Origin of the sequence: Dactylosporangium sp. NPDC000521, from assembly GCF_042898305.1 — a bacterium.
GTDB lineage: Bacteria > Actinomycetota > Actinomycetes > Mycobacteriales > Micromonosporaceae > Dactylosporangium.
On the sequence record NZ_JBIAYW010000004.1, the window covers coordinates 616,795 to 730,362 of the forward strand.

Here is a 113,568-nt window from a genome sequence, read left to right on the forward strand (position 1 = left end):
CCTGCGGGTGCCGGTCGCGGCGGCGTTCCCGCTCGCCGAAGTCGCGGCCGCCCATGAGCTGAGCGAGACCCGCCACGCCCGCGGCAAGATCGTCCTGGTCCACTGAAAGCCGGCCGGCCGCCCCGCGGGGCGGCCGGTTAGGCTCCGCCGCATGACTGAGCCGCACACCCGACCCGCGGTCGTCGACGACGCGTTCGTCACGGCGGCGCACCAGATTCTCGCCGAGCTCGTCGGCGGCGGGGCGGCGCTCGGGTGGGTCGATCCGCCCGGCGTGGACGAGGTGGCGGGGCTGCTCGGGCACGTGGCGGCGGCCGTGGCGGACGGGGACGGGGCGCTGCGGGCCGCGTACGACGGCGGGCGGCTCGTCGGGCTCGGCTACTGGCTGCGGTACGCCCGGCCGACCCACCGCCCGCACGCCGATCTGGAGAAGCTCGCGGTCGCGGCCGACGTCCACGGGCGAGGCGTCGGGCGGGCACTCACCGCGGCGCTGATCGGCGACGCCCGCCGCGCCGGGATCGAGGTCCTGACGCTCGACGCCCGCGGCGACAACCACGGCGCGCTGCATCTCTACCGGTCGTTGGGTTTCCTGGTGTACGGGCGGCTGCCCCGCTTCGTGGCGGTGGGCGACCGCCGCTACGACAAGGTGCTGCTCATGCTGGACCTGCGCGAACGCTGAGATCGCGGCGCTGGCACGTTTCCGGGATTCGTCCGTGCGCGGGGTTGCCTACCTTCAATTCCAACAGCACACAGACTTTCCAGGGAGCACACGATGAGCGAGTACGGCGACTACGGCACCTACGAGGCCGGCGAGAACCACGAGTCCCTCGACCAGCTGCACCAGGTCGACGCCAGCGAGAACACCTACGACTCGCAGTTCGGCGTGTACGAGCAGGACCACACCTCGGCCGAGAGCACCAGCTTCGACCAGGGCCACCACGTCTCCTACAGCGACCCGACGACCGGCGTGCAGTACGAGGAGTCGGACTTCACCTCCTACGACCACTCCGCCGCCGAGACCGACCACGTCTTCGCCGCCGAGGGCTCCGAGACGGCGTCCTCGAGCGAGTTCCACGAGCTCGAGGCCCTGCAGGCCCGCCTGGACAGCGCCTTCGCCTCCGCGACCCAGATCAGCACCACCTCGGCGTAACCACGAGCGAAACCCCCTGGCGTGAGGCCGGCCACCACCACGGTGACCGGCCTTCGCCCGTTGCTACAGGTCGAGGACGAGGTCGGTCCGGGGGCGGGCGCAGCAGATGAGGACCGTGCCGCCAGCGGGTGGGTCCAGGGGCTCGGGGTCCGAGGCGACGTCGCCGGACAGCAGGCCGGTCTCGCAGGTGTGGCAGACGCCGGTCCGGCAGGACCAGCGGACCGGGACGCGGCAGGTCTCGGCGAGGGCGAGGAGGGTGCCGTCGCTGTCGGTCCAGCCCGCGGTGACGCCGCTGCGCGCGAACGTGACGGCTGGACCCGGGCCCGGGCGCGACCGGGGCGGACCGGCCGCGGATGTGCGTACACCGGGCGTGACGGCGGCAAGAGCGGTGAACTGCTCGCGGTGGATGTCCGCGACGCCGGCGGCGGTCAAGGCGGTCGTGACGTCGTCCATGAACCCGGCCGGCCCGCAGACGTAGGCGACCGCCGACGGTGGCAGGTCCAGGCCGCGCAGTACGGTCGCGTCGAGGCGGCCCTCCCGTGCCCCGCCGAGCAGGTCCTGCGGGCGGGGGTGGCTGTAGCAGATCACCTCGCGCGCCGACGGCAGCGTGCCGAGCAGCGCGTGGACCTCGGCTGCGAACGCGTGGGCAGCGCCGTCCCTGCTGCCGTGCAGCCACCAGACGGGGCGGTCGTCGCGGCGGCCGGCGAGGTCGTGGAGCATGGCGAGGAGCGGGGTGGCGCCGATCCCCGCGGAGACGAGCAGCACCGGGCGGTCCGACCGGTCGAGGGTGAACGTGCCGCGGGGTGCGGCGGTGTCGAAGGTGGCACCGGCCCGCGCGTGGTCGCGGAGGTAGCGGCCGCCGGCGCCGGTGGGCTCGAGTTTCACGCTGACGCGGTACGAGGGTCCGGCCGGCTCCCCGGACAGCGAGTAGCTGCGCACCAGGCCGGGCGCCAGGCGCAGGGTGAGGAACTGGCCGGCTTCCGCGGCGGGCAGCGGGCTCCCGTCGGGCGCTTCCAGCCGCAGCGACAGGACGTCGGCGGTCTCGTGCTCGACGCCGGCGATCCGCAGCGGGCGGAACCCCGGCCAGGCCGGCGGGGGCGCGACCCTGGCGAGGCCCGGGTTGCCTTCGCCTCCGGGCTGGTCGAGCATGGCGCGCAGGGAGGCCTTCCAGCCAGGGCTGAGCGCCTCGACCTGCAGCGCCCGGGCGGCGGTGGCGCGGTCGTGGCCGGGCAGGTAGAGCAGCGCGTCGGCCGCCGTGACGGTGATGCTCTCCGGGCCGTCGGCGACCTTCACGATGTCGTCGCCGGCGCGGACCTCGCCCTCGGCGATGACCCGCAGGTAGAAGCCCGGCCGGTGATGGGCGACGAGCAGGGCAGGCAGGCGGGGCTCGCCGAGGCGCAGCCCGACCCGGTAGCAGGTGACCCGCGGCTGGGTCACCTCGACGACGGCGCCCCCGACGCGGAACCTGTCCCCCACGCACACCTCGTCGTCGGGCAGCCCGTCGACGGTGAAGTTCTCACCGAAGCTGCCGGGCGTCAGGTCGTCGCGCCGGAGGACGTCGCTCCAGTACCGGTAGGAGGCGAGCTGGTAGACCAGGACGGCCCGCTGCTCGCCGCCGTGGCCGGCGAGGTCGCCCTGGCCGTCGCCGTCGAGGTTGTGCCGGCGCAGCATGACGGGCCCGTCGACCGGCGCCTTCCAGACGCCGGTGTGCACGGTCCTGCCCTGCCACTCGACGTCCTTGGGCAGGCCGACGTTCACGGACACCAGCGTCGCCACGGGACCGACGCTAGCCTTCCGGTCGCCCGGCGACACCTCCCAAGGGGGTGATGCTCAGCCCCGGCCGCGCGGGCCCTCAGCTCGCCGACGTGGGCAGCACCGGCCCGACGACGGGCACAGCCGGCCCAGCGGGCACGGTGGGCACCGCAGGCACTGCGGGCACGGCAGGCACCGCAGGCACCGCAGGCACTGTGGGTGTCACCGGCACCGCGGGCACGGAGGGCGTCACCGGCACGGCCGGCACTGTCGGCGTCACCGGCACGGCCGGTACAGCCGGAACCGACGGCACAACGGGAACCGTCGGCGCCGGGGTCGCGGACGTCGCGGCACAGTCCAGGTCGGTGAGGGCGTCGGCGATCGCCTTCCGGTGGTCGCGCAGGGTCGGGAGCATCGTGACGGCGAGCGAGCGCAGCTCCGGGTTGTTGCCGGTCTGGGCCTCCCGCTCGAAGACACCGACCGCCGCGACGTGGTCGAAGTACTCCACCATCGCGTACGTGCAGTCCAGCGCCGCCCCGGTCATCGACGAGAGCGCGGCGAGCACGGCCCGCTGCTCCACGTCGGGGGCATCGGGCACGCTCAGGCCCAGGCCGACCGCGAGGGTCCGCAGCGAGTTGCCGATGCCGGTGTGGTCGACGATCATCCGGCTGCCGAGCGCCCGGATCGCCGGGTCCTGAGCGTTGAGGCTGGCGTGCCGGCCGGCCGCGATCTCGAACGCGCCGCCGCGCCCCGCCGCCGTGGCGAACGCGCGGTCCTGCTCGGAGACGACCGGCGGGGCCGCGAACGCGGAGGAGGTGGCGCCGGCGCCGGCGAGCGCGGTGCCGACGGCCAGGGACAGGACGGCGCGAAGACGGAACCGCATGGCGCGACCTCCGGATCTTGAGGGGTTGTCACTGCCTGGGGTTTCCAGCGCTCCCTGGCCGCTAACGCGGGCGTCGGGTGCAAAACGGTCGCCTTCTGCATGCGGTCCGCAAACTTTTGCTGAGAACGTCGAAAGGTATAGACATGTCGATGGGAACTGCCTAATCTTCCGGCGAGGTGGTCCAGTCGTCGGCGTCGATAGGCCCGCCTGCTTCGGCGTCCCCGACCGCCATCGGGGACGCTTCCGACCCCCTCAGGAGGAAGCATGGTGCGCAGGTTCCTCACCGCCGCCACTGTCGCCGCAACCGTTGCCGCCATCGGAGTCTGGGCCGCGCCCGCCAGCGCGATCCCCGCGCAGGAGCCCGGGGTGACCCTGCGCGTCTACGACGTACAGACCCCGCTCAGCGCGCTCTGTACCCTCAAGACCGGCCAGACCCCCAACGTCGACAAGCTGATGCCGACGATCAACTGGACCACCCCGGCCGACTTCGGCTACGACAACCTCTTCGTCTCGCAGGTCATCGCCAACGTCAACATCGCCACCGCCGGCAGCTACACGTTCCGGCTCACCAGCGACGACGGCTCACGCCTGGCGATCGACGGCGCGACCGTCATCGACCACGACGGCCTGCACGGCGCGACGCCGCCGAAGGAGGGCACCGTCACCCTCACCACCGGCTACCACGCGCTGCGCATCGACCACTTCGAGCGCGACGGCGGGCAGCAGATCACGCTCGAGTGGAAGACGCCCGGCTCGTCGGCGTTCGTGCTCGTGCCCAACTCGGTGCTCAGCACCGACGCCGGCGTCGTGCGGGTGACCGCGCCGGGCCGCAAGGAGTGCGAGGGCGCCGGTGACTCCCCCGGCGACGGCCTGCCGCTGACCTCGGTGCACCCCGGGTTCACGCTGACGAACCTGCGCCCGAGCGGCTTCGAGCCGAAGGTCACCGGCATGGACTGGCTGCCCGACGGGCGCCTCGTCATCTGCACCTGGGGCGGCAACGACCAGTCCGGCACGTCGCAGGCCGGCGAGGTCTGGATCCTCGGCAACACCGGCGGCACGACCGGCCCCGGCAGCGTCACCAGGAAGAAGATCGCCGGCAACCTGAAGGAGCCGATGGGGCTCAAGATCGTCGACGGGATCGTGTACGTCAGCGAGAAGGGCAAGCTCACCGCGCTCGTCGACACCACCGGCGACGAGGTCGCCGACCAGTACAACACCGTCGCCACCTGGCCGTTCAGCGGCGCGTTCCACGAGTTCGCGTTCGGCCTGCTGTACCGCGACGGCTACTTCTACCTGAGCCTGTCGGTGCCGATCGACTACGGCGGCGCGAGCACCGTCCCGCAGCCCGTGGCCAACCGCGGCACGTCCATCAAGGTGAACAAGGCGACCGGTGCCGTGGAGTACGTCGCCGGCGGGCTGCGCACCCCGCACGGCATCGGCTGGGGCCCGGAGAACGGCCTGTTCGTCACCGACAACCAGGGCGGCTGGCTGCCCGCGTCGAAGCTGGTGCAGATCAAGCCCGGCCGCTTCTTCAACCACTACAACACCCCGGCCGGCCCGTTCGACTACAACGCCGTCACGCCGCCGGTGCTGTACATGCCGCAGAACGAGATCGCGAACTCGCCGAGCACCCCGATCGTCATGCCCACCGGCGTGTACGCGGGCCAGCTGCTCATCGGTGACGTCACGTACGGCGGCCTGCAGCGCGCGTTCCTGGAGAAGGTCAACGGCGAGTACCAGGGCGCGCTCTTCCGCATGACCCAGGGCCTGGAGGCCGGCATCTCCGAGGTGAACATCGGCCCCGACGGCGCGATCTACCTCGGCGGGCTCGGCGCCGGCGGCAACTGGGGGCAGGCCGGCAAGCTCCTCTTCGGCCTGCAGAAGCTGACCCCGAACGGCACCACCACCTTCGACATGCTCGCGATGCGGGCCACCGCCGCCGGGTTCGAGATCGAGTACACCCAGCCGCTGTCCGCCGCGACCGCGACGGATCTCGTCTCGAAGTACAAGTTCAAGCAGTGGCGGTACGAGCCGACGTCCGCCTACGGCGGGCCGAAGGTCGACGAGGAGAACCTGACCGTCACCGCCGCGACCCTGTCCGCGGACGGCAAGAAGGTCTCGCTGACCGTGTCCGGGCGTAAGCCGGGCCGGGTCGTGTACATGCGGTCCCCGCGGCCGTTCAGCTCGAGCAGCGGGCTGTCGCTGTGGAGCACCGAGGCGTGGTACACGCTGAACTCGATCCCGGGCGGCGCCACCGTCGCGAACCTGGCGCTGAACGCACCCGCGACCGCGGACAGCTCCTGCATCGCGGCGGAGAGCCCGGCGAAGGCGTTCAACGGCACCGTCTCCGGCGGCACCAGCGACAAGTGGTGCTCCAACAGCGCGAACAAGTGGCTGCAGGTCGATCTGGGCGCCGCGAAGACGGTCGGCCAGATCGTCGTCCGGCACGCCGGCGCGGGCCGGGAAAACGTGGCGAACACCAGCAACTTCAACCTGCTGACCAGCACGGACGGCACCACGTGGACGACCCGCGCGACCGTCACCGGCAACACGGCGAACATCACGACGCACAACCTCTCGGGGGTGACCGCCAGGTACGTCCGGTTCACCACCACGGACGCCTACGCCCGCGTGTACGAGCTGGAGGTGTACCAGCAGTCCGGGCCGGTGTCCGGGCCGATCACCGGCATCGCCGGCAAGTGCCTCGACGTCGACAACGCCGGCACCGCCGACGGCACGAAGATCCAGCTGTGGACCTGCAACGGCACCAACGCGCAGCGCTGGAGCCGGGTCGGCAGCACGTACCAGGCGCTCGGCAAGTGCCTGGACGTCGACAACGCGGGCACGGCGAACGGCACCAAGGTGCAGCTGTGGACGTGCAACGGCACCGGCTCGCAGGTGTGGCAGCCACAGGCGAACGGATCGCTGCTGAACCCGCAGTCCGGCAAGGTCCTCGATGCCCTCGGCGGCGCCTCCGCCGACGGCACCCAGATCCACATCTGGGAGTACGCGAACGTGGCCAGCCAGCGGTGGGTGGTCCCGGCCTGACGGATCAACGGGGGCCGTGGTCGATGCCACGGCCCCCGTTCACCCTCCGAGGGCGATGAATGCTCCCCCTGACCGGCTCACGCTGAAGGGACCGGGACTCACCCGGGTGAGAGCCTTTTCGGAGGTAGGCAATGGACGTCTCGTTCGGCGAAGTCGTGCTGTCGACCCTGTGGTTCATGCTCGTGTTCGCCTGGATCTGGCTGATGGTCAGCATCATCACGGACCTCTTCCGGGATCCGTCCGTGTCCGGCTGGGGCAAGGCGGCCTGGACGGTGTTCCTGATCGTGCTGCCGTGGATCGGCGCACTGACCTACCTCATCGCCCGGGGCCGGTCGATGAACGAGCGGTCCGTGCAGCGCGCGCAGCAGCAAGAGGCCCAGTTCCGGCAGTACGTGCGCGAGGCCGCCCAGGAGACGCCCGCGGCACCACGGTTCGCCTCCAGCGCCGATGAGTTCGCGAAGCTCGCCGACCTGCGGCAGCGCGGCGTGCTGACCGACAGCGAGTACTCGCGGGCCAAAGCGTCGCTGCTCAGCTCCAACGGCACCGCCACACGCCAGCCGGTCTGATCTCATCCCGTTTCCAGCGCGCCGCGGACTTCCAGGAGTTCGCGGCGCGCCTGCGCGTCCAGGACCGGGTACTGCGGGTCGATCTTGTCCAGCGCGTCGACGATGACCGCCGCGGCGGCGATGCGGGAGAACCACTTGCGGTCGGCCGGGATCACGTGCCACGGCGCGTGCCCGGTGCTGGTGTGCGTCAGCATGTCGGCGTAGGCCTGCTGGTACCGGCGCCAGTACCCGCGCTCGTGGAGGTCGGCGGCGGAGAACTTCCAGTTCTTCTCGGGGCGGTCGATGCGGGCGAGGAGCCGCTTGCGCTGCTCCTCCTTCGACACGTTGAGGAACAGCTTCACGATCCGGAAGCCGTTGTCGGTGAGGTGCCGCTCGAAGTTGTTGATGGCCTGGAAGCGGCGCCGCCACACCGAGCCGTTGCGGGCCTGCGGTGGCAGCCGCTGCCGGTCGAGCAGCTCGGGGTGGACCCGCACCACGAGGACCTCCTCGTAGTGCGACCGGTTGAAGATGGCGATCTCGCCACGCGCCGGGAGGCGGGTGGCGTACCGCCACAGGAAGTCGTGGTCGAGCTCCTCCGCGGACGGCACCTTGAAGCTGTGCACCCGCACGCCCTGCGGGTTGACGCCGCTCATCACATGCCGGATCGTGCCGTCCTTGCCGGCCGCGTCGAGCGCCTGCAGCACCACGAGCAGCCCGGTGGTGTGCTGCGCGGCGAGCCGCGCCTGGAGGTCGGCGAGCATGGCCACGCCGCGCTGCAGCAGTTCGGTGCCGGCCGCCTTGTCGATGAGGTCGCCGGTGTACCCGGGGTCGAAGTCCCTCGGCAGGCGCACCTTCGTGCCGGGGCGGACCCGCAGCGGGGCGATGAGTTCGGCGATGCGGTCGTGCGGCACGGGGCTCACCTCTCGTCAGAGCGCCGCTCGTACCCCGATGCGTGGCCCACCAACCGCCGGGCGGCGCCGATCGCCCGCGGGCGTCACCCAGGGTCGGGCGGATTGAGTCCTCTCTGTGCAACGCCAACGCCGGCGGCGGGCTGCTGTTCTGCGGCAACTCGGGCCTCGGGTACATCTTCGGCGAGCACGGCCCGCCCCGCACCACGGTCGACGCGGGCGGCGGCATCGCCGACGTCGGCTGCCTCCCGGCACCCGACTGAGCGCCGTGCCGGTGTCGGCTACCCGCCTGTGACGAGCCTCGCCCCGGCCGGGTGCCTACGCTCCGCGACATGAGACCTGCCCGGCGTGACACCGCCGCCACCACCGCCCCGCTCCTGCCGGCCGCGGTCGCTGGCGTCCTGCCGCTCGCCGGCATGCTGCTCACCGGCGTGCTGCTCGCCGGGTGCGACGCCGGCGGTTCGCCGGCCGCGAGCCCCGCCACCGGCACGGCCGCACCCGCGGCCACCGAGGACCCGGCGTCTTCCGCCGCCGAGGACCCGCCCGCGTCGCTGCCGCCGGGCGCCCAGCCGGGCCTCGACGACTACGACGGCGACGGCCAGAAGGACCCGACCTGCGCGACCCAGGACTTCGGCGCCGGGCTCGTCCTGCGCATCCCGTGCCAGATCGGCAACGCGCACGACCCGGAGAACGACACCCGTCTCGTGAAGGACTCCCTGTACCGCCTGCCCGGCCCCGACGTCGACCTCACCGGCGTCTCCGGCTCGATCCTGGAGGCCCGCACCCCCGAGGGTGTCCACGTCTACATCGTCACCTTCAACAGCGACGCCCTCTTCGCCACCGGCAGCGCCGACATCGCCAGCACCGACACCCTCGACAACACCATCAAGGTCATCAACAAGCTGTACCCGGACGGCACGATCCAGGTCCGCGGCCACACCGACGCCACCGGCTCAGCCTCCGGCAACCAGACGCTTTCCCAGCGCCGCGCCGAGACGGTCCGCGCGTACCTCACCTCCCACGGCGTCGCCGCGCGCGACGTCACCTCCGTCGGCCTCGGCAGCACCCAGCCCCTCGTCGAGGAGAAGAACCCCGACGGCTCCGCGAGCACCGCCGGCCGGGCTTTCAACCGCCGCGTCGAGCTCGTCATCCGCCTCCCGAAGTGACAGCGGGGCCGCCGATCAGGACCGCGCGTCGCCCTGGAGTGCCAGCTCCTCGGCCAGCATGGTGAGCAGGCTCTGGGAGAAGGCGCTGTCGGCGTCCGGGGTGACGAGGGTGACGAGGGACAGTCCGGCGGTGACCACCGGCCATGCTGACGCTGCAGCATGGCCCAAACACCCATCTCGACCCGACCGCCCGCCACGAACAGCGAGTCGTGCCCGGTGATCATCGCCCGCTCCGGCCAGTTGTCACCCCGACTCAACAGCACATCGCATTGTGGCGGCGGCGATCCTTTCGGCGCCTGGACGCGTCTGGGCAGGTAGGCGCCCGGCACAGGGTCGTGGCGGGCCAGGCGAGGATCGGCGCGGCGGGCCGGGCGGGCGGCGGCGGGGCACACTGGAGCGGTGACGAAGGCTCCGGGGACGGTGTGGCGTCTGGCTCGTGCGAACGCCGCGGGCCTCGGGCCGGTGCTGCGGCGCCGGTGGCGGGCCGCGGCCGGGTTCATCCGCCGGCACCCGAAGGGGGTGGTGGCCTGGTCGCTGGTGGTGACCGCGCCGGTGTGGGCGGTCGCGTCGGCGCCGCCGATGCCGCTCCTGCCGGTGGACCCGCCCGTGCTGGCGGCGGTCGCGGCGATCCAGGCGGAGCGGCCGGTGGGGTACCCGGTCGGCGGGATCGACATCTCGAGCCACGACCACCGGCAGTTCGGCATCCACTGGCCGACCGAGATCGCGGCCGGCAGCGCGTTCGTGTACATCAAGGCGACCGAGGGCGGCACGTACGTCAACCCGCACTTCGCGGCGGACTACGCGGCGGCACGGCGGGCCGGGCGGTACGTCGGTGCCTACGTGTACGCGCGGCCGGACCGGGGTGACCCCGTCGGGCAGGCCGAGCACTTCCTGCGGCACGCCCGGTTCACCCGCGACGCGCGGACACTGGTGCCGTTCGTCGATCTGGAGTGGCCGTACGCGGGGGTGCGCACCAACGCCTGCTACGGGCTCACGCCGGCGCAGATGCGGGCCTGGATCCGCGCGTTCGTCGACCGTATCGAGCGGGGCGTCGGCCGCAAGCCGATGATCTACACGAACACCAACTGGTGGAACCCGTGCACCGGCAACGACACGTCGTTCGGCGACCATCCCCTGGACATCGCCGGGTACACCGCGAAGCCGCCGAAGCTGCCGGCCGGCTGGACGACGTTCGCGCTGTGGCAGTACCGGCCCGGCGACCCCGACGAGCGGCACAGCCACGACCGTGACGTCGTCAACGGCGAGCCCTCGGCGCTCCGGGCGCTGGCGTGGCCTCCCCCACCAGGGGCCTGACCGCCCCGGGTGGGTGAGCATCGCAACGACGGAGATGCCATCGACCGTGTGTGATTCTTAGGCTGCTGGGCGTGACAGGAGACACGACGGCGGTCGTCATCGGGGCCAGCATCGGCGGGCTGCTCGCCGCACGGGTGCTCCGCGAGCACTTCGCTCGGGTCGTGGTGCTCGACCGCGACACGCTCGGCGCGGCGCCGGCGCACCGCCGGTGCGTGCCGCAGGACCATCAGCTGCACGTGCTGCTGGCCCGCGGGCGCACGGCGCTGGAGGAACTGTTCCCGGGGCTGTCCGCGCAGCTGCGCGACGCCGGGGCGCCGATGGTCGACCTGCACGGGCAGGTCCACTGGTACAACGACGGATACCTCATGCGGCGGGCGCCCTCGGACCTGGTCGCCGCCGGGGTCGGCCGGCCGCTGCTGGAGCACACCATCCGCGAGCGGGTGCTCGCGCTGCCCGGCGTGCGGCTCGTCTCGCGGACCGACGTGACCGGCTTGCTGCTGTCCGCCGACGGCACCGCCGTGACCGGGGTCAGCCTGAGCACCGGCGGGACGATGGCCGCGGACCTCGTCGTCGACGCCTGCGGCCGGGCGTCGCGCGGCCCGCTGTGGCTGTCGGCGGCCGGCTTTCCGGTGCCGGCCGAGGAGCGGGTGCAGGTCGATGTCACGTACGTGACGCGGCGCTACGAGTACCGGCCGGAGCACCTCGACGGGATGTCCGGGGAGCTGACGAACGCGGTGCCCGGCGCGCCGCGGGCCGGTATCGCGGCGATCCAGGAGGACGGCCTCGTCGCCGTCGCGCTCAACGGCATGCTCGGCGAGCGCCCGCCGACCGACGACGCCGGGATGGCCGCGTTCGCCGACAGCCTGGCCGCGCCGCACCTGGCGACGATCATCCGGTGCGCGGTGCCGGCCGGCGATCCGGTGACGATGCGCTATCCGGCCAGCGTCCGCCGCCGGTACGAGCGGCTGCGTCGCTTCCCGGAGGGCTACCTCGTCGTCGCCGACGCGCTGTGCAGCTTCAACCCGATCTACGGCCAGGGCATGACGGTCGCGGCGCTGGAAACGCTCCTGCTGCGGCGCCTGCTCAACGCGTCCGGCGGCCGCACCACCGGGCTCGCGCGGCGGTTCTTCCGGCAGGCCGCCCGCGTCATCGACGGACCGTGGTCGATCGCGGTCGGCACCGACCTGCGCTTCGCCGAGGTGCCGGGGCGGCGCACGCTCAAGATCCGGTTCGTCAACGCGTTCGTGCACCGGCTGCACCGGGCGGCGACCCGCGACGCGGCCCTGGGTGCGGCGTTCCTGCGGGTGCTCAACCTCGTCGAGCCGCCGACGTCGCTGCTCGCCCCCGGCACGGTCCTGCGGGTGGTGTTCGGCGCCCGCGGCACGATCACCCGGCCGCGCACCCCGGCACCGGTCCCGGCGGAGCCCGCCGTCCACACCTGACCGAGCCGCGCCGACGTCGCCGGCTGGGGCTCCGCCTCGAAGGAGCCCCGGTCGGACGCGGGGTCGTGGCGCACGGCGGCAGGCTCCGGCTCGTGCGCCTCCATCGTGGCCGGCAACGCTAGAACAGCAGGCCCGCGGCGATGTCGACGGCGACGTGGGCGGCGACGTCGTCGGCGATGCTGTGCCGCTGCTGGGCGTGCTCCCAGTCGATGACGGCGAACGTCGGGTCGGCCGGGTCGACGCGCACGGGCAGCACGGTGCCGGGCCCGACGATCCGGCGCAGCCGCTGCGGGACGACCTGGCGGACGACGGCGGTCGCGGTGCCGCCGGGGACCGGGACGGCGAGCGTGATGCGGGCGACCGGGTCGTCGTTCTCGGCGTTGGTCACGTTGTGGGCGGCGGTGACGGTGGCCAGGCACGGCGTGCCGGTCCGCAGGACGCGCCGCTGCCGGGCGAGGCGCCGCGCGCCGACGACGAACAGCGGCACGCCGACGGCGAACAGCACGACGGTGACACCGGCGACCGCCGCGGCCGCGATCAGGTCGTCGCTGGTGGGTGCGGCGGGCAGGGTGACGAAGATGAGGGCGGAGACGCCCGCGGTGACGAAGGCGACGAGGGTAAGGATGCAGCCGGTGAGCCGCGCGAGGCCGGCGCCGGAGTTCAGGCTTGACATGCGGATCAGGATGCGGGCGGCGGCCGGGGCCGGTCAGTCGTGGCAGGACCAGGCGCGTTGTGGTGTCCACACCACAACGCCCAGGTCAGAGCCCTACTGCCGCAATGCCGACAGTGCCCGCGACACCGTCCTGGGCCGCGGCTGCGGCATCGCCACCGCCCGCCGGGGCCGCCGCCTCCAGCGCGCTCGATTCCATCTCGTGCAGGATTCTGACGGCGTCGGACGGGGCGATGAAGTGGCTGTCGACGTACACCGTGAGCTCCAGGACCTCGTCGGATCCGTCGACGTTGAGGAAGAAGCCGGACTGCGGGTCGTCGTGCGCGCTGACCCAGGCGAACTCGCCGTGCGGGCCGGCCGGTGGCAGGACGGGCCGCAGCGAGCCGCCGAACCGGCGGTCGTTGAAGTTCACGTCCAGGTCCACCCCGGCGCCCCGCTCGGCGGCGACAGCGGCGATGCGGGCCTCGAGGTCGCGCCGGTCGTAGTACGCGTACTTGTACGCCGTCATCGCCGCGCCACGGGCCCTGCGCACGACGGTCCCGAGGTCGCCGGTCGTGTCGAGGACGCACAGGCCGTTCTGCGACACGGGGCTGACGCTGCCGTCGAGCTCGGCGCGGAAGCGGTTGCTCGACATCAGCCGCAGCGGCAGCACGACCACGCCGGTCACCGCCGCGAACGCCTTCGCGAACACGGCCAGCAGCACGGCGGCCGTGTCGGTGCCGTGCTCCCGCGCCGCGGCCAGCAGCGCTTCCGGCAGCGCCGTCGTGCGGTACACACCCTGGTGGTAGCGGGGGCTGCGCACGTCCCGCGACGGCGGCACGACCGGCACGGGGATCTCCCGCAGCCGCGCCTCCCAGTGCCGCAGCGCGGCCTGGTTGTGCCGGCGCGCCGCGGGGAGCGCCTGCTGCCGCGCCTGTTCGAGCGGCGCGGCGCCCCGGACGGGCAGCGGGGTGCGGGCGGCCGTCTCGGCCATCATCACGACGGCGCCCGCACCGTCGAAGACCAGGTGCGACATGACCAGCACCGCATGGGTGCACCGGCCACCGTCGACAACGGCCGCCATCCGCACCGGCCATCCGTGCTCGTAGTCGAACGGGGTCGTCCGGTACCGCTGGGCGATGGATTCCGCGTCGCCGTCGACGACCTCCAGGTCGATCGTGCCGCATTCGTACACCACTTGTCGCGGCAATCCATCGGCGGTTGGAATGAAGCGGGTGCGCATCGACTGATAGCGCCCCATGAGGTAGGCGAGCTCACCGGCCACGTCCTCGACGGTCGCACCGGGCGGCAACGGCCGCGCCCCGCCCATCGCGAACGACCGCCCGAGCCTGCGCATCTTCAGCCACACGTCGAGCTGCCCCCACGACAGCTCCCCGCTCCCGGATCCCTCCCCGACGAACGGCACCACCATCGCATCCATGGCGGTCACTCTAAGGGAGCCAGCGGCGCTTGTACGGCTGCCGAGTTTGCAGGTTGTGTGCAGTCCTGCGACGCGACACGAGGCGTCGCGAGGCGCGGGGCGTCGCGCGGCGCGGGGCGTCGCGCGGCGCGGGGCTGGGGCGAGGCGCGGGGCGGGGGCGAGACACGGGACGCGGGACGCGGAGCACGGAGCGCGGGAGCACACGGCGCCGGGAGCACGGAGCACGGAAGCACGCGGCGTGGAGCGCGCGGCACGGAGCACGCGGCACGGAGCGCGCGGCACGGAGCACGCGGCACGGAGCACGCGGCACGGAGCACGCGGCACGGAGCACGCGGCACGGAGCACGCGGCGTCAGGGCTTGGTGGCGAGGCCGCCCCAGAAGGCGTCGGGGACCTGCTCGGGGTCGGCGTCGGGGCGCCACAGCGCGACGGGCACGATGCCGTCGGACGTGGTGCTCCAGCGGCCCAGGAGGTCGGCGAAGCGGTCCGGGGCGCGCATGTGGAAACCGGGGCCCATCATCGCCAGTGCCTGCGGAAACGCCTCGAGTTCGGTGCTGTCGAAGTCGAACGCGAGGCGGCTGCCGTCCGGGACGGCGTCGTGCATCGCGTCGAGGGCGCGGGCCAGGGTCGGGTCGTCGAGGAACGCGGCCAGGCCGAGGAACACCAGGCCGACCGGGCGGCCGTCGAGCACCCGGTCGCGGGCTTCGGGGTCGATGCCGGCCAGGTCCGTGGCGTCGCCGAGCGTGTAGCCGACGTCCGGGAGCCCGGCGACGAGCCTGCCGCCGGCGGCGACGATGTGCGGGTCGATGTCGGTGTAGAGGACGCGGGCGCCAGGGGCGTTCTCGTGGACGTTGCCCTGGGTGGGGATGCCGGCGCCGAAGACCAGGAAACGGTCGATGCCTTCGGCGGCCAGGTGGCGCACCGCCCGGCCGGAGAACGCGCGCAGCGAGCGGAAGATGTCGGCGCACGGCCCGTACGCCGACTCGAACGCCTGCGCGGCGGCGACGTCGACCGGCAGATGGTCACTGCCGCCGAGCCAGTAGTCGATCATGCGTGCGGTACTGGGGGCGTCCGGCTCCGTCATGCGCTCCAGCATGCCCCGCCCGGACCGGTCCGCGCGACAGTTCCCGGGCGCGTAGCGGCGCGGCATGGCGCGTAGCGGCGCGGCACGGCGCGTAGCGGCGCGGCACGGCGCGTAGCGGCGCGGCCTAACTCGTCACGACCCGGCGCGGCCCGCCCTAGCCCGGCGCGACCCTGCCCGGCGCGACCGGCGCGGCGCGACCGGCGCGGCGAGGGGGGCGCGGCGGCGGCAGGTCCTGCTCGGCGCGGCGCCGGCGGGGGCGCGGCTGGTGGCGGAGCCCGTCGCGGCGGCGCACCACTTCGCCGGCGTGGCGGGGCACCGGGTGCCCGTTGGCGGCACGGCGCTCGTGTACGACTTCGGCGCCGGCACGTTCGACGCGTCGGTGGTGCGACGCACGGAGGCAGCCGATCTCGTCGCTGGCGGCGGTGTTCCTGGCGGGCGGGTCGAGCCGGATGCCGGCCGTGGCGGCGGCCCTCGAGCAGGCGCTGGGGATCGCGCCGGTGGTGGTGGATCAGCCGGAGCCGGCGGTGGCGGAGGGCAGCCTGCGCGACTTCGACCAACCGGCCGCGACACCGGCGGCACCCGTACCGCCAGCCGAACACAGGCCGGGCACCCCGGCGGCACCCGCACCGCCGGCCGAACACAGGCCGGGCACCCCGGCAGCGCCCGTACCGCCGGCGGAACAAAGGCCCGGCGCACCTACAGCGGGCACAGCGACGACGCCCACACCGGGCGCACCGGCAGCGACCGGAGCGGCTGCTGGGTGGGCAGAGCAGCCCGCGGCCCAGACGTCCGGCGGTGCGGTGGCTACGGGTGTCCAGCCGGCACCCCCGGTACATCCGCGAAAACGTGAGCAAGGGCGGCTGCTGCTGGCCGCTGGCGCCGCGGTCCTGCTCCTGCTGGGTCATCGAGCGCAACGGGAAGCGCAACAACAGCGGCAAGGGCAGCCTCGCCGTGAAGCCGGAGCGGTACGTGTGCGAGGCGCAGAAGCTCATCCAGTACGGGCCCGGCGGCGACTACACCAACGAGCTCGACCGGATCGGCTAGGCCGCGAGGTGCGCGTGCAGTGCCGCCGCGAGCTCGTCCTGCCGCGGCTCGTCGACCCGCTCGGCCTCGGGCACGCCCAGGTAACCGAAGACGCGCGGGCCGCGGTGGTCGGCGGGCAGGTCGGGCATCCGCGGCACGATGTGGAAGTGGACGTGCGCGAAGCCCTCCTTCTCGGCGAACTGCACCACGTACGTCTTCACGCAGCCGGTCACCGCCGCCAGCGCCCGCGACAGCCGGACCTGCCAGACGCCGAGCGCGGCCGCCTCAGCGTCGGTCAGGTCGGCGATCGCCGTCACGTGCCGCCGCGGCACCAGCACCAGCCAGCCCGGCAGGCTCGTGTCGAAGCAGTGGGCGACCCGCCAGTGCTCGTCGCCGGCGAGCCGCTCCCGCAGCGGCAGCCCGGCGGCCCGGTCGTTCTGGCGGCACGAGAAGCAGTCCATCCGACGACCCTAGTGGAGAATGAGCGGCATGCGGATCGAGCTGGTCACGGGTGACATCACCGTCCAGGAGGTGGACGCGGTCGTCAACGCGGCGAACACGTCGCTGCTGGGCGGGGGCGGGGTGGACGGGGCCATCCACCGCAAGGGCGGGCCCGCGATCCTCGAGGAGTGCCGCGCGCTGCGGGCCAGCCGGTACGGGCGGGGGCTGCCGGTCGGGCAGGCGGTGGCGACGACCGCGGGGCGGCTCCCCGCCCGGTGGGTGATCCACACGGTCGGGCCGGTGTGGAGCGCCACCGAGGACCGGTCGGCGCTGCTGCGGGGCTGCTACGAGCGCTCGCTCGAGGTGGCCGGCGGGCTGGGCGCGACGTCGGTGACCTTCCCGTTGATCTCGTCCGGCGTGTACCGGTGGCCGAAGGAGGACGCCGTCGTGCAGGCGCTCGCCGGCATGCGCACGGCACCGGCCGGCGTCGAGCTGATCCGTCTCGTCCTGTTCGACGACGAGACGCGGCGGACCGCCGAACGGGTGCTGCAGGGCTGAGCGCCGGTTTGCCCCGCTTTGCTACCGCGGGGTAACCAAGGTATCCATGGGCCGCTATACATGCACCATGCGCGCCCGCCTCACTGTCCTGCTGCTGGTCGCAGCGCTGCTCATCGTGCTGCCCGACCGCACCCCCGCGTCCGCCGCGCCGCCCGCCGGCGGCATGACGGGCACCCAGCTGACCACCGCGTTCAACACCTACGGCGACACCGGCGGGAGGTGGACCGGGGCGGACAGCACGGCGTCGGTGCTGCTGCCCGACGGCCGGATCGTGTGGCTGTTCTCCGACACGCTCCTCGGCACCGTCAACGCCGACCACAGCCGGCCCCGCAGCTCGCCGTTCATCAACAACTCCATGGTGGTGCAGGACGGCACCGCGCTGACCACGACCCTGACCGGCGGGACCGCGAGCGCGCCGCAGGCGCTGCTGGCACCCACCGCCGACGGGCAGTTCTACTGGGTCGGCGACGGCGAGGTCGAAGGATCGAACCTGCGGGTGGTCTACAACCGGTACCGCCGCACCGGCACGGGCAGCCTCGACGTGGCGCTCAGCGGCACGGTGCTGGCGACGTTCGCGCTGCCGTCGCTCACGCTGACCGGGGTCGCCGACCTGACCCCCTCGGCCGGCAGCACCGTCGCCTGGGGCGCGCAGCTGGTGACGGACGGCGGCTTCACGTACATCTACGGCTCCGACTACGTGCCCGCCGACGGGATGCGCTTCGCCCGGCTCGCCAGGGTCCCGGCCGGCGGCCTGAGCGGCCCGTGGGAGTACTGGAACGGCACCGGCTGGTCGGCGACCGTGGCGAGCTCCGCTCGGCTGCCGCTGTCCGGCGTCGGCACCGCGTACGGCGTGCAGAAGCTCGGCGGCCAGTGGGTCCTCGTCACGGTCGAGAGCAACGTCGTGTTCAACTCCCAGGTCGTCGCCTACACGGCGAGCAACCCGTGGGGCCCGTTCAGCGGCCCGGTCGACCTGCTGACCGCGCCGGAGCCGAACCAGCAGGGGGTCATCGTCTACGACGCCCACGTGCACCCGGAGCTGGCGCCGTCCGGGAAGTTGCTGGTGTCGTACAACGTGAACTCCCTCAACGACGGGGACCTCTACGACGACGCCCGCATCTACCGCCCGCGCTTCGTGGACCTCGACTGGCCGCGGCCGGTGCCCGACCCGGCGACGGTCCCGGCCGCGCCGGCGTCGCTGACGGCGACCGCGTCCAGCGCCGGCACGGTCGCGCTGTCGTGGCCCGGCAGCAGTCCGTCCTATGTGGTCTACCAGCGTGACGTCACCGCCGGGCAGACCCACTTCGCGCGGGTCGGCCAGCCCACCACCGCGAGCACGACGCTCGGCGGGTTCAAGACCGCGCACACGTACGAGTTCAAGGTGGCCGCCCGCAACGCCAACGGCGAGGGGCCGGCGTCGCCGGTGCGCAGCGTGCTGATGACGATCGCGCCACCCGCCGCGCCGGCCGGGCTCACCGCCGCTCCGCAGAGCGACGGATCCGTGAACCTGGCCTGGTCGGCGGTGCCGAACGCGTGGCGCTACGACGTGTCCCGCCGCGACCTGACCGCCGGCGAGACCGAGTACGTCGAGGTGAGCGACCCGACCCCGGCCGACACGACGGCGACCGTCGCGTGGCTGACCAACGACCACCAGTACGAGTTCGTGGTCACGGCCTCGCACGGCGGCGGGAAGTCCCCGTACTCCGCGCCGGCCAAGGCGACCGTGCACTACACCGTGCCGGCCGCGCCGACGAACCTGACCGCCACGGCGCAGAGCGACGGCACCATCAAGCTCGACTGGAGCAGCACCGCGAGCAACGTGTACTTCTGGGTGTACCAGCGGGACGTGACCAACGGCGAGGCCGAGTTCACGAAGCTGCCGCTGCCGACGACCGCGCTCACCCTGACCGCCGGGTACCTCGCGCACAACCACCGCTACGAGTTCAAGATCGTCGCGAACAACCTCGGGGGCGACTCGCCGCCGTCGAACCTGGCCCAGGCGACCGCCGTCTACCCGGCCCCGGCCGCGCCCGCGAACCTGCGCGCGGTCGCCGGCAACGGGCAGGTGCAGCTGACGTGGGACACCAGCCCCACGCCGGACGTGTGGTACTGGGTGTACCAGCGCGACGTGACCGCCGGTCAGGCCACCTTCCAGCAGCTGCCGATCCCGATCTCGACGTGCTGCACCATGACCGCCGGGTATCTGGTCAACGGCCACCAGTACGAGTTCAAGGTGACCTCGGTGGCGGCCGGCGGCGAGTCGGGGCCGACGAACCTGGTGCGGGCCACGCCGAATGTGCCGCTGCCGGCGCAGGTGACCGGGGTGACCGCGACGACCCGCAGCGACGGCCAGATCGGCCTGTCGTGGGCGTCGGCCGGGCCCGACCTGTACTACTGGATCGCGATGCGGGACGTGACCGCCGGCGGCGCGATGACCCGCCTGTCGCTGCCGACGACCGCGTTGTCGTTCACCGCCGGGTACCTCACCCACAACCACGTCTACGAGTTCACGGTGACCGCGGCGAACTCCGCCGGCGAGGGCCCGGTGTCCGCGGCGGTCCGTGCCACCGCACGGTTCTCGCCGCCGCCGGCGCCGACCGGGTTGAAGGCGGTCGCGGCCGGTGACGGCACGATCGACCTCGACTGGGACGCGCCCGCGCCGAGCCTGTACTACTGGGTGTACTACCGGGACGTGACCGCCGGCGCCGCGTTCGCCAAGTCGGGCCTGCCGACCGACAAGACGTCGGCGTCGTGGGGCCCGCTGGTCAACGGGCACGTGTACGAGTTCAAGGTCACCGGCGAGAACCAGGGCGGCGAGGGCCCGGCGTCCGCGACCGCGCGGGCCACCTCGACCGGCGGGCTGCCGAAGGCCCCGAGCGGGCTGAGCGCGACCGCCGGGGATGGGCAGGTGACGCTGCGCTGGACGGCTTCGAGCACCGCGAACGTCTACTACTGGGTCGAGTACCGCCCCGCCGGCGGCACCTGGCAGCGCCTGCAGTACCCGGTGACGACGTGCTGCGCGTACACCGTCTCGCTGCTCGCCAACGGCACGACCTACGAGTTCCGGGTCCGGGCCAACAACGTCTCCGGTGACAGCCCGGCGTCCAATGTGGCCAGTGCCCGGCCGCTGCCGCCGTTCCCGGCCGCGCCGACCGGGCTGACGGCGGCGGTCGGCGACGGGCAGATCACGCTGCGCTGGACGGCTTCGAGCACGCCGGACGTCTACTACTGGGTCGAGTACCGGCCGGCCGGCGGCACCTGGCAGCGCCTGGAGTACCCGCTGTCGACGTGCTGCACGTTCACGGTGACGTACCTGACGAACGGCACGTACTACGAGTTCCGGCTGCGGGCCACGAACCTCGCCGGTGACTCGGCGCCGTCGGTGGCCGCGGGCGCCCGCCCGATGCCGCCGCTGCCGACCGCGCCGGGTGGGCTTTCGGCGGCGGCGCAGGGCGACACCGCGGTGCGCCTGACGTGGACCGCGTCGAGTCCGTCCAATGTGTACTACTGGATCTACTACCGCTACACCGGGACGGCGGCGTGGACCCGGGCCGCGTACCCGGTGACGACGTGCTGCGCGTTCACGATGAGCCTGCTGACGCCGGGCCGCGGCTACGAGTTCATGCTGCGGGCGGAGAACCTGTCCGGGCTCAGCGGCAACTCCAACGTGGCCTCGGCGACGCTGACCATCATCACGCCGGGTACGCCCGGCGGTGTGCGGGCGTACCCGACGTCGACCAGCACCTCGGTGTCGACGGTGACGGTGGCCTGGAGCGCGGCCGCGAACGCGACCGGGTACTCCATCGAGGCCCGGGCGTGCCGGGGCGGCGGCTGGCAGACCATCAAGATGATGATCACCGGCACGTCGACGACGGTGAGTTACACGACGGGCTGCTACGAGTACCGGGTCGTGGCGGACCGGTTCGGCAAGTACGGCGGCCGCAGCGGCTCGGTGATCGCGTTCGGGCCGGTCGACGACTACCCGTGGGCCGACTACTGGTTCCCGAAGCTGGACCCGTACGAGTTCGTCAAGAACCAGTGCACGTCGTTCGTGGCCTCACGGGTCGACAAGTACTACTCCCGCAAGCCGCCGAACTTCAACGGCCTGAACTACTGGAACGCCAAGAACTGGGACGAGGCGACGGCGAAGTACGGCGGCGCGATCAGCCACACCGCGGCGCCGGGCGCGGTCGCGCAGTGGAACGGCGGCCAGTACGGGCACGTGGCCTGGGTGTCCGGTGTGGACGGTGGGATGGTGTTCCTCGAGGAGTACAACTTCAACAACCCGGAGGCGTACGGCCGCCGCTGGGTGTCGGCGTCCTCCGTGGACAACTTCCTGATCGTCAACTGACACCCTGCCGGGCCGGGCCGCTTCCCGCGGGCCGGCCCGGCCGCACGATGCCGTGCCGGATCAGGCTTTCGGCCATCTCCACGATGGACTCCTTCGCGGGGCGTGCCGTCCAGCCGAGCTCGGCGGCGCCTTGGGCGCTGCTGACGAGGGCCGGCACGCTGACCGCGCGCATCACCGCCCTGCTGGAGTCGCTCCTGACCGGAAGCGCAGCCCGGAAGCCGGGCGCACGCACCGGTCAGTCGCGGGGCAGCAGCGGGCCGAGCGGGCCGAGGTCGATGTTGAGGTCCTCGGGGCGCAGGCCGAAGTGCTCGCGGAGCTCGGTCATGCGTTCCTCGAGCGCCATGAGTGTGAGCCCGATCCGCTCGACCTGCTCCGCGGTGAGGTCCCCCTCGTCGACGCGGCGCAGCGCCTGCCGCTCGACGAGCTGCCGCAGCAGTTCCACGACGGTGAGGACGAGTGAGGCGAAGCCTCGCTCGACGGAGTCCCGGTCGAGGTCGAGCCGCGTGTCCCGCGGAAGCTTGTTCACCGCGGCCCGCCCCCGCCCGGGTCCGTGCCGCCGGACGCGGTCGAGACCGACGCGACCAGGGCGCGCAGGGACACCCGGACCAGGTCGACCTCGGCGATGGAGATCGTGACGTCCCCGGCGATGACCACCCCGGTGCTCAGCACCCGGTCGAGCAGGTCGACGAGGGCGATCTCGCGCGAGTAGACGTCCTGGCTCACGCGGGTCCGCCGGCGTGCACTGCACCGCCATCGGGCAGGCGGTCCGGGTCCGATGGTTCCATGCCGAGCGCGGGCACGAACGAGTACGGCGGCCACGGCCCCGTGAGCCGCAGCGTGATCGTGGGGTACTCGGCGGCGAGGGCGTCGACGGCGGCCGCGAACGCCTCGGCCCGCGCGTCGGGCACCAGGTATGCGCCGTTGAGCACCATCGCCTCCGGCTCACCGGTCAGCCGCCGGTCCTGAGGTGCGTGCCGGCGCGCACCGTCCGCCTGGTGGGCCAGCGCGGCGTGGGCCGCGTCCGCGTCGCGGACCGCCTCGTCGTGGCGCCGTTCACGGGCGGACAGTTCGGCGCGGCGGCGCTGCAGGTACGCGGCCCCCGGGCCGCCCGCCCTGGTCTCAGGAACGGACACCGGGCCGCCGCGCACGTACCCCTTGACGCCCCACTCGGTCCGCCCGGCCACGCGGTCCAGCGCATCGGTGAGCCCGGCGGCGTACCGGCCGAGGGACGCGGTGAGGCGGGACTCGTCGCTGTACACCGTGGCGAGCCCCGCGGGCACGACCGGGCCGGCCGAGGCGAGCGCCGCCACGACCCGGTGATGCTCGACGGCGCTCCGCGCCACCCACTCCGGATCCTCCAGGTGCGCCTGAAGGGCCTCGGCATCGGACAGCCCGGCCGGTGCGGGGCTGACGAAGGCCTGGAGGCCCGCGGCGTCGACCGCGCGGACCGGCGCGTCACCGATGCCGGCGACCGCGACGGGCACCGGGTCGCGTGCGACGGCGTACAACCACAGCATCCATTCCTCACTCACCGCTCATCCCCGCGCCGGCGGACACGTGGACGCGCGTCCGGGTCCGCCGGATACCGGCTGTGCTCGGCCGCCTGGTGCGCGAACTCCGCATCGGACCGGGCTGAACGCCGGTCGCCGCCCGCCTCGACCGCCGGCCGTGCCGGCCGGCGCCCGAGCTCCTCGGGCGCGGTGTCGTCGCGTTCGAGCTCTTCGCGGCCCGCGTCGCCGCGCTCGACCGCCCGGCGGCTCGACGACGACAGCCACGGGTCGGTCTCCCACCAGTCGATGCCGAGCTGCCGTGCCGTGTCCACGGAGGCGATGATCAGCCGCAGCTTGAGGGTGAGCAGCTCGATGTCGAGCAGGTTGACCTGGATGTCGCCGGCGATCACCAGACCCCGGTCCAGGACCCGCTCGAGGATGTCGGCGAGGTTCGTCGGCTGGTGCCCGGTGCCGAGTGCGGGGGCGGGGCCCGGCCCCTGTGACGAGGCGACCATGTCAGTGCACCTTCGCATCGGTGCTGCCGCGCAGGTACCGGCGGTCGCGGTGGCATGCCAGCAGCTCACCGTCGTCGTCGAGCTCGACGAGGTACAGCCCGAGCATGTCGGCCGAGGACGGGATGCGACGCTCCTCGACGACCTCGACGCCGACGATCCAGCCGCCGTCCTCGGCCGGTTCGACGGACACGATGCCCAGCGTCTCCTTGCCGGTCAGCTGGCCGACCTCGTCGATCGCGAGATGGGCGATGGAGGCGGCCGGAAGCGGCTCGGGACGGGCCGTCTCCCGCCGCTCACGCGGTTCGGTGCTCGAGGGTGTCATGCTTCCGCCTTCCGGTCGTTCAGCCAGTCGACCGGGAAGCGACCCGGTCGAGGATCATCTGCTCGGCGTCGTGCCGCTCGTCCTCGCTCATCTCTCCGCGGGCCACCGCGTCGTCCAGCGCCTCCAGCTGCCGGCGCAGGCCCTGCGGGCTGTACAGCTCCTGCTCCGCCTGCTCCAGCAGCATCTCCGCGATGGCCGTGACCGCTCGCACCGGCGCGAGCGGCAGCGTGAGGATCGTGCCGAGCAGACCCATGGTTCAGCCGTCCGGTCCCGCGTCGAGCCGGGTGACGAAGTCGTAGGGTGCCCCCGGGCCGAGCCTGCGCAGCTCGACCCGCCCGCTCCACCCGTCGGCGAGCTCGGCGAGCGCCGCGTCGAACTCGGCGCGGCGCTCCTGTTCGACCAGCACCGGCAGGTGCACGGCCTCCAGCTCGTGGGTCGGCGCGGCCACGACGAGGTCCTCCACGACCTTGCCGAGCCGGTCGACGGCGGTCCGGGTGTCGGCCTGCCGCATCGCCTCGATCGCGCCGTTGATGCGCTCGCCCAAGGCCATGCGCTGCTGCGTGGTCTCCTGCTCCGGCCGGCCCTGGATGTATTCGCGCAACTGGCGAGCGTCGGAATCCGTCTCGAGGATCTCGGCGAGCACGGTGTTCTCGATGTACCGGCCGCGCACCACGTACTGCACGCGGCCCTCGAGCCGGTCGAGCAGCGGAGCGATCGTGTCGTGCTGGTCGGCCAGGAGCTGCCGCACCGCCTCCGCATCGCGCAGCACCGTGCCGAAGCGGACTGGGAGCACCGGCGCCACGGCCGCGGTGCCGTCCAGCAGCCGCTGGTAGGCGGTCAGGTCGTCGGGCCGGCCGAGCGGGCGGTCGAGGGGGACCTCACTCACCAGTGCGGCCAGATCGTCCTCGGTCACCGTGGTGACGTCGCCCGGCGGGTTGCCCACGCCCTGGGCGCTGCCGGTCGGCTCGACGTCCGATGGCACCACGCCATAGAGCATCGTGCCGACCTGTGCGGTGGTGTCGGTGGCCACGTCAGTCTCCTCTGCGTCGCCGCTGCCGGTCGCGGTCTTCCTCGCCCGGGCCGGCGAGTTGCTCCAACACATCGCCCGCCTTGGACAGGATCTTCTCGCCGGCGCCTTCGATCGCGCGCCGTCCGGCGTGCCCGGCCATCGCGCCCTTGGCGCCGCCGACCATGTCGGACAGGCCGCTGCCTTCCTGCTGCTTCAGGTCCAGCCGGTTGGCTGCCTCCGCGAACCGGAGATATGTGTCGACGCTGGCGACGACGACCCGCGCGTTGATGGTCAGGATCTCGATGCCGACCACCGCGACGCTGACGTGCGCGTCGATCACCAGGCCCTTGTCGAGAATGGTGTCGATCACGTCGGCGAGCGACGAGGACTGCCCGCCGCCGCCGGCCTGCACGACCGACATGCTCGTTCACCCCCTCGTGGTGCTGCGCTTGCGGCGGTCTCCGGGGTCGGGGCCGCGGCGGTCGCGGGTCTCGGTGCCGGCCCGGCGCGGCGTGGCAGGCTGCCGGCGGCGCGCCGGCGGCGCCTCGCCCTCGTCCTCGTCGCGCTCGCCTTCGTCGCCTTCGCCCTCGTCGCGCTCGGCCTCGCGCTCGCCCTCGCCTTCTTCGCCCTCGCCTTCTTCGCCCTCGCCTTCTTCGCCCTCGCCTTCTTCGCCCTCGCCTTCCTCGGGCTCGCCTTCTTCGCCCTCGCCTTCCTCGGGCTCGCCTTCTTCGGCGGCGCGCTCGCCCTGCTCACCGGTGTCCTCCGGCTGCTGGCCCTGCTGCTCCTGCTCCTCGCGTTCGCGCTCCTGCTGCATGGCGGTCTCGTGGTCCAGCTCCACCTGGCCGTCGCGGATGACGCCGCGCCAGCCTTCGATCTCGTCGGGGTTCAGGATCGACTGCGTCATCGTGTGCCGCACGTAGTGCTTGAACTCCAGCCGGGCCCGCCGTCCCTGCGCACGCCACAGGTTGCCGGTGCGCTCGAAGAGCCCCTTCGGGTAGTACTCGAGGATGAGCACGATCCGGGTCAGGGTCGGCGTGACGGCGTGGAACGACACGGCGCCGTTGACGTAACCCTTGGCGCCCTTGGACCGCCAGACGATGCGCTCGTCGGGCACCTGCAGCACGATGTCGGACTCCCAGTCACGGTGCGACCAGAAGATCTGCGCCCGCCAACGCAGCTTCTCCTCGGCCTCCCGATCGACCTTCTCGACCTTCTTCATGAACTTCGGGAACTCGTCGAACGACGTCCACTGGTTGTAGGCGACCTTGAGCGGCACGCCGACGTCGGCCCACTCGACGATGTTGGTGACCTTCAGCTTGCGGGTCGCGCTGCGCCCGCCACCGAACCACTTCTTGATCTTCGACCAGCCACCGGCCAGGCCGCCCTTCGTCGCCGCCTTCATCGGCGAGCTCCCCCCGGCGAGCTCCTCGGCGCCTTTCGCCGCGGCCACCAACTTCGGGCTGCCGCTGCGCTCGGCGTACTCGTTGAGCCGGCCGGTGAGGTCGCCGATCTTGCCCTCGACCCGGTCCTGCACGGCCGTAAGGGCGCGGCGGCCCAGCGCGCCGGCGAAGTTCTGCAGCTCCTGGACCAGCAGCTTGGACAGACGATCGCCGATCCCGCTGCTGGATGCGCTGCGCGCGTCGCTGGTCATCGTCGTGCCGTAACGCGCCGGCGGCGGACCGGCGGCTCGGGTTCGGATTCGGGCTCGGGCTCCTCGTCGGTGTCCTCGTCACCGGTGGCCTCGTCACGCTCCTGGCGCGGGCGGGATCGGCGGCGGGCCGCCGGACGCGGCGGGGGCGCCTCCTCGGGCTCCTCCGGCTCCTCGGCCTCCTCGAACTCCTCGTCCTCGTAGTCGGCGTCGTAGTCCTCGTCACGGCCGCGGTCTTCGTCGCGGCGAGCGCCGCGCCGACCCACCGAACCCACCGAACGCAGCGCTTCGCTGCGGTCCCGGAGCCGGTCACTGACGGACTCGATGCGCTGCGACACGGCGGTGCGGGCGGCCGCGCGACCGGCGTCGACGAGCGGGCGGGCAAGACCGGACAGGTGGCCGATCGTCGGTGAGCCGCCGGCGAGCTTCCGCCCTTGGGCCAGCAGGTCGGCCGGGTTGCCGCTGACGCGCCCAGCCGCCGCGGCCGCGCCGAGCAGCATCGCCATGCGCAGCTTCCGCCGCCGGCCCAGGATGTAACCGACCATGATCGCCAGCGTGATCTGCAATGCTCGTTTCATGATGCGACCCTTCGGGCGCCGTCGCGGGTAGTCGCGCCCTGCGGGCGCCCTACCCCGATCTCGGGCGGCAAACCTGCCCACACCGATTCGCTCGGAATCGTCCGCGCCGCCCGCCGCCGACGCTCGCTGGTGCGGCCGCACCCGCGAGCGCAGCCGCCCCCGCCCGGTGGAAGGGCATCCGGCTCGTGCACCCCGCCGGCGAGCGCGTCCTGGTTGTAGCCGAGGTCGTCGCGGGAGTTGATGTCGGTCCAGCCGGTGTTGTACGGAACCGGCGAGCCGCTGGAGAAGTACGCCTGCGGGCGGAACGCATTGTGGACGAACACCCCGTCCCATTCCTGCGGGTGGACGTACTGCGCGACGTCGTCGGGCACGTTGCCCGGCTCGACCAACAGCCCCTGGTAGCAGTCGGGCCGGGCACCTGCGACACCGGCTTGACGATCATCAGGAAGCGGAGCGTGACGGCGGGAGCTGCGGCGGCATCGCCGCCGGGCCGCCGTACGCCAGCAGCAGACCCAGGGCCGCGAGGAACAGTCGCGTCGATCTGCGTCGGGCTCGGTGCATGGACAACCTCCGATCGGGTGACAGCCGGCATCGACTTCCGCGCGGCGCGCCCCGAAGCGGTTTCGCAAAGGTTCCGACGCCGCGACCTGCGCCGCCGGCCGCTCGTTGAGCCCGCGGAGCCCACGCGAAGGAGGCGGTCGATGGATCTGCAGCACGCCGACGTGTACCGCTACTGCGTGGTGCTCGCGTGCGGTGACGAGTCCCTGGCGCGGTCGGCGACCGAGGCGGCGCCACCCGGCGCGGCGGGATTCGGGGCCGCGCGCGACGCGGTCAGGGAAGGGCTGCGGCAGCGCCCGGTGCCGGCCGCTCCGACGGGTGACGACGCCGCCCGGGCGCTGTATTCGGCGCGGCCCCTGATCGAGGAGCACCACTGGAACCTGCTCGCGTTGGTGGTGCCGGAGTACTCGGCGCGCCCGCGCCATCGCCAGGTCGACCTCACGGGGGTCGCCGCGGTCCTGGGCAAGAAGGCCGACGTCACCCGGAAGGCGGTCGACCGGCTGGTCGGGCCCGGTGGCCTGCTGGAGCTCGCGCTGTTCGCGGCCGCCGCCGCGGCGGACCCGTCGACCGGGTGCCCCGACCTGCCCGCCGTCATCGCCGCGGCCGGCACGAAGCGCCTGCGCCCCGCCGTCCGCAAGGCCGTGGCCGCGCACCTTCCCACGTGCGCGACGTGCACCTCGGCGCAGCGGGCCCGGCCCACCGCGCTCGCCGTGCTGAGCGAGTTCCCGCTGCCGGAGGCGCCCGCCGACCTCACCGAACCGGGCGACGTCCCGGACCCGGCCGGCCTCACGACACCTGACGTCCTGGTCTCAGCCGGCCTCACGGAACCTGACGGCCCGGACCCGGCCGGACTCACGGAACCTGACGGCCCGGACCCGGCCGGCCTCACGGAATCCGATGGCCCGGTTCCGGTCCCGGCCGCGCTCGGAGCACCGGACGTTCCGGCTCCGGCGGAGCACGCCGACCTCGCCACGCCTGCGCTTATGCCGGTTCCATCGCCGGTCCCTTCGCCGGTCCCTTGGCCGGTCTCTTCGCCGGTCGCGGAGCTCGATGCGGATGACATCACCGTCGAGCTGTCGCCCGGGCCTGAGCCGGCGGTGTATCGCACGACGCCCGCCGTCCCGGTGGCCCGGCTGCCGTTGCTGCGGCGGCCGCCCGTGCTGCTGGCGGTCGTCCTCCTCGTCCTGCTCGGCGGTGCCGCCGTCGCCGGCATCGCCGGCCTGCGGGGTGGGACGCCGAAAGGGCAGGCCGCGGCGAACAGCGCGACCACCCCGGCCGCACCGCCGTCCACGGTCGCGGCGCCGGGCGTGCTGGTGCCGGCTTCACCGAGCGCTGGTCGTACACCTGCCGCATCGGGACATGCGAAACCTTCGACGGCACCGTCGGCATCGCCGGCCGCCTCCGTGTCCGCCGCGGGTGGCGTGCCGCTCGTGCCCGCGGCGGACCGGCTCCGGGAGGTGCTGCCGCTGGTGGTGAAGGCGCCTGGGTGCCCGGGGCAGACGTTCGGCGGGTCGTGCTACTCGATCCAGCCCTTCACGCTGCCGCTGGAGGTGGCCGTGCCGGCCGGCTTCGACGAGGCGCGGCTGGCCGACGCGCTGCAGTGGACCGTTCGGACCGAAACGGTCCTCGGCCCGGTCGCGTTCCACGGCCGCGGCAACCACGCGCGGGTCAGGGTCACCGACAGCGGCCAGGCCACCCCGCCCACGGTGTGGGTCGTGCAGGCGGCGCTGACCGTCAACGGCCAGACCCACCTGAGCGACGAGGTCACCCTGCGGGTCTACGCGACCGCCTGAGAGCGACTACTGTCGATCGCATCGGAGCGGCTGCTCGACTCGATTCCGATGTCGGGCATCAACGGTGCTCAGCCGGCCAGATGGAGAAGGTCATGGACACCTGGGCCCACCCGGGCTTCACGGGATGAGCAGCACGCAGAGCCCGGTGCGGGTGCTGACGCCGGACGGCACGCAGGAGTGGACTCTCGACCGCGCCGAGACCGACGAGGCCGACGTGCTCGCCTTGGTGGCCCCCGACGGGCGGGAGTGGACGGCGACCGGGGTAAACCTGTTCCATGCGCTGACCGCGTTGCGGCTCCAGGTCGAGTCCGACGGCATCCGCCTGTGCTGCAACGGCGCCAGACGGGACGTCTACCCGTCCCCCATGGCCCTGGACATGGCGCGCGGCGAGATCGCCTACCTCCTCCGGCGCGGTCGCCGACCCTCCGTGCCCGGCAGCTTCGTCGCGACGCTCGATCCGGCCGACTGCGCCGACGTGGTCACCGTCGAGGAGCAGCGGGCCTGGCACGAGGACTGGCAGAAGACCGTCATCGGATGGCGCTGGCCGCTGTACGCATTGCTGAGCCTCGTCCGGCGCTGACTGTCTGGCAGGTGGCTGGTCAACAACGCTTGAAAGTTGTGGTGAACACTGTGAGCGATCGAGAAACCCCGATCATTACGCTGCGGGAGCGGTTGGCGGAGATCGCGGCCTCGCCCATGGCCGGGGCGTCCCTTGCCACGGCCGCGGACGACCTCAGGGCCGAAGACATACGGTTCAACCGATGGGTCTACGGAAGGAAGGGATCGGCGGGCACCGTCGCGATGTGGAACCTCGCCGCTCTGGCGGAAAAGCACCACGAACAGGTCGAGACAGCCTGGAACACGTTCCGGGCCGCGGCCACCGACGAGGTGCGGGATGCTCAGCAAACGGAGTTCGAAGCACTCCTGCGACGCGTGCACGCGGAGCAGCGGGAGATCATCACGACCGGTGTCAACACCTACCGGGATCCCGACATGCCAGAAGAAATCAACAACTGGGACTGAGCGTGTGAAGTGCGGGTCGCGGCGGGAAGAATCCGTTCAACTCGAGTCCGACGTCGAGCATCGAGGGTCCTCAACTATGTGTGCGGCGTGGGACGTGGCGGCCTGCCCGCCGCGGCCCACCTGGCTCATGCCAGCTGCGTCAGCTTTCCCAAGCTGACAGTGAGGGTTCGATTCCCTTCACCCGCTCCACGACAAAGGCCGCAGGTAGTGGATGAGTGACCCGTCGGGGCGGGCCAGGTCGATGCCGACGCCGTGGCGGGTCGCGAGCTCAGTCTCGGTCTTGAGCCCCTGATACGCGGACATTCCCTCACGGAATGAATCGGTGCCCGTCTCTGTCATGCGGAACTGATGCGACCGCGGGCGAACAGGCGCCAATCAAGCTGGCACGTCGTGGAATGCGGTCAACCTATGGACACCACCCTGGCCCACGGCGGCGGCACGATGGGCTCGACGTCCGAATCGTCCTCGTCCCAGCCCGTCTCCCGTGGGAACAGGCCGACCACGGTCCGGCACGGCGGGCGCACCTCGGGCCACGGCGTCTGCCCGTCGGTCAGTGCCACCACCACGTCCGGGCGGGGCGTCGTGCGCAGCGCCCGCTCGAACCCGGCCCGCAGGTCCGTCCCGCCGCCGCCGATCAGCGGGATCCCCTCGGCCCGGCACAGCGCGTGGACGAGCCCGGCCGCCGCGTCGCAGGACAGCACCCGGACCAGGTCGCGGCGGCCGCCGACGGCCCGGCCGATCGCGGCGACCTCCAGCAGCGCGCTGCCGAGCTCGGCGTCGCTGACCGAGCCCGACGTGTCGATGATGACGCTGACCTGCGGCGGGCGGCGGCGCAGGCTCGGCAGCACCACGCCGGGCAGTCCCGCGGAGCGCCGCGCGGGCCGCCCGTACGTGTAGTCGTCGCCGCCCGCCGCACCGGCCGCCGCGGCGCGGACCGCGGCGCCCAGCAGCTCCTGCCACGGCTGCGGCGGGTGGAACGCCACCTCCGCCCAGCGCAGCCAGCCCTTCGGCACGTCGCCGGGGCGCGCCCGGATCGCCTGCGCGACCCGGAACCGGACCGCGTCCAGCTCGTGGCCGCTGAGCCCGTGCGCGCCGTCCGGGCCGAGGTCCCACGGCCGTTCGAGACCGTCGGCGCCGCTGCCGCAGTCCAGCCACGCGAGGCCTCCCGTACGCGGCCCGAGCCGGAACTGCCGCAGGTAGTCCTCCATCAGCTCGCCGTCGCGCAGCCCCAGGTCGGCGGCGGCGACGGCGCCGGTGGGGCGGGCGAGGCCGTCGCCGTACACGTCGTCGTTGATCTCGCAGTCGGCGGCGATGTTCATCCGCAGCCGGTCGCCGGCGCCGTGCAGGTCGCGCTCCCGGGCGACCCGGTCGCCGCGGCCGTGGTGATCCCGTAGCAGGTGCGCCACCTCGTGGACCCACACGCCGGCGAGCTCCTCGACCGGGGTCTGCGCCACGAACGCCGGTGACGCGTAGCAGCGCCACTGCCGGTCGACGGCCATCGTCGGCACCCGCCGCGACTCGACCACGTGCAGCGCGAACAGTGCCGTCGCGAGGTACGGCCGGACCCGCGCGGCGAGCAGCCGCGCCGCGTACAGCTTCCCGGTGTCCAGTGCTCCGGTGCCCAGCGCTCCGGTGCCCAGCGCTCCAGTGTCCAGCGCCCCGGTGTCCACCTCGTCGTGGTCGAGCGCCACCGGGCTGAAGCCGCCGTGCGGCTTCGAGGCGTCGAGGGTCATCAGGCGGCCACCGCGCGCTGCGACAGCGACACCGCGCCGGCGAGCCGTTCGATCAGGTCGGGCACGTCCCAGTCGGCGCGGCGCTGCGCGGCGAGCGTCGACGCCGGCACCACCACGACGTCCGGGGCTCCGGTGTCGACGGCGGCGGCCAGGATCGCCCACGCCGCGTCCCAGCGTGCCTTCGACGGCTGCCGGCGGACCGCTTCGACGACGCCGTCGAGGGCCGCCTGCCGCAGGTCGCCGCGCTCCGGCAGTACCGCCGCGGCTGGGTCGGCGAGCAGCGCCTCCGGGTCCGGCAGGTCCATCCGGTCGAGGCTCGCGAGGAGCTCCAGCCCCGGGCCGTCGCCGACGGTGCCGCGGACCAGCATCGAGAGCACGTCGCGGGACGTGCCGGCGGCGACGGCGAACGCGGTCAGCCGCAGCGCCATGTCCCAGCTGCGCGGCGACGGCCACGGCCCGCCGCGGCGCGCCTCGCTGCCGGGCAGCTGGTGCACCAGCCGGGGCCGGGCGGTGAGCAGCCCGCACACGGCCCGGCGGGCGAACGCCACCGCCTCGGCCAGCCGCCCCGGGTCCAGTCGCGGCAGCGACGCGCGCGGCCAGGTGCCGCCGAGCCCGCGGACGACGACGTCGTGGTCGTGCACCCACTGCAGGTGCACGAAACGGTTCGCGAGGGGGGCGGACAGCTCCCACCCGTCAGCGGCGGACGACCGCGGGTTGGCGGCCGCCACGATCCGCACGCCCGGCGGCAACCGCAGGGCGCCGACGCGGCGCTCCAGCACCAGCCGCAGCAGCGCGGCCTGCACGGCCGGCGGCGCGGTGGACAGCTCGTCCAGGAAGAGCAGCCCGCGACCGGCGTGCACCAGGCGCACCGCCCAGTCCGGCGGGGCCATCGGCACGCCCTGCACCGCCGGGTCGTCGCCGACGACGGGCAGCCCCGAGAAGTCCGACGGCTCGTGCACGCTGGCGATGACGGTGGTCAGCGGCAGGTCGAGCGCCTCGGCGAGCTGGGTCAGGGCGGCCGTCTTGCCGATGCCGGGCTCGCCCCACAGCAGGACGGGCAGGTCGGCGGCGACGGCAAGGGTCAGCGCCTCCAGCTGCGTGTCGGTGCGCGGCTCCGTCGCGGTGTCGTGCAGCAGGGCGAGCAGCTCGGCGGCGACGTCGAGCTGGTCGGTGAACGTAGACATGAGGCATCACCTTTCGGGGAGAGGTCGTGGTCCGGCCTCCGGGTCGAAGGCCGGCGGTGGCACACGGTGCGTCAGCGGCGCGCGGGGTGGGTCAGCGGCGCGCGGTGCGGCGTTCGGGTGCGGGGCGGGTGCGGGCGAGGCCGGCGCGGAACAGCCCGTGCGCGACCTTGCGCAGGGCCGCGTCGTCGAGGGCTTCCCGCAGCGCGCCGTGCCGCAGCAGCGCATCGGGGCCGAGCAGCCCTTCGACGACGGCGAGCGCGCCTTCGGTGTCGCCGTGGTCGAGCCGGGCCCGCACGTCGGGCAGGCACTCCGGCCGGCGGTGCGCCTCGTCGATCGCCTGCAGGCACGCCAGCGGGGGCCCGCCGAGCGCCGCGAGCAGTTCCTCGCGCCGCACCTCGGCAGGGTCGTGGTCGAGCGCGACGAGCGTGCCGCCGACGAGCCCGATCCGGTGCAGGTCGCCCCGGCATTCGACGACCCTCGGTGTGCTCGGGTCGTCGTCGCGGCGGGTGTACGACGACGGTCGGCCGGGCACGAGCGCCGCCGCGACGAGCGGGTGCAGCCTGTCCGCGTCGATGAGCCCTTCGCGCAGCAGCTCCACGTCGGGCAGCACCCACGTCGCGGCGTCGGGCAGCACAGGCCCACCACCGCCGCGCCCACGGGCCCGCGTGACGCGAGGCTCGGCGCCGTCCGCGACGGTCACGACGAACCGGTGCCGGGCCCCGAGCCGCACGGTCACCGCACCGCCGGCCCGCCCGTCGGACCCCAGCAGGATCGCGGCCTCGTCGGCCCACCGGTCGACCGCCGCACCCTCGACCGCCACGGCCTCGCGGTTCTCCAAGGGCGGCGCTGGACCGGTGGCGCCGCGGCCGGCCCTGGCCCGCAGCTCCCCCGCCCTGCGCGCATCCCACAGGTGCCGGTGCAGGTCGAGCCGGAACCGCGGATCAGGATGCGGATGCGGATGCGGTACGCCGGTCCGCCGCGCCCCCTCCCACAGCGCAAGGCTGATCCGCTGCCCCGCACCCGCCCACGCCGGCGGCGTCCTGACCACCAGGTGCACCGGGCCGTGCCGGGCGAGGGAGACGGTCAGCCCCGGCCGCAGCAGGCCGTCGGGCGCGATCCGCGGCATGTGCCAGCGCAGCAGGTCGGGGGCGAGATGGCGCAGGTCGGCCCGGATCGACGCGGCCAGCGCCGCACCACCGGTCCGAGCCACTGCCTTGAGGTCGAGATCGACGTCGACCCGCGCCGCGGCACACGCCCCGGCCCAGTCACCGGCATGCCGGCGGGCGGTCGCTGACTCGATCATTGATTGCGGCACGGCGAACTCGCGCACGCGCTGCCAGAAGATGCGGCGGGTGTCCCCTGTCGCGTCATGGAAGTGCATCAGCACTCACCTTGCGCGGACGGGACCCCCAATCTACGACGTGAGGTAGTCATCGGCGCGAGCATACAACGATCCCCGCGCCGTGTCAGTCGACGCCCCGCTGACCGGCCGCGGCCGGGCCGTCCTGGACGCGGTGCACCAGCACGGTGGCGGCGGCGAGCAGGGCGACGGCGGCGGCGAACAGCAGCCACACCAGGCCGAGGGCCGTCGCCGCCGCGGCGAGCAGCGGGCCGGCCCACATGCCCGCCGTCATCGCGAAGGTCAGGGCGGCGTTGTAGCGGCCGCGGAGGGCGTCCGGGGCGAGGGCGTTGACCATCGCGGGCAGCGCGCCGGACAGCAGCAGCTCCCCGGCGCCCATGAGCACGGCGGCGAGCGGCAGCACGACCCAGGCCGGGCCGGTGACCGTGGCGCAGAGCAGCCAGGCGGCCGACCAGACCGCGGCTGTGGCGGCGACGAGTCGCGGTGGCGTCAGTCGTACACCGGCGTGCAACGCCAACGGGAGGCCGGCGACGATCGTGAGGCAGTTGGCGACGCTCGCCCACGACATGAGGTCCGGGTGTCCACTGTGGATGGCGAGGACGGGCAGTCCCGCGGTGTAGACGCCGTATCCGGCGGCGGAGGTGAGCACGGCGACGGCCAGCACGCGCAGCAGCCGCCGGTCGGCGAGCAGTGCGCGATACCCCGCGTCCGGCACCGTTTTCGTCCCGCGTCGCCCGCCGGTGTACGAGCCGCGCACGGCGACGATCGCGACCAGGCAGGTGCCGGCGGCGGCCCACCACAGCCACGGCAGGTCGGCGACGAGGACGGCCGCGGCGGAGCCGGCGCCCATGCCCGCGTTGAACAAGGCGAACTGCAGCGTGAACGTCCGGCCGTGCGCCTCCTCCGGGACGAGGCCGGCGATCAGGGTCGCGTACGCGGGCAGCGTCACCGCCCACCCGAACCCGACCGCGGCGACCGCGCACCCGAGCAGCAGCGGGTGCCCGCCGGCGGCGACGAGGACGAGGCCGCAGACGGTCGTGGCGAGGCCGGCGGTCATGGCGAGGCGGCCGCCGTGCCGGTCGGTGAGGACGCCGCTGAGCCAGTTGCCGGGGAAGCTGGCGAGGGCGAGCAGCGCGGTCATCGCGGTGGCGGCCGCGAGCGGGATGCCCTTGTCCGAGTGCAGCAGGATCACCAGGTACGGCTGGGTGAGCCCGATCCCGGCGGCCGACACGACATCGCCGAACAGCAGCCGCCGCAGCGCCACCGGCATGGTGCCCGCCTTCGTGTCCTGCATGGTTCGCTCCCGTACGGTCCCGGCCGGATTCGGCGACAGCCTGTGCGAGCGCGCTTGCCGTCGGCTTGAGGCCGGTGCTCCAAGTCCGTCACAAGTCCGGGCCAAGCCGGGGCCGCCACGCTCACGGGGCAAGCCTCACCACGAATCCTGAAGGAGCATTCCCATGCAGCGTTCTGTCATCGCCACGCCCGTGGTCCGCACGCAGGTGCGGGGCGCCGGTCTCGCCACCAACCACAGCCAGGCGGTCGCCGCCGCTGCGGTGCGGGGCCTGACGATCAACCACAGCCAGGCCGTCGCCCGGATCGTCTGAGCCACGGCAGCGGGTGGCGGAGCCATGACACCTGATCCCGTCGACGAGGCGGTCGCGCTGCACGACCTGGCGCTGTCCGCCTGGGACGAGCACCGCTACCCGCGGAGCATCGACCTGTGCCGGCGTGCCCTCGGCCTCCTCGAGGCGCACGCCGGCCCCGGCAGCCCAGACGTCGCGAACGTGCTCACCCTGCTCGGCAGCGCCCACGACGAGCTCGGCGAGCACGCGGCCGCCGAGGCGTACCACCGCCGCGCCACCGCCGTCATGGCCGCGCTGCCGTCCCGGCCGGACGTCCTGCTGCGGCTGCGCGTCCAGGCGGCCGTCGCCCTGGCCGGCAACCTGCGCCGCCAGGGCCGCTACGCCGCGGCGGAGCGGCTGCTGCACGCCGCGTGCGACGACGCGGCGCCCCGCTTCACCGACCTGGAGATGGTGCCGCTGCGCAACGAGCTCGGGGTGCTGTACAAGTTCGCGGGCCGCCACGACGACGCCCTCGCCCAGTACACCGCGGTGCGCACGGTGCTGGAGGCCGCCCACGGCCCGGACCATCCCGCGCTCGCCGCCGTCTGGCACAACCTCGCCGGCCTCGCCCACAGCCGCGACGACCTCGCGACCGCCGAGGCGTGCGCGCGACGCTCCCTCGCCCTGCACCGCGGCTGCTATCCGCCCGGCCACCCGGCCGTCGTCGCCGACGAGGCCCACCTCGCCGCGATCCTGCAGGCCCGTGGCGAGCCGGCGGAGGCGGAGCCGTTGCTGCGCAAGGCGATCGCCTACTTCACCGCCCGACACGGCCCCGACCACCCCGACGTCCTCACCAACCGGCACAACCTCGCCGCGGTCCTGGCCGCCCGCGACCCGGCCGCCGCGGCGGCGCTGTACACGGTCGTGCTGGCCGGGAAGCGCCGCACGTACGGCGCCTCGCATCCGGAGGTCGCGCTGACGCTGACCAACCTGGCCGCGCTCGCCGCCGCCCGGGGCGCCCCCGACGAGGCCCGCGCCCTGGCCGTGGAGGCGCACCGGATCCTCGCCCCGCAGGTCGCCGCCACCCACCCCGCCCTGGCGTCGGTGACGGCGTACCTCACCGTGAGCGGCGTCGGTCAGCCACCCGTCGCCGCGACGACGGTGCCGGCCACGACGGCGGCGTAGCCGGTGACCCGCATGCCGACGCGGCTTGGATCGCCGGGCCGGTGGCCGATCAGACCGGCGGGTGCCACGCCAGCTGGATGAGCCGGCGGCCGTGCCACCGGGACGCGTGCCAGCCGCGGCCGGGTGGCAGGGGCTGCGGCGTGATGCCGGCGAGCAGCGGTCCGTCCTCGCTGGCGCCGGACAGCACGATCGCCTGGGCCGACAGCTCCCGCAGGAGGGCGAGGACCGGCTCGTACAGCGCCCGGGCCGCGCCGCGGGTCCGGCGGGCGACGACGACGTGCAGGCCGATGTCGGCGGCCCGCGGCAGGAGGTCCATGAGGGCGGTCAGGGGGTTGGTGGCGGTGGCGACCAGGTCGTAGTCGTCGACGAGGAGGTACACCTCGGGGCCGCGCCACCGGCCGGGGTCGCGCAGCCGGTGGGTGAGCGCGGTGGCGACCTCGCGCAGCACCTGCTCGGCGGACTGGGGGCTGGTGCAGTGCCCGAGCAGGTGGGAGGGGGCGGCCGCGCCGAGGAGCTGGCGGCGGTAGTCGACGACGACGGTCCGGGCCTCCTCCGGCCGGTACGCGCGCTCGATGGAGCGGGCCAGGCCGCGCAGGAACGCGGTCTTGCCGGACTGCTCGTCGCCCAGGACGATCAGGTGCGGGTCCGCGTCGAAGTCGGCGACGACCGGCGCGAGGCCCAGCTGCTCGACGCCGATCGGGATCCGGCCGCGCCGCGGCTCGGGCAGCGCCTCGGCCGGCTGCCGCTCGGGCAGCGCCGCGACGGGCGGCGCCGGCTCGAACGGCCACGCCGCCCGGATGTCCGCCACCGCGGCGGCGAGGTCGCCGTCCCCGGTCAGCCGCGGCCGGGCGATCAGCAGCTGCAGGCGGTCGGCGGTGATGCCGCGGCCGGGCACGTCGTACGGGACGCGGGCGGCGGACCGCCGGTCGATCTCCGACTCGGCCGGGTCGCCCAGGCGCAGCTCGATCCTGCTGGTGACGGTCTCGCGGAAGGCCGGCCGCAGCTCCGCCCACCGCCGGGCCGTGACGGCGAGGCGGATGCCGTGGGCCGGACCGCGCCGGGCGAGATCGAGGAGCATCCACTCCAGGTCGTCGAGGTCCTGGCGGACCGCGCCCCAGTCGTCGACGAGCAGGTAGGCGCGGCGGCCGGCGGGCTCGCGGTCCAGGCGGGCGTGCAGCTCGCCGACGATCCGTGACGCGAGGTCGCGCCGGTGGCGGTCCGCGACGCCGGCGGTGTGCGGCAGGCCGGCCAGCGGGGCCAGGCCGGCGCCTCCGCCGGCCTCCAGGGCGTACAGGTGCGCCTCGGCCGGGGTGTACGTCAGGGCCAGCCCGAGCGCGAGCGTCTGCAGCGCGGTCGACTTCCCGCTGCGCGGACCGCCGACGATCACGATGTTGCCGTCGTCCGGCGGGACGGTGTGGACGTCGAAGCGCCGCTCGAACGGCCGGTCGACGCGAGCGACCGCCACCCCGCCGGGCCGCCGCGGTGCGGTCAGCCCGCGGTCGGGGCTTCTGGTGAGCGGGCCGATCAGTTCGCCGAGCGGCGGCGAGGCCGTCAGCGGCGGCAGCCACAGCTGGGGCGCGGGCCGGGCGGCGGCGCGCATCCGGTCGGCGAGCACCTCCGCCACGCTCGGCGGCCCGGGGGTCGAGGCCGCGCAGGACGCTCTCCCACCCGCCGTCGGCCGGCAGGTAGCGGTGGAACGTGACCGGCGCGAGGAACCGGACCGGCGTGCCGGTCCCGGCGCTCAGGTACCCGGCGCTCAGGTACCCGGCGCTCAGGTACCCGGCGCCGGGCTTCACAGGCAGGTCGTACGCGTCGGGCACGCCGATCACGGCGCGGCTCTCCTGCTTGGTGAACGTGCGCATCGCGATCCGCATCGGCAGGTAGGTGTCCAGGCCGCGCAGGCGGCCCTCCTCGAGCCGCTGCGACGCCAGCAGCTGGTGCACGCCGAGGGACCGGCCGACCCGCCCGACCTGCACGAACAGGTCGATGAGGTCGGGCCGGTCGGTGAGCAGCTCGGTGAACTCGTCGACGACGACGAACAGGCTCGGCGCCGGGACGGTCCGGTCCCGCGCCCGCCGGTCGAGCTCGCCGGCGACGGTGTCGAAGAAGCGCTCGAGCAGGTCCGGCGACTCGCCGACGCCGGTGATCATCGCCGCGACGTGCGGCAGGTCCGCGAACGGGCGGAAGGTGCCGCCGCCGTACCGGTCGACGAAGACGAAGTTGAGGTCCTCCGGGGAGTGCGTGACGGCGAGGGCGAGGATGACCGAGCGCAGCAGCTCCGACTTGCCCGACCCGGTGGCGCCCACGATCATGCAGTGCCGGCCCGTCTCGAAGTCGATCTCGACCGGTGCGCCGTCGGTCCCCACGCCGAGCGGCACGCGGAGCCGGCCACCGTCCGGCCGCGCCCGCCAGGCGCTCGCGGGGTCGAAGGCCCCGGGGTCGCCGAGGCCGAGCAGTTCCTCGAACCGCACCCGTCCGTCCCGGTCGTCGTCAGTGGCCGGTGGAGCGGGCACCAGCCGGGTGACGGCGTCCAGCACGGATCGCGCGGCGGCCACCACCTCGCCGGGCCCGAACTCGGCGGCGCCGGTCAGCACCCGCGCGATGGTGCGCAGGTCGCTGCCGGGCAGCAGCGCGAGCTCGCCCAGCTCGTGGACGGCCCGCAGCGCGTTCTCCACCGGGTGCCGGAGGTCGAGCGCCTCCCACGCCGCGGCGAGCCGGTCCGCCAGCGCCGGCCCCGGCTCGACCCGGGAAGCGCCCGCCAGCGCCGCCATCTGCTGAAGACGCTCGGCCCCGAACCGGGCGACCAGCGCCGACTGCAGCGACGCCCGCAGCCTCGGGTCGATCTCGTGGCGGCCGTCGACGGTACCGGCGAAGAGCGCGGACCGCAGCAGCCGCTCCTCACCTCCGGGCGGAAGCACCGGACCGGGGAACGCGTCGCGGATGCGGCGCAGCAGCCCGGCGTCCACGGCGACCGGGACGGCGGCGTGGCAGGCCAGCTCCAGAGCCCCGGCCGGCAGCTGGAGCCGGGCGGCGGCGAGCCGATCGGCCGTGGGTGGCGCGCCCACCCATGCCGCCGTCACCGTTCTGTCGCAGCGGAAGGCGGGGCTGAAGGCACGGCGTTACCGTAGCTCCCGTGCCCGCCGGCCACTGTCCCGCCGGACCGGCTCAGAAGAGCAGATCGCGGGCGCCGGGGTGCCGGGAGGCGGCCAGTTCTGCGTAGTTGCGGGTCTCCGCCGGGCCGATCAGGTCCGCCACCTGCCCGCGGGCGGCCGCGATCCGCGCCGGCGGGCCCTCGAACTCCGCGTACGTGCCGAGGCGGGGCAGCTCGTCGACCGCCACGACCAGGTCGTCCCGACGGAACTCGCGGCGGCGTTTCGCCAGGCGCCAGACCAGTTGGAGGCCCTGGTCGGCGAAGGCTGCCCGTACACCGGCCGGATCCGGCGAAGGGAACTCGACCTCGATGCGATGGTTGGTGCCGTCGGGGGCGTGGGTGCGGGGGCCCTTGAAGCCGGCCGTCGCGGTGGCGCCGGTGACCCGCAGGCGGGCGACGAGGTCCTGGGCGCGCAGCCGGCCGTCGGGGGTGTCGTAGTACTCGTCGAGCTGCTCCTGCGGCGGCGCGGCCCGGAAGCCGAGCGTTTCGAGCCGGGTGACGAGCGCGTCCGGGTCGGGCACGGGGTGTTTGCTCTCGACCTCGTCCACCCCGCCGGCCACGCGGCCCATGGTACGGCGTCCCTTATCCTGCGCGTATGATCCTTGTCGATGGGCAGTCCAACGAGCGGCTCGTCCTGGACGGCGCGTGGTTCGAGAAGCAGCGCGGCGGGCGCTCCGTCACCCGCAGCCCGGCGGCGACGTTCCGCGGGGCGCAGTGGAACGACATCGAGCGGCGGGTCAGCCTGTTCGGGCGGGAGAAGGAGCACCTGGTCCAGGTGACTCTGATGTTCGAGGGCACCGGCTTCGTCGGGTTCGTCACCGCCGCCGCCAACCGCCCGGCCCTCACCGCGCTCGTCGAGGCCCTGGAGCACGCCGCCCGCTGACCGTTCCGCACGCCGGTCGCGCGGTGGACCGAAGCCCACCGGCGGGGAGGGTTGCGTGCCGGGCGGGCTGGGTAGCCCGCGCGGATGGTGACTGGCGCGCGGTCGATCCTGCGAAGGTTCGCCGCACAGGGCCACGCACTGTTCGGGCCGGTGTACGAGGCGGTCCGGCGGCGCAGGTACGGCCGGTTGTGGCTGGGGCCGGCCGTCGCGGTGCTGGTGACGGTGCTGGCGATCGCCACGCGGACCAGGCTCGGGCATCCGGTCATCAGCCGGTATGCCATCACGCATCCCGGCGATCCGCTTCCGGCCGTCCTGCTGCGGCTGCCGCTGTCGCTGTTCGCGCCGGCCGCGCTGCTGCCGTTCTGGTTCGCGGTGATGCAGGTGCTGCTCGTATTCACCCTGACCCAGGCGGTGCTGGGCACGGTGCGGGCCGTCGCCGTCGCGATGGTGGGGCACAGCGTCGCCACCCTGTCCGCGCCGCTGTGGGTCGCCGCCGGGCCGCCGGTCGGGCTCGGGTCGCAGGTCGCCCACCTCGCCGATGCCGGTCCGTCGGCCGCGGTGGTGGCGGTGCTGGCGTACGCCGCGGTCCGCCTGCGTATCGGGTGGCTCGCGGCGGCGCTCCTGGCCTACCACGGCACTGAGGTCGTCACCGTGGGCGGACTGGCTTCCCGCGAGCACCTCGTCGCCACGATCACCGGTGTCCTGCTGGCGCTGATCCCGGACCGGCGGTACGCCGGCATCCCCGCGACGAGCGACCCGCCAGGGTCGTGATCCACCGGACGTGGCGGCACCAGCCCGCCCTCGTGCCGGCCCGGTACCTGCCCGGCGGCGACCTCGCCGCGGATCTTGCCGCGGGCGCGGGGCCGGTCGCGAAGGCGCGGGTGCTGCTGGTGGCGGCGGCTGGGCTACGACTGGCGCCGCTGTACGTGGCGGCGGTGGCCGGGATCAGCATCGGCATCGACGAGTTCGCCGGGCCGCAGGCGCGGACGCGGATCGTCGCGGCGAACTCCACCAACGTGGCCAACCTGGAGCAGCACCGGGTGTGGACGCTGTTCACCAGTGCGTTCGTGCTGGGTGGCGGGATCGAGCCGGTGCAGGTCGTGCTGCTGCTGCTGCTCACCGGGGCGGCCGAGCTGGTGTGGGGGCGGCGCCGGTTGGCCGAGGTGTTCCTGCTGACCCACGTGATCGCGAGCTGTCTGGTCTACGCGGTGCTGCAGGCAGGTCTGCGACACGGCTGGACCGGCCAGGAGGTGGCCCGGGCCGCCGATGTCGGGACCAGCTACGGCGCGCACGCCGTCGCCGCCGCCCTGGCGTGCAGCCTGCCGGTGCGGGCCCGGCGGGTGCTGGTGCCCGCGGTGCTGGTCCTCGTGGTGCTGCCGTTCGCCGACGCCAGGACCTTCACCAGCCTCGGGCATCTGCTGTCGACCCTGATCGGGCTGCTGGCGGGCTGGCAGCTGCGGCACCGCCCGCTCGCCGGACGGTTGCGCCGGCCGGGCGTGCAGCGCACCGACCGGCCCGCGCTCTACATCTTCGGCACGCCACAGCAAGCTCACGACGCGCTGGTCTTCGTGCTGCACCTGCGGGAGCAGCAGCGGATCCGCCTCGACGACGCCGTGGTCGCCTGGTCCGACGCTCCCGGCCCCGGGGCCGGCCGTCCTTACCGGATGCATGAACTGCAGACCCGCGACCTGGGCGTCCTCGACGGCGCGCTCGCCGGGGGCGCGTGGGGCATCGTGATCGGCACGCTCGCCGGGTGGCCGGTTGCCGGGCTGGTCGCCGGCGCCGCCGTGGCGGCGGCCGTGGCCGGGGTCCACGACACCGGGCTGTCCGACGCCGTCGTGGAGCGGGCGGCCCGCAGCGTCCCGGCGGGCCGGGCGGTCCTCGTCCTGCTCACCGCCCCGGCCGACCAGCCGCGCATCGCGGCGGTGCTCAGCCGCGCCGGTGGCATTCCGCTCTCTCCCGCGGAGTAGACCCGCCAGGTAGACGGCAGCGGTGCGGACACAAGGCCTTGACTCTCAACTTACGGCGCGGTTACGGTGCTGTTAGATATACATGCGTGGCTGAATATATATTCAGCACGCTTGCTCCCCCCTCCCGGCAGCCCCCAGCAACACGGGGCCGATGGCGGCTGCCCGACTCCGGAAGGAAGTGCCAATGCGAGCGAGAACGCTCCGCAGGTGCCTGGTCGCCGCGACGCTGGCGGTGACCCTGCCACTCACGGCCGCGACCGCCGCCCTGGCCGCCGACGAGGACGGCAACTCCCAGGGCCAGCAGTCCCAGGGCTCGTCGGTCACCAGGCCGCGCATCATCGTCTCGCAGGACGGCGAGGTGGACGACATGGACTCGTTCATCCGCTTCCTGTACTACTCGAACGAGTTCGACATCCAGGGCATCGTCTACTCGAGCTCGCAGTTCCACTACGCCGGCGACGGCGCGGGCGTACAGCCGTTCCGCTGGACCGGCACCGAGTGGCTCAACCACTACATCGACCTGTACGAGCAGATCTACCCGAACCTGCGCAAGCACGCGGACGGCTACCCGAGCCCCGCGAAGCTCCGCTCGCTGTACAAGATCGGAAACATCGACAACGTCAGCGAGATGGACAAGGTCACCGAGGGCTCCGAGTGGATCAAGAAGGTGATCCTCGACGACCAGCCCGGCCCGCTGTACATCCAGTCGTGGGGCGGCCTGAACACCACGGCACGGGCGCTGAAGTCCATCCAGGAGCAGTACCAGAACGACCGCCGGTGGCCGGAGATCCAGCGCAAGATCAGCCAGAAGGTCGTGATCTACAACATCCTGAACCAGGACTCGACCCTCAACGGCTACATCAAGCCCAACTGGCCCGACCTGAAGATCGTCGACAACCAGAGCCAGTTCTGGAGCTTCGCCTACCTCTGGACGCGCCAGGTGCCGGCCGCCAACCAGTACGCGCTCAAGGCCCCGTACATGGAGCAGAACTTCCTGACCGGGCACGGCTCGCTGCTGGAGCAGTACCGCACCTACCGCGACGGCAAGCCGACCCCCGGCGACGACCAGAACAACCGCTGGCGGCCGGAGCAGAACCTCACCTACGCCGTGCACGACTTCATCTCCGAGGGCGACTCCCCCTCGTTCATGTACCTGCTCGACTTCAACGGGCTGCGCTCGTCGGAGAGCCCGACCTACGGCGGCTGGGGCGGCCGGTTCACCACGAACGCCACCGGATGGATCGACACCACCGACGTCAACCCGGCCACCGGCGCGAACGACCGGGCCTACCCGCAGACCCGGTGGGTCGTCGACCTGCAGAACGACTTCGCGGCCCGCGCCGACTGGGGCGTCGCCTCGAAGTACAGCGACGCGAACCACAACCCGGTGGCCTCCGTCCGCGGAGGCCTGGACCTGCAGGCGAAGGCCGGCAGGACGCTGACCCTGCGCGGCCACGGCTCGGACCCGGACGGCGACAGCGTCACCTACCGCTGGTGGGAGTACACCGATGCCGACACCTACGCCGGCACGGTCGCGCTTTCGGGTGCGGACACGGCGACCACGTCGTTCACCGTCCCCGCCGACGCCAAGCCGGGTGACACCATCCACCTCGTCCTCGAGGTCACGGACAGCGGCACCCCCGCGCTCAAGCACTACCAGCGGGTCATCGTCACGGTGAAGTAGCCCGGAACACGCTGGAGGGCCGGCCCGTTCGTCGGGCCGGCCCTTCCGGCTTACCGGGGGAAGATCGGGGTAGCAGGCGCGGAAACACCACGCTGGAATCGGGAGGCGTCGCGATGTCCGTCCAGCTCAATCACACGATCGTTGCGGCCCGCGACAAGGAGACATCAGCCAGGTTCCTGGCCACGATGTTGGATGTACCGGTGGGGCGGCGCTTCGGCCCGTTCGTCCCGGTCGAGGTGGCCAACGGCGTCACCTTGGACTTCGCCGACGCCGGCGACCGGCCGATCACCGCACAGCATTACGCGTTTCTGGTCTCGGAGCACGAGTTCGACGCCATCTTCGGGCGCATCAAGCAGGCCGGGGTGGCCTACTACGCCGATCCGCACCACGATCAGCCGCAGGAGATCAACCATCGCGACGGCGGGCGTGGCGTGTACTTCGACGATCCCGACGGGCACAACCTGGAGATCCTCACGCGCCCGTACGGCAGCGAATCCGCCTGATCGGGACTGGACGCGGACGGCCAGGTGGCGCCGGCGTTTGCGGGCGGCGTCGGCGCGTCCGGGCTGAGACGGACCACGCCACCCTGTCGGCCTGCGGCTGGGCCGGCGGCGTCGCGGCCGGGTTCGCGTCGCCGGGGCCCTGGTTGTGGAGTTCGGAAGGAGCGGGACGGCCGGTGCATCGCCTGTGGCGGTGCCGGTCGTCAGGCGGCTGCGCCGGCGAGGACCGGGGCCAGCGCGCGGGCGCACAGCTCGCGCGCCCACTGGATACGGCCGAGCGCGACCTCGGGACGGTCGCCGAAGACCTCCGCGGCCCGCGCGTAGCACTCGTCCGGACCGAGCTGGTCGAGCGTGCGGTTCACGGTCTCGCGAACGGTGGCGTCGTCCAGGTCACGGGAGGTGGAGGCGTCGGAGACGAACAGCGCCATGCTCAGGACCGGATCAACCGGGTAGGTCGTCATGGGGATCACCTGTTCAAGGGGGGGTGCGGAATCTCTATACCCACATTCCCTCGTACCGTTGAGGGGCAGCCTCGGCGCCAGCGGGACTCTCCGGTTGCCGGTTTCCGCACCCGCTGATACCTGCTAGCAGGTATACCGATCCCATCCCTCTCGTCGCCTGCTCGGGTGTTGCGGACAGCGAGGCGGCTCGGGTGTTGCGGAGAGCAAAGCGGGCGGCGGGCCTGGTGGCGGACCGGCGCAGAGCCGACGACCTCGGCAGCGTGGCTGGCAGCTCTTCATGGACATCCTACGACAACTGCGGCAGGGCCGGCCTGAACGCGATCCTGGATCACGGTCGTGCCGTCGGCCTGCCCGAACGCCTCGAAGATGAGGGAGATTTTTTCGGCGGGGATGCCGATGCCGCTGTCCTCCACCTCGAACGCGACGCGCTGGGCGGCGGACCGCAGTGACGGGCGGGTCGTCTCCGACTCGTCGGCGAGGCGGATGCGCAGGGGCGACCCGCCCGGTGTCGGTGAACTTGACCGCGTTGGACAGCATGTTGCGCAGGGGTGGACCGCCCCTCCCGCCGCCCGCGGGCCGGCTCCTGGGGTCCGCGGGAACCCCGGGAGCCGGCCGCAACGATCCGTCGAGGTGGATCTATCGGGCCCGTGCGGCCGTCCCGGTGGCCGCACGCGCGGCCGGTCGCCGCTTGGGACCGGCGAGACCGTACCGGTAGGCGACGGCGATGTAGGCGGCCACGAGAAGGTCGAAGCTCAGGCAGGTGACCGCGTAGGCGTCGGGAGCGAAGGCGTGCCCCGGGCCGAAGTAGTGCAGCGCGACATCCCACACCGGATGGAGCGCCCAGCCGGCCGCCAGCCACATCGGTGAGCCGCGCAGGCCGAGCAGCGCGAGGCCGCCGTAGACGGCGACTCCGGCGAGCTCCGCGACGATCCAGCCGGCACTCTCACCTGCCCGCGCGGCGTAGTAGACGTACATGGAAGCCGCGCCGGACAGCAGGAAGCAGAGCAGTGCGCGAGCTGCGATGTCCCTGGTCCAGCGGGACAGCGCCCAGACGACGACGATCAGTGTGCCGGCCTGGAAGGCACCGTTGACGAGCCATTGGGTGGTCATGGGGTTCCCCTCACGAGTGGGTGATCGATGAGCGGCGGGTCACGAGTGGGTGATCGCGGTGAGCACGTCGAGGCGGGCGGCCCGCCGAGCGGGGAGCAGGCCGGCGACCAGGCCGGCGACCAGGGTGACAGCGACGATGAGGGCGAGCTGAGCGGCCGGCAGGACGACCGCCGCCTCCGCGGCCGCGCCGAGCTGCTTCACCGCGCCGGCCCCGAGGGCGACGCCCAGGCCCACGCCCACCACGGTGGCCAGGGCGGCGAGGAGCGCCGCTTCGCTCCGGACCATCGTGCGCAGTTGCGCCCTGGTCATGCCGACCGCGCGCAGCAGGCCGATCTCGCGGGTCCGCTCGGACACCGACAGGGCCAGGGTGTTGGTGATGCCGAGCAGTGCGATGACGATGGTGAGCAGCAGCAGCGCGGTCACCAGGCCGAGGACCTGGTCGATGGTGGCGGTGCGGCCGGCGACGGCGGCCGCCTGGTCGCGGACCTCCGCGGTGGGCATGTCGGCGAGAGCCGCGTCGAGGACGCGCTGCCCGGTGGCCAGGCCCACGCCGTCGGCCAGCTTGACGAAGACGCTGGCGTCGACGTCCTCGACGTAGTGCGTCGCGTAGGTGTCCAGCGAGATGATGTAGTCGGTCTGCAGGGCCTGCGCGTCACGGTCGCGCAGGAGGCCGACGACCGGCAGGTTCTGGGTTCCGGTGCGGGAGAAGGTCATCGGCAGCGTGTCGCCGATGGTCAGCCCGCGTTCGGCGGCGACGTGCCCGGCGAGCACGACGCCGCCGGTGTTCAGCGCGTCGAGGCTGCCCGCGGTCATCTTCAGCGCGGTGACCCGCGGCAGCGTGGCCGGGTCCACGGCGGTGAGGGCCGAGGTGGTCTGGCCGTCCTTCCAGTGCCCGTAGCGCAGCCGTGACGCCACCGCGACCTCCGGCAGCTCGGCCACGTGGTGGTGGACCGTCGCCGGCAGACCGCCGAGCATCTCGTTGCGGGCGCTCTCCACCACGAAGTCCGCGCTGATCGTCTCGGTGTAGGTGCGCTGCACCGACCGCTTCACCGAGGTCGCCAGCACGGCGGTGAAGCTGACCAGCGCCAGGCCGAGCGCGAGCGCCAGTGCGGTGGCGGCGGTCCGGCGGGGGGTGCGCGCCGCCGACTCGCGGGCCAGGCGGCCCGGCGTGCCGAAGGCGTGCAGCGGCCGGCCGAGCTGCCGTGCGGCGGCCGGCGCGAGGGCCGGGCCGGCCAGGGTCAGTCCCACGATCAGGGCGACCGCGGCCGCGGCGAGCAGCATCATGCCGCCGGCACCGAGGATCGCGGCGGTGACCCCGGCCGCCCCGGCGGCCGCGGCGATCGCACCGGCGATGGTGCGGGCGGTGCCGATCGGCTCGGCCGCCGCCGACTGGCGCATCGCCGCCACCGGGGCGACGCGGGCGGCGCGGCGGGCCGGTCCGTACGCGGCCAGCACGGTGACGAGCACGCCGACGGCGAGCGACACCACGACCGTGCGGGGGGTGACCACCATCGCGCCGTCCGGCAGCGCGATGCCGAACGCGCCGGCCAGGCCGCGCAGCCCGATCGCGGCACCGATGCCCGTCCCGAGGCCGAGCGCCGACGCGGCGACGCCGACGAGGAGCGCCTCGCCGAGCACCGAGCCGAGCACCTGGCGGCCGGTGGCGCCGGTGGCCCGCAGCACGGCCAGCTCGTGGGTGCGCTGGGTGACCACGATGGAGAACGTGTTGGCGATGAGGAAGGCGCCGACGAGCAGGCCGGCCCCGGCCAGCGCCAGCAGCATCACCTCCAGGTAGCCCACCTGGTTCTGGGCGGCGGCGGAGGCGGCGGCCGCGACGTCGCGGCCGGCGGTCACCTCGTAACCGGCGCCGAGGGCGGCACCGACGCTCCGCCGCAGCGCACCGGTGTCCGCGCCGTCGGCCGCCGTCACGGCCAGCTCGGTCACGCCGTCGCCCAGCCGCAGCATCCGCTGCGCGGTCGGCAGGCTGACCAGGGCCACCGTGCTGTTCGGCAGCCCGGGCCGGTCACCGAATCCGGCCAGGCCGACGACCTGGGCCGTCAGGTCGGACTCGGCGCGCACGGTGACGGTCTGCCCGAGCGTGATGCGGTACCGGTCCGCGGTGGCGGCGTCGATGACCACCTCGCCGTCGGAGACCGGAGCCCGGCCGGCGCGCAGCGTGAAGGCGCCGAGCGGCGGGGGGGTCCAGGACTGCAGCAGGGACGGTCCGGAGGGGACGATCGCGGTGCCCCCGGCCACCAGCAGGCCCTGCCCGCGGACGATCGGCTCGGCGCCGGCCACGCCCGGCAGGGTCCGGACCCGATCGACCGTCGCCGCGCTCAGCGGATCGCGCTCCACCTCGACACCCATCGCCGAGTCGAAGGCGGCGGCGGCGCGCACGGTGAGGTCGGTGCCGGCCGTCGCGGTCCGGAACTGATCGTCGAGGACCTGCCGGGAGGTGTCGGTGAGGACCAGGGTGCCGCTGACGAAGGTGACGCCGAGGACGACGGCGAGCATGGTGAACGCCAGCCGGGCCCGGTGGGCCAGGGTGTTGCGCAGGATGAGACGCCACATGGCCGTCAGCGCTCCTTCGGGGTGGTGGTGACGGTGGTGGTGACGGTGTCGAGGCCGGTCATCCGGGACAGCACAGCGGCCACGGTGGGCTCGGCGAGCTCGTCGACGACGCGGCCGTCAGCGAGGAAGACGACCCGGTCGGCGTACGCGGCGGCGTGCGGGTCGTGGGTGACCATGACGATGGTCTGCCCGAGGTCGTGGGCGGCGTGGCGGAGGAAGGCCAGCAGCGCCTCGCCGGAGCGGGAGTCCAGGTTTCCGGTGGGCTCGTCGGCGAACACGATCTCGGGGCGGGTGACGAGCGCCCGGGCCACCGCCACCCGCTGCTGCTGGCCACCGGACAGCTGCGCGGGCCGGTGGTGCAGCCGCTCCGCCAGGCCGAGGGTGGTGACCAGCCGGTCCACCCAGGCGGCGTCGGGGCGGCGGCCGGCCAGGCGCAGCGGCAGCTCGATGTTCTCGGCCGCGGTGAGCGTCGGCACCAGGTTGAAGCTCTGGAAGACGAATCCGATCCGGTCGCGGCGCAGCAGGGTGCGCTGCCGCTCGCTCAGGCGGGTCACGTCGGTGTCGCCGAGCAGGATCCGGCCGCTGTCGGCGTCGTCCAGCCCGGCGAGCGTGTGCATGAAGGTGGACTTCCCGGAGCCGGACGGGCCCATGACTGCGGCGAACTGCCCGGCGGGGATGGTCAGGCTGGCGCCGTCGAGGGCACGGACCGCCGTGTCGCCCCGCCCGTACGTCTTGACGACGTCGCGGGCCTCGACGGCGATGGCGGCCGGAACCTGTCGGGTGCGGTCGGGTGCGGTGCTGATGCTCATGGACATGGCTCCTCAGATCAGGATTCGGCAGATCAGGATTCGGCGGCCGCGGTACGGCGGCGGATCGGGAGGCGGACACGGGTGCGGCGGGTGCGGCAGGCGGTGGCGACGCGGTGCGCCTCGGCATCGCGGAGCAGGTCCGCGTGGCGTTCCCGGACGTAGTCGGTGAGGAAGAGGGGAAGCACGACGGACCTCCTGGCGTCTTCGGCGGTGTTGCCGACATGCCGAAGATTCGCGGCCATGGCTGTCCGTGCCCTGGCCATCGGCTGAGCTGCGGCGGACAGCGAACGGACAGCGGCCCGCGGCAGGCTGTCCGCATGCGTGACGAAGTGACTGTCCCGGTGCCGCCCGACCTGTGCCGGCGCTGCGTGAGGCTGCTCAGCCAGCACGTCAGCGACGTGCCGGGCGTGGTGTCACTGCAGGTGGGCCGGGGACTGCTGGCGGTCTCCGGTGACGTGGACGCCGCCGAGCTGCGGGCGGCCCGCGACCGCGCCGGCTTCCCGATGCCGGAAGGCTAGCGGCCGCCTGCGGCTTGCCGGTGCGCCCGCCGCCGAGCCGCAGGCGGCCGGTCTTCCGATGCCCGAAAGTCAGCGCCGGCAAGCCACGGGCGGCCCGGCTTCCCGGTGCCCGGGGGTCAGCGGCCGGTGGCCTCGGCGTAGGCCGCCCGCAGCTGCTCCCGTGCCCACGGGAACTCACGGTCCTCGAGCAGCTCCAGGGCCCGCCGCAGGTCGTCCGCCGCGGCCGCGGCGTCGCCGCGCGTCAGGGCCAGCCGGGCCCGCCCCCACGCCGCCCACGCCGGATTGCGCGGGTTGCGGACCCTCCGGGCGATCTCGTCGGCCTCGGCCAGCTCGGCCGGCACGCGCTCGGGCTCCCCCAGGTCGAGCCGGGTGTGCGCCAGGTGCACGAGGGCGAACGCGAGGCCGTGCAGCGAGCCGCGCGCCCGGCACTCCTCGGCCGCGGACCGCAGCTGGGCCAGCGCCTCCTCGAGGCGGCCGGTCTGGCGCAGTGCGACGCCCAGGTGGGCGCGGGCGGCGCTGGTCATCATCCGGTCGTCGGCGGCGCGGAGCAGGTCGAGGCTGCGCTCCCAGTCGCGCACCGACTCCTCGAACTCGCTGCACCGCAGGTTGATCAGCGCCTCCACGTAGTAGGTCATGGCGTGCCACCAGCCGCGGTCCTGGTCACCCAGGTCCTTGCGGCTCCGCCGGATCAGCGCCCGGTACTCCTCGGGGTCGCCGCCGTACTGCCCCTCGAAGGCCACGATGAGGCGGGAGACGGCGGCCTCGTCGTCGAGGCCGAGGGCTTCGAACAACGCCAGGCTCTCGCGGGCGGCGGCCCGCGACGCGGGCGTGGGGTAGTAGACGTACAGCAGCGCCAGCCCCTGCAGCACCCGGGCCCGGGCGGCGTCCGATCCGCCGCGGTCCAGCAGCGCGGTGATGGCGCGGACGCCCTCGTAGCGGGGACCGTAGTTCCAGAACGGCACGAGGGCCGCGGCCAGGCGCAGGCCGGGCTCTGGCGGCTCGGCGGTGCGCTCGACGCAGAACTCCAGGGCGGCGCGCAGGTTGTCCTGCTCCCCCACCAGCAGGTCCCACGCCGGGCCGGTGTAGCGCACGAGCGGGCCGTGCTCCTCGGCCAGCGCGATGTAGTGCGCGAGATGCCGCCGCCGGCAGTCGTCCTCCTCGCCGGCCTCACGCAGTTTCATCCACGCGTACTCGCGGATCGTGACCAGCAGCCGGAACCGCCCGGTGCCCGGGTCGGCGGTCACCAGGGACTGGTCGACGAGGCGGAACAGCAGGTCCGCGACGTCGGCCGGCTCGCTGCGGCCGAACCCGCACACCTGCTCGGCCGCCTCCAGCGTCCAGCCGCCGCGGAACACGGCCAGCCGGCGCAGCAGGCGCCGCTCCCCCTCCGGCAGCAGGTCGTGGCTCCAGTCGATGGTCGCGCGCAGCGTGCGGTGCCGCGCCTCGCTGCTGCGCGGACCGGCGGTGAGCAGCGCGAACCGGTCCCGGAGCCGGTCCGCGATCTCGGCCGGGGGCAGTGCCTTGGCCCGGGCCGCGGCCAGCTCGATCGCCAGTGGCATGCCGTCGAGCCGGCGGCAGATGGACGCGACGGCCCGCGCGGCGCCGGCGTCCAGCTCCAGGCCGGGCCGCACGCTGCGGGCGCGGTCCAGGAACAGGCGGACGGCCGGGGAGGCGGCGATGTCGTCCGGGGCGGCCGTCTCGTCCGGCACGGCGAGCGGACCCACGGCGATCTGGGTCTCGCCGGTGACGGCCAGGGCCTCCCGGCTGGTGGCCAGCACCCGGATGTCGGTGGTGGCCTGCAGCAGGTGGTCGACGACGGTGGCGGCGGCGTCCACGACGTGCTCGCAGTTGTCCACCACGAGCAGTGCCCGCCGATGCTGCAGGTGCCCGGCGACGGCCTCGGCGGCCAGCGTGCCGGGGCCGGGGCTCTGCACGCCGAGCTGGGCGGCGAACGCCTCGGCCACGTCGGCGTCCGGGGCGAGGGCGGCGAGCCGGATGATGTGCACGGTGTCGGCGATCGCCGGCTCGATGCGCCGCGCGGTCTCCAGGGAGAGGGTGGTCTTGCCGACCCCGCCCGGGCCGGTGAGCGTGACCAGGCGGGCGGCGCGCAACTCCTGGAGCGTCGTCCGGAGGTCCGCGTCGCGCCCGAGGAAGGACGACAGGCGAGCGGGCACGGCCCCGGACGCGACCGGGGCCGGAGCCGCCACAAAGGCCGGAGCCGCCGGGGTGGCCGACGGGATCTGCTGGCGCAGGATGGCCTCGGTCAGTGCCCGCAGATCCGGCGACGGGTCGATGCCGAGCTCCTCGGCGAGCCGGTGCCGCAGCCGCTGCTCGACGGCGAGCGCGTCGGCCTGCCGGCCGGCCCGGTACAGCGCCAGCATCAGCAGCCGGTGCGGCCGTTCGCGCAGCGGATGCTCGGCGACCATCGACTCCAGCTCACCCACGACCGTGGCGTGCCGCCCGGTGTCCACCAGCAGCTCCAGCCGGTCCTCCAGCGCGGCGAACCGCAGCTCCTCCAGGCGCAGCCGCTCGGCGCGGATCCAGTCCGTCTCGCCCACGTCGGCGAGCGCCGGCCCGCGCCACAGGCCCAGCGCCTCGTCGTACGCGGCGAGGGCGGCATCCCGGTCGTCGGTCGTCCGGGCCTGGGCGACCGCCCGGTCGAAGCGGTGGGCGTCCACCGCCTCCGGCGGCAGGGTGAGCTGATACCCCGGGGCGCGGGTGGTGAGCACCCAGGCGTCGAGCCCGGCGGCCACCAGCGCGCGGCGGAGCTTCGACACGCGGGTCTGCAGCGCGTTCGCCGCGTCGGCGGGCAGCTCCTCGCCCCACAGGGCGTCGGTGAGAGCGTCCCCGGACACCACCCGCCCCGGCGAGCCGGCGAGCCGCGCGAGCAGTGCGCGCACGGACGGCGCCGGCGACACCGGGGAGCGACCAGGCGCCTGGACCTCGACCGGTCCGAGCACCCGGATCAGCGGTTCTGACATGTCTCACCCATGGTGCCGACGATCATACGTGCGCCGGCGGGTCAGCCGGTTCGTACGCTCGTCCGATCGTGACCGGCCGCGGCGGCGACGTGCCCGGCGATGACCTTGGCGATGAACTCGGCGTCGCGGCCGACCCAGCCGAGCACGGCCGAGCCGCGGGCGCGCTGCCACGGCAGCCCGACGAAGTACAGGCCGGGCCAGTCCGTCACCCCGCCGCGATGCACCGGGGCGCCGCGGTCGTCGAGCACCGGCACGTACAGCCACGGAAAGCTCGACCGGAACCCGGTGGCCCACACCACGGCGGCGACGGGGTGCCGGGTGCCGTCGGCGGCCACCAGCGCGCCCGGCTCCGCGCCGACCACCCGCCCCGTCCGCCGCACGGTGCGCAACAGGGCGCGCACGTCCGTGCCGATGATGGGGTTCTGCGCGCGGATCCGTGCGCCGATCCCGCGCTCGCCGGACAGCCCCATCGTGCCCAGCCGGGAGAACCACCAGAAGATGTCCCGGCCGAGCAGCCGCTGCGGCAGTGCCGGGCCCAGCTCGTCGCACGCGAGGGTGACGCGCCGGCCGTGCGCGGCGAGCTCGGCGGCGATCTGCACGCCGGTGTTGCCGGCCCCCACGACCACGACGTCGCCGTCCGGGATCTGGGCGGGGTTGCGGTACGCGCTGCTGTGCAGCTGGACGACGGAGGCCGCGAGCCGGTCGGCGACCGCCGGCACGCTCGGCGTGTGGAAGGCACCGCCGGCCACCACGACCTGCCGCGCCGCCCACTCGCCGGTGCCCGTCCCGGCGACGAACCCACCGTCCGGAGCCGGCCGGAGCGCGGTCACCGCGCTGCCGGTGTGCACCGGCAGCGCGAAGTGCTCGGCATAGCCGGCCAGGTAGTCGGCGACCTCGTCCTTGCCGGGATGGCCGTCCGGGTCGCCGGGGAACGGCAGTCCGGGCAGCGCGTCGTAGCGGCGCGGGGTGAACAGGGTCAGCGAGTCCCAGCGCCGCCGCCAGGCGTCGCCGACCCGCGGGTGGGCGTCGAGGATGGCGCAGTCGATCCCGGCCCGGCGCAGGTGGTAGCCCGTCGCCAGGCCGGCCTGGCCGCCGCCGACGATCAGCGTGTGCACGCCGGTGGTCATCGGGCGGCCTCGTAGCCGGCCTCGGCGATGGCGGCGAGGATCGCGCTGTCGTCGCCGCCGGTGACCCGGACGGTCTTGCCGGTGATGTCGACGTCGACGTGGCAGACGCCGGGCACGGCCGCCACCTCCTGGCGGATGGCGGTGGCGCAGTGGCCGCAGGTGATGCCGGGCACGGAGAACAGCTGCTCGTTCATGGTGACTCCTTTCGGGTGGCGCTCCGTGGTGGGGCGCCGGACGTGCCATCACCGTGCGGGCCGCCGCTGTCCGCCCGCTGTCCGCCCGCTCTCCGGTCGCGGCCAGCCCGCGGACAGCGCGCCCCGGCAGCCTCTGCGGCATCGGCCCGCGCGGCGGGCCCGACGAGGGAGGACGACATGACGACACCGACTGCGGTCTCGTGCCGGCTCGACATCGGTGGCATGACCTGCGCCTCGTGCGTGGGCCGGGTGGAGAAGGCGCTGATCCGCCTCGACGGTGTCGAGGTGGCGGCCGTGAACCTGGCCACCGAGGTCGCCACCGTCACCTACGACCCGGCCCGCGTCGGCACGCAGGACATGGCCGAGGCGGTCCGGGCGGCCGGGTACACCGCGACGCCACCCGCGGCGCGGCAGCCGGCCCGGCGCAGCGAGGAGCCGGTCGATGACCGGGACCGGGAGCTGGCCGGGCTGCGGCGGCGCTGGCAGATCGCGCTGCCGGTGGGCCTGGCGATGATGGTGCTGATGTACGTGCCGCTGCCCATCGACAGCATGGACTGGCTGATGCCGCTGCTGCTGGTCATCGCGTCGGTGGTGCAGGTCTGGGCCGGTGGACCGCTGTACGCCGCCGCGTGGGCCGCCGCGAAGCACCGCGCGGTCACCATGAACACCCTCGTGGCGCTGGGCACCACGGTCGCGTACGGCTACAGCGCGTTCGTCACCCTCTGGCCGGCGGCCGCGGAGCGGGCGGGCCTGCCGCTGCACGTGTACTTCGAGATCTCCGTGGTGGTGCTCGCGCTGGTACTGATGGGCCGGTGGATGGAGGCGCGGGCGATGCGCCGGGCGGGTGCCGCGATCCGGGCGCTGATGGATCTGCAGCCGCCCACCGCCCGGGTGGTCCGCGGCGGGGTCGACACGGAGGTGCCGCTGGCCGAGGTCGTGGCCGGTGACCTCGTGCGGGTCCGCCCTGGCGAGAAGGTGCCGGTCGACGGTGTCGTGACCGAGGGGGTGTCCGCGGTGGACGAGAGCATGGTCACCGGGGAGAGCCTGCCGGTCGACAAGACCGCCGGGGACCGGCTGATCGGCGCCAGCATGAACGGCACCGGGTCGCTGCTGATGCGGGCCACCGCGGTCGGCGCGGACACCACCCTCGCGCAGATCGTCCAGCTGGTGGAGCGGGCGCAGGGCGCCAAGGCGCCGATGCAGCGGCTGGTCGACCGAGTGTCGGCCTGGTTCGTCCCCGCGGTGATCGCCACGGCGCTGCTCACGTTCGCCGGTTGGGCGGTGTTCGGCCCGGACGGCGAGGCGCTCACGCTGGGCCTGGGCACGGCGATCGCGGTGCTGATCATCGCCTGCCCGTGCGCGCTCGGCCTGGCGACCCCGACCGCCGTCATGGTGGGCACCGGCAAGGCGGCCGAGCTGGGCATCCTGCTCTCCGGCGGGGAGGCGCTGGAGCAGGCGCGGCGGTTGACCACGGTGGTGCTGGACAAGACCGGCACGATCACCCGCGGGCGTCCGGCCGTCACCCGGATCCGCACCGCCGGCGCGCTCCCGGCCGACGAACTGCTCGCCCTCGCCGCCTCGGCCGAGACGGGGTCCGAACATCCGCTGGGCGAGGCCATCGTCGCCCACGCACGGCAGCGGGGCCTCACCGTGCGGGCGGCGCGGTCGTTCACGGCGTTGCCGGGCCACGGCGTCGAGGCACACGTCGGAGAGCGGACCGTCCTGATCGGCAACGCCGCCCTGATGCACCGGGACGGGATCGCGGTCACGGCGCTGAGCGCCGAGGCGGACCGGATCGCCACCGAGGGCGGCACCCCGATGTACGTGGCGGTCGACGGCGGCCTGGCCGGGCTGATCGCCGTCGCCGACACGGTCAAGCCGGAGTCCCGGGACGCGATCGCCCGACTGCGGGCGCACGGCCTCGACGTGTGGATGCTCACCGGGGACAACCGGCTGACCGCCGGGGCGGTCGCCCGCGAGGTCGGCATCGAGCACGTCATCGCGGACGTGCGGCCCGAGGACAAGGCCGCGCACATCGCCCGGCTGCAGGACCGGGGCTCCGTGGTGGCGATGGTCGGTGACGGCATCAACGACGCGCCGGCGCTGGCCCAGGCCGATCTGGGGATCGCGATCGGCACCGGCACCGACGTGGCGATCGCGGCGAGTGACATCACGCTGGTCGGCGGCGACCTGCGCGGCATCGTCGCGGCCGTCGCGTTGTCCCGGCGCACGGTCACCACGATCAAGCAGGGCCTGGTGTGGGCGTTCGCGTACAACGTGCTGCTCATCCCGATCGCCGCGGGCCTGCTGTATCCGATCACCGGCACCCTGCTCGACCCGTCGCTGGCGGCCGCCGCGATGGCGATGAGCTCGGTCAGCGTCATCACGAACGCGGCCCGGCTGCGCGGCTTCGACGCCGCCCGCACCGGCCTGTGGACCCGGCTCGGCGACTACGCCTACCTGGCCGAGATCGCCGTGCTCGCGGTGAGCCTGGGCGCCGGGCTGACCGCGCTGAGCCGCACCGAGGCCGCCGGCCGCGGCATGAACGGCGTGCTCGCCTGGGCGCAGGGCACCGGCATGCCGATGCGGCCCGCGATGAGCGTCATGATGGCCACCGACACCCCGCCGCGGCCGGCGGCCGAGGACGACGTCCGGGTGCTGGTGGACGTGCCGGCCGGCACACTGCCGGGCAGACCCACCACCGCGCGGATCCGGATCACCGACGCCACGACCGGCCGGCCGATCGGCGACGTCGGGCGCAGCCACGAGGCGTGGATGCACTTCATCGTCACGCGCGACGACCTGGGCACGTTCCAGCACGTCCACCCGGAGCCGACCGGGGTGCCCGGCGAGTTCCGGACCGGGCTGACGTTCCCCACCGCCGGCCGCTACCTGATCCACACCGAGTTCCGCCGCCGTGGGGCGATGAGCGACCTGATCGACCGGCACGAGGTGGTGGTGGACGGCGACCGGCCGCTGACGGCCGAACCGGCCGGGCCGTCGCCGCGCACCCAGGTCGTCGGCGGCCTGCGGGTCACCCTCGACGGCGACGCGAAGCTGGGCGGGAACACGTTCACGTACAGGTTCGCCGACGCCTCGACCGGCGTTCCGGTGACCGGGCTGCGCCCGTTCCTGGCCGCGGCCGGCCACGTCGTGGTGATGCCGCTGGACGGCTCCGACTTCGCCCACGAGCACGCCGAGGCCACCGATGAGCGGGGCAGGCCGGTGTTCGCGCTGCCGTCGGCACGGTTCGGCCCGGACCTGACGGTGCACGCGGACCTGCCCCGGCCGGGCCCGTACCGGATGTGGGGACAGTTCCGGGACGCCTCGGGCACGGTCCGGACGACCACGTTCACAGTCGACGTCGCGTGAGAGCCGCGGCCCTCCGGGATTCCGGAGGGCCGCGAGGTCGCCCGCGCCGTGCACGACTCGGCGCTGCTCATGCTGCCGCGCGGGGTGGAGCTCCCGCCCGCCGGCTTCGAGGCGGCGCCGCAACTGTCGCGGTTCAGCGTCGGCGGCAAGCGCCTGCGGTCCAAGGTGGACCCGGAGGTCGCGCTGGTGCACGCCACCGACGGGGTCAGCTTCAACACCCCGCCGGGCCCCGCCACGGTGTTGTACGACGAGTGCGTCGCGCTCCTGCGCTGGCCCGACGGTGCCCGCCGCCTGCTCGGCGCGCCGCCCCGCCGGTCAGGCACGGCCAGCCGTGTCGCCCGGTGACGGTCGGACCGGCCGGCGGGTGTCGATGAAGACGGCCAGGCCGTCGAGGAGGCGGTCCAGGCCGAAGACGAACAGACGGTCCAGGTCCAGGTCGAAGTCGTCGATCTCGATGAGGCGCTCGAAGACCGGGACGCCGGACGGGATGTCGGCGCCGCCGAAGCCGCGGCCCATCCACTCGTTGGCGGTCATGCCCGTCTCGCGTTCGGCCTCGGCCTCCGGTTCGAGGGTGGTGGCGAGGCCGCGGACGTCGTCGAGCGGATTGGCCTGATGGCCAGGGTGCGGGCCGAGCGGGTCGACGAGCGCGGCATCGCCACCGTCGACGCCGACGGCCGGTGGACCTCGACGATGGCGGCGGACGCGTTCGGCGGCGAGGGCATGGTCGCCGAGATCGAGCTGCCGCGCGGCGACCTCGCGCGGGTGCTGCACGAGGCGACCCGCGACGACGCCGACTACCGCTTCGGCGACCGGATCACCGCCCTGCGCCAGCGGCCCCGACGTGTGGAGGTCTAGACCGTTCGCCGGAAGGCGACGACCCGCTGGTCCACGACGAACCCCACCTTCGCGTAGACGCCGGCGGCGCCGGTCGGGTTGTCGGCGTCGGTGTCCAGCCCGGCGGTCGTGTACCCGGCCCGGCCCGCGTCGCCGAGCACGCCGGCCAGCAGCGCGCCCGCGACGCCCTTGCGGCGCCACGGCACGGCGGTGCCGACCTGCCCGATGTAGATGCTGCCGGGTGTCTCGCTGCGGTACGCGAGGACGTAGCCCGCGATCTCGCCGCCGGCGAGCGCGAACCTGGACAGTTCCGGCAGGAACGCCTCCGACCGCACGGTCAGCGGCGCCCACGCGTCGAACGTGCGCTCCTGGTAGCCCCACAGCTCGCGGAACGCCACGGTGTGCACGGCGTGCAACTCGTGGTCTCTCGTGGCGTCGTACGGCGTGAGCTCCACCCCCGGCGGCGGCGACACGGCCGGCGCCTCGGACGTCGGCGCCGACATCTCCAGGAAGTAGCGGGACGGGGTGAAGCCGAACCGTTCGTACAGGCGGGTCGGGGACGGGTCGCCGTCGCCCGCGATGACCTGCGCCTGCCACGGCGCGCCCGGCGCGAGCTCGGCGTGCCGGGCCGCGGCCCGCTCCAGCTGCCAGGCGAGCAGTTCCCGGCCGAGGCCGGCGCCGCGTCGGTCCGGGTGCACCCCGCCGATCAGCTCCATGCGGTCGCCGCCCTCCGGCGGCAGCGGCACCAGCGCGACCGCGACCAGGCGCCCGCCGCCGTCGGTCACCACCCGGGTGTCCAGCGCCGGGTCCCTGACCTCGTTGTTGACGCAGTCCTCGATCTCGGCGGCGACGTGTCCCGCGTGCCCGCCACCGGCCTCCGACAGCAGGTTGATCAGCTCGGCGACCGCCGCCGCGTCGTCGGCCGCGTACGGGCGCGTAGAGAAGTCGGTCACTGCCCCACCGTACGCTGGCTTCGGGCCGGAACATGGCGACACGACTGGTACAGATTGCGATGGACGCCCGCGACGACACCGCGGTGGGCCTCTCCAGCGAGGCGCCCGGCGAGACCAACCTGGAACCCGAGGGCTTCGCCCACCCCGGACCCGGCCGCCCTCTGCGTCGACATCATCGCCGTCCCGGAGGGCAATGAGTTCTGCGTCCTCACCCCGCGGTGACCTGGTCAGCCGTTGCGGTGATGTTTCTTCACGAACGTGTAGCCGGGCGGCAGCTCGGCCTCGTCGAGCTCCTCCTGCTCGACGGTCTGCTGGTGCAGGGTCAGCTGGCGCTCTGAGGGCTGGGCGCCGGGTGGGAGGCGGCGGAGGAAGCCGTTGACCCAGTGCTCGCGGCGGTCGCTGTGCTCGCCGGGCTCGTCGGGGTGCGGAGCGGGCTCGACCAGCGGCGCGTACAGGAGCATCTCCGCGGGCTCGTCGCCGTCGACGGCCGGGTAGGACGGGTGGCCGGTCGCGTCGACGCTGCCGTCGACACGGGTGACGTAGCCTTCGCGAAGCAGCTGGTCGACGGCGTTGCGCAGCAGGAACGTGCCCCGGGACCCCTTGCCGAGGCCGCTGCGCTTGGGGAGGTCCGCCTCGGCGAACACGGCGCTGCCGTCGTCGAGGACGTGCCCGAGGTGCCGGATGGTGTGCAGGACCTTCGACCAGTTCGCGGCGCCGGGCTTGTAGTCGCGGGTGACCACCTTCGGGTCGTACTCGTGGAAGTACACGACGTTGTCGACCCGCATCGGCTCGACGAGCGGCGCGGTGCGCAGGACGACCTCGTCCTTCGCCGCCCGCCAGATCAGGGTGACGAACACCCCGGGCCGCACGTCCTCGGGCCACTCGATCCCACCGAACTGCCAGCCGATGTCCTGCTGGAGCGTCGCGCAGAACACCTGCCTGGAGAGCGTGATCCCCTTGTCCTTGTGCTCCAGCGCGACGGGGACGGTGACCATGTGCCGCAGCGCCTCGACACACTCCTCCGGCACGTCGAAAACCCCGGCGTCCAGGTCCGCCCGCCGCACCGCCAGCCGCCTCGTCACCACCCTCATGATCCCGAAAGATACCCCCAGCCCCTGATCACGCCTTCCTGCGGATGCCGTTGGCGAGCAGCGCGGTGACCGCCCGCTCGACCTCGGGCCCATCCCGGCGGTGAGCGCGGTAGGTTGCGCGGGTGGACGGGACGCCGATGGAGCGGCTCTGCGCGCACCGTGGCGTCGCGGTGCCCGCGCTGACCACGGCGGCGGTGGCCGAGCTCGCGCCGGTGCTCGGGATGCACCCCGCCGACCTGCTCGCCGTCGGCTGCGTCGAGATCCCCGGCGGCTACCTGCCGGTCGACGGCGGCGCCGACGCCCAGCGTGAGCTGGGTCGGATCAGGCGCGCCACGTGGGACGCCGACGGTGCGGAGCTGGATGCGCTGGGCCGGTTCGCGCGGGAGGTCGATGGCGGGCGGCCGCGGCCCGACCGGCCGTCGATGCCGGCGGCGGACCGCGGGACCGTCGGTGAGGTGATCCGCCGGCTGATGCGGGTGCGCAACACGCCGAGGGCATGGGTCGCGAGGGAGGCGCAACTGGCGGAGAGCACGATCGGCCGGCTGATGCGCGACGGCATCGACGGCAACCCCGCCGCCGCTGTGGCCACCAGGTTCATGCTCCGTGTCGCGGACGCGTTCGGCCTGCCGCACGGCGACTTCCTGGCGATCGCCGGGCGGGCGGACGAGGTCACCGCCGCGATGCGTGAGCAGGACCGGACCAGGCCGCCGAGCCCTCTCGCGGCGCTGCTGCGCGACCTGGCGCCGCTGTCGCTCGACGACCTCCGGCGGGTCGCCGCGCGGGCGGAGGCGGCTCAGACGGCGAGGCGGTTGTAGATGCAGATCGGGTGGTGGTCGCCGTCGGACGGGCGCAGCGGGCAACCGGCGCACGGCGCGGCGGTGCGGGACAGTTCCGTGTCGCCGGGGCGGCGCACCAGCACGCCGTCCTGCCAGTGGTACGCGGCCAGGGCCTCATCCTCGAGGAGCATGCCGCACGCGAAGACGGCGCCGGAGGGCAGGAACTGCAGGTTGGTGCGGTCGCGGACGGCGCACGCGCCGGGGTCGGCGCCGGGGACGGGGAAGTCGAAGGCGATCTGGCAGTCGACGGTGAAGGACTGGCGGGCCGGGCGGTAGGCGGCGACGGCGTCGAGGACCTCGCGGCGCCAGGCGGCGGCCGGGACGGACTGGTCGGCGGCGTGCGTCGCGCCGCGGCCGACGGGTGAGAACCAGTGCATGTTGAGCCGGCCGGCACCGGAGTCCTCGGCGTAGGCGAGCATCTCCGGCACGAGGTCCACGGTGTCGGCCAGGACGGTGCAGTTGAGGTCGAACGGCACGCCGGCGGCGCGCAGGTCGGCGACGGTGGCGACGGCGTCGGCGAACGCGCCGCGGCCGCGCAGGCGGTCGACGACGGCGGCGGACGGCGCGTCGAGGCTGACGGCGACCCGGCTCAGCGCATCGCGGACGGCGGGCAGCGCGGCCCGGAACTGGCGGCTGCCGTTGGTGACGGTGCGGACCCGGATCGGGGTGGCGGCCGTGTCGCGGACGATCGACGTGAACTGCGGGTGCAGGGCCGGTTCACCGCCCAGGACGGTGATCTCGGTGGCGGCGCCGGCCGCCCAGGCGACGATCGCGGCGACGGCCGCCGGGGTCATGTGCTGGGTCCGGTCGAAGTACGCGTCGGGCAGGAAGCAGTAGGAGCAGCGCCGGTTGCACCGCGACGTGATGTACAGGTCGATGCTCTCGAGCTTGAAGTCCGACGCCGACCGCCCGCGATCCACAGCCGGGACGGAAGAGGCGGAGAGCCGGGTCACGCGGCGAATCATGCCATCGTCCCGGGCCGTCCGTGGCCGAACCGGTCAGCGCGGCTTGAGCGAGTCGCGCTCGGCGAGCTCGAGCACCGCGCGGCGCTCGTCGTCGTCGCCGGTGCGGATCACGCTCGCCGGGCTCCGGTAGCCCAGCGCCGGGTGCAGGTCGCGGGCCCATGCCCGGGCGACGCTGCCCAGGTCGAAGAGGCGCTGCACCTCCAGGACGCAGTGCAGCCGGCGGCGGGTCGCGGGGTCGTGCACGGCCGCCTCGGCGGACCAGCCGGGCAGTGGCGCGTCGAGGCCGGCGCCGAGCAGGTAGGCGAGCAGGTCGGGCCCCCAGACCTGCTCCGCGGTGTCGAGCAGGGCGAGGTCGTCGACGTCGGCGGGGGAAGCGCCCATGCCTTCGACGGTACCTTCGGCCGCGGCGCGCCGCATGGGCCGATCAGACCGAGTCGGACAAGGACAGGCACGCGGAAGAGGGTCAGACCGACTCGTGCAATTGTTACAGCGCCGCCACCTCGCGGGCAGCGGCGCCGTTCATCGGCTGGTCAGACCGACTCGTGCAATTGTTACAGCGCCGCCACCTCGCGGGCAGCGGCGCCGTTCATCGGCTGGTCAGACCGACTCGTGCATGAGCAGCGCCGCCACCTCGCGGGCGAGCAGCCTGACCGTGCCGGCCCGCAGGCGGGGGTCGAGCAGCGCGGCGCGGATGGTGTCCCACGAGTCCAGCAGCCGGCCGTCGTAGGACAGCGGGGGGCGGTTGCGCAGGTACCGGTGGAGCACGACCGCGTGCTGCACGATCCAGTGCAGGTAGTGGTCCTCCCGGTCCCAGCTGTCGAGGCGCATCGCCTTGCGCAGGTGGTCCTCGACCTCGCGGAAGCTGCGGGCGCCCAGCATCCGGGCGTCCTGGCGGACGTTGGCCATGACGGGGTGGAAGAGGTGCCCGACGGCGTCGGGGAACGTGTCGTGCCACTGGTCCCACATGACCGACTCGTCCTCGCCGCCGAGGGTCATGACCGCCTCGGGGCGGGTGTCGCGCAGCAGGTACTGCAGGTACGCCCAGATCGCCGGGGTGCTCATGAGCCGCTCGGCGCGGGTGGTGCGGATCTGCGCGCCCGCCATCGCGTCGTCGATCTCCAGGTCGACGGCGCCGGGGAACGCCTTCGCGGCGCGGGCCACGTCGAGGATCATCCGGTCGCCGCGGTAGTACTCCAGCTGCACCGCCCACGGGTGGGTCGGGCGGCGCAGCAGCTCCGGGTCCTGGAGGCGTTCGGCGACCCGGCCGGGCGAGCAGAACGACATGAGCGAGTCGACCTCCGGCGGCCGGGCGCCCTCGACGAGGGCGAACCAGCGCTCGACCTCGTCGGTGAAGCGGGCCCGCCAGCTGCGGGTGTGCTGGTCGCCGGCGAGGTCGTCGAAGCACAGCACGACCCGGACGCCGCGCGCGGACAGCGCCGCCGCGACGGTCGCCTGCACGGCGTAGATGAGGGTGGGCTGGCGCAGGCGCACCGGCCAGAAGACGAGGTCGAGCGGGGTGTCGGGGGTGTCGTCGAAGCGCCGCCAGCGGAACTCGTAGTCGAGCTGGCGCAGCAGCTCCACCGCCGACGGGCGGGTGCCGAGGACCGCTTCGAGCGTCGGCAGGTGGACCCGGTGCAGCGCGGTCCCGGCGGGTGCGACGCCCGGCGGGGCGGGGGCGGCGGGCACGGCCGGTGGCGGTGGGGTGGGCGGCAGGGTGGCGAGGCCGCGGCGTACCGCCGGAAACAGCCGGTCGACGTCGACGCCGGTGTAGACGAGGGCGGCGCCTGCCGGGGACGCGTCGTCGCCGTGCCTGGCCCACAGCACGTCGGCCTGCTCGTGCACGGCGCGGGTGAGGGCGTCGTTGCGGCCGGGCGGGTAGCCGGCGACGCAGATCGTGTCGCCGCGCAGCGCCTCGCTCAGCGCGCTCAGGATGACGGGGTCGTCGGCGCGCAGCGGCTCGGGGTCGTGCAGCAGGGCGCGCTCGTCGGACTCGGAGGTCGGCCGCCAGTACCCGTGCAGGTGCAGCACGTCGATGCCGTCGACGGGGCCGAGCGGGCCGGCGAACGTGCCGTCGCGGTTGAGGGTCAGCGCGCGGGCGGTGCCACCGGCGCGGCGCACGGCGATCTCGATCAGCGGGTCGAAGTTGGTGGTGATGACGCGGCGCTGGAAGCGGTCGGGCAGGCCGGCGAGGAGCTCGCCGACGGCGATCACCCCCGGTGGCAGCGACCACGCGTCGCGGTCGTCCTCGAGTTGCACGCCGCGGTGGTACCCGACGCGCTCCCAGCTCGCGGTGGTGGCGCGGGCCGGCCGGTACGCCTCCAGGGTGGCCCGCTGCACGACGATGTCGAACTCGACCGGCGACAGCCACTCGGCGAACGTCCTGCGGTAGGCGGTGTAGAGCGCGGCGTCCCGCCGGGTGGCGCGCAGGCCGGCGAGGGCGGCCTGCAGGTCGCTGTTCTGCAGCGCCTGCGCGACGAACTCGTCGGCGAGGTCGACCATCCGGTCCACGCCGGGCACGACCCGCGCGGTCAGCCCCGAACCGAGGACGAGCGTGACGTCGCGGCCTTTCCGGATGGTGGTGACGAGCCGGTTGACGAGGCTCTGTTCAGTACCGGTCATGCGCTCGCCTGGCGTGCTGCGGGTCGGCGAGCCAGGTGACGAGGTCGGTGCCGGTGTCGGTCAGGTGGCCGGCGGCGAGCTCGGTCTCCAGCTGCTGGGGGCGCCAGCCGAGGTAGCCGACGAACAGGTACGCGGCGGAGACCACGGCCTCGGCGAGCGCCGGGTACGCGTCGAGGGGCACGACGACGAGCCCGCGCCCGAGCACCCGCCAGCCGTCGGGTGCGGTGTAGCCGGGTCGCAGCAGCCCGAGCAGCAGGATCACGTCGCGGACGGGGCCGCCGTCGAGGACCGCGTGAACGTGCAGGGAGCCGGCGAGCTCGTCGCCGAGCACGTGTGCCGGGGAGCGCGTCGCGGGGCGGTCGAGCCGCACGCCGATGGCGCCCTCGATCGGCGAGTGGGCCAGGATCGCGACGTCGCCCGCCAGCTCCGGGTCCGCGGCCGCGCCATCCCCGAGCTGCGCGCCGCGCAGCACCTTCCCGACGAGCGAGCTGTCCAGCCGCGCCGTCTCCGGCTCCGGCGGCTCCGGCGGCACGGCGGGGAGGCGCTGCGTGGCGGCGTTGCGGACGATCGGGATCCGGTCGCCGCCGTTGCGGGCGCGCAGCTCGGGGATGGGGCGGCCGCGGGCCCGCTGCACCCGCCGGATCTCGTCGTGCAGCGTGCCGAGGTCCAGCAGCGGCGGCCCGCCGGCGACGCCGTCGCGCAGCAGCTCGACGAGCACGCCGGTGAACGCGGTCAGCGGCTCGTCCGGCGGTGCCAGGGCGATCCGGTTGCCGGACGCGGCGACGAGCACGCAGCTGCGGTCGATCTCGACCTGGGTGGCGAGCGCGGCGTCGTCGTCGGCGCCGAGGCCGGGGATGGCACGCCCGGCGTAGCAGCAGTCGAGGATGACGACCCGGTGGGCGCTGCGGCTGCCCTGCACGAGCCGCCGCACCCAGTCGAACGGCACGGCGCTGGAGTACGCCGAGTCTGGCATGGTCTGCCCGACCGCGAGGTGCAGCACGCCGGTGTCGGGGTCGATGACGCCGTGGCCGGCGAAGTAGAGCAGCAGCAGGCCCGACACGTCGACCTCGGCGGCGGCGCGCCGCATCACGGCGTGGACGTCGCGGGTGGTCTCCGGGTTGTGCACGACGCGGCACGCGTCCGGGTCCAGGCCCCACCGGTGCGGGTCGACCAGCACGTCCCGCAGTGCGGTGAGGTTGTTGGTGACGGCGGGGATGGCCGGGAAGTTGTCGTAGGTGCTGGATCCGACGAGCACCACGCGCGAGCGCCGCGCGTCGGAGAGCTGCGTCAAGGCACCGACCTTTCATAGACCCTCGTCGTCGGCACCGAGAGTATATGATCCGCGCCACTGGGTGCGCGTCACCCGCCCAGGTCCGGCTCCTTCCCGTCCACGAAATCCACGACGGCCGCGACGACCGCGGGCTCCCGCAGCAGGCGCCGGTGGCCGAGGCCGGTGGTGACGTGCAGCCGCGCCGACGGCCACGCCTCGGCGATCGCGATCCCGTCCGTGACGGGGATCGACCGGTCCTCGCGATCATGCACGATCAGCGTTTGCGGCATCTGTACGGCGCTGCCGATCGCCGGCACGTCGAAGTGGCGCATCGGGGCACCGACCCGCCGCTCGACGCGCCGGGACAGCCGCGTCAGGGTCCGCTCGCCGAAGCCGAGGACGCGGGCGAAGTAGCGGGCGTAGGACGCCGGGCTCGCCATCGGGGCGATCATCGCGACCCGCCCCGCGCGCAGCCCGTCGCACAGGGCGACCGCGGCCGCGACCGAGCCGAGCGAGTGGGCGACGATCGCCTCGGCGGGGCCGTGCTCGGCGACGACGGCGGTCAGGGCGTCGGCGAACTCCGGGATGGACGCGGACCGCGGCCCGAACCTGCCGGGTGCCGAGGCGCCGTGGCTGGGCGCGTCGAAGGCGATCACCCGGAAGCCGCGGTCGACGAGCCCCGGCACGAACGGCTCCAGCTGGCCGCGGTGCCCGGCCCAGCCGTGCAGGAGATAGACGTTGGGCCCGTCACCCCAGGTGGCGCCGCTGATCACCGCGGAGCCGGCACGGACGGTGAACGGAGTGCCGGCGGTCGACAGCTTCGCGGTCCGCCTGGGCAGGCGGAACCAGATCCGCTCCGCCCACCGCGCCCCGACGGCGGGTGCCGCGCGCTCCAGCACCCGGAACGCGAGCCGGAGCGGGCCCGGCGCGCGAAAAAACCGATCGTTCGTGCTTTTCTGAGCGGCCAAAACAGCGGTCACGGAGAACTCCTCTGAAGGGGAAGGGAAGGCGGCGGCCGGCGCCGAAAGGCTAGCGACGGGCGCGGTCGAGCAGGGTGTCGAGGGCAAGCCGGGCGCGCGCCTCGGCGCGCTCGTCCTCGAGCAGGTGAAACGCCTGGTGGAAGACGAGCAGGATGCCGTTGAACTCGTACGCGGCCTGGTCGGGGTCCAGGTCCGCGCGGAACGCGCCGTCGGCGACGCCGGCCCGGAACATGGTGGAGATCATGTCCAGCATGTCGCGCTCGCCGCGCACGACCTCCTCGCGCACGACGCCGGGCTGGTGGTGGAACTCGGCGGCGGCGGTGACGAACAGGCAGCCGCCGGGCGCCGCCTCCCACCGCAGCCAGCCGTCGAACAGCACGCGCAGGCGCGGCTCGCCGCGGGGCGCGGCCAGCGCGGCGCGCACCACGCGGTCGACGAACCGGGTCCGCGCGTGCTGCAACACCTGCACCTGCAGCGACTCCTTGGACTTGAAGTGCCCGAAGAGCCCGCTCTTGGACAGGGCTGTGCGCTCGGCGAGGGTGCCGATGGTCAGCCCGCCGAGGCCGACGGCCCGCGCGACCCTCGCCGCCTCGTCCAGCACGGCGAGCCGGGTCTCCTCACCTTTCCCCATGCGCTCAGAAAAGCACGACCGTTCGGATTGCGCAAGCAGCAACCTCAGGCGGCCGCGGCCAGCCACAGATCGGCGGGGCTGCCGAGGCGGGTCGACTCCACGGACACCTGCCGGTACGCGGTGGCCGTGGTCGAATGCGCCAGCATGCCCCGCACGCCGTGCAGCTGCAGCGCCGTCCGGCTCGCGACCTGCGCGTGTTCGGCCAGCGCCGCCAGTACAGACGCCGCCGACGCATCCTCGTCGCGGTCGAACTGCCAGGCTGCCCGGTGCAGCACGAGCCGCCACCCGTCGCCCTCCCCCATCAGCGTCGCCAGGCGGTGCGCGACCGTCTGCCGCTCGACCAGGGGCCGGCCGGACTGGATGCGGGTGTTGACGTGCGCGCGGGCCACCTCGAGGATGCGGTCGGCGATGCCGAGCAGCAGCGCCGCCTGCCGGAGCCGGGCCGCATCGAGGGCCCGCGACCACCGCTCCTCGGTGATCCGCAGCGGCTCGGCGGCGGCGCCGTCGAAGCGGATCCGGGTGGCGGGCGTGCCGAAGTGCTCGAACGCGTCCACGAGGCAGGTCGCGGGGTCCGGCAGCACGAGGTGCCACCCCTCGTCGGTGCGCACCACGCACAGCCCGACCGTGCTGCGCGGCAGCGGCTCCGACTCGCCCCACAGCGTGCCGTCGCCCTTCACCCGCACGCCGGACGGGCCGCGGGCGCCGATCACGACCCCGTGACCGGTGCCGTCGAGGAGCCCGCCGACGATGTCGGCCGGCACGTCGGCGCCGTCGAGCAGGTCGAGGGCGAACGCGGTGTCGCGGTAGCAGCCGAGGGGCTGCAGCGCGTGGCCGAGCCGGTCGTTGACGACGATGTCGGCGCCAAGGCCGAGCGCGGCGCCGCCGAGGCTCGCGGGCGCGCTGAGCGCCGGCACGCCGATCGTCCCGAGCTGCTCGGACAGGTCGCCGGTGCGGGTGAGCACCGCGTCGACCGCCTCCCGCAGCCGCTGCTGCACCGGGTCGAGGGCCGGTCCGGGCGCGGCGACACCGCCCGCGTCGTACACCCGCGCGCTGCTCAAGATGTCGATCATGACCTCGGACGCCCCGCCCGAGATGGTGACGCCGGGCGACTCGCGCAGCGCCGCCTCGAGGATGCGGTCGCCGGCGCCGGGGCCGGGCACGAGCACGTCGGGGCCGAGGGCGTCCAGGGCCCACCAGGCGATCCGCTGGCCGGTCTCGCTGCAGTGCCACTTCGCGAACGACGACTCGGCGATGTCGGCGTTGCCGTCCTGCAGGTTCTGCATCACCTGGCAGCTGAGCAGCTTGCTGGCGGCGAGGCGGGTGCGGTGCTTGGCCAGGCCGACCCGGGTGACGTCGCCGGGGCGGCGGCCGTCGGCATCGAGCCGCTCGGCGATCATGTTGAGCCAGTGCCGGCCGCGCGCGTAGTAGTCCAGGCCGGTGCGCTCCGCGGCGAACATCTGCGTGATCAGCGACCAGCCGGCGCCCGGCCGGCCGAACACGGCGTCGTCGCCGACGCGCACGTCGGTGAACCAGATGTCGTGGAACTGCTCGTTGGCGAGGCTGGGGATCGGGCGGATCACCACGCCCGGCGCGTCGAGCGGGACGAGGAACAGGGTGATGCCCTCGTACTGGTTGCTCTGCGGGTCGGTGCGCACCGCGATCAGCGCGAAGTCCGCGTAGGCGCTCTTGAGGTTGTACGTCTTGCGCCCGTTGATGACCCAGCCGTCATCGTCGCGGACCGCGGTCGTCTGCAGCGCGGCGAGGTCGGAGCCGTTGGTCGGCTCGGTGAAGAGGATGCAGGCGGTCGTCTCGGCGCTCGCCATCGCCGGCAGCAGCGTCCTGCGCTGCCGCTCGTCGCCGGACGCGAGGATCAGCGAGCCGACGTTCTGCACCGAGATGCAGTACAGGTTCTGCGGGATGCCGTGCGCGACGAGCTGCTCCAGCAGCGTGACGGTCGCGGTGTAGTCGAGGCCGCGGCCGCCGTACCCGGTGGGCCACGACGGCGCGAGGATGCCGGCGGCGCCGAGGTGCCGGTACAGCGGGCGGACGTCGCCGTCCATCCCGTCGGCGCGGGCATGGACGTCCTGCAGCAGCCGCGCCGTCTCCGGCGACCTCAGCACCCGCTCGACCTCGGCGGCGAAGTCGGCGGTCTCCTGGGGAACATCGAAATCCATGCTCAGGCTCCTTAGCAACGTCAGGACGCGTCAGACGCCACGGAGTGCGGCGTGGACCTCCCGCACGACCCGGGCGTGGTGCTCGGTGAGGAAGAAGTGCCCGCCGGGCAGCACCGAGAGCGCGAACGCCCCCGACGTCTGCTCGCCCCACGGTGCCATCGCCGACGGCGGCACCCCCGGGTCGCTGTCGCCGCACCAGGCGGTGATCGGGCACGACAGCAGCGGACCGGGCGCCATCCGGTAGCGCTCGATCATCGAGAAGTCCGCCCGGAGCATCGGCATCAGCAGGTCCAGCAGGTCGTCGTGCTCGAAGACCGCGTTGTCGGCGGCGCCGTAGTCGCGCAGCATCTCGATGAACTCGGCGCGCGGCAGGTCGCTGACCGGCTCCCGCGGGCGCACGATCGGCGGTGCGGGCCGGCCCGTCACGAACAGGTGCCGCACCGGACGTCCGGCGGTCTTGAGCCGCCGGGCGACCTCGAACGCGAGAATGGCGCCCATGCTGTGCCCGAAGAGCACGGTCTCGGTCGGCTCGCCGGCGATCACCTCGGCGAGGTCGTCGGCGAGCCCGGCCAGGTCGCTGACGGGCTGCTCCGCCATCCGGGCGCCGCGCCCCGGCAGCTGCACCGGCACCAGCTCGATCCGCCCGGTGAAGTACTTCTCCCACGCGGCGTAGTAGGTGGCGGAGCCGCCCGCGAACGGGAAGCAGTACAGGCTGTGCGTCGCGGTGACCGACCGGAACCGCTGGTCGAACCACGGTGCTGTGGTCTGCGGGATGCTCACAGCGCGGCCGCCACCTTCCGCGGCGTGAAGCGCACCGGCAGGCTCTTGTACCCCGGCACGAAGTGCGACGCGACGTGCTGGACCTCGCCGGCGATCTCGACGGTGTCGACCAGGTCGAGCATCTCCTCGATGAAGATCTGCAGCGTCACCTTCGCCATCCCGGCCCCGATGCAGTAGTGCGGGCCGACGCCGAACGCGAGGTGCCGGTTGGGCCGGCGGGTCAGGTCGAAGGTGTACGGGTCCTTGAAGACCCGCTCGTCGCGGTTGGCGGAGCCGAGCCACGCGCTGACCGGCTCGCCGGCCTTGATGGTCTGCCCCTGCAGCTCCACGTCCTGGATGGCGTAGCGCATCAGCGCGGTCACCGGCGACGCCCAGCGCAGCACCTCGGCGAGGGCGATCTGGATGTCGTCGCGGTGGTCCCGCAGCCGCTCGAACTGCTCCGGGTGCTCCGCCCACTGGCTGAAGAGCGTGCACAGCGTGTGCGGCGTCGTCACGTTGGCGCCGATGAGCAGCACGTAGCCGTTGACCATCGCCTGCTGCTCCGACATCGGACCCTCCGACAGGTCCATGTTGCGCATCCTGCCGATCGCGTCGGGGTTCTCGGCGCCGCGCTCGCGCTTCGCGAACTGCTCCCGGAACGCCTCGAACATCTGGTGCCGGGCCTGCCGGACGGTCGACATCGCGTTGCCGGAGGCGTAGGTCGGGTCCTCGTAGGCGATCGTCATCATCACCACGTGCATGAGGTGCTCCCAGTCCTGCGGGGGCAGCCCCATCAGCGTGCCGGTGATCGACATCGCGAACATCATCGTGTCGTGGGCGATGTCGTGGACGTCCTTGTCGATGGCCCGCCGGATCGCGTCGCGGGCCAGCCCGCGGATCAGCTCTTCGTGCGTCTGGACCAGCTCCGGCGCGAACGCCGGGTTGAGCGGCTTGCGCAGCTCGCCGTGGCGTGGCGGGTCGGTGTCGGCGAGCATGTCGTCGGTGGCGATGTCGGGCGTGTTCAGGTCCAGGACGCTGAGGATCGTGCCGCGCCGCGACGAGAACTCGGTCGGGGTGCGCAGCACGCGGCTGACGTCCTCGTGCCGGGTCACCACCCAGAACGGCTCCCGGCCGCCACCGGGGTCCGCCTTGTAGACCGGCGCCACCTCACGCAGGTGCGCCCACAGCGCATGCATGTCCGTCACGGCGTGGAATGCGGAGTCGAGCAGATCGGGGTCGTCGAACTGCACCGGACAGAACGGCGGCGTTGAGATAATCATCAACCGGGCCTTTCGATATCGCCTGTGCATGTCGTATGTGTCGAGTATTTGCTAAGGCAACGGTAACTGCACAGTATGTGCGCAGCAACTCAGGAAACTCGAATCCGTCGATGCAACAGCTGCTCGTAGAACGGCAGATGGTGCTCGTAATAGCGGCGCAGCAACGGATCCGTCTCGGTCGTCCGCTCGTAGGAGCGCTCCGTGCGCCGCACGGTCGAGCTCTCGCTGACGTCGGTGTGCCAGCGTGCCGACTGCCGCCACTCCGGCCGCTCCCCCGGCTGCCACTGCAGGACGTCCTCGCGGAACGGCAGGCCCACGGCGGCGCAGTACGCCCGGACCGTCGCCTCCGGGCGGTCGACGAGGTCCTCGGAGTCGATGACGATCGGCTCGCCGCCGGCGTCGAGCACGGCCTGGTGGATGCGGTGCAGATACTCCACGCCCACCTCGTGCGGCGCCATCTCGGGGCGGATCGCCGCGTAGGACGGGATGATCTCGCGCGGGTCGCGCAGCAGGAACGCGTGCCGGGCGCCCTTGAGGAAGTCCTCGCGGGCGAAGAGCGCGTCGTAGCGGCAGTCGGTGGTGTCCTTGAAAAACACCGTCGAGGTCGCCGACAGGTCCAGCAGCGCGTCCATCAGCTCGTCGTAGGAGTCCACCGGCCGGTCCTCGACGAGCGTGCGGCCGTCGTTGGCGATGTTGCAGAACGGCTCGTGCACGGCGCGCAGGTCGTCGCGCTCCAGCATCATCCGGAAGAACACGGTGGACCGGGACCGGGGCGCGCTCCACAAGGCAAGCAGCGACTGGCTCATGCCGCCGCCTCCGCTGCGCTCCGGTGCCGGCCTGAGCCAAACCTGTCACATGATGAGCGGCCCGAGCCGCTCCGCTGGCCGCTCATGTCGACTCGACCTCCTCGATGGTGCCGACCGCCCAGTCGACGATGTGCCCGGCGACGTCCACGTCGGTGGCGTCGATCGCGCCGTGGAACTCCGGCGTGTGGTTCACCTCGTTGGCGAAGAGGCGGCCCTCCTGGTCGATGAGGATGTCGACGCCCAGGAAGCCGCCGCCGACCGCGTTCGCCGCGGCCACGGCGAGGTCGTTGAGCTCGTCGGTGATCGGGCACGGCGTCGGCGCGCCGCCGATCGCGGTGTTGGTGCGCCAGTCGTCGACGGCGTTCTTGTAGATCGCGCAGACCACCCTGTCGCCGGCGACGTAGGACTTGATGTCCTTGCCCGGCTTGTCGATGTGCTCCTGCAGGTAGTACACGTGCTGCTGCGGGTTGGGCAGGGCGGCGCGGTGCTCCAGGATCGCCTGGCCCTGCTCCTCGTCGTGCACCCGCGCCGTCAGGTTTCCCCAGGAGCCGGTCACCGGCTTCGCCACGAGGGGGAAGCCGAGCTTCGGCATCGCCTCCAGCGCCGAGGACGTGCCCCACGCGACCGCCGCCTGCGGGATCGGCAGGCCGGCGTTGTGGAAGGCGAGGGTGGTGCGCAGCTTGTCGCCGCACGTCTCCAGCACCGGCGGCCGGTTGAGCGTGGGCACGCCGAGCGCGTCCAATGTGGACGCGACCGACGCGGCGCGGCTGTGGCTGACCTCGCGCATGAGCGCCGCGCGGTACGGCGGGCGTCCGTCGGCGAGCAGGACCGTCAGCTTGCGCGGGTCCACGTGCTCGAAGTTCAGCCCGCGTTCTTCCATGGTCTGCAGGATCAGCCGCTCTTCCCGGCGGACCCGGGAGGCGACGACGGCGATCGGCATGTCTGTGGTGTCCACGATGACCCTTCTCCTAAGCCCGGCGGCTCACGGCGTCCGCGGTGACTTCGAGCTGTTCGAGCGCGACCTCGAGGCGGCGCAGCAGTTCGTCGCTGTGCGCGCGCAGCTCCGCGGGGCGGTGCCGGCCCCAGACCCGCGAGTGGGCGCCGGTCATCCGCACGCCGGTCCAGCCGTGCGCGACCGCGTTCACCCGCGCCGCCGCCTCCGCGAGGTCGAAGCTGCCGAAGGCGCGGCCCTGCCGGCGCAGGAACTCCGCGTGCAGGCCCGCTTGCGCCTGGATGTTCCAGCTGATGACGTACAGCTCGCTGAGCGCGACCTCGGCCGCGCCGGAGCCGGGCGGCAGCGCGCACAGCTCGTCGAGGTAGTCCCGCAGCCCCGCCACCCCGGACAGGGTGTCGCCCTCCGACGGGCGCCGGAAGCGGGCCACGTTCGCCCGGATGACCTCGGCGGTCCACGCGCGGTCCGGCTCCGGGACGTCGCCCCGCATCCGGGCGTCCAGCCACCGGCGGTCGCTGGGGCTGGCGCTGAAGAACACGTCGCCGTCGTCGGCGGGGTTCGCCGAGCCCCAGCTCGCCATGAAGTCCGCGATCGGGATCGGGCACTGGAAGGCCGGCGGCTGGGCGTCGGACACGTACACCTCGGTGTCGGTGATCCGCCACACCACCAGCAGGTGTGCGGCGTGCACGTCGTGGAACGCGGGCCGGAACGGCAGGTGGAAGTTGTCCACGGCGGCGATCGGCAGCACCCCGGCCGCGAGCGCCTCCCGCAGCTCGTCCAGGCCGGTGCTCCGGTGCCAGCTCGACTCGAAGGGGTGGAACAGCGCGAGCCGCTTCGCCAGGGAGTCCGGCTCGGCGTGGTAGTAGTACTCCTCGGTGGTCCAGGCGCCGGCCTTGCGGCGGAACTCCCACGGCGCGCCCAGCACGGTGACGGGGTCGTGCCCGTCGTGCAGCAGCACGGTCGCGAGGGTGCCGTGCAGGCAGCTGCCGAGGTCGCGGGTCCACAGCTGGACCTCGTTGAGGGTGCGGGTCGACATCATGCCGCGACACCGCCCGCGAGCCGGACGTCGACGCCGGTCACCAGCGTGACCGCGAAGACGTGCAGGGCGACCAGCCGCGGCAGGCGCAGCGCGGTGGCGACGCCGTGGCGCGGCATCCCGATCCGCGACAGCCACATCGTGGTCGGCAGCCGCTGCTGTACGTGGTGCGGGTAGTGCATCCGCTCGGTCTTGAACGCGGGCTCCTCGCCGAACGCGGGCGTGCCGTCGAGGAAGTCCGAGACGCCCACCCGCAGCGGGTCGGCGTACCCGTCGTCGTAGTGCACCCAGAGGATGTCCTCGCTGCGCCGCTCGGAGGCGGCCAGCAGGTAGATCCAGTCGTAGCGGCCCGGCGGGACCTCGATGACCTGGCCCTCGGCGCGCACGTTGTCACCGCCGGCGTGGGCGTCCGGCCACACGAACGGGATGCCGGCGACCTCGATCACCGTGCGGGGCGCGGGCAGCTCCCCGGCGGGGAACGAGTTGCCCCACGCGTTGAGCCGGCCGAGCCCGAGGTCCTCGACGCTCGTCGTCGCCCGGTTGTTGAGCAGGTCGTCGATGCCGATCAGGCAGAACTCGGGGCACGCCGTCGAGGCGGGCAGCCGCCGCACGAGACGGCCGGGAGCGCTGGAAACCTGGCTGCTCATCGAACCCTCCAATCAGTACAGCGACAGTGCCTGCAGGGAGCTGTGCGTGCGGCCGTTCACCTCGGCGAGATCCGGCACGGTGTTGAAGTCGACGATCATCGTGTCGCGCCAGCCGGGCACGGACCGGTCCTCGGTGCGGATCTCGCTGACGGCGTGCTCCATCGTCGTGTCGGACAGCACCAGCGCCTCGAGCGGCTCGGTCATGGTGACGCGGTGCTCGGCCCGCTCCTCGCCGCGGCGGAAGACCTGGCTCTCGCCGCCGACGCAGTGATGCCGGCCGATCAGGTGGATCGCGACGTACTCGTGCCCGTCGGAGTGCCGGCCCTCCGGCGCGGGCTCCGAACCCTCGTCGGGCTCGGCGATCACCCGGATGAAGTGGACGCCGAGCTCCCAGTCGCGGTCGCCGGCGGCCTCGTTCACCAGGCCGACCGACTCCTGCAGGATCTCGCTGAAGCGGCAGCTGGTGAGGGCCTCGTCGGTCAGCGGCTCGAAGACGCGCAGCTGGTCGCCGAACGCCCGGTTGATCTGCTTGCTCTGGAAGAACTCGGTGCCGAGCAGCGGCTCCAGTGTGCCGTCGCGGTGGGCGAGCACGCGGCCGTAGCGGCGGTTGCGCCGGCACCTGGCCGGCCCGAGATAGGCGTCCGGCACGAGGTCGTCCCAGGCGGCCGTGAAGCGTTGCCAGTCATCTCCCGCGGTCGGCAGCGGCAGGCGGCCGTGCGCCCAGCCGCGCTGCGCGACGTCACCGGCGCGGAGGTCTTCGGAGCTGTCCATCAGTGGCTCCCCTCGATGGGTCGACGTGCGCGAGTACGCACACTCGGGGGCTCTGCAGTCAATACGTCGAGAATACTATGAACTCTGCATCGTGTCCTGTTGACTGTCGGAGCCTTTTCGCTGATACGACGGGCCCGGGACTGGTGGGTCGCACCGTCCCGGGCCCGGTGGGGCCGGGACGGCGAGGTCATCACCGTCCCGGCCCCGTTCTCATGCGGCGGCTACCGGGGTCTCCACCCGGACCGGGGGCACCTGCCTGGTCAGGCTCGGCGTCCCGTTGGTCCCGGGCTCCTCGGCAGGAGGCGTCTCCGAGGCACCCCCGGCAGCCGCGTCCTGGGCCTCCTGCTTCTGGTCCTGCGCTTCGGCCGGCTCCTGCGTCGCGCCGCCGACCTCGCCCGCGAGGAACTCGGCGAGGGCGCGGACCGTCGGGTTGCTCCACAGGATCGTCGGCGGCAGGTCCACCGCGAACGTGCGGTGCAGCCGCACCCGCAGCGCCACGGTGAGCACCGAGTCGACCCCGAGCTCCAGCAGCGGCCGGTCGATCGCGATGTCCTCCGGCGCCAGGTTCAGCTCGGCGGCGACCTGCTCGTGCGTCTCCGCCGTCACCTTCTCCACCAGCTCGTCGGCGGGGACCGTCGCCCAGTCCACCGCACCGCCGCCGGTGTTCTCCGCCGCGGCGTCGGTCACCGACAGCTGCGAGAACACGGGCAGGGTGTGCCCGGGCATGACCCGCATGACGGTCACGTACGGCAGCGCGTAGCGGTCCGCGTAGCTCCAGCTGCGCAGCGCCTCGCTGACGGTGATGCCGCCCAGACCGCGCGACTCGGCCTCGAGGATCGTGGCCTTGCCGGTGGTCTCGCCCATGCCGCGGCCGATCCACTGCGCCCACGCGAAGCTCGTCGAGCCGATCTCGCCCTGCGAGCGCCGCAGCGCGGCGAGCGCGTCCAGGAACGAGTTCGCCGAGGCGTAGCTGACCTGCCCGGTGAGCCGGGCGAACTGGCCGCACGAGGAGAACATGGTGAAGAAGTCCAGCGTGCCGGCCGGGTACAGCCGGTGCAGGACCATCGCGCCGTCGGCCTTCGGACCCATGGTCGTGTCCAGGTTCTCGGCGCCGGTCTTCTCGACGAGGGCGTCGGAGACGACACCGGCGCAGTGCACGATGCCCCGCACGGCCGGCAGGTCCAGCGCGCCGGGGTCGAGGGCCTTGGCCGTGGCCTCCGGGTCGGAGATGTCCAGCCGCAGCACCCGTACCGTGGCACCGGCCGCCTCCAGGGCGACGACCTCCGCGATCTGCGCGGCGACGGCCGGGTCGGTCACGCCGTCCCACTCCGAGCGCGGCGGCAGCCCGCGGCGGCCGACCAGCACCAGGCGGCGGGCGCCCTGCTCGACCAGGTAGCGCGCGGCCTCCAGACCGAGCGCACCGAGACCACCGGTGACCAGGTAGGTGCCGTCGGGACGGCAGTCCACCGGCTCTCGCTCCGCCGGCCGCTCCAGCCGGCGCAGCCGGGCCGCGAACAGCCCGTCGGCCGTGCTGGACAGCACGTCCTCGTTCGGCGGCAGCGCACCGATGACGCCGGCGACCGACGCGAGATCGGTGTCGCCGTCCACGTCGACGGTGCCGCCCCACAGGTCGGGCCGCTCACCGGCGACGATCCGGCCCGCGCCCCACAGTGGGGCGTGCGCCAGCGCGCCTTCCGTGCTGCCCTGCCGGACCCCGCGGGTGAGCGCCCAGATGGTGGGCCGCTTCTGCTCGTCCTCGATCGCGGCGACCCGCTGGACGGCGTCGACGAGCGCCTGCGCGCAGCGGCGGGCCGCCTGCTCGGGCGCCTCGTCCGGCAGCAGTGCCGGCGGCGCCACGATCACCACGTCGCCGCCGGCCAGCAGGCCGTCGCCGATCGCGGCCGGGTCCGTCGTCGCGCGGGTCTCCACGCCGCGGGCGTTGAGCGCGCCGACGAGCGCCGGGCCGCCCTCCGGCTGCCCGAGCAGCAGCGCCTGGCGCGGCTGCGGCGCGTCGGCGCGCACCTCGACCGGCTCCCAGGCCAGCTCCTGCACCAGGTCGCGCGGGCCGACCGCGCCGGAGCCGATGTCCTGCACCTTGACGTAGCGCAGCCCGCGGGCCTCGCACACGACGGTGCCGGACTCGTCGGCCACCTGCATGTTGATGGTGTCCGGCGTGCGCGGGTCCCGCGTGGTGTGCACGTAGATCCGCGGCGGCGGCGCGCCCTTGAACTGCAGCGACTCCAGGTGCGAGCAGGTCCGCAGCACGGTCGAGTCCTCGGTCATCACCAGCACGCCGCTGGCGGTGAGGGCGGCGTCGACGACCGCGGTCCAGCTCGACGGGTGCAGCTTCGGCGTGTGGTCGACGGTGACCGTCGCGATCTGCTCGTCGTCGCCGCGCAGCAGCTCCTCGACGACCCACGGGAACGTGTAGCCGTCGACACCCATCGCGCGGAAGATGCCGTCGACCTTCGCCCACGTCCACGACACCGGGCAGCGGGCACGGATGGTGTCCACGTCCTCCATCGGGGTGGTGCCGACCTCGGGCTCCGGCACGACGGTCGCGGTCGTGTGGGTCAGCCACTCGTCGTCCCTGACCCCGCCGCCGGCACCGCCGGCGCCGTCCTCGCGCTTGATGCGGCTGGCGAGCCGGACCTTGTCCTGCTCCATGACGACCTGCACGATGCGGGTCGGGTGCGCGGCCAGCGGGATGCGGAACACGATGTCGCGCAGCCCGTAGGGCACGTCGCCGTCGCCGGCGGCGGCACCGATGAACGAGTTGAGCACCACCGAGGCCGGCACGGTCTCCACGCCGACGACCTTGTGCGACTGCGCGTAGGGCCGGTTGTCCATGTTCAGCTCGGTCTGCCAGACCCGCTGCACGGGGGCGCTGGCGACGGTCGTGTGCCCGCCGATCAGCGTGTGCTTCTCCGGGTCGTGGCCGACGCCCGCGTGCTCCGACGGCGTGTCCGGGAAGATCCAGAACGGCTTGTGCTGCCACCGTACAGCCGGCACGTCGACGAGCTCGCCCGCGTAGGACCAGCGCACCGGGCTGCCCAGGCAGTGCAGGCGGGCCAGGTTGGTCAGGACGGTGCGCTGCTCCGGCTGCTCCCGGCGCAGCGTGACGGCGACCTGCGCGTCGGAGACGCCGGCGTCGATCGCGGTCTCGCTGATCGAGTGCGCCACGACCGGGTGCGAGGACACCTCCAGGAACACCCGGGCGCCGTCGTCGAGCGCGGCCCGCACGGCCTGGTGGAAGCGCACCGGGTCGGCCAGGTTCGTGGCCCAGTAGTCGCCCTCGCGGGGCACGCCGGAGCGCGGGTCCGCCATCGCCGTGCTGTACAGCGCCACCTGCGGCGGGCGGGCGTGCAGCTGCGCCGCGGCCCGCCCGACCTCCGCCAGGACCTCGCCCCGCACGTGCGGGGAGTGGAAGGCGACGTCGGTGTTGACCTTGCGGGCCTGGATGCCCTCGCCCGACAGCTCCGCCACGAACGCCTCGACCGCGTCGATGTCGCCGGAGACCACTGTGGACAGCGGGCTGGCGGCGATCCCGGCGACGACCCCGTCGCGGCCGGCGAGCCGCTGCTCGACGTCGGCGAAGGCCATCGGCACCATCGCCATCGCGCCCTGCCCGGCGACCCGCTCGAGGGCCCTGGCCCGGCGGCAGGCGAAGCGCGCCGCCTCGATCCGGTCGAGGCTGCCGGCAGCGACCGCCGCGGCGATCTCACCGACCGAGTGCCCGATGATGGCACCGGGGACCAGGCCCAGCTCCGACCACACCTCGGCGAGCGCGACCTGCATCGCGTAGGTCATCGCCTGGGTGCGGGTGACCGTCCACGGGCCGCCGGCGTCGATCGCCTCGCGCGGGGTCCAGCCCAGCTCCTCGGCGAAGACGGGGCCCAGCTCGTCGATCACGCGGGCGAACACCGGCTCGGTGGTGAGCAGTTCCTGGCCCATCCCGGCCCACTGCGCGCCGTGCCCGGAGAACACCCAGACGGGCCCGTCGGCGCCGCAGTCGCCGAACGTGCGGGCGGCACCGGTGACGGCGTCGGGCGAGTGCTCGCCGTCGGCGAGCGCGTCGAGGGCGTCGATGAGCTCGTCGGTGCCGGCGGCCACCACCGCGGCCCGGCGGGCCAGGTGCGAGCGGCGCTCGGTCAGCGTGTGGGCGAGCGAGTCGAGGTCGGCGCTCCGGTTGGTGCGCACCCAGTCGGCGACCGCGCCGGCCAGCCCGCGCACGCCCTGCTCGGAGGCGGCCGAGATCGGGAAGACCCACGGGCGGGCGGTCTTCGCGCCGCCGTGGCCGTTGGCCGACGGGCGGGTCGCCGGGGCCTGCTGCAGGATGGCGTGCGCGATCGAGCCGCCCACGCCGTAGCTGGAGACACCGGCGCGCCGGCCGTGCTCGCCGGCACGCCACGGCGTCGGCTCGCCGACCAGGCGCATCCTGTTGTCGTCCAGGCCCAGCTCGGGGTTGACCTCCTCGTGCGGGGTGGGCGGCAGCTCGCCGTGCTGCATGCCGAGCAGCACCTTGATGACGCCGGCGATGCCGGAGGCCGCCTCGACGTGCCCGACGTTGGGCTTGAGCGTGCCGATCAGCAGCGGGTCGTCGCTGTCCCGGCTGGGGCCGAAGACGCTGCCGATGGCCTTCGCCTCGGCCGTGTCGCCCAGCTGGGTGCCGGTGCCGTGCGCCTCGACGTACTGGACCGTGTTGGGGTCGATGCCGGCCCGCTCGTAGGTCTCCTGCAGCATCCGCTGCTGGGCCTCGCTGTTGGGGGCCATCATGCCGTCGGAGCGGCCGTCCTGGAACACGCCGCTGCCCATGACGAGCCCGTAGATCGGGTCGTCGTCGCGGACCGCGTCGGACAGGCGCTTGAGGATGACGACGCCGCCGCCCTCACCGCGGCCGTAGCCGTCTGCGGACTTGTCGAACGCCTTGCTGCGCCCGTCGGGCGAGGTCGCGGAGGCCGCGTCGAGCGCCACCACGAGCGCCGGCGACGACATGATGTTGATGCCGCCGACGATCGCGACGCTGGTCTCGCCGGTGCGCAGGGCCTGGCACGCGACGTGCAGCGCGGTCAGCGACCCGGCGCACGCGGTGTCGACCGCCATGCTCGGCCCGTGCGCGTCGAGGAAGTACGAGATCCGGTTGGCGATGCCGTAGAACGTGGTGCCGTTCACGGCCCAGGCGCCGGTGCGGTCCAGGTCCTCCAGGAGCCGGCGGCCGTAGTCGTTGGTGTTCGCGGCCACGTAGACCCCGGCATCCGTGCCGGCCAGCGACGTGGGCGGCAGCCCGGCGTCGCACAGCGCCTCCCAGGCCATCTCCAGCATGATCCGCTGCTGCGGGTCGATGTACTCGGCCTCGCGCGGGGTGATCTGGAAGAACTCCGCGTCGAAGCCCTCGATGTCCTGCATGAACGAGCCCTTGCGGGTCGTCCGGCGCAGGATCGCGCGGCTCTTCGGGTCGGCCTCGTACGGGTCCCACCGCCGGGCGGGCATCTCGCCGACGGCGCTGCGCCCGGCCCGCAGGAACTCCCACAGCTGTCCGGGTGTGTCGAGGTCGGGGGCGAAGCGGCAGCTCATGCCGATCACCGCGAGCGGCTCTTCAGTGGTCTCAGGGGTGTGTGGTGTGTGCACCATCTCAGCCAACGTGAACACCTCCATCGGCGACGACCGCGCGGCGCAGGCTCAGCGGCCGCAGGTCGGTCCATACCTCGGCGATGTGCGCGAGGCAGTCGTCCTTCGGGCCGTCAAAGCCCTCGGTGGCCCAGCCGTCCGGGACGTCCTGCCCGGCGGGCCAGATCGAGTACTGATCCTCGTGGTTGCGCACCACGAGATACGTGCGCTCGTCCGTGCTCACTGTCACTCCCATCGTTTCGGTCTCGTCCGTCTTCGGCCGTGCAGGGGCTGGGCATCCTCCCGGTCCGTTCGTGTGTGTTCCGGTTCCGGGACACGGGTCCCGGCCGGCAGTTCAGGACGCGTCAAGCGTCCGGATGTACCCGGCCAGGTGCGCCGGGGTGTGCAGCGCCCGGGTGCGCAGCAGCTCGCTCAGCTCGCCCGCACCGGAAGGGGCGGTGCAGCGGCGCAGCGTCCTGGGCGCGGCGGCGGACGGGTCCGCCGCCAGCTGGGCGGCGACCGGGCCGGCGATGCCGGCCACCCAGACCCGGTCCGGGTCCAGGGTCGCCACCCGCTCGTACCATTCGCGGTCCGGGCAGGACCGCAGCTCGTGGCCCGCGGCGCGGATCGCGTCCACCAGGTCCCGGGTGCCGCCGACGGCCGCGGGGACGGCGTCGACGTAGCGGGCGCCCGGCTCCGCGTGCCCGGCGTCCGCGAGCAGCACCGCGCGGGCGGCGGCGTCGGCGGGCAGCGCCTGGAAGAGCTCGTTGCCCTCGATGGCGAAGCTCTCCGGGTACTGACCGGTCTCGATCATCGCCCGGGACCAACTCCACACGGCGTCGGCCGCGTTGATCTGGAAGCGCTCCTGGTCGCCGAAGACGCTCGGGATGCGCACCACCGCGGCGGGCACGTCCAGCTCGGCGGCGTGCTCGAGGTACAGCTCGGCGACCGCCTTGGAGCGCACGTAGCCGTTCGCGGCCGACGGCAGCGTGTGCAGCGGGCCGGGCGGCACGGTCCCGCCGGCCGGGTAGCCGGCGGAGTCGAACACCGAGCTGGTCGACACCACGGTCAGCGCGGCGCGGCGACCGGCGGCGGCCAGCTCGAGCAGGCCCGCCAGGCTGTGCGTGTTGGCGGCGGCCAGCTGCTCGTACGGGTAGACGTGGTTGACCCACGCGGCGGTGTGCACGATGCGCCCCGCCTCGCCGGCGAGCCGGTCGTGGTCGGCGCGGGACAGCCCGAGCCGCGGCGCGGCGATGTCGCCGTCGACGAGCTCCACCCGGGCGGCGTGCTCCGCGCGCCACAGCCCGAGTGCGGTCATCCCGTCGACCAGGTCGTCGCGGCGGCGCTCCCCGCCGCGCACCAGGCAGACGACCCGCGCGCAGTCGTCACCGTCGAGCAGCTGGGCGAGGACGAACCGGCCCACGAACCCGGTCGCGCCGGTGAGCAGCACGACGCCACGGTCGGCGTCGGCGCGCGGCCCGGGGCGCGGGATCCCGGCGACCCGCTCGGCGATCCCGGCGCGCATCGTGGCGATGTCGTCGCCGGCGGCGGCGGGGGCCACCGTCGTGCCGGCGCGGACCTCGTCGACGGCGTCCGCGAGGGGCTGCAACTGCGGCGTGCGGAACAGGGTCTCCATCGGCATGTCGACGCCCAGCGACGTGCGGATCCGCGCGACCATGTGCATCACCATCAGCGAGTGGCCGCCGAGCTCGAAGAAGTTGTCCTCGGTGCCGACCGCGGGGACGCCGAGCAGGTCCTGCCAGATCGCGGCGAGCTCCTTCGCGGTCCCGTCCGCCGGCGCGTCGCCGCGCGGGCCGGTGCTCGGGCCCTGGTCGCGGCGCCCGGCGAGGGCCTGCCGGTCGAGCTTGCCGTTGCGGGTCAGCGGCAGCTCGTCCAGCACGGTGACCGTCGCCGGCACCATCCACTCCGGCAGGGTCCGCAGCAGCGCGCGGCGGATCGCGGAGCCGCTCGGGCTCGCCTCCCCGGCCGGGACGACGTACCCGGCGAGCGTGGCGGCGCCGACCCGGTCGCGTTCGAGGACGACGGCGGCGCGGGCGACGTCGTCGAGGGCGGCCAGGGCGGCCTGCACCTCGCCGAGCTCGATCCGGTGGCCGCGCACCTTCACCTGGTCGTCGCCGCGGCCGAGGTACAGCAGCTCGCCGTCGTCGCGGCGCACGGCGAGGTCGCCGCTGCGGTACATCCTGGCCCCGGACCGCCCGCTGAACGGGTCGGGCAGCATGCGCTGCGCGGTGAGCGCCGGGTTGGCGACGTAGCCGTGGGTGACGCCGTCGCCGCCGACGAAGATCTCGCCGGGGACGCCGGGGCCGACCGGGTGCAGCGAGCCGTCCAGGAGGTACAGCGACAGGTCCGGCAGCGGCGGGCCGATCAGCGACGCGGTCTCGGCGAGGTCCGCCTCCCGCACCCGCCGGTAGGTGACGTGCACGGTGGTCTCGGTGATGCCGTACATGTTGATGAGCTCGGGCCGTTCGTCGCCGTGCGCGGCGACCCAGGGGCGCAGCGCGGCGTGGTTGAGCGCCTCGCCGCCGAACACGACGTACCGCAGGGCGGTGTGCTCGTCGGGGCGGTCCAGCAGCGCCGCGCTCACCTGGCCGAACGCGGACGGCGTCTGGCTGAGCACGGTGACGCCCTCGGTCCGCACCAGCTCGGCGAACACGTCCGGCGCGCGGGTCGCCCACTGCGGCACGACGAGCAGCCGGCCGCCGTGCAGCAGCGCACCCCACAGCTCCCAGACGGAGAAGTCGAACGCGTACGAGTGGAACAGCGTCCACACGTCGTCCGGTCCGAAGGTCATGTGCTCGTCGCAGGCGGACAGCAGCCGCAGCACGTGCCCGTGCGCGACGAGGACGCCCTTGGGCCTGCCGGTGGAGCCGGACGTGTAGATGACGTACGCGGGCGCCTCCGGCGGCACGTCCACGGTGACCTGCTCGGTCGCCTCGGCGATCTCGGACCAGTCCAGTACGAGCGGCCGCGGCCCCTCGACGGCCTTCGCGGTCGCGGGCGTCACGATCACCGTGCTCACCCGGCACTCGGCGAACTGGTCGGCGGTGCGCTCGGCCGGGTTCTCCGGGTCGATCGGCAGGTAGGCGGCGCCGGCCTGCAGCACGCCGAGGACGGCGGCGGGCAGGTCCACGGTCCGCTCCAGGACGAGGCCGACGATGCTGCCCGGCCCCTCGCCGCGCTCACGCAGGGCGGCGGCGATCCGGTTGGCCCGGTCGGCCAGCTCCGCGTAGGTCAGCCGGTCCTGGTCGTCGGCGACGGCGACCGCGTCGGCCCGACGCGCGGCCTGCGCGGCGAACGCGCCGTGCAGCGTCTCGTGCGCGGGAGCGGCGGTGAGGCCCTGCGCCGGGATGACCGCCGGCTCGCCGTCGGCGAGGATGTCCAGGTCGGCGACCGGGACGTCGGGGGTCGCCAGACCGGCCCGCAGTAGCGTCTCCAGCCAGCGGGCCCAGCGGGCGACCGTGGACGCGTCGAGCAGTTCGTCGTCGTAGGGCAGGTAGCCGACCACCTCGTCGCCCTCGCACCACAGCTCGGCCATCAGGTCGTAGTGCGTCGCGCCGCCGTCGAGCTCGGCGAAGGACACCTCGACGCCGGGCATCCTCGGCGGGGTCGGCGCGCCGTCGCGCAGCGAGAACGAGGTCTGGAAGATCGGGGTCACGCCGGGGCGGCGCGACGTCTGCAGCTCCCGGACGAGCATGTCGAACGGGATCTCCTGGTGGCCGAGGGCCTCGCCGAGCGCCGCACCGGTGCGGCGGACCAGGGTGTTCAGGTCGGGCCGGTCCCCGACCCGGACGTGGATCGGCAGCCAGTTCAGGAAGTAGCCGATCATCCGCTGTGTCTCCGCGCGGGGGCGGCCGGCCACCGGTACACCCACCACCAGCGACTCCGAGCGCACCAGCCGGGACAGGAAGGCGATGTAGCCGGCGAGGAACGCGCCGAGCAGCGTGGTGTCGTGCCGCTTGGCCAGGTCGCGCAGCCCGGCGACGAGGTCCGCGCCGAACCGGACGTGCTGGAACTGCCCCTGGCTGCCGCGGATCGCCGGGCGGGGCCGGTCGGTGGGCAGGTCGAGGGCTTCGGGGGCGCCGTCGAGCCGCTCGCGCCAGTGCTCCAGCAGCCGCCGCATCGACGCACCGTCCACTGTCGCCCGCTGCCACTCGGCGAAGTCCGGGTAGTGCACGTCGAGCGGGGCGAGCTCCACCGGCACGCCGCGCTCCCGGGCGTAGAGCCGGCCGAGGTCGTCCAGCAGGATCCCCAGCGACCAGTTGTCGGACACGATGTGGTGCTGGACCAGCGCGAGCAGGTGGGTGGTCGCGTCGATGCGATACAACGTGCAGCGCACCAGCGGACCCTCGGCGAGGTCGAAGTCCTCGACGACCAGCCCCGAGGCGAGCCGCCGCGCGGTGCCGGCCGGGTCCTCCTCGGCGGTGCAGTCGACCTCGTCGAGCGGCAGCGTCATCCGGTCCAGCACCAGCTGGTAGGGCTTGCCGTCGCGCTGCCGGAAGACCGTGCGCAGCGACTCGTGCCGCAGGGCGAGCTGCTGCAGCGCCCGGCGCAGCGACTCGGCGTGCAGGTCGCCGTCGATGCGCAGCGCGACCGGGACGTGGAAGATCTCGCGGCGGGTGAGCAGCTCGTACATGAACCACAGCCGCTCCTGCTCGAAGGAGCACGGCGCCGTGTCAGCTTCGGAGTCGGAGCCGGCGGCACGGCGGGTGATCCCGAGGTCCGCGCCCTGACGGGCCAGCATCCGCTCCACCAGCCGGCGCTTCTGCGCGGGCAGCGCGGCAAGACGCGACCGCAGCGCGGCGAGGTCGGACGGGGCGGCGCCGTCGGCGGGCGCGGCGTCCAGGCCGGCGTCGGGCCGGGTCTGCAGCTCGGTGGACTGGTCCATGGCAGGCAACTCCTATCCGTCTGGGTCGGGGTCCGGTCCTCGGTCAGCGGGCGGTGAAGCCGCCGTCCACCACCAGCTCGGTGCCGGTGACGCCGCCGGAGTTGGGGCTGGCCAGCCACAGACAGGCCGCCGACACCTCGGCCGCGCTCACGAGGCGGCCGATCGCGTGCAGGGACGCGGACTGGCGCTCGTAGTCGTCCAGGCCGGAGCCCATCGACTCGGCGACCGCGCGGGTGCTGCGGGTGCCGAGCTCCGCGTCGTCGGCGACGGTGCTGGGGCTGACCGCGTTCGCGCGGATGTTGTGCCGGCCGTACTCGAGCGCGATCGACTTGGTCAGCCCGACCACGCCGTGCTTGGAGGCGACGTAGTTGGAGTACATCTCGAACGCGACCCGCCCGCCGGTGGACGCGGTGTTCACGATCCGCCCGCCACCGTGCTCGACCATGTGCGGCAGCACCGCCCGGCAGCAGCGCCACGTGCCGCTGAGGTTCACGTCGAGGGACAGCTGCCACTGCTCCTCGGTCAGCTCGTGCGCCCGTACGCCGCCGGGGCCGAGCACGCCGGCGTTGTTGAGCAGCACGTCGATCTGGCCGAACTCCTCCATGCCCTCGTCGACGACCTTGTCGACGCCGGCCTGGTCGCGCACGTCGGCGACGCCGGTCAGCACCCGGCTGCCGAAGCGCCGGCACTTGTCGGCGGTCTCCTCGAGGTCGCGCCGGCCGGACATCGGGTAGGGGCCGGCCTGCGGGTCGCAGTGGTCGACCAGGATCAGGTCGGCGCCCTCACGGGCGAAGGTCAGCGCGTGGGAGCGGCCCAGCGCACGGGCCGCGCCGGTGATCATGGCGACGTTCCCGTCCAGCAACATCATGCCTCCAGAAGTCGGGGACCGGCGAGGGCGCGTTCGTTGTCCGGCGGGGTCGCGGCCAGCTGGCGCCCCAGCCGGGGCAGGGCGACGGTCAGGACGTCGATCGCGCGGTACAGCTCGCTGATCGGGATGTGTTCGTCGGTGGTGTGGTCCAGGTGGGCGTCGCCGGGGCCGTAGGCGGCCATTGGCACGCCCCACGGGTCGAGGGTGTTCATGTCGGAGGTGCCGGCCTTGCGCTTGAACGTCGGCCGGGCGCCCTGCGCGGCGATCGCGGCGCGCAGCTGGCTCACCACCGGGTCGGACCGGGTGCGGGTCACCCCGGGCACCCGCTCGTCGACCCAGATCCGGCTGTGCGTGCGGCTGCGGGCGAAGCGCTCCAGGGCGGCGAAGTCGAAGCCCGGCGGCACGCGGCAGGTCAGGAACGCCTCGGCGTCGGCGAGGTCGCCGCACAGGCGGATCAGCGTGCCCGCGGCGACACCGAAGGCGACCGGGTCCGGATCCGGGTCCGGTGACAGCCCGCGCAGGTAGTCCTGCACGTCGCCGGCCCAGCGGGCGGCGCGCTCCACCGCGGTCGGCTCCGGGCTGCTGGTGTGCAGCGGCGGCTGATGCATCTCGTACCCGAGGCCGATGCGCCCCTTGTAGCCGAGGCAGACCCCGTCCCAGCCGCTCGGCTCGCCGATGACCACGGCGTCCGGGCGCGGGACGGTCTCCATCACGTGCCGTGCCCCCCGCGAGCCGGCGACCTCCTCGCCCACCGCACCGACGGCGTGCACCCGCACGCCGCGGCTGCGCGCGGCGGCGCAGATCATCGTGACGAAGGCGCCCTTGGCGTCCACCGAGCCGCGCCCGTACAGCAGGTCGCCGACCTGGCACACCGGGACCTGCCCGGGGACGGTGTCGATGTGCCCGAGCAGCATCACGGTCGGGGCGTCGCCGGGGCCGATGACGCCGTGGACGTTGCCGACCTCGTCGACGTGCGCGTCGAAGCCGAGCGTGTCCATCTGCTCCGCCAGGAACCCCGCGAGCGGCAGCTCCTGCCCGGACACCGACGGGATGCTCAGCGCGGCGCGCAGCAGCCACGCCGGGTAGTCCTCGCGCAGGACGCCGGGCCGGGCGCGGCGCACGGTCCAACCGGCGGTCATGCGGCGCCGCCTTCACGCAGGGAGCTCCCGCCGCCGGCCTCGCGCAGGGAACTGCCACCGCCGGCCTCGCGCAGGGAACCGCCGCCGCCGGCCTCGCGCAGGGAACCGCCGCCGCCGGCCTCGCGCAGGGAACTGCCGCCGCCGGTGAGGGCCTGGCGGATCGGCCGGTGCTGCCCCGCGGCGCCGATGACGACGCGCGTGACGGTCAGGCTGGCGCGCAGCCCGGCCCGCACCTTGTGCCGCATCCGCCCGCGGACGGTGTCGCCGTCGAGGTGCTGCGGGCCGACCTCGGCGATCCTGCTGCCCGGGTCGTCCGGGTCGGCGTACACCCCGGAGACGTCGGTGAGCAGGACCAGCGCGTCGGCGTCGAGCGCCACCGCGAGCCGGGCGGCCATCTCGTCGGCATCGACGTTGAGCAGGTTGCCGTCGGCGTCGCTGGCCGGCGGGGACACCACGGGGACGTCGCCGCGCTCCAGCACCGCGCGGACGGGTGCGGGGTCGACGTGCTCGATCCGCCCCGACTGGTCGTCGCGGATCACCACGGTCCTGCCGGCCTTGACCGACCGGATCGCCGGCTTGCGGGACGCGGTCGCCAGCCCGCCGTCCGCCCCGCTCAGGCCCACCGCCCGCGCACCGCGCGCCCGCAGCCCGCTGACCAGCTCGGGCTTGACCCGCCCGAGCAGCGCCATGGTGATGACCGAGAGCATGGTGCGGTCGGTGCGCCGGCTCTGGGTGCCGTCGGGTGATCTGATGACCTCACGCTCGACGCCGAGCTCGTCGGCGAGCTGGTCGGCGACGGCGCCGCCGCCGTGCACCAGCACGGTGGGCGTGCCGGCAGCGGCCAGCTCCGCGACCTCGTCGAGCAACGGTCCCGGGTCGGAGCCGCCGCCGATCTTCACCACGATGACCCCGCCGGGGGTGTGTCCGGCGTCCTGTGCCATGCCCCGCTCACCTCCTCTGTGCTTGGTGTGCCGTGCCGGTGCGGACTGGTGCGGTCCGGCTCAGGCCGGGTGCAGGCCCGGGAACTCCAGGCCGGCGTCCTCCGGCATGCCGCGCGCCACGTTCAGGCTCTGCACGCCGCCGCCGGCGGCGCCCTTGACCAGGTTGTCCAGGGCGGCGACCACGACGATCCGGCCGCCGTCCTCGTCGACCGCGCAGCCGACGTCGACGAAGTTGGTGCCGGACAGGAACTGCGGGTCCGGCAGGCGGTGCACCCCGCGGCTGCGGGAGACCACCCGGACGAACGGGCGGTCGCGGTACTCCCGCTGCAGCACCCGGAGCACGTCCCGGCGCTCGACCGGCTCCGGCGGCGTGACGTGGCAGATCACCTGCGCGCCGCGGACCGACGGCACGGCCGTCACGGTCATGCGGGCCCGGACCTTGGCGTGCGCCGCGATCTCCTGCTCGTGCCGGTGCCCGGCGGGTTTGTAGACTCTGAACGCGTTGCCGCGCTCGGCGTGATGCGACGACGGGCCGGGCTCCGCGCCGGAGCCGGACGAGCCGGTCCGCGCGTCCACCACCACGTCACCGTCGACCAGGCCCGCCTTGCTCAGCGGGGCGAGGGCGAGGATCGCGGCGGTCGCCATGCAGCCGGGCACGCTGATCCGCTCGGCACCGGGCAGCTCGTCGGCGTACAGCTCCGGCAGGCCCGTCCGGTAGACGTCGCCGGACGCGGAGGTCGCGCCGGCACGGAAGTCCGGGCTCAGGTCGACGATCGTGCCGGCCAGTCCGGCGACGCCGGCCTCCAGCTCCGCGGAGGCTCCGGAGGGCAGCGCCAGGAAGGCGGTGTCGACCGGGGCGAGCTCCTGCGGCGGGTGGAACGTCAGGCCGAGGTGGTGCAGATTGGGGTGCACCTCCGCGACCGGCCGGCCGGCGTGCCGGCGGGAGACGGCCTGCACCAGGTCCAGTTCCGGGTGTGCGTGCACCAGCCGGAGCAGCTCCCCACCCGTGTAGCCGGCCGCGCCGACGACGCTCACCTTCACCCTGCCGCCCCTTCCGTCTGCAGTCTTTGTCGCGTGTTCGGTGCCCGCCGGGGGGGTGGGATCCCGCCTCAGGTACCCACCACCCCGGCGAGCGGGCGGCTACTCGCCCCAGTCCTCTTCCACCTCGGGCGCGAGCGCCAGCACGACCGGGTCGGTCGTGACCACCTCGAGCTCGCTGGAGCAGTGCTGACAGATCACGATCTCGGCAACCATGAGTTCATCGGAGACGTCCACCGCGCCACCGCACTGCGGGCACTGCACGGTCGTTGCAACAGTCATCAGTTGCCTCCTGCAGATTGTGTGACTACTGTTTGGCCAACACTGCAGAAGCTAACACATGCTTCACGGTCGCACATCCTGAGAGACAACTTGGAAGCAGCATCGAGGCTACATCTCGCAGGTCACGGCAAAGTCGCTCGAATATCCACGCCGGCGACTCAATGCCCCTTCCCCACGTCGTCTTTTGCCAAACAGGGCATTGGTCCAAACGTCGATGATCGAGTTGCGGATCGCCGCATGCAGGGTGATGCTGACCCTCGACACTGTTGCAGACTCTGCATGACGAGGCGATGAATGTCTGCAACAAAGGCTGCTCCTTGCGTGTCCTCCCGAGCGGCGACCCGACGAGCACACCGTCCGGAGGTGCCTGTTCATGGCCGAGACCACCCACACCTCGCGTACCGCGGAGCTGGCGCTGCTCGGGGGGGACCGCGCCGTGCCGAAGGACAGCGGCGGCGGCGCCTGGCCGATCGTCACCGCGGACGACGAGCGGGCCGTCCTCCGGGTGCTGCGCGACGGGCCGCTGAACGCCGCGTCGCCCGGCGAGCCCGAGATCGGCCGCCTCGAGGCGGCGTGGGCGGAGGCCACCGGCACACGGCACTGCGTGGCCGTCGCCTCCGGCACCGTCGCGCTGCACCTCGCGCTGCGCGGCTGCGGGGTCGGCCCCGGCGACGAGGTGGTCGTGCCGGCCCTGACGATGAACGCGACCGCCCACGCCGTGCACGCGGCCGGCGGCACCGCCGTGTTCGGCGACGTCGAGCCCGGCACCTACAACCTGGATCCCCGCTCGGCCGCCGAGGCCACCGGTCCGCGCACGGCGGCGCTGCTGCCCGTCCACCTGCACGGACTACCGGCGGACATGCCGGCACTGCGCCGGCTCGCCGAGCGGCTGGACGTGCCGGTCGTCGAGGACGCCGCACAGGCCCACGGCGCGCGGCTGGAGGGGCGCAGGGCCGGCGCGCTCGGCACGGCCGGCTGCTTCAGCCTGCACCCGCACAAGAACCTGCCGACGTGCGGCGAGGGCGGGCTCATCACCACCGACGACGACGAGCTGCACGAGCGGCTCGTCAGCCTGCGCAACTTCGGCGAACGGGCGCCGGCCGGGGCCCGCACGTACATCAGCCACCACGCCGCCTTCAACGCGCGGATGGCGCCGGTCGCGGCCGCCTTCACCCGCTCGCAGCTGGCCCGCTTCGACGACAACGCCAGGCGGCGTGAGCCCGGCATCCACGCGTTCCTCGAACGGCTCGCCCAGCTGCCCGGGCTGCGCGTGCCGCAGATCCCCGCCGGCCGCACGCACGCCTGGCACATCCTGCGCCTGATGCCGCAGCCGGAGGCGTTCGGCCTCGGGCCCGAGCACCGGACCGGGCTGCGCGCCGCCCTGCACCGGGTGCTGCGCGCCGAGGGCGTGCCGGTCTCCCAGTACCAGGTCGCGCCGCTGCCCGCGCACCCCGCGTTCCGGCCCGCCGGCATGACCGAGGCCGACGCCCTCGACTGGGTGGCCGAGCACTTCCCCGTGACGGCCGCGGTCGTGGACGGATCCCTGTGCCTGCAACGCCGCCACCTCGATCCGGCCGCCGGGCCGCTGCTGGCCCGCTACGCCGACGCCTTCGAGAAGGTCTGGCGGCACCTCGACCTGATCCGCCAGATGGCCCGCTCGCGCCCCGCACCCGGCTGGCGCGAGGCGCTTCGCAAGGGCTGACCACCGATATCGACACCCACCGAAGGGAGCCAGACATGGCCGCGCCGACCACGACCGGCCCGCCGCACTCCCCCGCCGTCCGGGACGACGCTGTACAGGACGGCGCTGTTCACTACGGCGCTTTCGAGGAGGCGCCCGTCGCGGCGATGGCGCAACGGATCCGCCAGGACGTCATCCGGATGGCGGGCGGGCCGGAGGGCGCGCACGCCGGCGGCAGCCTGTCCTGCGCCGACCTGATGGCCGTGCTGCACGCGGGGCTGCTGCGCCCCGGCGACGCGTTCGTGCTCAGCAAGGGCCACGCCGCGCCCGCGCTGTACAGCGCGCTGGTGCAGCTCGGCCGGCTCCCCGCCGACGAGCTCGACACCTACGCCCAGCCCGGCAGCAGGCTCTTCGGCCACCCCGCGCACGACCTGCCCGGCGTCGAGTTCGCCACCGGCTCGCTCGGCCACGGGCTCGGCCTGTCGATCGGCCTCGCGCTCGCCGAGCGGCTGCGCGGCGGCGACCGGCGCGTCTACACCGTCCTCGGCGACGGCGAGCTGCAGGAGGGCAGCGTCTGGGAGGCCGCGCTGCTGGCCGGCCACCGCAGGCTGCCCAACCTGGTCGCGGCCGTGGACCGCAACGGGCTGCAGATCACCGGCGGCACCGAGGGCTGCGTCGCGCTCGAGCCGCTCGACGCGAAGTTCGCCGCGTTCGGCTGGCAGGTGCGCACCGTCGACGGGCACGACCTGGCGGCGCTGCACGAGGCGCTGCGGCCGTCGCCGGACGGCCCGGTCATGGTGATCGCCACGACCGTGAAGGGCCGTGGCGTGCCGTTCCTGGAGCGCAAGGTCGCCGGGCACTACGCCAAGCTCAAGCCCGCCCTGGTGCAGCGCGCCCTCGCGGCCCTCGCCCGGGCGAAGGGAGAGCCGTCGTGACGCAGACGATCGCCGAGGTGGAGCTCGGCCCGGATCCCCGCACGGCGTACCGCGACACGCTGATCGAACTCGCCGCCGCGGACCCCCGGGTCATCTGCCTGGACTCCGACACGGGCGGCCTGGAGAACACCTTCGCGGAGCGGTTCCCCGACCGCTACATCAACGTCGGGATCGCCGAGGCGAACCTGATGACCGTCGCCGCCGGGCTGGCCCGCCGCGGCTTCATCCCCTACGTGCACACGATGGCCACGTTCGCCACCATGCGGGCCGCCGAGTTCCTCAAGGTCGACGTGGTCGGCAACCGGCTGCCCGTGCGGGTGATCGCCACGCACGGCGGGCTGTCCGCCGCGCACTTCGGCACCACCCACTTCGCCCTGGAGGACCTCGCGGTCGCCCGGGCACTCGCGGACCTCGCCGTCGTCGTCCCCGGCGACGGCCGGCAGATCGGCGCCGCCACCCGTCAGCTGCACGAGCTGCCCGGCCCCGCGTACCTGCGGCTCGGGCGGTCGGCGACACCGGTGCCGCCGGGCAGCGCACCCGACTTCCGGCTCGGCCGGGCCCGCACGCTGCGCGAGGGCACCGACGTGACCCTCGTGGCGACCGGGGCGATGCCGCTGCTGTTCGCGCTGGAGGCGGCTTCGCTCCTCGCCGGCGACGGGATCGACGCGGAGGTGCTCGAGCTGCACACCCTGCACCCGCTGGACCGCGACGGGCTCCTGGCCGGCTGCCGCGGCCGGGCGGGGGTGGTGACCGTCGAGGAGCACCGGCCGCAGGGCGGCGCGGGCGACGCGGTCGCCGAGGTGGTGTCCGCCGAGCTCGCCGTGCCCATCCGCCGGGTCGCCGTGCGCGGCCGGCCCGGCGCGCGGGTCGCCGGCCAGCGCGACGCCCTCGAGGCGCACGGGGTCAGCACCGGCGCGGTCGTCGAGGCCGCCGGCCGGCTGCTCGCCCACACCCAGAACATCGACCAGAAGACGAGGTGATGACGATGGCCGGGACGGCCCTGATCCACGACGAGGACCGGATCCGATACGTGCAGAGCGTGTTCCAGCGCGTGCTGAAGGTCGACAGGGGGGTGACGCCCGACGACGAGTTCTTCGCCCTCGGCGGCACCTCGCTGACGGCCATGGAAGTGATCGACCTCATCGAGGCCGAACAGGGCCGCCGCCTGCCGGTGCGCAACTTCTACCAGGCGACCGTGGTCCGCGAACTCGCCGGCGAGCTGACGCCCGCCACCGACTCAGACGGAGGTGCCCGATGATACGGCCGAGAGCAGGACTCGCCACCGAGGCGAGCAGCGACGTGACCATCGAAGGTGGCGGGCCGCAGTCCGTGGCCGCCGGCGACCGGCCCGCGCCCGGCCGGTCGAGCTCGAAGCTGCACTCGCTGACGGGGCTGCGGTTCATCGCCGCGTTCCTCGTCGTGCTGTGCCACGTCGGCATCAACCTGCTGCCGTTCGTCGCCAAGGACCAGGTCTTCGTGATCCACGTGTTCTACGGCTTCGGCTCCGTCGGGGTGTCGTTCTTCTTCATCCTCAGCGGATTCGTGCTGACGTGGGTCGCCCGGGACACCGACACCGTGCCGCAGTTCTGGCGCCGCCGGTTCTTCAAGATCTACCCGAACCACCTGGTGACCTTCGTCGCGGCGGTCCTGTTGGCGGCGACCGCCGCGCACGCGCTGTCGACCCGCGACACGCTGGCCACGCTGTTCCTGGTGCACGCCTGGATCCCCGACCAGGAGCTGCTGTTCAACCTGTGGAACAACACGCCGACCTGGTCGCTCGCCTGCGAGCTGCTGTTCTACCTCGCCTTCCCGTTCGTGCTGAACCTGCTGCGCAAGGTCCGCCCCGAGCGGCTGTGGCGCGGCTTCTGGATCACGTTCGCCGCGATCTGCGCCGTGCCGTTCGTGGCGCTGCTGCTGCCCGCCGGCGGGACCCATCGCGGCACCGGCCTGCCATGGCTGCACATGTGGTTCATGACGTTCTTCCCGCCGGTGCGGATGCTGGAGTTCGTGCTGGGCATCTTCACCGCGCTGATCGTCATCAACGGGCGCTGGCTCAAGCGCTGGCCGCTGCCGGTGGCCGTGATCGTGGCGACGATCGGGCTCATCGCCGCCGGTGGCGCCACGCCGCCGATCCTGGGCTTCGTCGCCGTCTCCGCGCTGCCGCTCGCGTTCCTGGTCGGCGCCGTCGCCACCCGCGACATCGAAGGCCGCGGCAGCTCCTTCGGCAGCCGCACCATGGTGTTCCTGGGTGAGATCTCCTTCGCCCTGTACCTGGTGCACTGGCTCGTGGTCGTCTACGGCTGGATCGGCAAGCACTCCCCGACGTGGGGCGCGAACCCCGCCGACGCACCCGCCACGTGGGGCACCGTGCTGACCTACTCGGGGCTGACGATCGTCACGAGCCTCGTGCTCGCGTGGCTGCTCTACACGCTCGTCGAACGCCCGATCATGCGGCGCTGGAGCCGGCCGAAGGCGAAACGCGACACCCTGGAAGCGGCCCGGGCCGACCGGGGCTGAGATCTCCTCGACAAGGCTCCCACCACGAGCGGGTGGGAGCCTTGTCGCCTTTCGTGCAGTGTCTTTCGGCCCGGGGTAGGGTGAGGACGACTGCGAAGGGGGCACTGTGAAAGTCACCTGGAAACAGGTCGCGACCTGGCGGATGAAGCGGCAGTTCGTGCACCCGCGCACGAAGGCCAGCGCGAGCGAGATCGTCGGCAGGCTGTGTGGTGTGCAGGCGCAGGTGTGGAGCGCCGCCGAGCTGGCCGTCGCCTTGCGTCAGACGACACCCGACGGCGACGCCGTCGACCGGGACGTCGCCGACCTGACGCTGCTGAAGACCTGGGCGATGCGCGGCACGCTGCACCTGCTGCGCCCGCAGGACGCGGGCGCCTTCCTGTCGCTCATGGCCGCCGCCGGCAGCTGGCTCAAGCCCTCCTGGACGAAGGCGTCCGGCGTCAGCCCAAAGCAGGTGGACGAGCTGACCGACGAGGTCTCGCAGATCCTCGAGGGCGGCGCGGAGCTCACCCGCGACCAGCTGGTCACGAAGCTCATCGCCGACAAGCGCTTCGCGAGCATGGAGGAGCGGCTGCGCTCCGGGTGGGGCTCGGTCCTCAAGCCCCTCGCCTGGCGCGGCGCCCTCTGCCACGGCCCCAACCAGGGCAACAAGATCACGTTCACCTCGCCGGCGAAGAAGTTCGGCAAGGACTGGAAGGGCATCCCCGAGCCCGACGAGGCCGCCCCGATCGCGATCGAGGCGTATCTCGGCGCGTACGGTCCGGCGAGCCCCGACACGTTCGACCGCTGGCTGACGCTCAACAGCACCAGCAAGCCGAAGCTGCGCAAGTGGTTCGCCGACATGGGCGACAAGCTCACCGAGGTCGACGTCGAGGGCCGCAAGGCGATGATCCTGACCGAGCACGCCGACGACCTCGCCGGCGCCCCCGACTGCACGGGCGTCAAGCTGCTCGGCCACTTCGACCAGTACATCCTCGGCCCCGGCACCAAGGACGACGCGCTGCTGGACACCAAGCACCGCAGCAAGGTGAGCCGCACCGCCGGCTGGATCTCCCCCATCGTCGTCGTCGACGGCCGCGTCGAGGCCGTCTGGGAGATCGAGGGCAAGGACCTCGTGGTGACCCCGTTCGACGGTGTCGTCCTGCCCGAGAAGGACCTCCAGAAGGAGGCCGCACACGTGGGCAAGGCCAACGGCGTCAGCGGCCTGACGGTCCGCATCGCCTGACCCCGCCCCACACCGGACTGCCACGGCCGGCACCACTGCCCGCGTGCCCCGCCACCTGTGATCGAAGGACGGAACTGGTCGTCCGGGCGACCCGGAGCATCCTTCGATCACAAGCATGGAGGACCGCAGCAGTCGTAGCGTCCCAACGCCCGCCCCCGCGCCGCACACAGAACAGCGACCACGCTCCAGCCACCGGCCACCGCCAGGCACCGCCGCCGGCACCCCCGCCAGGAACCGCTGCCAGGCATCTCCCGCCCGCACCCGCCGCTCGGCGCCCCGCCACCCGTGATCGAAGGACGGAACTGGCCGTCCGGGCGACCCGGAGCATCCTTCGATCACAAGCATGGAGGACCGCAGCGAGCCCGGCGTTCCAAAGCCCGGGGTCCAGGCACCGGCCGCCGCCAGGCATCTCCTGGACGAACCCGCCGCTCGGCGCCCCGCCACCCGTGATCGAAGGACGGAACTGGCCGTCCGGGCGACCCGAAGCGTCCTTCGATCACAAGCATGGAGGACCGCAGCGAGCCCGGCGTTCCGAAGACCGAGGTCCCGCGCCGCACAAAGAACACCAACCACGCTCCAGACACCGGCCACCGCCCAGCACCGCCGGCCCGCACCCGCCGCTCGGCGCCCCGCCACCCGTGATCGAAGGACGGAACTGGTCGTCCGGGCGACCCGAAGCGTCCTTCGATCACGAGCATGGAGGACCGCAGCAGTCGTAGCGTTCCAAAGCCCGGGCCCCGCACCGCACACAAACAGCGGCCACGCTCCAGGCACCGGCCACAACCCAGCACCACAACCCAGCACCACCGCCCAGCACCGCCGGCCCGCACCCGCCGCTCGGCGGCCCGCCAACCGGTGATCGAAGGACGGAACTGGTCGTCCGGGCGACCCGAAGCGTCCTTCGATCACGAACATGGAGGGCCGCAGCAGTCGTAGCGTTCCAAAGCCCGGGCCCGCGCCGCACACAAACAGCGGCCACGCTCCAGGCACCGGCCACCGCCCGGCACCACCGTCCAGCACCACCGCCCAGCACCACCGCCAGGCACCGCCCGCCCGAACCCGCCGCTCGGCGCCTCGCCACCCGTGATCGAAGGACGGAACTGGCTGTCCGGGCGGCCCGGAGCGTCCTTCGATCACGAGGATGGAGGGCCGCGGGGCGACTGGCGGCTCGCGAGGGTGGAGGACCGCAGCGGGCCCGGCGGTTTCCAGGTGCGCGGCCTGTGTCGCACCTGGAGATCCGGGCCACGCTCCGGCCGTCAGATGGGCGGCGGGGACTGCTGTCCGCCGCGCCGGGGTGGGGATCGAGACGGGTCAGGCGAAGTGGGTGCGGTAGAGGTCGCGCAGCAGCGCGACCTCCGCGCCGTGGTGCATGACCTCGCGGTTGACGTGCAGCATCAGCGTCGCCATCGGACGGTCGGCCCACGGGCCCTCCGCCTCGCCGATCGGGCGCTCCAGGGCCGCCTCGTCCAGGTTGCTCACCGCGTCGCGCCAGTCACGGTAGTGCCGCTCCAGCGCTGCGACGGCCGCGGCCGCGGTCACCGGCAGCTCGGCGGTCGCCATCGTCAGCGAGCCGTCGCCGAAGTGCGCGCTGGTGCGGATCCCCAGCACATGAAAGGCGACGTGCGTCATCCGCCAGGCGATCGTCGTCACCGGCGGTGGGTCCGGCGTCTCGTGCCCGCCGTCGAGTGTGGCGTGGCCGTCCGCCGCGGTCCGCACGGACCAGCAGTCCTTGACCGGCTCCCAGAAGTACTCGTCGTCGGTGAGGCCGGCCAGCGCTGGCGTCAGGTTGTGCTCCCAGTAGAGGTCGAGCTGGTCGAGCACCTCTGCGCGCCAGTCCATGCGCGGACTCCCGTCGGTCGTTGCGGCGATGCCTGCACCGTAGGACCGCCGCGACGACCGGCGTGCCGGGTTCCGCGCGGGTTCCCTCATTTGGGAGAAGCGCGCCGGAAGCCCTGCCGATCAGCGCAGATTCTGCAGCCTGACCTGCCCCCGGGCGACCAGCCCACCGGCCGCGTCCACCGTCTCCACCGCCCACACCTGCTGCGTGGCGCCCCGGTGGATGGGCACCGCCGTCGACGTGAGCCGGCCGTTGGCCGCGGTGACGGGCGCGAAGAAGTCGGTGGTGTTGCTGACCCCGACCACCGTGCCCTTGTCACCGAGCCACCGGTCCGCTGCCACGCTCGCGACGGACTCGACCACCGCGCAGTGCACCCCGCCGTGCAGGATGCCGTGTGGCTGCAGCAGGTCGCCGCGGGCCGACCAGGCGGCGACCACCTGGTCGGGGCCGACCTCCTCGAACTGCAGGCCGAGGTGCTCGACATAGGGTCCGAGTCGCTGCGAAAGCGAAAGCTTGTCCACGGTCATGACTCGAGTATCCCAGTGTCCACCGGAGTCTGCAGAGTCGACAATCAGCTGTCGAAGAACTCGAGCTGCCCGTTGCGCCGCAGCCGGTCCACCCAGGCCTGGGCCGTGTACCGGGGGACGTCGAAGTGCCGGGCGAGCTGCCCCACGCTGCCGGTGCGGCGCAGCTCCGCGGCGACCAGCTCGGCGTCGGGCATGCGCCGGTACGGCCGTTCGGGCTTGGCGCGGCGGGCCTGCCGCTCCTCCGGCTCGGGCGACGGCCCCCCGTTGAGCACGGTCGCGGCGACGGCACTGCTGAGCGAGCGGGCGAGCATGTCGAAGTCGATCGAACGGGCCGCGTTGACCGGCAGGGCACCCCCCTCGGGTGCCATCACCGACAGCTCGACGACCTGCGCCTCGAGATTCTGGTTGATCCGGACCCGCGCGGTGATGGTGGCGGGCTGCTTGTCGCCGTTCGGGCTCTCGGCCACGATCTTGACCGTGTAGTGCGTTTCAACGTACTCCTGATCGGATTCCATGGTGGTCCGCCTTATTCTTTGCAACACCTCGGGGCGAGCCGAGGGAATGGTGCGTGTCGAGTAGCACAGGGATACTGCCGATACTATACTTCGGTCGAATCTTGAGAGCCTCGCCAAAGGCGACGCGCTCCGAGGGCTCAAACCCTCGCCTGACCTGGTAAAGCTTTCGACAGGACGGCGGCTCGCAGTCGCCATAGCCTGTTCACTCTCTGCAACGGACATACACCATTGGGTGACGCCATCATCGGCGCACCCCGCCGAGCTCCCCGATCGGGGCGCCTGGCGTCTCGGAGACGGCGGCCAGCAGCTCCAGCACCTGGTCGATGCGCTGGTAACCGGACGCGTGGTCCCACAGGTCCGTGTTGAGCTCCAGCATCGCCGACAGCCCGGCCGGGCGCAGCAGCCCGTGGAAGGCCATGTCGTAGCGGGCCGTGCCGTGGGAGATGAAGCGGTACTCGCAGCCCAGCCCGGCGAGGTCGGCCGGCATCCACGACTCCAGCTGCAGTTCGCACGTGACCTGGTAGATCGGGTGCACGCCGGTGACCCGCCGGGGCCCCACGGTCTGCACGATGTCGGCGAACGGCGCCTGCTGGTGCTCGTAGGCGCGCAGCACCGCGGCACCGACCCGCCGCACCAGCTCGTCGAAGCGCGGGTCGCCGGACAGGTCGAGCCGGACCGGGACCACGTTGAGGAAGCAGCCGATGAGCTGGTCGGCACCGCGCTGGGTCCGGTTCGCCGTGGGGATGCCGATGACGATGTCGTCCTGGCCGCTGAGGCGGTGCAGCAGCACGGCGACGGCCGCGCAGAACACCGTGAACGGGGTCGTGCGCCCGGCGGTGGCAACGTCGCGCAGCGTGCGCGCCGCGGCGGCGGACACGGGCCGCTCCAGGAACTCGCCCCGGAACCTCGCCTTGTCACCGCGCGGACGGTCGGTCTCCAGCCGCAGCGCCGGGGCGCCGGCGAGCTCGCGGGCCCAGAACCGGCGCAGCCGCTCGCCCTCGGGGCCGTCGAGGAGCTCCTGCTCGGCCCGGGCGAGGGCGGCGAAGCCGACCTCGTGGCGCGGCAGGGCCGGCTCGCGACCGGCGGCCCGCGCCTCGTACGCGATGCCCAGATCCCGCATGAGCAGCGTCATCGACACCTCGTCGGTCACCAGGTGGTGGAACAGCAGCTGCACCTGGTGCCGCTCGGCCCCCAGGCGGATGATCCGCGCCCGCAGCAGCGGCCCGCGGGTGATGTCGAAGCCGGTGTAGGCGATGTCGTGCTCGAGCCGTCCGCGCTCGGCCTCCCGCGCGGCGTCGTCGAGCCCGGTCAGGTCGTGGACCGGCACGTCGATCCCGGTGTGCGGCTGGATCCGCTGTACGGGCTGGCCGCCGACCTCGACGAACGTGCCGCGCAGCCCGGGCTGGTGGGCGACCACGTCGTTGACCGCCTCGGCGAACGCTGAGGGGCGCATCGGCCCGGTGAGGTCGAGCACGAGGGGGATCGTGTGGGTGAGCGAGCCCGGATCGGCCTGCTCGGCCAGCCACAGCTGCCGCTGCCCGGACAGCAGCGGCACCTCCACCACCGTGTCCTGCGCCTCCTCCTCGCCCGCAGCTGCGACGGCCGGGTCGGCGGCGAGGTCGTCGAAGGACAAAGAGGAGGACGAGGAGGACAAGGAGGAGGACGCGGAGGAGGTCGCGGAGGAGGACGCGGAGGGCAGTTCGGCGACGAGCGCGAGCATGCCGTCCAGCTCCGGGTTGGCGGCGCGCAGCGCCCCGGTCAGCTCCACCGGGGTGGGGTTTTCGAACAGGGTGCGCACCCGCACCCGCACACCGAGCGTCTCCTGGATGTCGGCGACGAGCCGGGTGGCGAGCAGCGAGTGCCCGCCGCTTTCGAAGAAGTCCGCGTCCGGCGCCAGCTCCGGCTTCTCCAGGGCCTGCGCCCAGATCTCGACGACCAGGTCGAGCAGCCGGTCCGGGCCCGCGGGCGCGGAGTCGGCGGCGGGCGCGGCCGCTGCCGACGCCGAGGGCAGGCCGTCCACGATCTCGAGGCGGCCGCCGGCGTCCCGGCGGGCCGTGAGCCCGGTGGGCGCGCCGCCGAGCAGCAGCGCCGCGGGCTGGTGCGGCGACAGCCCGTCGGCCAGCCGCAGCTCGTGGGCTGCGTCGACGGCGGCGTCGACGCCGGTCACCACCGGCCAGTCCTGCTCGCCGCGGGAGCGGTCGAGGGTCAGCGTCACCGGCGTGCCGTCCGGCAGCTCCAGGCGCACCCGCTCGTCGCCGCCCCCGCCGAGCGGCGCCGGCTCCGGCGCGTGCAGGTCCAGCTCCGGCACCCGCAGCTCCGGCCGCGCGAGCCACTGCCGCAGCACCCGGGCGTAGTCGTCGACGAGCGCCCGGACGCCCTCCGGGGTGTAGAGGTCCCCGTCGTACTCCAGCCACAGCCGGACCTGCTCGTCGGAGAACTCGATCTCCACGACGGTGTCGAACCGGCCCCGGCCGCGCTCGACGTCCAGGACCCGCACCGGCAGCCCGCCGAAGCGCAGGTCGCCGACCGCGTCCACGCGCGGTAGGAACAGGTGCTGGATCAGCGGCGTCCGGTCGGTCGGCCGCGGCGCGGCGGCGGCCCGCACGATCCGGTTGAACGGCAGCCGCACGTGCTCGATCGCCGCCGCGACCCGCTTCGTGCAGCGGGCCACCGTCTCGGGCAGGTCGGGGGCGCCGCCGAGGTCCAGGCGCAGCGGGACGGTGTTGGACAGCTGCCCGACCAGCGTCTCCAGCTGCGGCGCGCCGCGGTTGGCCGCGAGCACGCCGAGGATCAGGTCGTCGCGGCCGGTGGAGCGGGCGATCGTGGCGGCCCAGCCGGCGAGGCACAGCGCGTACGGCGAGCTGTGCAGGTCCCGGGCGGCGGCGCGCAGCGCGGGCCCGCCGACGCCCGGCAGGACGAGCTCGACGCGGCTGCCGACGCCGCGGCGGATCCGCCGGCGCGGCCGGTCGGGGCGCACGTCGAGGCTGGTGGGCGCGTCGCGGAGGGTCTCGCTCCACCACGCGGTGTCGGCGTCCTGGGTCGCCGGCAGCAGCGCCTCGCGCTCCCAGAGGACGAAGTCGCCGTACTGCAGCTCGGGCTCCGGCACGGTCGAGGGGCGGCCGGCGAGCGCGGCGGTGTAGTCCGCGGCGAGCTCCGCCAGCAGCAGCCGCACCGCGGTGGCGTCGGCGACGATGTGGTGCACGGCGAGGGCGAGCACGTCGGCGCCGTCGGGGCCGCCGCCGTGCAGCAGCAGGAACGCGATCCCGCAGCCGGACGACGGGTCGATCCCGGTGGCCGCGAACCGGACCAGCGCGTCGCTCCCGGAAGGGGCCGGCTCGTCGAGCACGGTGACGGGCAGCGGATCCGGCACCGGGAGCACGGTCTGGGTGGGTTCGCCGTCGTGCAGCCGCAGCGCGGTGCGCAGGACCTCGTGCCGCGCCAGCAGCGCGCCGACCGCGGCGCGCAACGCGCCCGGGTCCAGGCGGCCGGGCACGGCGAGCGCCACGCACTCGGTCAGCGGGGCCTGCTCCGCCGCCGACGCGTCGGAGGACCAGAAGTGCTCCTGGATGACCGCGAGGGGCATGAAGTCTTCACAGTCTCTCATGGAGATACGATAACTCACTGCGCGAGAATCAGCGCAGGAGTGACCGGTTCGGGTGGCTTCTGGCCCCGAAAGATGCGCTGTCTGCAGAGTCGAGTTACCGTGAGGCCGTCGGCAGTTGTGGTGTGTGGGTGAAGACTCGTGCCGACAGCCGCGCAGACCCGCGCACCGGAATACGAGCGTCTCGCACGAATTCCCGCAGAGGAGTCATGGGGCATGACCTCAACCAACGCGCAAAACAGGACACACGCACCGACGGAGCGCGTCGAAGGGCGCCCGGAAGCCGCCCCGGGGACGTCGCAAGGTCCGGCCGGCACCGCGAAACCACCCGCCGCGGGCAACCCGCCCCCCGACGGAGGGCGCCGGCCCTCGGTGCTGCGCAACCGCGACTTCGCCCTCGTCTGGGGCGGTGAGTCGATCAGCCTGCTGGGCAGCGAGATCAGCGTCATCGCGCTGCCGTCCCTCGCCGTGCTGGTGTTCGGTGAGGGCGCACTCGGCGTCGGTCTGCTGATCGCGCTGCAGTGGATCCCGTTCGTGCTGCTCGCCCCGGTGATGGGGGTGCTCACCGACCGCCTGAACCGGCGGATGATGATGCAGATCTCCAACCTGGCCCGGTTCCTCATCCTCGGCTCGCTGCCGCTGCTGTGGGCCCTCGACGGGTTGACGGTCACCCACCTGTACGTGGCGGCGGTGCTCAAGGGCATCTTCGACGTGGTCTTCCAGCTCGCCTACCAGGCATACCTGCCGCAGCTGCTGCCGCGGGAGGACCTGGTCGACGGCAACGCCAAGACCCAGCTGAGCCGGTCCGTCGCGCTCATCTTCGGCCGTAGCGCCGGTGGTGCGCTGGTCGGCGCGCTCGGCGCGGCGCGGGCGATCACCGCCGACGCCGTCACCTACCTGTTCGCCGGGCTCTCGCTGATGCTCGTGCGGTTCAAGGAGCCGGCCCCGCAGCCCCGCCCCGGCGGCGTGCAGGCGACACTCAAGGACCTGCGTGGCGGCGTGTCGATGACCTTCGGCAACCGGCTGCTGCGCTACCTGACGCTGATGGCGACCTTCGGCAACACGGCCGTGTCCATGGTCCTCGCGATGATCATCGTGTTCGGCTACCAGGACCTGCACCTCAGCGCCGCGCAGATCGGTCTCGTGCTCGGTATCGGCGGCACGCCGGTCATCCTCGGCGCGATCCTGTCCCGCCGGATCAACGAGCGTCTCGGCATGGGCCGCACGCTGCTGCTGACCCACTCGATGCTGGTGTTCGCGTTCCTGCTGCTGCCGTTCGCCCAGTTCGGCAATACGGCGACCGCCGTGACGGTCCTGATCGTCTCGCAGGGCATCTCGTCGTTCACCACGCCGGTCGGCAACGTCGGTGTGATGACGCTGATCCAGAAGGCCACGCCGCCGCAGGCGATGGGCCGCGTCGGTGGCGTCGCCCTGCCGTTCGTCTGGGGCGCGAACGCCGCCGGTCCGCTGCTGGGCAGCGCGATCGCCGTGGCGTTCGCCAACGTGACCGCCTTCTACCTGGCCGCCGCGCTGGCCGTGATCGCCGTGCTCTGGGTCCTCGCGGGCCGGGTGCACAAGCTGATCGACGACGTCCCGGAGCAGGAGCGAGTGGTCGTCCCGGCCGCCTGAGAAGCAGGGGAGGAACCGTAGTCATGATCACCCAGCAGGAAGCCCCGGTCGTCCGCGCAGGCACGACGACCCTGGTCTCCCGGATCGAGGAGTTCGCCCGCAGCGCACCGGACTCGCCGGCCGTCCGGCACGGCGACCGGGGGCTGACCTACGGCGAGCTCAACCAGCAGGCCAACGAGCTCGCCCGCGAGCTGTCGGTCCTGGGCGTGCGGCGCGGTGACATGGTCGCCATGTACCTGGGTCGCTCGATCGAGTGGGTGGTCGGCATGCTCGGCTGCCTGAAGGCCGGCGGCGTCTGCATGCCGCTGGACCCCTCGGTGCCGGTCGAGCGCTTCAACCGGGCCATCGCGGCGGGGCGCCCCACCGCCGTGGTGGCGGCCGCGCACTGTCCCGACGCGGCCGAGGTGCCGCCCGTCCCGGTCGGGGTGCCCGTGGCGCCCTGCCCGGGCGGCGGCAACCCCACGCCGCCGGTCCCGGGCGGGCTGCCCGTGGTCACCATCAACGCCGGCGTGCCGGCCCGCGAGCACCTGCCGGACCCCCGTCCGGCGGCGCGGCGGGACGAGCTCGCCTACGCCATGTTCACCTCGGGCTCCACCGGGGCGGCGAAGATCGTCCTCGCGCAGCACTCGTGGCTGGCGCTCAGCGCCGCCCGCAGCGCCACCATCAACGGCACCACCGCCGCCGACCGCGGCTCGTGGTTGGGCGCGGCCGGGGCCGGGATCGCGATCCACGAGGTCGGCGGCCTGCTCTGGCAGGGCGCGCAGATCGTCATCGGCGAGCACGACGTGATCGCGTCGCCGCCCGCGCTGCGCGACTGGCTCCTCCAGGAGGAGATCACGCTGAGCTTCGTGATCACGCCGGTCGGCGAGGTGCTGCAGAGCCTGCCGTGGCCGCGCCAGACCCCGCTGCGGCTGCTCACGCTCGGCGGTGACCGGCTCAACACGTGGGGGCCGCCGGACCTGCCGTTCGAGGTCGCCGTCTCGTACGGCAGCCTCGAGGCCTTCCAGGTCGCCAACTCCGTCCACCCGTGGCCGCTGCGGTGCACGCCGTCCACGGCGACGGACGCCGACCGCCGCGCCGCGTCGCCGGTCGGCCGCCCGATCGAGGGCGTCACCGTGCACCTGCTGGAGGACGACGGCCTGACCCCGATCGGCGATGCCGGCCACGAAGGCATCGGCGAGGTGTGGATCGACTCCGACTGCCTGAGCCTCGGCTACCTCGGCGACCCGGCGCAGACCGCGGACCGGTTCCGCCCCAACCCGTTCGGCGCACCGGGCAGCAGGATCTACCGCTCCGGCGACGCGGGACGGTTCCGCCCCGACGGCGTCCTGGAGCACCACGGCCGCATCGACGACATCGTGAAGATCCGCGGGCACCGCGTCGAGCTCGGAGACGTCGAATGGGTCCTCGGTCAGCACCCCGGCGTCCGCCAGGTCGCCGTCGTCGCGACGATGGACGGCGACCAGCGCCGGCTCGTCGCGTGCTTCACCGCCGAGGGCGGGACCGTGGCCCCCCTCGACCTGCGCAACTACGCTTTGGAGCGACTGCCCGACTTCATGGTTCCGGTCGCCTTTGTACAGCTGGACGAGCTGCCGCTCAACACGTCCAACAAGATCGACCGCCGTCGGCTCCCTCCGGAGGACTGGGCCCGCGGGCGCCCCGTCCGCGAATGGCGCGCCCCCGCCCCCGGCACGGAGACCGAGCTGGCCCGGCTCTTCACCGAGCTGCTGCACGTCGAGCGGGTCGGCGCCGACGACCACTTCCTGGAGCTCGGCGGCGACTCGCTGCTGCTGGCCCGCCTGCAGGGCCGCATCGAGCAGGACCTCGGCACCCGCGTCGAGATGAACGACCTGGTGACCGACCCGACCGTCGGCGGCCTGGCCCAGCTCATCGGCGCCGCGGGAACGGAGGCCGCGCCGACGCCCGCCATCCCCGCGATCACGCCGAGACGTCGATAGGGCGCCGACACAGACATGGAGGCCGGCATGACCATGGAAGCGGTGCAAGACACCGACAGACTGGTGAACGCGTTCGACCATCACGACCCCGGATACACCCCGCACACCGCGCAGCGCGTCAACAGCGAGATCCGCGACCGCGGGGTCACCTACTCCCCCGCCTACGGCGGCGTGTGGATCCTGTCCCGTTACGCGGACGTCCGCGCGGCCCTCACCGACTGGCAGACCTACAGCTCGGCCCGCGGGGTGCACTTCCCGCGCGCCGAGGGCATGCCGATGTTCTCCCCCATCGACTTCGACCCGCCGCAGCAGCGCGAGATCCGCGACCGGATGGCCGCCCCGGTCACCCGTGAGGCGATCGCCGATCTGGAGCCGCAGCTGCGCGAGATGGCGCACCGGCTCCTGGCGCCGGTGGCCGCGCGCGGGCACGGCGACCTGATGGCCGAGCTCGCCGAGCCGTTCGCGATCGAGGTGCTGGGGATGGCGTTCGGGCTGTCCGACGCCTGCCGCAGCCGCGTCCGGGCGGCGACGAAGACGATGTGGACCTACATCTCCACCGACAGGGACGCGAGCAAGTTCTGGCCCGCCTTCCACGACATCCTCGCCGAGGAGATCGAGCGGGTGCGGCGCGAGCCCGACGGCGGCTACATCGCGAAGCTGGCCGCGATGCGGCGGGACGGGCAGCCGCTGCCGGACGAGGAGCTGTACTCCATCATCGTCAGCTTCTGCGTCGCCGGGCACGACAACACGATGAACTCGATCACCCGCCTGGTGCACACCCTCGGCCAGGACCCGGCGCTGCAGCTGCGGCTGCGCCGCGAGCCGGAGCTGCGCGCGGCCGTCGCCGAGGAGGCGCTGCGGCGCTGGTGCCCCACCGACCGGTTCACCCGGGTCACGACCCGCGAGGTCACCGTCGCGGACACCGTCATCCCGGCTGGCGCCCGCGTGGTGCTGCTCTTCGACGCGGCCAACCGCGACCCGGAGAAGTTCCCGGACCCGGACATGTTCGACCCCGACCGCGGCAACTCCCACCACCACCTGAGCTTCGGCCACGGTATCCACCACTGCATGGGTGTGCATCTCGCCCGGGCGGAGTTCGCGGCTGTACTGGACGAGCTGGCCGAGCTGCCCGTCTTCGACCTCGCCGGCCCGAGCGACCTGCACTTCGAGAACGGCCGGCACATCATGTTCGACCGGCTGCCGGTGCGGTTCCGCAAGGAGGAGCGCTGAGATGACCACGGACGTGACCACCGCACCGCCGCCGACGCTGCTGATCGACCTGGCGACCGGACTCTGGCGGTCCCAGACGCTCACCGCGGCGATCGAGATCGGCACGTTCGAGACCCTTGCCGACGGTGGCGCCACCGCGGCGGAGTTCGCCGACCGCGTGGGCATCGCGGCACGCCCGGCGGAGATCCTGCTGACCGCGTGCACCGCGCTGGGCCTGCTGGAGCAGCGCGACGGCCGCTACCGCAACAGCGCCGTCGCGGACACGTACCTGGTGCCGGGCCGCCCCGACTACTTCGCCGACTACGTGCAGATGGTCGCCAAGTACACCGCGCCCGGCTGGCTGAAGGCGACCGAGGCGGTGCGCACCGACGCGCCGACCAAGCCGGTGCCGGACCCCGACCGCAACATGTTCGAGGAGGGCAACCGGCCGGACTCCTTCTGGGACGGGCTCTTCGCCTTCTCCACGCTGACCGCGCGGCACCTCGCCCGGGCCGTGGACCTGTCCGGGGTGCGGCGGCTGCTGGACGTCGGCGGCGGGGCGGGGGCGACCCTGCTGGAGCTGTGCCGGCAGTACCAGCACCTCCACGGCACCGTGCTGGACCTGGCGCACGTGTGCGGCCTCGCCCAGCGGCGCATCGACGCGGCCGGCATGTCGCGGCGGGTCGGCACCGCGGCGGCGGACTTCTTCAATGACCCGCTGCCGGGCGGGCACGACGCGGTGCTGCTGTCGATGATCCTGCACGACTGGGACGAGGCGCAGAACCGGAAGATCATCGCCGCGTGCCTGGACGCGCTGCCGTCCGGCGGCACGCTGCTCATCAGCGAGCTGCTCGTCGACGACGACAAGACCGGCCCCGCCGACGCGGCCCTCATGAGCATGAACATGCTGGTCGGCTGCTGGGGCCGCAACTACACGGCGGCCGAGTACAGCGGCTGGCTGCGCGACGCGGGGTGCAGTCGCGTGCGCACCGTCCGCTTCGACTCGCCCGGCGCGAACGGCGTGGTGATCGGGGAGAAGGTGTGATGGACCCGCAACAGCGACGCTGGTTCCTGCGGGAGCCCTCCCCGGACGCGAAGATGCTCCTGCTCGCCATGCCATACTCCGGCTGCGGCGCCTCGATGTACAAGGCGTGGCCCCTGACCGTCGGCGACGCCGAGGTGGTGCCGATCCAGCACCCCTTCCGGGAGAACCGGATGCGGGAGCCGCACTTCGGCACCTACCAGGACGTCACGAAGGCGATGCTCGACGACATCGGGGACATCGTCACCGCGCGCCCGTGGGCAGTGTTCGGGCACTGCGGCGGCGCGCTGCCCGCGTTCGAGACGGTCATCCAGGCCGGCGAGCGCGGCCTGCCGCCGCCGCACCAGTGCTTCATGTCGAGCCAGGTCGCGCCGCAGGACGGCCCGTGGGGCCGGTTCCTCGGCCTGGACGAGGACGGGCTGCGGGCCGAGATCGCCGGGCTGCTGGGCGCGATGGGCGCCGGCGCGGCGCAGGCCGAGGAGCTCGTCGACCTGTTCATCGACACGATGGAGGCCGATGTCGAGGCGAACCGGGTGTACTGGCGCCCGGCCGGCACCGTCGACTGCCCGATCACGGGCATCGGCTGGGACGCCGACGTCGAGGTGCCGCACGACCTGATGACCGGGTGGCCGCTGTGGGCGCCCTACGAGAAGGTCGTCCTGCCCGGCACGCACTACAGCTTCCTGGAGGCTCCACCATCGCTCACCGAGGTCCTGGCAGATCGGCTGCGCGCCGGCTGACCTCAACGAACGGGACCCCGGCACACCCTCGGTGCCGGGGTCCCGGCGTTTGCGGACTCTGAAGAATCGACACACTCACATGGCAGACTCAACGAAGTCTGTATAGCCTGTAATGAATCGACTGGGAGGACCGTGGCATGCCTCAACAGAGCGAACTGCTTCGTCGACTGCGCCAGCTCCCCGGGGACCGCCGGGACGAACTGCTGGCCCGCCTGGAGGGCGTCTCCTCGGGGATCCGATCGGCCCCGCTGTCGTTCCGGCAGGAGCAGCTGTGGCTGTTCGACCGGTTCGCCCCCAGCAGCCGGGCGTACGGGCTCGGCTTCGCCTTCCCGATCGAAGGCCCGCTGAACCCCGAGGCGCTGCGCGCGGCCCTGGTGGACCTGCAGCAGCGGCACACGGTCCTTCGCTCGACGTTCCCCGACGACGACAAGCAGGGCACCCAGCACGTCCAGCAGGCACCGCAGGACGTGCGCCTGGACGTCGAGGACGTGCCCGGCGACCGGCTGCGTGCCCGCGCCGACGAGGTCGTGCAGGACGAGCTGCGCCGCGGCCTGGACCTCAACTCCGGCCCGATGGTCCGGTTCAGGCTGCTGCGCGCCGGCGACGAGCGGCACCTGCTGGTGCTCACCAGCCACTACATCGTGCTCGACCCCCGCTCCGCCCGCGTGCTGCAGCGCGACCTCGGCGTCGCCTACGAGGCCCGGGTCGCCGGCGCCGCACCGCAGTGGAAGGAGCCGGCGGCCGACTTCGGCGCCTACGCGAGCTGGCAGCGCGAATGGTGCCGGCAGGACGGCGTCCGCGACGCGAGCGACCACTGGCGCGGCGCGCTCGCCGGCTGGGAGGGCACCGAGCTGCCCACCGACCGTCCCCGCCCGCGCCTGCTGGACCTGAGCAGTGACGTGGTCCGGGCGCCGATCCCCGCATCGCTCGCCGGGGCCGACCGTGACGCGCTGCTCGCCGCGTTCCTCGTCACGATCGCCCGGCACACCGCCCGCACCGACCTCACCATCGGCGTGCCCACCGACGTCCCCGGCCCGTTCGACCCCGACCTGCTCGTCGGCGACGTCGGCAACCTCGTGCCGCTTCGGGTCGAGCTCGACGAGGCCGACACCTTCGCCGCCGTCGTCGCCGAGGTCCGCGCCGCCCGCGAGGCCGGCGCCGGGCACGCGACGCTGCCCTTCAAGCTGATCCTCGACGCGCTCGGCGTCGAGCCGGACGCGGGCCGCCTGCCGCTCGTGCAGATCGGCTTCGCCGACACCGGTGAGCCGCCCGCTCCCGTCGAGGCCGACGGCGTGCGGATCGGCTGCGAGCAGGTCGACGCCGGCGCCGGCACGTTCGAGCTGGCCCTGGAGGTCGGCGGCGGCGAGCACCCCACCGCGGCGGTGCGCTTCGCCACCTCCCTGTACAGCCGCGCCACCGCGACCCGGCTCCTGGACCGCTTCCTGCAGACGCTCGGCGACCTGTGCGCCGAGCCGGACCGCCCCCTCGGCGACGCCCGGCTCGGCACCGCCGAGGAGCGCGCGGACGTCCTGGACCGCTGGAACGCCCCGATCGGCGAGCCCGCCGACACGACGCTGCACGAGCTCTTCGCCGACGTCGTCGCGGGCGACCCCGCGCACACCGCGCTGCGGTGGAAGGACGGCAGCGTCCCGTACCGCACCCTCGACAGCTGGTCGTGCCGGATCGCCGACCAGCTCGTCGCCGCCGGCGTCGGCCTCGGCGCCCTGGTGC

Annotated in this window: 102 protein-coding genes and 3 pseudogenes (2 of these 105 cut by a window edge); 39 read left to right on the forward strand and 66 right to left on the reverse strand. The window is 73.6% G+C overall.

What is annotated here, in order from left to right; translation table 11 throughout:
- From ACFY3L_RS17085 to ACFY3L_RS17095, 3 genes are all read left to right on the forward strand, one after another.
- Positions 1-106, forward strand: the final stretch of a protein-coding gene (locus ACFY3L_RS17085) for an NADP-dependent oxidoreductase (protein WP_389324065.1). Its footprint begins 842 nt before the window's first position; the window shows 106 of its 948 coding nt (coding positions 843-948); the start codon falls outside the window, past its left edge; the stop codon is at positions 104-106.
- A 45-nt stretch (positions 107-151) separates the two neighbouring features.
- Positions 152-676, forward strand: coding sequence for a GNAT family N-acetyltransferase (locus ACFY3L_RS17090; protein ID WP_389324068.1), 525 nt, complete (start codon positions 152-154; stop codon positions 674-676).
- 93 nt (positions 677-769) lie between these two features.
- The gene (locus tag ACFY3L_RS17095) at positions 770-1,147 is read left to right on the forward strand and encodes a hypothetical protein (RefSeq protein ID WP_389324071.1); all 378 of its coding nucleotides are present in this window, start codon (positions 770-772) and stop codon (positions 1,145-1,147) included.
- A 63-nt stretch (positions 1,148-1,210) separates the two neighbouring features.
- On the opposite strand, the gene ACFY3L_RS17100 is transcribed toward ACFY3L_RS17095, so the two are convergent.
- Entirely contained in the window at positions 1,211-2,923 is a 1,713-nt protein-coding gene (locus ACFY3L_RS17100; RefSeq protein WP_389324074.1) for an MOSC domain-containing protein, read from the reverse strand.
- Between the two features lie 76 nt (positions 2,924-2,999).
- Entirely contained in the window at positions 3,000-3,782 is a 783-nt protein-coding gene (locus ACFY3L_RS17105; protein WP_389324077.1) for a DUF4142 domain-containing protein, read from the reverse strand.
- Positions 3,783-4,046: 264 nt separating this feature from the next.
- Here ACFY3L_RS17105 and ACFY3L_RS17110 point away from each other — a divergent pair, with 264 nt between their 5' ends.
- Together ACFY3L_RS17110 and ACFY3L_RS17115 are read left to right on the forward strand one after the other, a co-directional pair.
- Positions 4,047-6,830: a ricin-type beta-trefoil lectin domain protein gene (locus tag ACFY3L_RS17110; RefSeq protein WP_389324080.1), complete on the forward strand. Its 2,784-nt coding sequence runs from the start codon at positions 4,047-4,049 to the stop codon at positions 6,828-6,830.
- Positions 6,831-6,961: 131 nt separating this feature from the next.
- Positions 6,962-7,396 carry a PLD nuclease N-terminal domain-containing protein gene (locus ACFY3L_RS17115; protein WP_389324083.1) on the forward strand — a complete coding sequence of 145 codons (435 nt, stop codon included), beginning with the start codon at positions 6,962-6,964 and terminating at the stop codon, positions 7,394-7,396.
- Between the two features lie 2 nt (positions 7,397-7,398).
- Here the strand turns inward: ACFY3L_RS17115 and ACFY3L_RS17120 are convergent, their stop codons facing one another.
- Positions 7,399-8,286 carry a polyphosphate kinase 2 family protein gene (locus tag ACFY3L_RS17120; RefSeq protein WP_389324086.1) on the reverse strand — a complete coding sequence of 296 codons (888 nt, stop codon included), beginning with the start codon at positions 8,284-8,286 and terminating at the stop codon, positions 7,399-7,401.
- Between the two features lie 41 nt (positions 8,287-8,327).
- On the opposite strand from ACFY3L_RS17120, the gene ACFY3L_RS17125 reads away from it, so the two are divergent.
- Complete coding sequence (locus ACFY3L_RS17125) at positions 8,328-8,546, forward strand: hypothetical protein (protein WP_389324089.1); 219 nt, start codon at positions 8,328-8,330, stop codon at positions 8,544-8,546.
- A gap of 69 nt (positions 8,547-8,615) precedes the next feature.
- A complete protein-coding gene (locus tag ACFY3L_RS17130) occupies positions 8,616-9,449 on the forward strand; it encodes an OmpA family protein (RefSeq protein ID WP_389324092.1) in 834 nt (277 codons plus the stop codon).
- Between the two features lie 15 nt (positions 9,450-9,464).
- Here ACFY3L_RS17130 and ACFY3L_RS17135 read toward each other — a convergent pair whose 3' ends face one another.
- Complete coding sequence (locus ACFY3L_RS17135; RefSeq protein ID WP_389324095.1) at positions 9,465-9,587, reverse strand: hypothetical protein; 123 nt, start codon at positions 9,585-9,587, stop codon at positions 9,465-9,467.
- Positions 9,588-9,848: 261 nt separating this feature from the next.
- Between ACFY3L_RS17135 and ACFY3L_RS17140 the strand changes: the two genes are divergently transcribed.
- Both ACFY3L_RS17140 and ACFY3L_RS17145 read left to right on the forward strand, forming a co-directional pair.
- Complete coding sequence (locus ACFY3L_RS17140) at positions 9,849-10,763, forward strand: GH25 family lysozyme (protein WP_389324098.1); 915 nt, start codon at positions 9,849-9,851, stop codon at positions 10,761-10,763.
- 71 nt (positions 10,764-10,834) lie between these two features.
- Positions 10,835-12,205, forward strand: coding sequence for an FAD-dependent oxidoreductase (locus ACFY3L_RS17145; protein WP_389324101.1), 1,371 nt, complete (start codon positions 10,835-10,837; stop codon positions 12,203-12,205).
- Positions 12,206-12,323: 118 nt separating this feature from the next.
- Here ACFY3L_RS17145 and ACFY3L_RS17150 read toward each other — a convergent pair whose 3' ends face one another.
- From ACFY3L_RS17150 to ACFY3L_RS17160, 3 genes are all read right to left on the reverse strand, one after another.
- Positions 12,324-12,878, reverse strand: a complete 555-nt coding sequence (locus tag ACFY3L_RS17150) for a hypothetical protein (RefSeq protein WP_389324104.1) — start codon at positions 12,876-12,878, stop codon at positions 12,324-12,326.
- Between the two features lie 85 nt (positions 12,879-12,963).
- Positions 12,964-14,295, reverse strand: coding sequence for a condensation domain-containing protein (locus ACFY3L_RS17155; RefSeq protein ID WP_389324107.1), 1,332 nt, complete (start codon positions 14,293-14,295; stop codon positions 12,964-12,966).
- Positions 14,296-14,646: 351 nt separating this feature from the next.
- Positions 14,647-15,378 (reverse strand): SAM-dependent methyltransferase, encoded by a 732-nt coding sequence (locus ACFY3L_RS17160; protein ID WP_389324110.1) that lies wholly within the window; start codon positions 15,376-15,378, stop codon positions 14,647-14,649.
- 810 nt (positions 15,379-16,188) lie between these two features.
- On the opposite strand from ACFY3L_RS17160, the gene ACFY3L_RS17165 reads away from it, so the two are divergent.
- Positions 16,189-16,422: a hypothetical protein gene (locus tag ACFY3L_RS17165; protein WP_389324113.1), complete on the forward strand. Its 234-nt coding sequence runs from the start codon at positions 16,189-16,191 to the stop codon at positions 16,420-16,422.
- Here the strand turns inward: ACFY3L_RS17165 and ACFY3L_RS17170 are convergent.
- Entirely contained in the window at positions 16,419-16,862 is a 444-nt protein-coding gene (locus tag ACFY3L_RS17170; protein WP_389324116.1) for an HIT family protein, read from the reverse strand. The two genes, ACFY3L_RS17165 and ACFY3L_RS17170, sit on opposite strands and share 4 nt — an antisense overlap.
- Positions 16,863-16,890: 28 nt before the next feature.
- On the opposite strand from ACFY3L_RS17170, the gene ACFY3L_RS17175 reads away from it, so the two are divergent.
- Together ACFY3L_RS17175 and ACFY3L_RS17180 are read left to right on the forward strand one after the other, a co-directional pair.
- Positions 16,891-17,400 carry an O-acetyl-ADP-ribose deacetylase gene (locus tag ACFY3L_RS17175; protein WP_389324119.1) on the forward strand — a complete coding sequence of 170 codons (510 nt, stop codon included), beginning with the start codon at positions 16,891-16,893 and terminating at the stop codon, positions 17,398-17,400.
- A 67-nt stretch (positions 17,401-17,467) separates the two neighbouring features.
- Complete coding sequence (locus ACFY3L_RS17180; protein ID WP_389324122.1) at positions 17,468-21,748, forward strand: fibronectin type III domain-containing protein; 4,281 nt, start codon at positions 17,468-17,470, stop codon at positions 21,746-21,748.
- On the opposite strand, the gene ACFY3L_RS17185 is transcribed toward ACFY3L_RS17180, so the two are convergent.
- The 12 genes and pseudogenes from ACFY3L_RS17185 to ACFY3L_RS17240 all read right to left on the reverse strand — a co-directional run bounded on the left by ACFY3L_RS17185 (position 21,741) and on the right by ACFY3L_RS17240 (position 27,699).
- A complete protein-coding gene (locus ACFY3L_RS17185; RefSeq protein ID WP_389324125.1) occupies positions 21,741-21,920 on the reverse strand; it encodes a hypothetical protein in 180 nt (59 codons plus the stop codon). The two genes, ACFY3L_RS17180 and ACFY3L_RS17185, sit on opposite strands and share 8 nt — an antisense overlap.
- A gap of 63 nt (positions 21,921-21,983) precedes the next feature.
- Positions 21,984-22,274 carry a gas vesicle protein K gene (locus ACFY3L_RS17190; protein ID WP_389324128.1) on the reverse strand — a complete coding sequence of 97 codons (291 nt, stop codon included), beginning with the start codon at positions 22,272-22,274 and terminating at the stop codon, positions 21,984-21,986.
- Positions 22,271-22,471, reverse strand: a complete 201-nt coding sequence (locus ACFY3L_RS17195; protein ID WP_389324131.1) for a gas vesicle protein — start codon at positions 22,469-22,471, stop codon at positions 22,271-22,273. Before ACFY3L_RS17195 ends, ACFY3L_RS17190 begins: the two co-directional genes overlap by 4 nt.
- Positions 22,468-23,280 carry a GvpL/GvpF family gas vesicle protein gene (locus ACFY3L_RS17200; RefSeq protein WP_389324134.1) on the reverse strand — a complete coding sequence of 271 codons (813 nt, stop codon included), beginning with the start codon at positions 23,278-23,280 and terminating at the stop codon, positions 22,468-22,470. The genes ACFY3L_RS17195 and ACFY3L_RS17200 overlap by 4 nt, the downstream gene beginning before the upstream one ends.
- The gene (locus tag ACFY3L_RS17205; RefSeq protein ID WP_389324137.1) at positions 23,277-23,753 is read right to left on the reverse strand and encodes a gas vesicle protein; all 477 of its coding nucleotides are present in this window, start codon (positions 23,751-23,753) and stop codon (positions 23,277-23,279) included. Before ACFY3L_RS17205 ends, ACFY3L_RS17200 begins: the two co-directional genes overlap by 4 nt.
- Position 23,754: 1 nt before the next feature.
- Entirely contained in the window at positions 23,755-24,075 is a 321-nt protein-coding gene (gene gvpO / locus ACFY3L_RS17210) for a gas vesicle protein GvpO (RefSeq protein ID WP_389324140.1), read from the reverse strand.
- Between the two features lie 19 nt (positions 24,076-24,094).
- Positions 24,095-24,328, reverse strand: coding sequence for a gas vesicle protein GvpG (locus ACFY3L_RS17215; RefSeq protein WP_389324143.1), 234 nt, complete (start codon positions 24,326-24,328; stop codon positions 24,095-24,097).
- 3 nt (positions 24,329-24,331) lie between these two features.
- The gene (locus ACFY3L_RS17220) at positions 24,332-25,105 is read right to left on the reverse strand and encodes a GvpL/GvpF family gas vesicle protein (RefSeq protein ID WP_389324146.1); all 774 of its coding nucleotides are present in this window, start codon (positions 25,103-25,105) and stop codon (positions 24,332-24,334) included.
- Between the two features lie 211 nt (positions 25,106-25,316).
- Positions 25,317-25,505 (reverse strand): annotated as a pseudogene (gvpJ, locus tag ACFY3L_RS17225) (gas vesicle protein GvpJ); the annotation flags it as partial.
- A gap of 6 nt (positions 25,506-25,511) precedes the next feature.
- Positions 25,512-26,735 (reverse strand): SRPBCC family protein, encoded by a 1,224-nt coding sequence (locus ACFY3L_RS17230; RefSeq protein ID WP_389324149.1) that lies wholly within the window; start codon positions 26,733-26,735, stop codon positions 25,512-25,514.
- On the reverse strand, positions 26,732-27,310 hold the full coding sequence (locus ACFY3L_RS17235) for a hypothetical protein (RefSeq protein WP_389324152.1): 579 nt from the start codon (positions 27,308-27,310) through the stop codon (positions 26,732-26,734). The genes ACFY3L_RS17230 and ACFY3L_RS17235 overlap by 4 nt, the downstream gene beginning before the upstream one ends.
- On the reverse strand, positions 27,307-27,699 hold the full coding sequence (locus tag ACFY3L_RS17240) for a hypothetical protein (protein WP_389324155.1): 393 nt from the start codon (positions 27,697-27,699) through the stop codon (positions 27,307-27,309). The genes ACFY3L_RS17235 and ACFY3L_RS17240 overlap by 4 nt, the downstream gene beginning before the upstream one ends.
- A 312-nt stretch (positions 27,700-28,011) precedes the next feature.
- On the opposite strand from ACFY3L_RS17240, the gene ACFY3L_RS17245 reads away from it, so the two are divergent.
- The 3 genes from ACFY3L_RS17245 to ACFY3L_RS17255 all read left to right on the forward strand — a co-directional run bounded on the left by ACFY3L_RS17245 (position 28,012) and on the right by ACFY3L_RS17255 (position 30,684).
- On the forward strand, positions 28,012-29,661 hold the full coding sequence (locus tag ACFY3L_RS17245; RefSeq protein WP_389324158.1) for a hypothetical protein: 1,650 nt from the start codon (positions 28,012-28,014) through the stop codon (positions 29,659-29,661).
- A 124-nt stretch (positions 29,662-29,785) separates the two neighbouring features.
- Positions 29,786-30,241: a hypothetical protein gene (locus ACFY3L_RS17250; protein ID WP_389324160.1), complete on the forward strand. Its 456-nt coding sequence runs from the start codon at positions 29,786-29,788 to the stop codon at positions 30,239-30,241.
- Positions 30,196-30,684, forward strand: coding sequence for a hypothetical protein (locus ACFY3L_RS17255; RefSeq protein WP_389324163.1), 489 nt, complete (start codon positions 30,196-30,198; stop codon positions 30,682-30,684). The genes ACFY3L_RS17250 and ACFY3L_RS17255 overlap by 46 nt, the downstream gene beginning before the upstream one ends.
- A gap of 177 nt (positions 30,685-30,861) precedes the next feature.
- On the opposite strand, the gene ACFY3L_RS17260 is transcribed toward ACFY3L_RS17255, so the two are convergent.
- From ACFY3L_RS17260 to ACFY3L_RS17280, 5 genes are all read right to left on the reverse strand, one after another.
- Positions 30,862-30,987 carry a hypothetical protein gene (locus ACFY3L_RS17260; protein ID WP_389324166.1) on the reverse strand — a complete coding sequence of 42 codons (126 nt, stop codon included), beginning with the start codon at positions 30,985-30,987 and terminating at the stop codon, positions 30,862-30,864.
- Positions 30,988-31,085: 98 nt separating this feature from the next.
- Positions 31,086-32,417, reverse strand: coding sequence for a VWA-like domain-containing protein (locus ACFY3L_RS17265; protein WP_389324169.1), 1,332 nt, complete (start codon positions 32,415-32,417; stop codon positions 31,086-31,088).
- Positions 32,417-33,601, reverse strand: a complete 1,185-nt coding sequence (locus ACFY3L_RS17270) for an AAA family ATPase (RefSeq protein ID WP_389324172.1) — start codon at positions 33,599-33,601, stop codon at positions 32,417-32,419. The genes ACFY3L_RS17265 and ACFY3L_RS17270 overlap by 1 nt, the downstream gene beginning before the upstream one ends.
- Before the next feature lie 91 nt (positions 33,602-33,692).
- Positions 33,693-34,982, reverse strand: a complete 1,290-nt coding sequence (locus tag ACFY3L_RS17275) for a hypothetical protein (protein ID WP_389324174.1) — start codon at positions 34,980-34,982, stop codon at positions 33,693-33,695.
- An 85-nt stretch (positions 34,983-35,067) separates the two neighbouring features.
- A complete protein-coding gene (locus ACFY3L_RS17280; protein WP_389324176.1) occupies positions 35,068-36,255 on the reverse strand; it encodes an MFS transporter in 1,188 nt (395 codons plus the stop codon).
- Positions 36,256-36,418: 163 nt separating this feature from the next.
- On the opposite strand from ACFY3L_RS17280, the gene ACFY3L_RS17285 reads away from it, so the two are divergent.
- Both ACFY3L_RS17285 and ACFY3L_RS17290 read left to right on the forward strand, forming a co-directional pair.
- Positions 36,419-36,565 carry a hypothetical protein gene (locus ACFY3L_RS17285; RefSeq protein ID WP_389324178.1) on the forward strand — a complete coding sequence of 49 codons (147 nt, stop codon included), beginning with the start codon at positions 36,419-36,421 and terminating at the stop codon, positions 36,563-36,565.
- 24 nt (positions 36,566-36,589) lie between these two features.
- The gene (locus ACFY3L_RS17290; RefSeq protein WP_389324181.1) at positions 36,590-37,708 is read left to right on the forward strand and encodes a tetratricopeptide repeat protein; all 1,119 of its coding nucleotides are present in this window, start codon (positions 36,590-36,592) and stop codon (positions 37,706-37,708) included.
- A gap of 49 nt (positions 37,709-37,757) precedes the next feature.
- Here the strand turns inward: ACFY3L_RS17290 and eccCb are convergent, their stop codons facing one another.
- From eccCb to ACFY3L_RS17305, 3 genes and pseudogenes are all read right to left on the reverse strand, one after another.
- The gene (gene eccCb / locus ACFY3L_RS17295; RefSeq protein ID WP_389324184.1) at positions 37,758-39,323 is read right to left on the reverse strand and encodes a type VII secretion protein EccCb; all 1,566 of its coding nucleotides are present in this window, start codon (positions 39,321-39,323) and stop codon (positions 37,758-37,760) included.
- Positions 39,324-39,834: 511 nt separating this feature from the next.
- A pseudogene (locus ACFY3L_RS17300) lies at positions 39,835-40,479 on the reverse strand (FtsK/SpoIIIE domain-containing protein); the annotation flags it as partial.
- Between the two features lie 394 nt (positions 40,480-40,873).
- On the reverse strand, positions 40,874-41,419 hold the full coding sequence (locus ACFY3L_RS17305; protein WP_389324186.1) for a class IV adenylate cyclase: 546 nt from the start codon (positions 41,417-41,419) through the stop codon (positions 40,874-40,876).
- Positions 41,420-41,454: 35 nt separating this feature from the next.
- Between ACFY3L_RS17305 and ACFY3L_RS17310 the strand changes: the two genes are divergently transcribed.
- The 5 genes from ACFY3L_RS17310 to ACFY3L_RS17330 all read left to right on the forward strand — a co-directional run bounded on the left by ACFY3L_RS17310 (position 41,455) and on the right by ACFY3L_RS17330 (position 45,899).
- A complete protein-coding gene (locus ACFY3L_RS17310) occupies positions 41,455-41,742 on the forward strand; it encodes a hypothetical protein (RefSeq protein ID WP_389324189.1) in 288 nt (95 codons plus the stop codon).
- Between the two features lie 84 nt (positions 41,743-41,826).
- Positions 41,827-42,513, forward strand: coding sequence for a hypothetical protein (locus ACFY3L_RS17315; RefSeq protein WP_389324192.1), 687 nt, complete (start codon positions 41,827-41,829; stop codon positions 42,511-42,513).
- Positions 42,510-43,712, forward strand: coding sequence for a rhomboid-like protein (locus ACFY3L_RS17320; protein ID WP_389324195.1), 1,203 nt, complete (start codon positions 42,510-42,512; stop codon positions 43,710-43,712). The genes ACFY3L_RS17315 and ACFY3L_RS17320 overlap by 4 nt, the downstream gene beginning before the upstream one ends.
- 184 nt (positions 43,713-43,896) lie before the next feature.
- On the forward strand, positions 43,897-45,396 hold the full coding sequence (locus ACFY3L_RS17325; protein ID WP_389324198.1) for a nucleoside hydrolase-like domain-containing protein: 1,500 nt from the start codon (positions 43,897-43,899) through the stop codon (positions 45,394-45,396).
- 113 nt (positions 45,397-45,509) lie between these two features.
- A complete protein-coding gene (locus ACFY3L_RS17330; RefSeq protein ID WP_389324201.1) occupies positions 45,510-45,899 on the forward strand; it encodes a VOC family protein in 390 nt (129 codons plus the stop codon).
- A gap of 200 nt (positions 45,900-46,099) precedes the next feature.
- On the opposite strand, the gene ACFY3L_RS17335 is transcribed toward ACFY3L_RS17330, so the two are convergent.
- From ACFY3L_RS17335 to ACFY3L_RS17360, 6 genes and pseudogenes are all read right to left on the reverse strand, one after another.
- On the reverse strand, positions 46,100-46,357 hold the full coding sequence (locus tag ACFY3L_RS17335; protein ID WP_389324204.1) for a hypothetical protein: 258 nt from the start codon (positions 46,355-46,357) through the stop codon (positions 46,100-46,102).
- A gap of 332 nt (positions 46,358-46,689) precedes the next feature.
- Positions 46,690-46,903, reverse strand: a pseudogene (locus ACFY3L_RS17340) (ATP-binding protein); the annotation flags it as partial.
- Between the two features lie 90 nt (positions 46,904-46,993).
- On the reverse strand, positions 46,994-47,467 hold the full coding sequence (locus tag ACFY3L_RS17345) for a DUF6010 family protein (protein ID WP_389324207.1): 474 nt from the start codon (positions 47,465-47,467) through the stop codon (positions 46,994-46,996).
- 39 nt (positions 47,468-47,506) lie between these two features.
- Positions 47,507-50,038, reverse strand: coding sequence for an FtsX-like permease family protein (locus ACFY3L_RS17350; RefSeq protein ID WP_389324210.1), 2,532 nt, complete (start codon positions 50,036-50,038; stop codon positions 47,507-47,509).
- Between the two features lie 5 nt (positions 50,039-50,043).
- A complete protein-coding gene (locus ACFY3L_RS17355) occupies positions 50,044-50,847 on the reverse strand; it encodes an ABC transporter ATP-binding protein (RefSeq protein WP_389324213.1) in 804 nt (267 codons plus the stop codon).
- 32 nt (positions 50,848-50,879) lie between these two features.
- Positions 50,880-51,032: a hypothetical protein gene (locus ACFY3L_RS17360; RefSeq protein ID WP_389324216.1), complete on the reverse strand. Its 153-nt coding sequence runs from the start codon at positions 51,030-51,032 to the stop codon at positions 50,880-50,882.
- Positions 51,033-51,164: 132 nt separating this feature from the next.
- Here ACFY3L_RS17360 and ACFY3L_RS17365 point away from each other — a divergent pair, with 132 nt between their 5' ends.
- A complete protein-coding gene (locus ACFY3L_RS17365; protein ID WP_389324219.1) occupies positions 51,165-51,365 on the forward strand; it encodes a hypothetical protein in 201 nt (66 codons plus the stop codon).
- A 116-nt stretch (positions 51,366-51,481) separates the two neighbouring features.
- On the opposite strand, the gene ACFY3L_RS17370 is transcribed toward ACFY3L_RS17365, so the two are convergent.
- The 3 genes from ACFY3L_RS17370 to ACFY3L_RS17380 are packed head-to-tail and all read right to left on the reverse strand — an operon-like array spanning position 51,482 to position 55,667.
- A complete protein-coding gene (locus ACFY3L_RS17370; RefSeq protein ID WP_389324222.1) occupies positions 51,482-54,346 on the reverse strand; it encodes a BTAD domain-containing putative transcriptional regulator in 2,865 nt (954 codons plus the stop codon).
- Between the two features lie 41 nt (positions 54,347-54,387).
- A complete protein-coding gene (locus tag ACFY3L_RS17375) occupies positions 54,388-55,473 on the reverse strand; it encodes a flavin-containing monooxygenase (protein ID WP_389324225.1) in 1,086 nt (361 codons plus the stop codon).
- Entirely contained in the window at positions 55,470-55,667 is a 198-nt protein-coding gene (locus ACFY3L_RS17380) for a heavy-metal-associated domain-containing protein (protein ID WP_389324228.1), read from the reverse strand. Before ACFY3L_RS17380 ends, ACFY3L_RS17375 begins: the two co-directional genes overlap by 4 nt.
- 177 nt (positions 55,668-55,844) lie before the next feature.
- On the opposite strand from ACFY3L_RS17380, the gene ACFY3L_RS17385 reads away from it, so the two are divergent.
- Positions 55,845-59,039 (forward strand): heavy metal translocating P-type ATPase, encoded by a 3,195-nt coding sequence (locus tag ACFY3L_RS17385; RefSeq protein WP_389324231.1) that lies wholly within the window; start codon positions 55,845-55,847, stop codon positions 59,037-59,039.
- Positions 59,040-59,087: 48 nt separating this feature from the next.
- Positions 59,088-59,384: a hypothetical protein gene (locus tag ACFY3L_RS17390; RefSeq protein WP_389324234.1), complete on the forward strand. Its 297-nt coding sequence runs from the start codon at positions 59,088-59,090 to the stop codon at positions 59,382-59,384.
- Here the strand turns inward: ACFY3L_RS17390 and ACFY3L_RS17395 are convergent.
- Entirely contained in the window at positions 59,355-59,573 is a 219-nt protein-coding gene (locus ACFY3L_RS17395; RefSeq protein WP_389324237.1) for a hypothetical protein, read from the reverse strand. The genes ACFY3L_RS17390 and ACFY3L_RS17395 overlap by 30 nt on opposite strands.
- Before the next feature lie 78 nt (positions 59,574-59,651).
- Here ACFY3L_RS17395 and ACFY3L_RS17400 point away from each other — a divergent pair, with 78 nt between their 5' ends.
- Positions 59,652-59,894 carry a hypothetical protein gene (locus ACFY3L_RS17400; RefSeq protein ID WP_389324240.1) on the forward strand — a complete coding sequence of 81 codons (243 nt, stop codon included), beginning with the start codon at positions 59,652-59,654 and terminating at the stop codon, positions 59,892-59,894.
- Here the strand turns inward: ACFY3L_RS17400 and ACFY3L_RS17405 are convergent.
- Positions 59,891-60,826: a GNAT family N-acetyltransferase gene (locus ACFY3L_RS17405; protein WP_389324243.1), complete on the reverse strand. Its 936-nt coding sequence runs from the start codon at positions 60,824-60,826 to the stop codon at positions 59,891-59,893. The genes ACFY3L_RS17400 and ACFY3L_RS17405 overlap by 4 nt on opposite strands.
- Before the next feature lie 227 nt (positions 60,827-61,053).
- Positions 61,054-61,917, reverse strand: a complete 864-nt coding sequence (locus tag ACFY3L_RS17410; protein ID WP_389324246.1) for a hypothetical protein — start codon at positions 61,915-61,917, stop codon at positions 61,054-61,056.
- Positions 61,918-62,039: 122 nt separating this feature from the next.
- Between ACFY3L_RS17410 and ACFY3L_RS17415 the strand changes: the two genes are divergently transcribed.
- Positions 62,040-62,732 (forward strand): hypothetical protein, encoded by a 693-nt coding sequence (locus ACFY3L_RS17415; RefSeq protein WP_389324249.1) that lies wholly within the window; start codon positions 62,040-62,042, stop codon positions 62,730-62,732.
- Here the strand turns inward: ACFY3L_RS17415 and ACFY3L_RS17420 are convergent.
- From ACFY3L_RS17420 to lysW, 22 genes are all read right to left on the reverse strand, one after another.
- Positions 62,711-63,706: a radical SAM protein gene (locus ACFY3L_RS17420; protein ID WP_389324252.1), complete on the reverse strand. Its 996-nt coding sequence runs from the start codon at positions 63,704-63,706 to the stop codon at positions 62,711-62,713. The genes ACFY3L_RS17415 and ACFY3L_RS17420 overlap by 22 nt on opposite strands.
- A 45-nt stretch (positions 63,707-63,751) precedes the next feature.
- Positions 63,752-64,099, reverse strand: a complete 348-nt coding sequence (locus tag ACFY3L_RS17425) for a hypothetical protein (protein WP_389324255.1) — start codon at positions 64,097-64,099, stop codon at positions 63,752-63,754.
- Positions 64,100-64,315: 216 nt separating this feature from the next.
- Positions 64,316-66,337, reverse strand: coding sequence for a hypothetical protein (locus ACFY3L_RS17430; RefSeq protein WP_389324257.1), 2,022 nt, complete (start codon positions 66,335-66,337; stop codon positions 64,316-64,318).
- Positions 66,324-67,628 carry a YqgE/AlgH family protein gene (locus ACFY3L_RS17435; protein ID WP_389324260.1) on the reverse strand — a complete coding sequence of 435 codons (1,305 nt, stop codon included), beginning with the start codon at positions 67,626-67,628 and terminating at the stop codon, positions 66,324-66,326. Before ACFY3L_RS17435 ends, ACFY3L_RS17430 begins: the two co-directional genes overlap by 14 nt.
- A 68-nt stretch (positions 67,629-67,696) precedes the next feature.
- Positions 67,697-68,587, reverse strand: coding sequence for an alpha/beta fold hydrolase (locus tag ACFY3L_RS17440; protein WP_389324263.1), 891 nt, complete (start codon positions 68,585-68,587; stop codon positions 67,697-67,699).
- 49 nt (positions 68,588-68,636) lie between these two features.
- The gene (locus ACFY3L_RS17445) at positions 68,637-69,218 is read right to left on the reverse strand and encodes a TetR/AcrR family transcriptional regulator (protein ID WP_389324266.1); all 582 of its coding nucleotides are present in this window, start codon (positions 69,216-69,218) and stop codon (positions 68,637-68,639) included.
- A 44-nt stretch (positions 69,219-69,262) separates the two neighbouring features.
- On the reverse strand, positions 69,263-71,392 hold the full coding sequence (locus ACFY3L_RS17450) for an acyl-CoA dehydrogenase family protein (RefSeq protein WP_389324269.1): 2,130 nt from the start codon (positions 71,390-71,392) through the stop codon (positions 69,263-69,265).
- Between the two features lie 30 nt (positions 71,393-71,422).
- Positions 71,423-72,172, reverse strand: a complete 750-nt coding sequence (locus ACFY3L_RS17455) for a thioesterase II family protein (RefSeq protein WP_389324272.1) — start codon at positions 72,170-72,172, stop codon at positions 71,423-71,425.
- Complete coding sequence (locus ACFY3L_RS17460) at positions 72,169-73,431, reverse strand: cytochrome P450 (RefSeq protein ID WP_389324275.1); 1,263 nt, start codon at positions 73,429-73,431, stop codon at positions 72,169-72,171. Before ACFY3L_RS17460 ends, ACFY3L_RS17455 begins: the two co-directional genes overlap by 4 nt.
- A gap of 89 nt (positions 73,432-73,520) precedes the next feature.
- On the reverse strand, positions 73,521-74,237 hold the full coding sequence (locus tag ACFY3L_RS17465; RefSeq protein ID WP_389324278.1) for a hypothetical protein: 717 nt from the start codon (positions 74,235-74,237) through the stop codon (positions 73,521-73,523).
- A gap of 82 nt (positions 74,238-74,319) precedes the next feature.
- Positions 74,320-75,192, reverse strand: a complete 873-nt coding sequence (lysX, locus tag ACFY3L_RS17470; RefSeq protein WP_389324281.1) for a lysine biosynthesis protein LysX — start codon at positions 75,190-75,192, stop codon at positions 74,320-74,322.
- Positions 75,193-75,205: 13 nt separating this feature from the next.
- Complete coding sequence (locus tag ACFY3L_RS17475; RefSeq protein ID WP_389324284.1) at positions 75,206-76,228, reverse strand: BtrH N-terminal domain-containing protein; 1,023 nt, start codon at positions 76,226-76,228, stop codon at positions 75,206-75,208.
- On the reverse strand, positions 76,225-76,872 hold the full coding sequence (locus ACFY3L_RS17480) for a hypothetical protein (protein WP_389324287.1): 648 nt from the start codon (positions 76,870-76,872) through the stop codon (positions 76,225-76,227). The genes ACFY3L_RS17475 and ACFY3L_RS17480 overlap by 4 nt, the downstream gene beginning before the upstream one ends.
- Positions 76,873-76,884: 12 nt before the next feature.
- On the reverse strand, positions 76,885-77,643 hold the full coding sequence (locus ACFY3L_RS17485; protein ID WP_389324290.1) for a 2OG-Fe dioxygenase family protein: 759 nt from the start codon (positions 77,641-77,643) through the stop codon (positions 76,885-76,887).
- A 210-nt stretch (positions 77,644-77,853) separates the two neighbouring features.
- Entirely contained in the window at positions 77,854-83,274 is a 5,421-nt protein-coding gene (locus ACFY3L_RS17490; protein WP_389324293.1) for a type I polyketide synthase, read from the reverse strand.
- Position 83,275: 1 nt separating this feature from the next.
- Positions 83,276-83,500 (reverse strand): MbtH family protein, encoded by a 225-nt coding sequence (locus tag ACFY3L_RS17495; protein ID WP_389324591.1) that lies wholly within the window; start codon positions 83,498-83,500, stop codon positions 83,276-83,278.
- A gap of 105 nt (positions 83,501-83,605) precedes the next feature.
- Positions 83,606-88,156 carry an amino acid adenylation domain-containing protein gene (locus ACFY3L_RS17500; RefSeq protein ID WP_389324296.1) on the reverse strand — a complete coding sequence of 1,517 codons (4,551 nt, stop codon included), beginning with the start codon at positions 88,154-88,156 and terminating at the stop codon, positions 83,606-83,608.
- Positions 88,157-88,199: 43 nt separating this feature from the next.
- Positions 88,200-89,021: an SDR family oxidoreductase gene (locus ACFY3L_RS17505; protein ID WP_389324299.1), complete on the reverse strand. Its 822-nt coding sequence runs from the start codon at positions 89,019-89,021 to the stop codon at positions 88,200-88,202.
- Positions 89,021-90,163 (reverse strand): M20/M25/M40 family metallo-hydrolase, encoded by a 1,143-nt coding sequence (locus ACFY3L_RS17510; protein WP_389324302.1) that lies wholly within the window; start codon positions 90,161-90,163, stop codon positions 89,021-89,023. Before ACFY3L_RS17510 ends, ACFY3L_RS17505 begins: the two co-directional genes overlap by 1 nt.
- A complete protein-coding gene (argB, locus tag ACFY3L_RS17515; RefSeq protein WP_389324305.1) occupies positions 90,160-91,104 on the reverse strand; it encodes an acetylglutamate kinase in 945 nt (314 codons plus the stop codon). The genes ACFY3L_RS17510 and argB overlap by 4 nt, the downstream gene beginning before the upstream one ends.
- Before the next feature lie 60 nt (positions 91,105-91,164).
- Positions 91,165-92,145 carry an N-acetyl-gamma-glutamyl-phosphate reductase gene (gene argC, locus ACFY3L_RS17520; RefSeq protein WP_389324308.1) on the reverse strand — a complete coding sequence of 327 codons (981 nt, stop codon included), beginning with the start codon at positions 92,143-92,145 and terminating at the stop codon, positions 91,165-91,167.
- 99 nt (positions 92,146-92,244) lie between these two features.
- Positions 92,245-92,424: a lysine biosynthesis protein LysW gene (gene lysW, locus ACFY3L_RS17525; protein ID WP_344509524.1), complete on the reverse strand. Its 180-nt coding sequence runs from the start codon at positions 92,422-92,424 to the stop codon at positions 92,245-92,247.
- Positions 92,425-92,797: 373 nt separating this feature from the next.
- Here lysW and ACFY3L_RS17530 point away from each other — a divergent pair, with 373 nt between their 5' ends.
- The 6 genes from ACFY3L_RS17530 to ACFY3L_RS17555 all read left to right on the forward strand — a co-directional run bounded on the left by ACFY3L_RS17530 (position 92,798) and on the right by ACFY3L_RS17555 (position 98,779).
- The gene (locus ACFY3L_RS17530; protein ID WP_389324312.1) at positions 92,798-94,126 is read left to right on the forward strand and encodes a DegT/DnrJ/EryC1/StrS family aminotransferase; all 1,329 of its coding nucleotides are present in this window, start codon (positions 92,798-92,800) and stop codon (positions 94,124-94,126) included.
- A gap of 35 nt (positions 94,127-94,161) precedes the next feature.
- Positions 94,162-95,040 carry a transketolase gene (locus tag ACFY3L_RS17535; RefSeq protein ID WP_389324315.1) on the forward strand — a complete coding sequence of 293 codons (879 nt, stop codon included), beginning with the start codon at positions 94,162-94,164 and terminating at the stop codon, positions 95,038-95,040.
- On the forward strand, positions 95,037-96,020 hold the full coding sequence (locus ACFY3L_RS17540; RefSeq protein ID WP_389324318.1) for a transketolase family protein: 984 nt from the start codon (positions 95,037-95,039) through the stop codon (positions 96,018-96,020). The genes ACFY3L_RS17535 and ACFY3L_RS17540 overlap by 4 nt, the downstream gene beginning before the upstream one ends.
- A 5-nt stretch (positions 96,021-96,025) precedes the next feature.
- Positions 96,026-96,298: an acyl carrier protein gene (locus ACFY3L_RS17545; protein ID WP_389324321.1), complete on the forward strand. Its 273-nt coding sequence runs from the start codon at positions 96,026-96,028 to the stop codon at positions 96,296-96,298.
- On the forward strand, positions 96,295-97,557 hold the full coding sequence (locus ACFY3L_RS17550) for an acyltransferase family protein (protein WP_389324324.1): 1,263 nt from the start codon (positions 96,295-96,297) through the stop codon (positions 97,555-97,557). The genes ACFY3L_RS17545 and ACFY3L_RS17550 overlap by 4 nt, the downstream gene beginning before the upstream one ends.
- Positions 97,558-97,663: 106 nt before the next feature.
- A complete protein-coding gene (locus tag ACFY3L_RS17555) occupies positions 97,664-98,779 on the forward strand; it encodes a winged helix DNA-binding domain-containing protein (protein ID WP_389324327.1) in 1,116 nt (371 codons plus the stop codon).
- A 1,311-nt stretch (positions 98,780-100,090) separates the two neighbouring features.
- Here ACFY3L_RS17555 and ACFY3L_RS17560 read toward each other — a convergent pair.
- The 4 genes from ACFY3L_RS17560 to ACFY3L_RS17575 form a co-directional block, all read right to left on the reverse strand.
- Complete coding sequence (locus ACFY3L_RS17560) at positions 100,091-100,618, reverse strand: DinB family protein (RefSeq protein ID WP_389324330.1); 528 nt, start codon at positions 100,616-100,618, stop codon at positions 100,091-100,093.
- A 120-nt stretch (positions 100,619-100,738) separates the two neighbouring features.
- On the reverse strand, positions 100,739-101,143 hold the full coding sequence (locus ACFY3L_RS17565; RefSeq protein WP_344509510.1) for a PaaI family thioesterase: 405 nt from the start codon (positions 101,141-101,143) through the stop codon (positions 100,739-100,741).
- 44 nt (positions 101,144-101,187) lie between these two features.
- The gene (locus ACFY3L_RS17570) at positions 101,188-101,658 is read right to left on the reverse strand and encodes a hypothetical protein (RefSeq protein WP_389324334.1); all 471 of its coding nucleotides are present in this window, start codon (positions 101,656-101,658) and stop codon (positions 101,188-101,190) included.
- Between the two features lie 241 nt (positions 101,659-101,899).
- On the reverse strand, positions 101,900-105,262 hold the full coding sequence (locus ACFY3L_RS17575; RefSeq protein WP_389324336.1) for a condensation domain-containing protein: 3,363 nt from the start codon (positions 105,260-105,262) through the stop codon (positions 101,900-101,902).
- A gap of 369 nt (positions 105,263-105,631) precedes the next feature.
- Between ACFY3L_RS17575 and ACFY3L_RS17580 the strand changes: the two genes are divergently transcribed.
- From ACFY3L_RS17580 to ACFY3L_RS17605, 6 genes are all read left to right on the forward strand, one after another.
- Positions 105,632-106,888, forward strand: coding sequence for an MFS transporter (locus ACFY3L_RS17580; protein WP_389324339.1), 1,257 nt, complete (start codon positions 105,632-105,634; stop codon positions 106,886-106,888).
- Between the two features lie 23 nt (positions 106,889-106,911).
- Positions 106,912-108,846: an AMP-binding protein gene (locus tag ACFY3L_RS17585; protein ID WP_389324342.1), complete on the forward strand. Its 1,935-nt coding sequence runs from the start codon at positions 106,912-106,914 to the stop codon at positions 108,844-108,846.
- Positions 108,847-108,873: 27 nt separating this feature from the next.
- Entirely contained in the window at positions 108,874-110,076 is a 1,203-nt protein-coding gene (locus ACFY3L_RS17590) for a cytochrome P450 (RefSeq protein ID WP_389324345.1), read from the forward strand.
- Between the two features lies 1 nt (position 110,077).
- Positions 110,078-111,100: a methyltransferase gene (locus ACFY3L_RS17595; RefSeq protein WP_389324348.1), complete on the forward strand. Its 1,023-nt coding sequence runs from the start codon at positions 110,078-110,080 to the stop codon at positions 111,098-111,100.
- Positions 111,100-111,837, forward strand: coding sequence for a thioesterase II family protein (locus tag ACFY3L_RS17600; protein ID WP_389324351.1), 738 nt, complete (start codon positions 111,100-111,102; stop codon positions 111,835-111,837). Before ACFY3L_RS17595 ends, ACFY3L_RS17600 begins: the two co-directional genes overlap by 1 nt.
- A 137-nt stretch (positions 111,838-111,974) precedes the next feature.
- Positions 111,975-113,568, forward strand: the 5' end (the start) of a protein-coding gene (locus tag ACFY3L_RS17605) for an amino acid adenylation domain-containing protein (protein WP_389324353.1). It continues 1,688 nt past the right edge of the window; 1,594 of the gene's 3,282 nt are visible here — the first part of the coding sequence; the start codon lies at positions 111,975-111,977; its stop codon lies beyond the right edge, outside the window.

Excerpts from the sequence above, each read along its gene's own strand:
- ACFY3L_RS17090 (WP_389324068.1), top strand. The coding sequence starts at position 152 with ATGACTGAGCCGCACACCCGACCCGCGGTCGTCGACGACGCGTTCGTC.
- ACFY3L_RS17095 (WP_389324071.1), top strand. The coding sequence starts at position 770 with ATGAGCGAGTACGGCGACTACGGCACCTACGAGGCCGGCGAGAACCAC.
- ACFY3L_RS17105 (WP_389324077.1), bottom strand. The coding sequence starts at position 3,782 with ATGCGGTTCCGTCTTCGCGCCGTCCTGTCCCTGGCCGTCGGCACCGCG.
- ACFY3L_RS17110 (WP_389324080.1), top strand. The coding sequence starts at position 4,047 with ATGGTGCGCAGGTTCCTCACCGCCGCCACTGTCGCCGCAACCGTTGCC.
- ACFY3L_RS17115 (WP_389324083.1), top strand. The coding sequence starts at position 6,962 with ATGGACGTCTCGTTCGGCGAAGTCGTGCTGTCGACCCTGTGGTTCATG.
- ACFY3L_RS17130 (WP_389324092.1), top strand. The coding sequence starts at position 8,616 with ATGAGACCTGCCCGGCGTGACACCGCCGCCACCACCGCCCCGCTCCTG.
- ACFY3L_RS17150 (WP_389324104.1), bottom strand. The coding sequence starts at position 12,878 with ATGTCAAGCCTGAACTCCGGCGCCGGCCTCGCGCGGCTCACCGGCTGC.
- ACFY3L_RS17155 (WP_389324107.1), bottom strand. The coding sequence starts at position 14,295 with ATGGATGCGATGGTGGTGCCGTTCGTCGGGGAGGGATCCGGGAGCGGG.
- ACFY3L_RS17160 (WP_389324110.1), bottom strand. The coding sequence starts at position 15,378 with ATGACGGAGCCGGACGCCCCCAGTACCGCACGCATGATCGACTACTGG.
- ACFY3L_RS17170 (WP_389324116.1), bottom strand. The coding sequence starts at position 16,862 with ATGGACTGCTTCTCGTGCCGCCAGAACGACCGGGCCGCCGGGCTGCCG.
- ACFY3L_RS17175 (WP_389324119.1), top strand. The coding sequence starts at position 16,891 with ATGCGGATCGAGCTGGTCACGGGTGACATCACCGTCCAGGAGGTGGAC.
- ACFY3L_RS17180 (WP_389324122.1), top strand. The coding sequence starts at position 17,468 with ATGCGCGCCCGCCTCACTGTCCTGCTGCTGGTCGCAGCGCTGCTCATC.
- ACFY3L_RS17185 (WP_389324125.1), bottom strand. The coding sequence starts at position 21,920 with ATGCGCGCGGTCAGCGTGCCGGCCCTCGTCAGCAGCGCCCAAGGCGCC.
- ACFY3L_RS17205 (WP_389324137.1), bottom strand. The coding sequence starts at position 23,753 with ATGGTCGCCTCGTCACAGGGGCCGGGCCCCGCCCCCGCACTCGGCACC.
- gvpO (WP_389324140.1), bottom strand. The coding sequence starts at position 24,075 with ATGACACCCTCGAGCACCGAACCGCGTGAGCGGCGGGAGACGGCCCGT.
- ACFY3L_RS17215 (WP_389324143.1), bottom strand. The coding sequence starts at position 24,328 with ATGGGTCTGCTCGGCACGATCCTCACGCTGCCGCTCGCGCCGGTGCGA.
- ACFY3L_RS17230 (WP_389324149.1), bottom strand. The coding sequence starts at position 26,735 with ATGACCAGCGACGCGCGCAGCGCATCCAGCAGCGGGATCGGCGATCGT.
- ACFY3L_RS17235 (WP_389324152.1), bottom strand. The coding sequence starts at position 27,310 with ATGAAACGAGCATTGCAGATCACGCTGGCGATCATGGTCGGTTACATC.
- ACFY3L_RS17245 (WP_389324158.1), top strand. The coding sequence starts at position 28,012 with ATGGATCTGCAGCACGCCGACGTGTACCGCTACTGCGTGGTGCTCGCG.
- ACFY3L_RS17250 (WP_389324160.1), top strand. The coding sequence starts at position 29,786 with ATGAGCAGCACGCAGAGCCCGGTGCGGGTGCTGACGCCGGACGGCACG.
- ACFY3L_RS17255 (WP_389324163.1), top strand. The coding sequence starts at position 30,196 with ATGGCGCTGGCCGCTGTACGCATTGCTGAGCCTCGTCCGGCGCTGACT.
- ACFY3L_RS17260 (WP_389324166.1), bottom strand. The coding sequence starts at position 30,987 with ATGTCCGCGTATCAGGGGCTCAAGACCGAGACTGAGCTCGCGACCCGC.
- ACFY3L_RS17265 (WP_389324169.1), bottom strand. The coding sequence starts at position 32,417 with ATGACCCTCGACGCCTCGAAGCCGCACGGCGGCTTCAGCCCGGTGGCG.
- ACFY3L_RS17270 (WP_389324172.1), bottom strand. The coding sequence starts at position 33,601 with ATGTCTACGTTCACCGACCAGCTCGACGTCGCCGCCGAGCTGCTCGCC.
- ACFY3L_RS17275 (WP_389324174.1), bottom strand. The coding sequence starts at position 34,982 with ATGCACTTCCATGACGCGACAGGGGACACCCGCCGCATCTTCTGGCAG.
- ACFY3L_RS17280 (WP_389324176.1), bottom strand. The coding sequence starts at position 36,255 with ATGCAGGACACGAAGGCGGGCACCATGCCGGTGGCGCTGCGGCGGCTG.
- ACFY3L_RS17285 (WP_389324178.1), top strand. The coding sequence starts at position 36,419 with ATGCAGCGTTCTGTCATCGCCACGCCCGTGGTCCGCACGCAGGTGCGG.
- ACFY3L_RS17290 (WP_389324181.1), top strand. The coding sequence starts at position 36,590 with ATGACACCTGATCCCGTCGACGAGGCGGTCGCGCTGCACGACCTGGCG.
- ACFY3L_RS17310 (WP_389324189.1), top strand. The coding sequence starts at position 41,455 with ATGATCCTTGTCGATGGGCAGTCCAACGAGCGGCTCGTCCTGGACGGC.
- ACFY3L_RS17315 (WP_389324192.1), top strand. The coding sequence starts at position 41,827 with ATGGTGACTGGCGCGCGGTCGATCCTGCGAAGGTTCGCCGCACAGGGC.
- ACFY3L_RS17325 (WP_389324198.1), top strand. The coding sequence starts at position 43,897 with ATGCGAGCGAGAACGCTCCGCAGGTGCCTGGTCGCCGCGACGCTGGCG.
- ACFY3L_RS17330 (WP_389324201.1), top strand. The coding sequence starts at position 45,510 with ATGTCCGTCCAGCTCAATCACACGATCGTTGCGGCCCGCGACAAGGAG.
- ACFY3L_RS17335 (WP_389324204.1), bottom strand. The coding sequence starts at position 46,357 with ATGACGACCTACCCGGTTGATCCGGTCCTGAGCATGGCGCTGTTCGTC.
- ACFY3L_RS17345 (WP_389324207.1), bottom strand. The coding sequence starts at position 47,467 with ATGACCACCCAATGGCTCGTCAACGGTGCCTTCCAGGCCGGCACACTG.
- ACFY3L_RS17350 (WP_389324210.1), bottom strand. The coding sequence starts at position 50,038 with ATGTGGCGTCTCATCCTGCGCAACACCCTGGCCCACCGGGCCCGGCTG.
- ACFY3L_RS17355 (WP_389324213.1), bottom strand. The coding sequence starts at position 50,847 with ATGAGCATCAGCACCGCACCCGACCGCACCCGACAGGTTCCGGCCGCC.
- ACFY3L_RS17365 (WP_389324219.1), top strand. The coding sequence starts at position 51,165 with ATGCGTGACGAAGTGACTGTCCCGGTGCCGCCCGACCTGTGCCGGCGC.
- ACFY3L_RS17370 (WP_389324222.1), bottom strand. The coding sequence starts at position 54,346 with ATGTCAGAACCGCTGATCCGGGTGCTCGGACCGGTCGAGGTCCAGGCG.
- ACFY3L_RS17375 (WP_389324225.1), bottom strand. The coding sequence starts at position 55,473 with ATGACCACCGGCGTGCACACGCTGATCGTCGGCGGCGGCCAGGCCGGC.
- ACFY3L_RS17380 (WP_389324228.1), bottom strand. The coding sequence starts at position 55,667 with ATGAACGAGCAGCTGTTCTCCGTGCCCGGCATCACCTGCGGCCACTGC.
- ACFY3L_RS17385 (WP_389324231.1), top strand. The coding sequence starts at position 55,845 with ATGACGACACCGACTGCGGTCTCGTGCCGGCTCGACATCGGTGGCATG.
- ACFY3L_RS17395 (WP_389324237.1), bottom strand. The coding sequence starts at position 59,573 with ATGACCGCCAACGAGTGGATGGGCCGCGGCTTCGGCGGCGCCGACATC.
- ACFY3L_RS17400 (WP_389324240.1), top strand. The coding sequence starts at position 59,652 with ATGGCCAGGGTGCGGGCCGAGCGGGTCGACGAGCGCGGCATCGCCACC.
- ACFY3L_RS17410 (WP_389324246.1), bottom strand. The coding sequence starts at position 61,917 with ATGAGGGTGGTGACGAGGCGGCTGGCGGTGCGGCGGGCGGACCTGGAC.
- ACFY3L_RS17425 (WP_389324255.1), bottom strand. The coding sequence starts at position 64,099 with ATGGGCGCTTCCCCCGCCGACGTCGACGACCTCGCCCTGCTCGACACC.
- ACFY3L_RS17430 (WP_389324257.1), bottom strand. The coding sequence starts at position 66,337 with ATGACCGGTACTGAACAGAGCCTCGTCAACCGGCTCGTCACCACCATC.
- ACFY3L_RS17445 (WP_389324266.1), bottom strand. The coding sequence starts at position 69,218 with ATGGGGAAAGGTGAGGAGACCCGGCTCGCCGTGCTGGACGAGGCGGCG.
- ACFY3L_RS17450 (WP_389324269.1), bottom strand. The coding sequence starts at position 71,392 with ATGGATTTCGATGTTCCCCAGGAGACCGCCGACTTCGCCGCCGAGGTC.
- ACFY3L_RS17460 (WP_389324275.1), bottom strand. The coding sequence starts at position 73,431 with ATGATTATCTCAACGCCGCCGTTCTGTCCGGTGCAGTTCGACGACCCC.
- ACFY3L_RS17465 (WP_389324278.1), bottom strand. The coding sequence starts at position 74,237 with ATGAGCCAGTCGCTGCTTGCCTTGTGGAGCGCGCCCCGGTCCCGGTCC.
- ACFY3L_RS17475 (WP_389324284.1), bottom strand. The coding sequence starts at position 76,228 with ATGATGTCGACCCGCACCCTCAACGAGGTCCAGCTGTGGACCCGCGAC.
- ACFY3L_RS17480 (WP_389324287.1), bottom strand. The coding sequence starts at position 76,872 with ATGAGCAGCCAGGTTTCCAGCGCTCCCGGCCGTCTCGTGCGGCGGCTG.
- ACFY3L_RS17485 (WP_389324290.1), bottom strand. The coding sequence starts at position 77,643 with ATGGACAGCTCCGAAGACCTCCGCGCCGGTGACGTCGCGCAGCGCGGC.
- ACFY3L_RS17490 (WP_389324293.1), bottom strand. The coding sequence starts at position 83,274 with ATGGTGCACACACCACACACCCCTGAGACCACTGAAGAGCCGCTCGCG.
- ACFY3L_RS17500 (WP_389324296.1), bottom strand. The coding sequence starts at position 88,156 with ATGGACCAGTCCACCGAGCTGCAGACCCGGCCCGACGCCGGCCTGGAC.
- ACFY3L_RS17505 (WP_389324299.1), bottom strand. The coding sequence starts at position 89,021 with ATGTTGCTGGACGGGAACGTCGCCATGATCACCGGCGCGGCCCGTGCG.
- ACFY3L_RS17510 (WP_389324302.1), bottom strand. The coding sequence starts at position 90,163 with ATGACCGCCGGTTGGACCGTGCGCCGCGCCCGGCCCGGCGTCCTGCGC.
- argB (WP_389324305.1), bottom strand. The coding sequence starts at position 91,104 with ATGGCACAGGACGCCGGACACACCCCCGGCGGGGTCATCGTGGTGAAG.
- lysW (WP_344509524.1), bottom strand. The coding sequence starts at position 92,424 with ATGACTGTTGCAACGACCGTGCAGTGCCCGCAGTGCGGTGGCGCGGTG.
- ACFY3L_RS17530 (WP_389324312.1), top strand. The coding sequence starts at position 92,798 with ATGGCCGAGACCACCCACACCTCGCGTACCGCGGAGCTGGCGCTGCTC.
- ACFY3L_RS17535 (WP_389324315.1), top strand. The coding sequence starts at position 94,162 with ATGGCCGCGCCGACCACGACCGGCCCGCCGCACTCCCCCGCCGTCCGG.
- ACFY3L_RS17545 (WP_389324321.1), top strand. The coding sequence starts at position 96,026 with ATGGCCGGGACGGCCCTGATCCACGACGAGGACCGGATCCGATACGTG.
- ACFY3L_RS17550 (WP_389324324.1), top strand. The coding sequence starts at position 96,295 with ATGATACGGCCGAGAGCAGGACTCGCCACCGAGGCGAGCAGCGACGTG.
- ACFY3L_RS17560 (WP_389324330.1), bottom strand. The coding sequence starts at position 100,618 with ATGGACTGGCGCGCAGAGGTGCTCGACCAGCTCGACCTCTACTGGGAG.
- ACFY3L_RS17565 (WP_344509510.1), bottom strand. The coding sequence starts at position 101,143 with ATGACCGTGGACAAGCTTTCGCTTTCGCAGCGACTCGGACCCTATGTC.
- ACFY3L_RS17570 (WP_389324334.1), bottom strand. The coding sequence starts at position 101,658 with ATGGAATCCGATCAGGAGTACGTTGAAACGCACTACACGGTCAAGATC.
- ACFY3L_RS17575 (WP_389324336.1), bottom strand. The coding sequence starts at position 105,262 with ATGAGAGACTGTGAAGACTTCATGCCCCTCGCGGTCATCCAGGAGCAC.
- ACFY3L_RS17585 (WP_389324342.1), top strand. The coding sequence starts at position 106,912 with ATGATCACCCAGCAGGAAGCCCCGGTCGTCCGCGCAGGCACGACGACC.
- ACFY3L_RS17590 (WP_389324345.1), top strand. The coding sequence starts at position 108,874 with ATGACCATGGAAGCGGTGCAAGACACCGACAGACTGGTGAACGCGTTC.
- ACFY3L_RS17595 (WP_389324348.1), top strand. The coding sequence starts at position 110,078 with ATGACCACGGACGTGACCACCGCACCGCCGCCGACGCTGCTGATCGAC.
- ACFY3L_RS17600 (WP_389324351.1), top strand. The coding sequence starts at position 111,100 with ATGGACCCGCAACAGCGACGCTGGTTCCTGCGGGAGCCCTCCCCGGAC.